The 115,343-nt window shown below is 63.0% G+C and carries 93 protein-coding genes and 6 tRNA genes (1 of these 99 running past the window's edge); 49 read left to right on the forward strand and 50 right to left on the reverse strand.

The genetic code is table 11. The annotated features are described in order from the left end of the window. From A0W34_RS18100 to A0W34_RS18140, 9 genes are all read left to right on the forward strand, one after another. Positions 1-1,016 carry the 3' portion of an NADH:flavin oxidoreductase/NADH oxidase gene (locus tag A0W34_RS18100; RefSeq protein ID WP_042924054.1) on the forward strand. Its footprint begins 88 nt before the window's first position, so the window shows 1,016 of its 1,104 coding nt (coding positions 89-1,104); its start codon lies off the left edge, out of view; the stop codon is at positions 1,014-1,016. Positions 1,017-1,259: 243 nt separating this feature from the next. Beyond that, entirely contained in the window at positions 1,260-2,702 is a 1,443-nt protein-coding gene (locus tag A0W34_RS18105) for an MFS transporter (RefSeq protein WP_003944479.1), read from the forward strand. After that, positions 2,699-3,580: a ribokinase gene (locus A0W34_RS18110; protein WP_081558044.1), complete on the forward strand. Its 882-nt coding sequence runs from the start codon at positions 2,699-2,701 to the stop codon at positions 3,578-3,580. Before A0W34_RS18105 ends, A0W34_RS18110 begins: the two co-directional genes overlap by 4 nt. Positions 3,581-3,633: 53 nt before the next feature. Beyond that, a complete protein-coding gene (locus A0W34_RS18115; RefSeq protein WP_054826237.1) occupies positions 3,634-4,455 on the forward strand; it encodes a MerR family transcriptional regulator in 822 nt (273 codons plus the stop codon). A gap of 39 nt (positions 4,456-4,494) precedes the next feature. Then, on the forward strand, positions 4,495-6,594 hold the full coding sequence (locus A0W34_RS18120; protein ID WP_030536630.1) for a RecQ family ATP-dependent DNA helicase: 2,100 nt from the start codon (positions 4,495-4,497) through the stop codon (positions 6,592-6,594). 160 nt (positions 6,595-6,754) lie between these two features. Then, positions 6,755-7,270 carry a diaminobutyrate acetyltransferase gene (gene ectA, locus A0W34_RS18125; RefSeq protein WP_003944572.1) on the forward strand — a complete coding sequence of 172 codons (516 nt, stop codon included), beginning with the start codon at positions 6,755-6,757 and terminating at the stop codon, positions 7,268-7,270. A gap of 48 nt (positions 7,271-7,318) precedes the next feature. Next, positions 7,319-8,581: a diaminobutyrate--2-oxoglutarate transaminase gene (gene ectB / locus A0W34_RS18130; RefSeq protein WP_007731008.1), complete on the forward strand. Its 1,263-nt coding sequence runs from the start codon at positions 7,319-7,321 to the stop codon at positions 8,579-8,581. Between the two features lie 15 nt (positions 8,582-8,596). Beyond that, on the forward strand, positions 8,597-8,995 hold the full coding sequence (locus tag A0W34_RS18135) for an ectoine synthase (RefSeq protein WP_003944463.1): 399 nt from the start codon (positions 8,597-8,599) through the stop codon (positions 8,993-8,995). A 9-nt stretch (positions 8,996-9,004) separates the two neighbouring features. Continuing rightward, entirely contained in the window at positions 9,005-9,937 is a 933-nt protein-coding gene (locus A0W34_RS18140; RefSeq protein ID WP_007731007.1) for a D-isomer specific 2-hydroxyacid dehydrogenase family protein, read from the forward strand. Positions 9,938-9,981: 44 nt separating this feature from the next. Here the strand turns inward: A0W34_RS18140 and A0W34_RS18145 are convergent, their stop codons facing one another. Further along, positions 9,982-10,503, reverse strand: a complete 522-nt coding sequence (locus A0W34_RS18145; protein WP_007731000.1) for a VOC family protein — start codon at positions 10,501-10,503, stop codon at positions 9,982-9,984. A gap of 50 nt (positions 10,504-10,553) precedes the next feature. Between A0W34_RS18145 and A0W34_RS18150 the strand changes: the two genes are divergently transcribed. After that, positions 10,554-11,411 carry an NAD-dependent protein deacetylase gene (locus A0W34_RS18150; RefSeq protein WP_007730998.1) on the forward strand — a complete coding sequence of 286 codons (858 nt, stop codon included), beginning with the start codon at positions 10,554-10,556 and terminating at the stop codon, positions 11,409-11,411. On the opposite strand, the gene proB is transcribed toward A0W34_RS18150, so the two are convergent. From proB to A0W34_RS18195, 9 genes are all read right to left on the reverse strand, one after another. Then, positions 11,384-12,487 (reverse strand): glutamate 5-kinase, encoded by a 1,104-nt coding sequence (gene proB / locus A0W34_RS18155; protein ID WP_003944552.1) that lies wholly within the window; start codon positions 12,485-12,487, stop codon positions 11,384-11,386. The genes A0W34_RS18150 and proB overlap by 28 nt on opposite strands. Before the next feature lie 44 nt (positions 12,488-12,531). Further along, positions 12,532-13,983, reverse strand: coding sequence for a GTPase ObgE (gene obgE, locus A0W34_RS18160; RefSeq protein WP_081558045.1), 1,452 nt, complete (start codon positions 13,981-13,983; stop codon positions 12,532-12,534). Positions 13,984-14,214: 231 nt separating this feature from the next. Beyond that, positions 14,215-14,484: a 50S ribosomal protein L27 gene (gene rpmA, locus A0W34_RS18165; protein ID WP_003944532.1), complete on the reverse strand. Its 270-nt coding sequence runs from the start codon at positions 14,482-14,484 to the stop codon at positions 14,215-14,217. Positions 14,485-14,526: 42 nt separating this feature from the next. Beyond that, complete coding sequence (gene rplU, locus A0W34_RS18170) at positions 14,527-14,838, reverse strand: 50S ribosomal protein L21 (RefSeq protein WP_003944533.1); 312 nt, start codon at positions 14,836-14,838, stop codon at positions 14,527-14,529. A 319-nt stretch (positions 14,839-15,157) separates the two neighbouring features. Next, positions 15,158-18,391, reverse strand: a complete 3,234-nt coding sequence (locus A0W34_RS18175) for a translation initiation factor IF-2 N-terminal domain-containing protein (protein WP_081558046.1) — start codon at positions 18,389-18,391, stop codon at positions 15,158-15,160. A gap of 448 nt (positions 18,392-18,839) precedes the next feature. Next, positions 18,840-19,259: a nucleoside-diphosphate kinase gene (gene ndk, locus A0W34_RS18180; protein ID WP_003944527.1), complete on the reverse strand. Its 420-nt coding sequence runs from the start codon at positions 19,257-19,259 to the stop codon at positions 18,840-18,842. Positions 19,260-19,277: 18 nt separating this feature from the next. Next, the gene (locus tag A0W34_RS18185) at positions 19,278-19,718 is read right to left on the reverse strand and encodes a DUF4233 domain-containing protein (RefSeq protein ID WP_003944448.1); all 441 of its coding nucleotides are present in this window, start codon (positions 19,716-19,718) and stop codon (positions 19,278-19,280) included. Further along, on the reverse strand, positions 19,715-21,154 hold the full coding sequence (folC, locus tag A0W34_RS18190) for a bifunctional tetrahydrofolate synthase/dihydrofolate synthase (protein WP_007730993.1): 1,440 nt from the start codon (positions 21,152-21,154) through the stop codon (positions 19,715-19,717). Before folC ends, A0W34_RS18185 begins: the two co-directional genes overlap by 4 nt. Beyond that, the gene (locus tag A0W34_RS18195) at positions 21,151-23,832 is read right to left on the reverse strand and encodes a valine--tRNA ligase (RefSeq protein WP_064074827.1); all 2,682 of its coding nucleotides are present in this window, start codon (positions 23,830-23,832) and stop codon (positions 21,151-21,153) included. Before A0W34_RS18195 ends, folC begins: the two co-directional genes overlap by 4 nt. A gap of 172 nt (positions 23,833-24,004) precedes the next feature. Here A0W34_RS18195 and A0W34_RS18200 point away from each other — a divergent pair, with 172 nt between their 5' ends. Further along, positions 24,005-24,706 carry a hypothetical protein gene (locus A0W34_RS18200; protein WP_007730988.1) on the forward strand — a complete coding sequence of 234 codons (702 nt, stop codon included), beginning with the start codon at positions 24,005-24,007 and terminating at the stop codon, positions 24,704-24,706. Between the two features lie 71 nt (positions 24,707-24,777). Here the strand turns inward: A0W34_RS18200 and A0W34_RS18205 are convergent, their stop codons facing one another. The 3 genes from A0W34_RS18205 to A0W34_RS18215 all read right to left on the reverse strand — a co-directional run bounded on the left by A0W34_RS18205 (position 24,778) and on the right by A0W34_RS18215 (position 28,509). Further along, positions 24,778-26,811, reverse strand: a complete 2,034-nt coding sequence (locus tag A0W34_RS18205) for a S9 family peptidase (RefSeq protein ID WP_030536637.1) — start codon at positions 26,809-26,811, stop codon at positions 24,778-24,780. Positions 26,812-26,823: 12 nt separating this feature from the next. Next, on the reverse strand, positions 26,824-27,438 hold the full coding sequence (locus A0W34_RS18210; RefSeq protein ID WP_081558047.1) for a GNAT family N-acetyltransferase: 615 nt from the start codon (positions 27,436-27,438) through the stop codon (positions 26,824-26,826). Between the two features lie 63 nt (positions 27,439-27,501). After that, a complete protein-coding gene (locus tag A0W34_RS18215; protein WP_030536639.1) occupies positions 27,502-28,509 on the reverse strand; it encodes an iron-siderophore ABC transporter substrate-binding protein in 1,008 nt (335 codons plus the stop codon). 121 nt (positions 28,510-28,630) lie between these two features. Here A0W34_RS18215 and A0W34_RS18220 point away from each other — a divergent pair, with 121 nt between their 5' ends. Further along, on the forward strand, positions 28,631-30,940 hold the full coding sequence (locus A0W34_RS18220) for an FdhF/YdeP family oxidoreductase (RefSeq protein WP_030536640.1): 2,310 nt from the start codon (positions 28,631-28,633) through the stop codon (positions 30,938-30,940). 1 nt (position 30,941) lies between these two features. Then, a complete protein-coding gene (gene fdhD / locus A0W34_RS18225) occupies positions 30,942-31,811 on the forward strand; it encodes a formate dehydrogenase accessory sulfurtransferase FdhD (RefSeq protein ID WP_081558048.1) in 870 nt (289 codons plus the stop codon). Here fdhD and A0W34_RS18230 read toward each other — a convergent pair. Genes A0W34_RS18230 through aroQ form a run of 3 tightly spaced genes read right to left on the reverse strand, consistent with a single transcriptional unit; the run spans position 31,762 to position 34,999 of the window. Beyond that, positions 31,762-33,675 (reverse strand): sugar phosphate isomerase/epimerase and 4-hydroxyphenylpyruvate domain-containing protein, encoded by a 1,914-nt coding sequence (locus A0W34_RS18230; RefSeq protein ID WP_081558049.1) that lies wholly within the window; start codon positions 33,673-33,675, stop codon positions 31,762-31,764. The two genes, fdhD and A0W34_RS18230, sit on opposite strands and share 50 nt — an antisense overlap. Continuing rightward, the gene (locus tag A0W34_RS18235) at positions 33,672-34,550 is read right to left on the reverse strand and encodes a shikimate dehydrogenase (protein ID WP_054781535.1); all 879 of its coding nucleotides are present in this window, start codon (positions 34,548-34,550) and stop codon (positions 33,672-33,674) included. The genes A0W34_RS18230 and A0W34_RS18235 overlap by 4 nt, the downstream gene beginning before the upstream one ends. After that, on the reverse strand, positions 34,550-34,999 hold the full coding sequence (gene aroQ / locus A0W34_RS18240; protein ID WP_042923833.1) for a type II 3-dehydroquinate dehydratase: 450 nt from the start codon (positions 34,997-34,999) through the stop codon (positions 34,550-34,552). Before aroQ ends, A0W34_RS18235 begins: the two co-directional genes overlap by 1 nt. A gap of 127 nt (positions 35,000-35,126) precedes the next feature. Between aroQ and A0W34_RS18245 the strand changes: the two genes are divergently transcribed. The 3 genes from A0W34_RS18245 (at position 35,127) to A0W34_RS18255 (ending at position 39,636) form a co-directional block, all read left to right on the forward strand. Continuing rightward, on the forward strand, positions 35,127-35,801 hold the full coding sequence (locus A0W34_RS18245) for a TetR family transcriptional regulator (protein ID WP_019749082.1): 675 nt from the start codon (positions 35,127-35,129) through the stop codon (positions 35,799-35,801). A 71-nt stretch (positions 35,802-35,872) separates the two neighbouring features. Beyond that, the gene (locus A0W34_RS18250; protein WP_081558830.1) at positions 35,873-38,095 is read left to right on the forward strand and encodes a glycoside hydrolase family 3 C-terminal domain-containing protein; all 2,223 of its coding nucleotides are present in this window, start codon (positions 35,873-35,875) and stop codon (positions 38,093-38,095) included. Between the two features lie 203 nt (positions 38,096-38,298). Then, a complete protein-coding gene (locus A0W34_RS18255; RefSeq protein ID WP_042450291.1) occupies positions 38,299-39,636 on the forward strand; it encodes an MFS transporter in 1,338 nt (445 codons plus the stop codon). A 134-nt stretch (positions 39,637-39,770) separates the two neighbouring features. Here A0W34_RS18255 and clpX read toward each other — a convergent pair whose 3' ends face one another. The 5 genes from clpX to A0W34_RS18280 form a co-directional block, all read right to left on the reverse strand. Further along, a complete protein-coding gene (gene clpX / locus A0W34_RS18260) occupies positions 39,771-41,051 on the reverse strand; it encodes an ATP-dependent Clp protease ATP-binding subunit ClpX (protein ID WP_003944582.1) in 1,281 nt (426 codons plus the stop codon). Between the two features lie 332 nt (positions 41,052-41,383). Beyond that, complete coding sequence (locus tag A0W34_RS18265) at positions 41,384-42,046, reverse strand: ATP-dependent Clp protease proteolytic subunit (protein ID WP_003944539.1); 663 nt, start codon at positions 42,044-42,046, stop codon at positions 41,384-41,386. Between the two features lie 48 nt (positions 42,047-42,094). Next, the gene (locus A0W34_RS18270; RefSeq protein WP_007730960.1) at positions 42,095-42,682 is read right to left on the reverse strand and encodes an ATP-dependent Clp protease proteolytic subunit; all 588 of its coding nucleotides are present in this window, start codon (positions 42,680-42,682) and stop codon (positions 42,095-42,097) included. Positions 42,683-42,898: 216 nt separating this feature from the next. Further along, on the reverse strand, positions 42,899-44,272 hold the full coding sequence (gene tig, locus A0W34_RS18275) for a trigger factor (RefSeq protein WP_007730958.1): 1,374 nt from the start codon (positions 44,270-44,272) through the stop codon (positions 42,899-42,901). A gap of 149 nt (positions 44,273-44,421) precedes the next feature. After that, positions 44,422-44,495, reverse strand: a tRNA-Pro gene (locus A0W34_RS18280). Between the two features lie 408 nt (positions 44,496-44,903). Here A0W34_RS18280 and A0W34_RS18285 point away from each other — a divergent pair. After that, a tRNA-Gly gene (locus tag A0W34_RS18285) sits at positions 44,904-44,977 on the forward strand. A gap of 194 nt (positions 44,978-45,171) precedes the next feature. Next, positions 45,172-45,948 carry a hypothetical protein gene (locus A0W34_RS18290; protein ID WP_050654637.1) on the forward strand — a complete coding sequence of 259 codons (777 nt, stop codon included), beginning with the start codon at positions 45,172-45,174 and terminating at the stop codon, positions 45,946-45,948. Here A0W34_RS18290 and A0W34_RS18295 read toward each other — a convergent pair. Together A0W34_RS18295 and A0W34_RS18300 are read right to left on the reverse strand one after the other, a co-directional pair. Then, entirely contained in the window at positions 45,945-46,742 is a 798-nt protein-coding gene (locus tag A0W34_RS18295) for an Fpg/Nei family DNA glycosylase (RefSeq protein ID WP_003944531.1), read from the reverse strand. The two genes, A0W34_RS18290 and A0W34_RS18295, sit on opposite strands and share 4 nt — an antisense overlap. 15 nt (positions 46,743-46,757) lie before the next feature. Further along, entirely contained in the window at positions 46,758-47,231 is a 474-nt protein-coding gene (locus A0W34_RS18300) for a ribose-5-phosphate isomerase (protein WP_003944571.1), read from the reverse strand. Positions 47,232-47,331: 100 nt separating this feature from the next. On the opposite strand from A0W34_RS18300, the gene A0W34_RS18305 reads away from it, so the two are divergent. After that, entirely contained in the window at positions 47,332-48,210 is an 879-nt protein-coding gene (locus A0W34_RS18305; RefSeq protein WP_042923839.1) for a M48 family metallopeptidase, read from the forward strand. On the opposite strand, the gene A0W34_RS18310 is transcribed toward A0W34_RS18305, so the two are convergent. Next, entirely contained in the window at positions 48,198-48,821 is a 624-nt protein-coding gene (locus A0W34_RS18310; protein ID WP_003944541.1) for a DsbA family oxidoreductase, read from the reverse strand. The genes A0W34_RS18305 and A0W34_RS18310 overlap by 13 nt on opposite strands. 166 nt (positions 48,822-48,987) lie before the next feature. On the opposite strand from A0W34_RS18310, the gene A0W34_RS18315 reads away from it, so the two are divergent. Together A0W34_RS18315 and pepN are read left to right on the forward strand one after the other, a co-directional pair. Next, positions 48,988-50,223 carry an NAD(P)/FAD-dependent oxidoreductase gene (locus A0W34_RS18315; protein WP_081558050.1) on the forward strand — a complete coding sequence of 412 codons (1,236 nt, stop codon included), beginning with the start codon at positions 48,988-48,990 and terminating at the stop codon, positions 50,221-50,223. Between the two features lie 65 nt (positions 50,224-50,288). Next, on the forward strand, positions 50,289-52,868 hold the full coding sequence (gene pepN, locus A0W34_RS18320) for an aminopeptidase N (RefSeq protein ID WP_081558051.1): 2,580 nt from the start codon (positions 50,289-50,291) through the stop codon (positions 52,866-52,868). A 71-nt stretch (positions 52,869-52,939) separates the two neighbouring features. Here the strand turns inward: pepN and A0W34_RS18325 are convergent, their stop codons facing one another. The 3 genes from A0W34_RS18325 to A0W34_RS18335 form a co-directional block, all read right to left on the reverse strand. Next, positions 52,940-53,419: a DUF5130 domain-containing protein gene (locus tag A0W34_RS18325; protein ID WP_003944512.1), complete on the reverse strand. Its 480-nt coding sequence runs from the start codon at positions 53,417-53,419 to the stop codon at positions 52,940-52,942. Then, positions 53,406-53,669 carry an aa3-type cytochrome oxidase subunit CtaJ gene (ctaJ, locus tag A0W34_RS18330; RefSeq protein WP_007730943.1) on the reverse strand — a complete coding sequence of 88 codons (264 nt, stop codon included), beginning with the start codon at positions 53,667-53,669 and terminating at the stop codon, positions 53,406-53,408. The genes A0W34_RS18325 and ctaJ overlap by 14 nt, the downstream gene beginning before the upstream one ends. A gap of 118 nt (positions 53,670-53,787) precedes the next feature. Beyond that, a complete protein-coding gene (locus tag A0W34_RS18335; protein ID WP_172403517.1) occupies positions 53,788-54,486 on the reverse strand; it encodes an HNH endonuclease in 699 nt (232 codons plus the stop codon). A gap of 182 nt (positions 54,487-54,668) precedes the next feature. Between A0W34_RS18335 and A0W34_RS18340 the strand changes: the two genes are divergently transcribed. Further along, positions 54,669-55,076, forward strand: coding sequence for a globin (locus tag A0W34_RS18340; protein ID WP_003944464.1), 408 nt, complete (start codon positions 54,669-54,671; stop codon positions 55,074-55,076). A 4-nt stretch (positions 55,077-55,080) separates the two neighbouring features. Here A0W34_RS18340 and A0W34_RS18345 read toward each other — a convergent pair whose 3' ends face one another. Continuing rightward, on the reverse strand, positions 55,081-55,509 hold the full coding sequence (locus A0W34_RS18345; RefSeq protein WP_228232653.1) for a cupin domain-containing protein: 429 nt from the start codon (positions 55,507-55,509) through the stop codon (positions 55,081-55,083). A 170-nt stretch (positions 55,510-55,679) separates the two neighbouring features. On the opposite strand from A0W34_RS18345, the gene A0W34_RS18350 reads away from it, so the two are divergent. After that, a complete protein-coding gene (locus A0W34_RS18350) occupies positions 55,680-57,278 on the forward strand; it encodes a glycoside hydrolase family 13 protein (RefSeq protein WP_081558052.1) in 1,599 nt (532 codons plus the stop codon). Positions 57,279-57,306: 28 nt separating this feature from the next. Here A0W34_RS18350 and A0W34_RS18355 read toward each other — a convergent pair whose 3' ends face one another. The 7 genes from A0W34_RS18355 to A0W34_RS18385 all read right to left on the reverse strand — a co-directional run bounded on the left by A0W34_RS18355 (position 57,307) and on the right by A0W34_RS18385 (position 68,709). Next, positions 57,307-57,993, reverse strand: a complete 687-nt coding sequence (locus A0W34_RS18355) for a hypothetical protein (RefSeq protein WP_007730934.1) — start codon at positions 57,991-57,993, stop codon at positions 57,307-57,309. After that, complete coding sequence (locus A0W34_RS18360) at positions 57,986-58,405, reverse strand: acyl-CoA thioesterase (RefSeq protein WP_003944573.1); 420 nt, start codon at positions 58,403-58,405, stop codon at positions 57,986-57,988. Before A0W34_RS18360 ends, A0W34_RS18355 begins: the two co-directional genes overlap by 8 nt. Next, on the reverse strand, positions 58,402-63,249 hold the full coding sequence (locus A0W34_RS18365; protein WP_081558053.1) for an NAD-glutamate dehydrogenase: 4,848 nt from the start codon (positions 63,247-63,249) through the stop codon (positions 58,402-58,404). Before A0W34_RS18365 ends, A0W34_RS18360 begins: the two co-directional genes overlap by 4 nt. A 99-nt stretch (positions 63,250-63,348) precedes the next feature. Then, positions 63,349-63,768: an acyl-CoA thioesterase gene (locus A0W34_RS18370; RefSeq protein ID WP_003944475.1), complete on the reverse strand. Its 420-nt coding sequence runs from the start codon at positions 63,766-63,768 to the stop codon at positions 63,349-63,351. A 4-nt stretch (positions 63,769-63,772) separates the two neighbouring features. Beyond that, positions 63,773-65,452 carry an energy-dependent translational throttle protein EttA gene (ettA, locus tag A0W34_RS18375; RefSeq protein WP_007730925.1) on the reverse strand — a complete coding sequence of 560 codons (1,680 nt, stop codon included), beginning with the start codon at positions 65,450-65,452 and terminating at the stop codon, positions 63,773-63,775. Between the two features lie 166 nt (positions 65,453-65,618). Beyond that, the gene (locus tag A0W34_RS18380) at positions 65,619-66,797 is read right to left on the reverse strand and encodes an acyl-CoA dehydrogenase family protein (RefSeq protein ID WP_081558054.1); all 1,179 of its coding nucleotides are present in this window, start codon (positions 66,795-66,797) and stop codon (positions 65,619-65,621) included. Between the two features lie 94 nt (positions 66,798-66,891). Beyond that, positions 66,892-68,709 carry an ABC transporter ATP-binding protein gene (locus A0W34_RS18385; RefSeq protein ID WP_054801009.1) on the reverse strand — a complete coding sequence of 606 codons (1,818 nt, stop codon included), beginning with the start codon at positions 68,707-68,709 and terminating at the stop codon, positions 66,892-66,894. Positions 68,710-68,815: 106 nt separating this feature from the next. Here A0W34_RS18385 and A0W34_RS18390 point away from each other — a divergent pair, with 106 nt between their 5' ends. Further along, a complete protein-coding gene (locus tag A0W34_RS18390) occupies positions 68,816-69,274 on the forward strand; it encodes a MarR family winged helix-turn-helix transcriptional regulator (RefSeq protein ID WP_054781492.1) in 459 nt (152 codons plus the stop codon). A 4-nt stretch (positions 69,275-69,278) separates the two neighbouring features. Here the strand turns inward: A0W34_RS18390 and ssb are convergent, their stop codons facing one another. After that, a complete protein-coding gene (gene ssb, locus A0W34_RS18395; protein WP_007733347.1) occupies positions 69,279-69,692 on the reverse strand; it encodes a single-stranded DNA-binding protein in 414 nt (137 codons plus the stop codon). 182 nt (positions 69,693-69,874) lie between these two features. Then, positions 69,875-72,010: a cytochrome c oxidase assembly protein gene (locus A0W34_RS18400; protein WP_007733346.1), complete on the reverse strand. Its 2,136-nt coding sequence runs from the start codon at positions 72,008-72,010 to the stop codon at positions 69,875-69,877. A gap of 97 nt (positions 72,011-72,107) precedes the next feature. Here A0W34_RS18400 and A0W34_RS18405 point away from each other — a divergent pair. The 4 genes from A0W34_RS18405 to A0W34_RS18415 all read left to right on the forward strand — a co-directional run bounded on the left by A0W34_RS18405 (position 72,108) and on the right by A0W34_RS18415 (position 73,571). Beyond that, positions 72,108-72,183 (forward strand) — tRNA-Arg (locus A0W34_RS18405). 118 nt (positions 72,184-72,301) lie between these two features. Beyond that, positions 72,302-72,460, forward strand: a complete 159-nt coding sequence (locus A0W34_RS33200) for a hypothetical protein (protein ID WP_003945304.1) — start codon at positions 72,302-72,304, stop codon at positions 72,458-72,460. A 26-nt stretch (positions 72,461-72,486) separates the two neighbouring features. Further along, positions 72,487-72,810 (forward strand): hypothetical protein, encoded by a 324-nt coding sequence (locus tag A0W34_RS18410; protein WP_081558055.1) that lies wholly within the window; start codon positions 72,487-72,489, stop codon positions 72,808-72,810. A 29-nt stretch (positions 72,811-72,839) separates the two neighbouring features. Then, the gene (locus tag A0W34_RS18415) at positions 72,840-73,571 is read left to right on the forward strand and encodes a DUF6226 family protein (RefSeq protein ID WP_081558056.1); all 732 of its coding nucleotides are present in this window, start codon (positions 72,840-72,842) and stop codon (positions 73,569-73,571) included. Positions 73,572-73,597: 26 nt separating this feature from the next. Here A0W34_RS18415 and A0W34_RS18420 read toward each other — a convergent pair whose 3' ends face one another. Continuing rightward, positions 73,598-73,867 (reverse strand): putative quinol monooxygenase, encoded by a 270-nt coding sequence (locus A0W34_RS18420; protein ID WP_232329879.1) that lies wholly within the window; start codon positions 73,865-73,867, stop codon positions 73,598-73,600. 225 nt (positions 73,868-74,092) lie between these two features. Between A0W34_RS18420 and A0W34_RS18425 the strand changes: the two genes are divergently transcribed. Further along, complete coding sequence (locus A0W34_RS18425) at positions 74,093-76,270, forward strand: glutamine synthetase III family protein (protein ID WP_081558058.1); 2,178 nt, start codon at positions 74,093-74,095, stop codon at positions 76,268-76,270. A gap of 83 nt (positions 76,271-76,353) precedes the next feature. Here the strand turns inward: A0W34_RS18425 and A0W34_RS18430 are convergent, their stop codons facing one another. After that, the gene (locus tag A0W34_RS18430) at positions 76,354-77,688 is read right to left on the reverse strand and encodes a DUF4185 domain-containing protein (RefSeq protein ID WP_007733338.1); all 1,335 of its coding nucleotides are present in this window, start codon (positions 77,686-77,688) and stop codon (positions 76,354-76,356) included. Positions 77,689-77,958: 270 nt separating this feature from the next. On the opposite strand from A0W34_RS18430, the gene gdhA reads away from it, so the two are divergent. The 4 genes from gdhA to A0W34_RS33210 all read left to right on the forward strand — a co-directional run bounded on the left by gdhA (position 77,959) and on the right by A0W34_RS33210 (position 81,966). Next, on the forward strand, positions 77,959-79,302 hold the full coding sequence (gene gdhA / locus A0W34_RS18435; protein WP_003945368.1) for an NADP-specific glutamate dehydrogenase: 1,344 nt from the start codon (positions 77,959-77,961) through the stop codon (positions 79,300-79,302). Between the two features lie 486 nt (positions 79,303-79,788). Further along, entirely contained in the window at positions 79,789-81,048 is a 1,260-nt protein-coding gene (locus A0W34_RS18440) for a PucR family transcriptional regulator (protein ID WP_081558059.1), read from the forward strand. 363 nt (positions 81,049-81,411) lie between these two features. Next, positions 81,412-81,555, forward strand: coding sequence for a hypothetical protein (locus A0W34_RS33205; RefSeq protein WP_003945326.1), 144 nt, complete (start codon positions 81,412-81,414; stop codon positions 81,553-81,555). A 243-nt stretch (positions 81,556-81,798) separates the two neighbouring features. Then, complete coding sequence (locus A0W34_RS33210; protein WP_003945367.1) at positions 81,799-81,966, forward strand: hypothetical protein; 168 nt, start codon at positions 81,799-81,801, stop codon at positions 81,964-81,966. Positions 81,967-82,120: 154 nt separating this feature from the next. Here A0W34_RS33210 and A0W34_RS18445 read toward each other — a convergent pair whose 3' ends face one another. From A0W34_RS18445 to A0W34_RS18455, 3 genes are read right to left on the reverse strand one after another with little or no spacing between them, the layout of a single operon-like run. Then, a complete protein-coding gene (locus tag A0W34_RS18445; RefSeq protein ID WP_003945295.1) occupies positions 82,121-82,366 on the reverse strand; it encodes a hypothetical protein in 246 nt (81 codons plus the stop codon). Between the two features lie 13 nt (positions 82,367-82,379). Beyond that, positions 82,380-83,552 (reverse strand): fatty acid desaturase family protein, encoded by a 1,173-nt coding sequence (locus A0W34_RS18450; protein WP_003945297.1) that lies wholly within the window; start codon positions 83,550-83,552, stop codon positions 82,380-82,382. Between the two features lie 35 nt (positions 83,553-83,587). Beyond that, positions 83,588-84,721, reverse strand: a complete 1,134-nt coding sequence (locus A0W34_RS18455) for a ferredoxin reductase (protein ID WP_050656813.1) — start codon at positions 84,719-84,721, stop codon at positions 83,588-83,590. A 168-nt stretch (positions 84,722-84,889) separates the two neighbouring features. Here A0W34_RS18455 and A0W34_RS18460 point away from each other — a divergent pair, with 168 nt between their 5' ends. From A0W34_RS18460 to A0W34_RS18470, 3 genes are all read left to right on the forward strand, one after another. Next, positions 84,890-85,585, forward strand: a complete 696-nt coding sequence (locus tag A0W34_RS18460) for a TetR family transcriptional regulator (RefSeq protein ID WP_081558060.1) — start codon at positions 84,890-84,892, stop codon at positions 85,583-85,585. A gap of 35 nt (positions 85,586-85,620) precedes the next feature. Next, positions 85,621-86,460 carry an alpha/beta fold hydrolase gene (locus A0W34_RS18465; protein ID WP_003945355.1) on the forward strand — a complete coding sequence of 280 codons (840 nt, stop codon included), beginning with the start codon at positions 85,621-85,623 and terminating at the stop codon, positions 86,458-86,460. A gap of 75 nt (positions 86,461-86,535) precedes the next feature. Further along, positions 86,536-87,357, forward strand: coding sequence for an acyl-CoA thioesterase (locus A0W34_RS18470; protein WP_007733332.1), 822 nt, complete (start codon positions 86,536-86,538; stop codon positions 87,355-87,357). Here A0W34_RS18470 and A0W34_RS18475 read toward each other — a convergent pair. After that, the gene (locus A0W34_RS18475; protein WP_007733331.1) at positions 87,347-88,708 is read right to left on the reverse strand and encodes an MFS transporter; all 1,362 of its coding nucleotides are present in this window, start codon (positions 88,706-88,708) and stop codon (positions 87,347-87,349) included. The genes A0W34_RS18470 and A0W34_RS18475 overlap by 11 nt on opposite strands. A gap of 128 nt (positions 88,709-88,836) precedes the next feature. Between A0W34_RS18475 and A0W34_RS18480 the strand changes: the two genes are divergently transcribed. The 5 genes from A0W34_RS18480 (at position 88,837) to lysA (ending at position 94,407) form a co-directional block, all read left to right on the forward strand. Then, positions 88,837-89,451 (forward strand): PadR family transcriptional regulator, encoded by a 615-nt coding sequence (locus tag A0W34_RS18480; protein WP_081558061.1) that lies wholly within the window; start codon positions 88,837-88,839, stop codon positions 89,449-89,451. After that, complete coding sequence (locus tag A0W34_RS18485; RefSeq protein WP_081558062.1) at positions 89,448-91,478, forward strand: NADPH-dependent 2,4-dienoyl-CoA reductase; 2,031 nt, start codon at positions 89,448-89,450, stop codon at positions 91,476-91,478. The genes A0W34_RS18480 and A0W34_RS18485 overlap by 4 nt, the downstream gene beginning before the upstream one ends. A gap of 19 nt (positions 91,479-91,497) precedes the next feature. Then, positions 91,498-92,301, forward strand: coding sequence for a mycolate reductase (cmrA, locus tag A0W34_RS18490; protein ID WP_007733327.1), 804 nt, complete (start codon positions 91,498-91,500; stop codon positions 92,299-92,301). A gap of 172 nt (positions 92,302-92,473) precedes the next feature. Then, the gene (locus A0W34_RS18495) at positions 92,474-92,911 is read left to right on the forward strand and encodes a hypothetical protein (RefSeq protein WP_063316250.1); all 438 of its coding nucleotides are present in this window, start codon (positions 92,474-92,476) and stop codon (positions 92,909-92,911) included. A 152-nt stretch (positions 92,912-93,063) separates the two neighbouring features. Then, a complete protein-coding gene (gene lysA, locus A0W34_RS18500; RefSeq protein ID WP_081558063.1) occupies positions 93,064-94,407 on the forward strand; it encodes a diaminopimelate decarboxylase in 1,344 nt (447 codons plus the stop codon). A gap of 19 nt (positions 94,408-94,426) precedes the next feature. On the opposite strand, the gene A0W34_RS18505 is transcribed toward lysA, so the two are convergent. Then, on the reverse strand, positions 94,427-96,166 hold the full coding sequence (locus A0W34_RS18505; protein ID WP_075833688.1) for a helicase HerA-like domain-containing protein: 1,740 nt from the start codon (positions 96,164-96,166) through the stop codon (positions 94,427-94,429). Between the two features lie 120 nt (positions 96,167-96,286). On the opposite strand from A0W34_RS18505, the gene orn reads away from it, so the two are divergent. Together orn and A0W34_RS18515 are read left to right on the forward strand one after the other, a co-directional pair. After that, positions 96,287-96,886 (forward strand): oligoribonuclease, encoded by a 600-nt coding sequence (gene orn, locus A0W34_RS18510; RefSeq protein ID WP_024487359.1) that lies wholly within the window; start codon positions 96,287-96,289, stop codon positions 96,884-96,886. A gap of 84 nt (positions 96,887-96,970) precedes the next feature. After that, positions 96,971-97,043 (forward strand) — tRNA-His (locus tag A0W34_RS18515). Between the two features lie 293 nt (positions 97,044-97,336). Here the strand turns inward: A0W34_RS18515 and A0W34_RS18520 are convergent. Then, the gene (locus A0W34_RS18520) at positions 97,337-97,747 is read right to left on the reverse strand and encodes a MerR family transcriptional regulator (RefSeq protein WP_054782262.1); all 411 of its coding nucleotides are present in this window, start codon (positions 97,745-97,747) and stop codon (positions 97,337-97,339) included. A gap of 55 nt (positions 97,748-97,802) precedes the next feature. Between A0W34_RS18520 and A0W34_RS18525 the strand changes: the two genes are divergently transcribed. Further along, complete coding sequence (locus tag A0W34_RS18525) at positions 97,803-98,765, forward strand: oxidoreductase (RefSeq protein WP_081558064.1); 963 nt, start codon at positions 97,803-97,805, stop codon at positions 98,763-98,765. Positions 98,766-98,897: 132 nt separating this feature from the next. On the opposite strand, the gene A0W34_RS18530 is transcribed toward A0W34_RS18525, so the two are convergent. Next, entirely contained in the window at positions 98,898-100,067 is a 1,170-nt protein-coding gene (locus A0W34_RS18530) for a L,D-transpeptidase (protein WP_442971950.1), read from the reverse strand. A 368-nt stretch (positions 100,068-100,435) separates the two neighbouring features. Here A0W34_RS18530 and A0W34_RS18535 point away from each other — a divergent pair. The 3 genes from A0W34_RS18535 (at position 100,436) to A0W34_RS18545 (ending at position 102,216) form a co-directional block, all read left to right on the forward strand. Further along, positions 100,436-100,508, forward strand: a tRNA-Lys gene (locus A0W34_RS18535). Between the two features lie 111 nt (positions 100,509-100,619). Beyond that, positions 100,620-102,050, forward strand: a complete 1,431-nt coding sequence (locus A0W34_RS18540; protein ID WP_081558066.1) for an amidase — start codon at positions 100,620-100,622, stop codon at positions 102,048-102,050. Positions 102,051-102,143: 93 nt separating this feature from the next. Next, positions 102,144-102,216 (forward strand) — tRNA-Lys (locus A0W34_RS18545). A 66-nt stretch (positions 102,217-102,282) separates the two neighbouring features. On the opposite strand, the gene A0W34_RS18550 is transcribed toward A0W34_RS18545, so the two are convergent. After that, positions 102,283-102,504 (reverse strand): DUF3618 domain-containing protein, encoded by a 222-nt coding sequence (locus A0W34_RS18550; protein ID WP_003945299.1) that lies wholly within the window; start codon positions 102,502-102,504, stop codon positions 102,283-102,285. A gap of 145 nt (positions 102,505-102,649) precedes the next feature. On the opposite strand from A0W34_RS18550, the gene bcp reads away from it, so the two are divergent. Then, complete coding sequence (bcp, locus tag A0W34_RS18555) at positions 102,650-103,123, forward strand: thioredoxin-dependent thiol peroxidase (RefSeq protein ID WP_007733290.1); 474 nt, start codon at positions 102,650-102,652, stop codon at positions 103,121-103,123. On the opposite strand, the gene A0W34_RS18560 is transcribed toward bcp, so the two are convergent. After that, entirely contained in the window at positions 103,120-104,469 is a 1,350-nt protein-coding gene (locus tag A0W34_RS18560) for a dipeptidase (RefSeq protein WP_007733289.1), read from the reverse strand. The two genes, bcp and A0W34_RS18560, sit on opposite strands and share 4 nt — an antisense overlap. A 290-nt stretch (positions 104,470-104,759) precedes the next feature. Here A0W34_RS18560 and A0W34_RS18565 point away from each other — a divergent pair, with 290 nt between their 5' ends. Then, on the forward strand, positions 104,760-105,461 hold the full coding sequence (locus tag A0W34_RS18565; RefSeq protein ID WP_003945379.1) for a TetR family transcriptional regulator: 702 nt from the start codon (positions 104,760-104,762) through the stop codon (positions 105,459-105,461). A 58-nt stretch (positions 105,462-105,519) separates the two neighbouring features. Here the strand turns inward: A0W34_RS18565 and acpS are convergent, their stop codons facing one another. Beyond that, entirely contained in the window at positions 105,520-105,918 is a 399-nt protein-coding gene (gene acpS / locus A0W34_RS18570) for a holo-ACP synthase AcpS (protein ID WP_003945362.1), read from the reverse strand. Positions 105,919-105,928: 10 nt separating this feature from the next. Then, positions 105,929-115,240: a type I polyketide synthase gene (locus A0W34_RS18575; RefSeq protein ID WP_081558067.1), complete on the reverse strand. Its 9,312-nt coding sequence runs from the start codon at positions 115,238-115,240 to the stop codon at positions 105,929-105,931. Positions 115,241-115,343: the final 103 nt, after the last annotated feature.

The raw sequence follows: 115,343 nt of genomic DNA on the forward strand, positions 1-115,343 counted from the left end.
ACGTCATCGGCGACCAGGTCGGAGTGCCCAACGAGTGGCATCGCACGCATCTGGTGAGCCGTGCAATCGGCGGCACCGGCCTGATTCTCACCGAGGCGACGGCCGTCAATCCCGAAGGCCGCATATCGGCAGCTGATCTGGGGATCTGGAACGACACGCAGGCGCAAGCCTTCGCCGAGATCAACGCGCAACTCGCGTACTTCGGCGCAGTGCCCGGAATTCAGCTGGCCCACGCCGGACGCAAAGCGTCGACGCAGGTTCCGTGGCGCGGCGGCAAGAGTCTGCCCGCCGACGACCGACTCTCGTGGCAGACGGTTGCCCCGAGCGCGGTTCCGTTCGGTCACCTTGCCGATCCGGTCGAGCTCACCACGGAGGGCATCGAGAAGGTCGTCGCGGACTTCGCAGCGGCGGCTACCCGCGCATTGAAGGCCGAATTCAAGGTCGTGGAAATTCACGCGGCCCACGGATACCTGATCCATCAGTTCCTCTCCCCCGAGAGCAACAAGCGAACGGACCGCTACGGAGGCAGCTTCGAGAACCGCATCCGATTGCTCCTCGAAATCCTGAGCGCAGTCCGCGAGGTGTGGCCGGCCGAGCTACCGCTCTTCGTCCGGGTCTCGGCGACCGATTGGCTGACGGAAGAGCGTGGGCTCGAGGTCGACAGCTGGACCGCGGATCAGACCGTTGCCCTCGCCAACATCCTCTCCGACTACGGCGTCGATCTCGTCGACGTGTCCACCGGCGGTAATTCACCGGCGGCTAAGATTCCGGTGGAGCCGGGATACCAGGTTCCGTTCGCCCGTCGCCTGCAGAACGAGAGCCTGCTACCGGCCGCCGCCGTCGGCCTCATCACCGAACCCGAACAGGCCGAGAAGATCGTCGAAGACGGAAGCGCAGTGGCGGTGCTCCTCGGCCGCGAACTGTTGCGTGATCCCTACTGGGCGCGCCGGGCGGCCCGTGAACTGAACGCCGAGGTAGGACCGCATATCCCGTCGCAGTACGCCCGCGCCTTCTAGCCCGAAAATCGGCTCCCGCGCACAACTTTGATAGCGTAAGCGTCTTACTTGCCGGTAGTCCGGAGCCCTGTGGGCTCCGGACACTGCCGCGGGCCAGAGCCGTGCGACGGGGGTCGCAACGAGCCACAGGGCACGCGGACGCTCGATTTCCCGACCGGCTCATCGGCGAGTGGGCAACGAAAAGATGCGTGCATCAGGTACGTGCCCCGCTCGGTTCGATGATTGCGCTGGGGAGCGCATGTCATGACTACACCAGAGAACTCGATCAGCGCTCTCGAAGTGGCCGAATCACCCGATGTCTGCGTCACCGACAATGCGTCCGTCAAGCGCGCTGTCAAGGCAACGATGCTCGGAAATGCCATGGAGTGGTTCGATTTCGGCGTTTACGCATATCTAGCTACCACTATAGGAAAAGTGTTCTTCCCGGACGCGAGCGGCAGCGCTCAACTCCTCTCGACGTTTGCAATTTTTGCGGCTGCCTTCATCGTCCGCCCTCTCGGCGGATTGTTCTTCGGTCCACTCGGTGACCGCATCGGACGCAAGAAAGTCCTGGCCACCACCATCATTCTGATGGCGGGCAGCACCTTCGCCATCGGCCTCATCCCGAGCTACGAATCCATCGGTATCGCCGCCCCGATCCTGCTGGTACTCCTACGCCTGTTGCAGGGCTTTTCCACGGGCGGCGAATACGGCGGGGCCAGTACGTTCGTCGCCGAATACGCACCGGACAAGCGCCGCGGTTTCTTCGCCAGCTTCCTCGAATTCGGGACTCTGGCAGGATATGTGGCGGCAGCGGGCATCGTGACGATCATCCAGACCGTCGTCAGTGCCGAGGACCTACTCCAGTGGGGCTGGCGCATCCCCTTCCTCATTGCCGGACCTCTGGGTCTCATCGGCCTGTACCTCCGTCTGCGTTTGGAGGAAACCCCCGCATTCCAGATGATGGAGCAGGCCGAAGAGCGCTCCCTCGCAGATGAATCCACAGGCAAGAAACTACGCGAAACTCTCGTCGACAACTGGCGTCCGCTTGTTCTGTGCATCGTCCTGGTGGCCACGTACAACATCGCTCACTACGGCCTGCTCAGCTACATGCCGACGTATCTGACCAACACGTTGGGTTACGACGAATCCCACGGACTCGTTCTGATGATCATCGTCATGATCGTGATGATGATGGGAATCAGCTACGTCGGAAAGTTCTCGGACCGAGTCGGGCGTAAACCCTTGCTGCTCAGCGGTTTCATCGGATTCTTCGTCCTGTCCCTACCTGCCTACCTTCTGATCGGCGTCGGCAACTACGTGACGGTCTTCCTGGGACTCGCAATTCTCGGCGGTTTGCTCCTGCTGTTCGTCGGAGTGTTCCCGTCCGTGCTTCCCGCACTCTTTCCGACCGGAATCAGGTACGGCGGCTTGGCAATCGGATACAACCTCGCGGTCTCCATCTTCGGCGGGACCACTCCCCTGGTGCTCACCGCCCTCGAAAGTGCAACGGGCAGCAACTTGGTCGCACCGATGTACATGATGATCGCCGCAGTGATCGGCGGTATCGCAGTCCTGATGATCCCCGAGACCGCACGCAAGCCACTCGACGGCTCTCCGCCCTCTGTCGCCACCGACGAGGAAGCACGTCGGATCATCCGCAAGGTTCGTCGAAAGAGAATGAAGGCCGATAACCTCGAGGTATGAGCACGCCTCGAATCGTCGTCGTCGGCAGTATCAACATGGATCTGACCACGTCAGTGTCCAGATTCCCCGCTCCGGGAGAAACGCTACTCGGCACTGCCTTTGCCACCGCGGCGGGAGGCAAAGGCAGCAACCAGGCCATCGCCGCCGCGAAAGCCGGTGGGGACGTGTCGTTCGTCGGCGCGGTCGGCGACGACGGTTTCGGCACCCAATTGCGCGAGACCCTGCAAGACGCCGGGGTCGACACCGCGTTGCTTCGTAGTGTCGACGGCCCGAGTGGCGTTGCCGCCATCACCGTGAGCGAGGACGCGGAGAACAACATCATCGTCGTCCCGGGCGCCAATTCCTCGGTCACCTCGTTGTCAGAAGCAGACCTCGACGCGATCGCACACGCCGACGTTCTACTGTGCCAACTCGAAATCCCGGTCGAGACAGTTACAGCAGCAGCCGAGCACGCACATGCCAACGGGACGACGGTCATCCTCAATCCGTCTCCTGTGCAAGAACTTCCGGATCCACTGATCGATGCAGTCGACATCTTGATCGTCAACCAGACCGAGTCGGAGCAGTTGGCCGCGGTCACCGGTCGCGTCCGATACCTCGTCACGACGCTCGGGGCCGGCGGCGCGGATCTCCGGTCGGGCGAGGAGACAATCCACGCCGACTCCCCGGCCGTGACACCCGTGGACACAACTGGCGCAGGCGATGCTTTCACCGGCGCCTTCGCCGTGGAGTGGGTGCAGGGCCAGGACCGCGCCCTGCAGTTTGCTGCCACGGCGGGAAGTCTGGCGACGACGGTCCGCGGCGCGTCGGTGTCGTCACCCACTCGCGCTGCGATCGAAAAAGTCCTGAACCGACAGCTTGACCCTGACACCGTGTGAGGTCGTAAACCTGTAGGTATCGGGTTCGTGAGAGAGAAACGGGGCGAGCAATAATGTTGAGCATCGGAGACTTTGCGAGAGCAGGTCGTGTGTCGGTGCGCATGCTCCGCCACTACGACGCCATCGGCCTGCTCACACCCGCGAGGGTCGACGCATCCACCGGGTATCGCTCGTACACCGCGGGCCAGTTGGCGCTGCTCAACCGCATCGTCGCTCTCAAGGAGTTGGGCCTGACTCTGGCCCAGGTCCAGCAAGTGGTGGAGTCGGCGGTCACCGTCGACGAGATCCGCGGGATGCTCACGCTTCGCCGAGCAGAACTCGAAACCCGAATCCAGGAAGACACCGCGCGACTGGCGCATGTACAGGCGCGCCTCCGCATCATCGAAAGTGAGGGACAGATGTCCGCATACGAGGTTGTGATCAAGTCCGTTCCGGCGCTGCGGGTCGCGGAGTTGACCGGTACCGCCAAGACGATGGATCCGTCGTCGATCGGCCCGGTGGTTCGCGGGTTGTACGAGCGGCTTTGTACCGGTTTGGATCGCGCCGGTATCGCCGCGATCGGACCCGCCGTCGCGTATTACGAGGATGCCGGTGACGACGAGAACGTCGTCGTGCATGCCGCGCTGCCGGTAGACGCGGATCCCGAGGGCGACTACGAGTTCGCTGTGGTGGACCTGCGGGCCGAAGAGCACGTGGCCTCGCTGATGCACAAGGGTTCGATGGACAACTGTCTGCCCGCCTATCAGGCACTGGCTCAATGGATCGACGCAGCGGGATACCGCAATGCCGGCCCCAGCCGTGAGGTGACGCTGGCGTGCCCGGAGGATGTCGACGGCTGGGTCACCGAGCTACAGGAACCTGTTGCCAAGGCCTGAAGCCCGCACGTGTCGGCAGGGTCGTGCACCATGGGGTCCATGACCACCGCCACTGCCCCAGCCATGCGCGACGAAGCCGAGCGGCTGCTCCGCGAACTCGCGGGGCCGGATGCCCGGCTACGCGAGGACCAGTGGACGGCCATCGAGGCGCTGGTGGTGCAGCGCAAACGCGCGCTCGTCGTACAGCGGACCGGCTGGGGCAAATCTGCGGTCTACTTCATCTCGGCGAAGCTGCTCCGGGCAACGGGCCACGGCCCCACCGTCATCGTCTCTCCGTTGTTGGCCCTGATGCGAAACCAGGTCAGTTCTGCCGAACGTGCCGGAGTGCGCGCCGCAACCATCAATTCGGGCAACGTCACCGAATGGGACGACATCCATGCCCGCGTCGCAGCCAATGATCTCGACGTCCTTCTGGTCAGCCCCGAGCGCCTGAACAACCCTGACTTCCGCGATCAGGTGCTCCCGGCCCTGGCAGCTGATGCCGGCCTGGTCGTAGTCGACGAGGCTCACTGCGTTTCCGACTGGGGCCACGACTTCCGTCCCGACTACCGCCGCATCAGGACCTTGATCGCCGAACTCGGCGAGGGCATTCCCGTCCTCGCAACCACGGCGACGGCCAACAACCGCGTCGTCGAGGACGTGTCCGCCCAACTCGGCGTCGGCGGTGAGGAAACCCTCGTCCTTCGCGGCGGGCTCGAACGCGAGTCGCTTCACCTCTCTGTAGTCCACATTCCGGAGGCGACGGCGCGCGCTGCCTGGCTTGCCGACATGCTCGAGACGCTGCCGGGTTCGGGCATCATCTACACGCTGACGGTTTCGGCCGCGCGCGACCTCGCAAGCCTGCTCTCCGAGCGCGGCCATACCGTCGCCGCCTACACGGGCCAGACCGATCCCACTGAACGTGAATCTCTCGAGCAGGACTTGTTGGGTAATCGCGTCAAGGCTCTGGTGGCCACCTCGGCACTCGGGATGGGCTTCGACAAGCCTGATCTCGGGTTCGTCGTCCACCTCGGCGCACCGTCGTCGCCGATCTCGTACTACCAGCAGGTGGGCCGCGCCGGTCGTTCCACCGACAGGGCAGACGTGATCCTCCTGCCTGGCGCCGAGGACAAGCAGATCTGGAGTTACTTCGCCTCGGTCGCCTTCCCCCGCGAGCACCTGGTCCGCAGCGTCATCGAACACCTCGACACCGAAAAGGCCACGTCGACACCGGCACTCGAACCTCTGGTGGAGCTCAATCGCACGCGTCTCGAGATGGTCCTCAAAGTCCTCGACGTCGACGGCGCGGTCAAACGCGTCAAGGGCGGGTGGATCAGCACCGGCGAACCCTGGGTGTACGACGCCGAGCGCTACGGCCGACTCGACGACGCTCGCCAGGCCGAGCAGGCCGCAATGGTCGAGTACCAGAGCATCACGACGTGTCGAATGACCTTCCTGCGTGAACAACTCGACGATCCTGGTCTGACCTCGGAGAACTCACAGTGCGGTCGCTGTGACAACTGCACAGGCAATCGCTACGACACCACTGTCGACACCGCCGCCCTCGACGAGACTCGGGCGCGCTTGCAGCGCCCCGGATTCGACCTGGAGCCGCGCAAGATGTGGCCGACCGGCCTGAGCAAGCTGGGCGTCAAGCTGTCCGGGAAGATCACCGAGGGGCCCGAAACCGGGCGCATTCTCGGACGGATGTCGGACCTGGGCTGGGGTCAACGTCTCCGCGCGCTTTTCGACGGTCCCGACGCCGAGGTACCCGATGCGGTGGTCAGCGCGTGTATCAGCGTTCTGGCCGCCTGGAATTGGGCCGAGCGACCCACCGGTGTCATGGCCCTCGAATCCACAACGCATCCTTTGTTGGTGTCGAGCCTGGCTGCCAAGTTGGCCGAGGTCGGGCGATTGACCGACCTGGGCACTCTTCGCTTGCGCCCCGACCACCCTCCGGTGTCGGCAGCAAACTCCGCCTACCGCGTGTCCGGACTGGTCGATGTTTGGGAAGTCCCGGACATGAGCATCCACCAGGGACCGATACTTCTTGTCGACGCAATCGCCGATACCGGTTGGACTTTCACGATGGCCGCGCGCGCACTTCGACAGGCTGGTGCTCACTCTGTACTTCCGTTGGCGCTCGCAAGCCCGAAATAGCGAGTTTTTGCCCGAAATAGTCGCTCCGACAACGGCAAAAGTTACATAATGTGAGCACCATCACATTCATGTCCTCACCTGGGGCGCAACGGGTTCCACACGGCCCGAAACGGACATCTGCATGACTTCGACAGCAATGATTGTTACGTTCAGATGACCGATGAAGCCTGTTGATACGAGAGCTATCCCGACCACCGCGCCGGACGCGGTGTTGTTCAGAAGCCCACAGATCGATGACGGAGTCCGGCTCTGGGAGATCGCACGTGATTCGAAGGTGCTCGACCTCAATTCGAGTTATGCATACCTGTTGTGGTGCAGGGATTTCAGCGCGACGTCCATCGTCGCGGAGGTAGACGGCCGCGTAGTCGGATTCGTTTCCGGTTATACCCGTCCCAGCGCTCAGGAAACCCTGTTCGTGTGGCAAGTTGCGGTCGACGAAGACCAGCGCGGCAAGGCAATTGCTGCCCGCATGCTGTCCGACTTGATGGATCGCACTGCCCCACTGGGTGTTACACATCTGGAGACCACGATCAGCCCCGACAACGAGGCTTCGATCGCACTCTTCACCGCGCTCGCACGTCGGCGCGAAGTACCGATAACCAGGCAGACCTTGTTCTCGCCCAACGATTTTCCCGATGGACACGAAGCCGAAGATCTTTACACGATCGGCGCCTAGCGCACTTCGCGCTCGGCATACAGCATGCCCCGGAGGAACAAAGAAGATATGAATATCAACGAAGCAAGCATTTTTGAAACCCTCGAGTCCGAGGTTCGCAGCTACTGCCGTGACTGGCCCGCAGTGTTCACCAGCGCATCCGGATCCTGGATTCGTGACGAGAACGGGCGCGACTACCTCGATTTCTTCGCCGGTGCCGGCGCCCTCAACTACGGCCACAACAACCCGGTGCTCAAGTCCGCACTGGTCGACTACATCATGAGCGACGGCATCACGCACGGTCTCGACATGTCGACAGTCGCCAAGCGTGAGTTCCTCGAGACCTTTCAGCGCAACATCCTCGAGCCGCGCGGCCTGGACTACAAGGTCCAGTTCCCCGGCCCGACCGGATCGAACACCGTCGAGGCTGCACTGAAGCTGGCCCGCAAGGTCACCGGACGTTCGGCAGTCATCAACTTCACCAACGCATTTCACGGAATGACACTTGGTGCACTCTCCGTGACCGGCAACTCGATGAAGCGCGCGGGCGCCGGTGTCCCCCTCGTGCACACGACACCGATGCCCTTCGACAACTACTTCGACGGCGTCACCGAGGACTTCCAGTGGTTCTCCCGCGTTCTCGATGATTCCGGCAGTGGAATCAACCGCCCCGCGGCAGTGATCGTCGAAACCGTGCAGGGTGAAGGTGGCGTCAATGTCGCTCGCCCCGAATGGCTTCGGGCGCTGGCAACACTGTGCTCGGATCGCGGAATCCTGTTGATCGTCGACGACGTCCAGATGGGTTGCGGCCGTACCGGCCCGTTCTTCTCCTTCGAAGAGGCCGGAATCGTTCCCGACATCGTCACGTTGTCCAAGTCGATCAGCGGCTACGGAATGCCGATGGCGCTCACGCTGTTCAAGCGTGAACTCGACGTCTGGGGACCGGGCGAGCACAACGGCACCTTCCGCGGCAACAACCCGGCGTTCGTCACCTCCAAGGTGGCACTCGACCACTACTGGTCCGACGACGCACTCACCAAGACGACGTTGAAGAAGGGCGCACGCATCAGCGAATGCTTCGCCAACCTCTCCGATCAGTTCCCCGGCGAGGTCTCGCACCGCGGGCGTGGCTTGGTTCAGGGCCTCGTCTTCGAACAGCCCGAGCGCGCCGGCAAGGTCTGCCAGTTGGCATTCGACGAGGGATTGCTCGCCGAGACCTCCGGACCCTCCGACCAGGTTGTGAAACTGCTTCCCGCACTGACGATTACCGACGACGAGCTCGAGCACGGCCTCTCCATTCTGGCCGAGGCGACACTCAAGGTCTGCAGCTAGAGGAAGGACTCTCCCATGATCGTTCGCACCACCACCGAGATCACCGACACCGACCGCGACATCACGAGTGAGGACGGAAACTGGCGCAGCAAGCGCATCGTCCTCGGCGGCGACCGCGTCGGGTTCTCGTTCCACGAGACCACCATCAAGGCGGGTTCGGTCAACGAGTTCCATTACGCCAACCACGTCGAGGCTGTCTGGCTCGTCGAGGGCACCGGCAAGCTGATCGACCTCGACAACAACAAGGAATACGATCTCGCACCGGGGTCGATGTACCTGCTCAACGGCCACGAGCGTCACCGCGTCGAGCCGGACACGCAGATGCGCATGCTGTGCGTGTTCAATCCGCCGGTCACCGGGCGTGAGGTGCACGACGAGAACGGTGTCTACCCACTGGTGGAGGTCCCCGCGTAGCGTCTAGTCATGGCGACTGACACCTCTCCACGCGTAGCGATCGGCCCCGTCCCCGATGCACTGCTCGACAGCGCGGTGCTTCGGGGCGGTGGTCTGATCAGTCCGATCGACACTGCGGACGCCCTGATCTGGGCGGGCTCACCCGAGACCTTTCCGTCGGAGTTACCGGCGTCGGTCAGGTGGGTGCAGCTTCCGTCGGCGGGAATCGAGGATTGGTTCGACTCCGGTGTGATTCCGAAGGACACAGAAATCACGTGGACCTCGGCGGCCGGTGCGTTTTCGGCGTCGGTGGCCGAGCATGCACTCATGCTTCTCTTGGCCGGAGTTCGTCACTTGCCTGCACACATCGAGGCTCGAACGTGGCGTCAGTTCGAGTTCTTTCCCAAGATCGGCACCCTTCGTGGCTCGACGGTTGCGATCATCGGCGCGGGCGGTATCGGCCGCGCGCTGATTCCGATGCTGGCCGCGCAGGGGGCGGACAGCATCGCAGTCAATCGTTCCGGTAGCCCGGTCCCCGGGGCGATCTCCACGTACCCCGCATCCAGAATGGATGAAATCTATTCTCGCGCAGATCACTTCGTGATTGCTGCGCCCGCCACCCCGGCCACCCGTCACCTCGTGGGCCGTGCGCAGTTGGCGGCGATGCAACCCCATTCCTGGGTGATCAATGTCGCGCGCGGATCACTGGTCGACACCGACGCACTGGTCGAGGCCATCGAGTCGGAACAGATCGGCGGCGCCGGTCTCGACGTCACCGATCCCGAACCCCTCCCGGACGGTCACCCACTGTGGGATCTGACGAATGCGATCATCACACCCCACGATTCCAATCCGCCAGGCGTTCGCCCCGCCGCCTTCGCGGATCACGTCTCCAAGAACGTGACCCGCTTCGCGAAGGGTGAGGCGCTGGCTGCCCTCGTGGACCCAGTAGCCGGATACTGAGCACGCCGCCGAAGCTCGAATGCTCGGACCACGGTTGCCACAAATTACTGTGGCGACTGCGTCTCCGGAAAGAAGAGCGCCCGCGCCCGGCGAGCGACCTCTTCGGCAGGTACATCCTCGACCTTCGTGCATACTGCCCACCTGTGGCCGAACGGATCGAGAAACACTCCATGCCGGTCGCCCGAAAATGTATCGGCCACAGCCGTGACCAGCGTGCCTCCCTCGGTGACTGCCCGAGCGACAAACTCGTCCGTGTCCTCGGTGTAGACGACGATTGACGAATGCACCCAGCCGTCCTGCGGTGATTTGAGACCGAAGTCCGGAATCTCCTGCGAAAGCTGCAGCATCGAATCGCCGATCCGGATCTCCGCATGCATGAGGGAGCCGTCAGGTGCGTTCATCGCATCGACTATCTCAGCTCCAAGTGCTCGTTTGTAGTAGTCGAGTGCGGCATGGCCGTCCGGCACCGCAAGGTAGGGAGTGATCGTGCGGTAACCAGCAGGGATCGGGTTCACTGTGTTCATGTGTACGAGTATTGGCGATCGCACAGGTGTTCTATTGAACATTTCGGACTTCCTCCGCGCCTCCGTCTCGCACACGCGCCTATCCTGGAACGGTGCCTACCGACAACAGCCGCCTCGACGCCCTCCCCGAGCTCCTGGCCGGCCGTCGCCTGGCAGTTCTGACAGGCGCCGGCATCTCCACCGACTCCGGAATCCCGGACTACCGCGGACCTGATTCACCCCCGCGCAATCCGATGACGTTCCAGCAGTTCATCGGCGATCCGGCGTTTCGGCGGCACTACTGGGCGCGCAACCACATCGGCTGGCGATACATGGACAGCTCCCGCCCCAACCAGGGCCACCGGGCCGTCGCGGCACTGGAACGAACAGGGCGAGCCGTCGGCGTGATCACCCAGAACGTCGACCTCCTGCACACCAAGGCCGGCGCGCGAAACGTCATCGACCTCCACGGCACCTACGCGCAGGTTCGATGCCTGAGCTGCCAGCGGCTGATCTCCCGCACCACTCTCGCGGAGAGGCTGGAAGAAGCCAATCCCGGATTCGCCGAAACAGTCGCTGCTGCAACAGGAGTCGAAATCGCACCCGACGCAGATGCCGTGATCGAATCCACCGCACACTTTCGCGTCGTGGATTGCGCCGTGTGCGGTGGCTTACTCAAACCGGACATCGTCTACTTCGGCGAATCCGTCCCCAAGGAACGCGTCGCCCGTGCATACAGCCTTGTCGACCAATCCGACGCTCTGTTGGTAGCCGGGTCGTCGTTGACCGTGATGTCCGGCCTACGTTTCGTCCGGTATGCCGCCAAGACCGGGAAGCCGATCGCCATCGTCAATCGAGGCACGACTCGCGGCGACGAATTCGCCGACCTCAAGCTCGAAGTCGGTTGCGCTGAAGCACTTTCCGCCCTCGTCGAGCACGAAAGCTACAGCGCCACCAAGTCGTCCGCGTGAACCACGGGACGCTGCATGTCGGCCGGTAGATCGGTGGTGGAGCGCCCCAGGATCTCCTCGATCTCCGCAGCGTCGAACGCAACGACACCCCGGGCGACGGGCTTCTCCCCCGGCCCCATCAGGGACACTACGTCGCCGGCGTGGAAGTCACCGGATACACCGACGATGCCAGCGGACAGAAGGCTTCGACGCTTGGACACGACCGCGCGGACGGCGCCTTCGTCGAGGTGGAGGTCACCCGATGTGTCAGCGGCGTGACGAACCCAGAATCGGCGGGCCGACAATCGCGTCGGCCGGGGCGCAAATGCCGTTCCGACATCGGCACCACTGAGTGCCTGCGCAGCGTCCGATGCTGCCGCGAGCAGAACCGGCACGCCGGAATCAGCGGCCAGGCGTGCTGCTGAGAGCTTCGACGCCATGCCTCCGGTACCGAGGGCGCCACCCGAACCGGCAACCACACCGTCGAGATCCTCGGGACTGTTGACCTCGGGAATCAGTGTGGCATCGCCCTTTCGGGGATCCCCGTCGTACAGTCCGTCCACATCCGACAACAGGATCAACGCGTCGGCGCCAACCAGATGAGCAACCAGTGCAGCCAGCCGATCGTTGTCACCGAATCGAAGTTCGGTGGTGGCAACGGTGTCGTTCTCGTTCACGATCGCCACCGCGTGCAATGCCCGTAGACGATCGAGTGTCCGTTGGGCGTTGCGGTGCTGCGTCCGTCGAGCGATGTCGTCAGCCGTGAGTAGAACCTGCCCGACGGTACGCCCGTAACGGGCGAACGACGTACCCCAGGCGTGAGCCAGAGCCAACTGACCGACGCTGGCCGCAGCCTGCTTGGTCGCGAGATCCCGCGGTCGCTTGGTCAGTCCCAGCGGCGCCAGTCCGGCGCCGACGGCACCGGACGAGACGACGACGACATCGGAACCCGCACGCATGCGAGCCTCGATGGCATCGGCCAACAGATCGAGTCGGTGAGTATCGAGTCCCGCCACCAGACTGGTGAGCGCAGACGACCCGATCTTCACGACGATACTGTGAGCCGACGCTATCGACTCCCTGGTGGACCCGAGCACAGTCCCGTTCCCTCTCTTCGGTTTTCGTCCTGAAATCGCGTGGGTCAGGCGTCTTCGTCGAGCAAGCCACGGCGGACACGACGCGCGTGCTTGCGCTCGTCCGCGCCGATGCGCTCCACCTGATCGAGACGCGGGTCGGTTCCACGGCCCGTGCGGGTCAGATCGATACCGGCCGGCGTCATCGGCTCCCACTCGAAGCTGACGTCACCGATGGTGACGGAAGCTCCTGGCTGAGCGCCCTTCTTGACCAATGCGTCCTCGACGCCCAATCGAGCAAGACGGTCGGCGAGGTAACCAACGGCCTCGTCGTTGTCGAAGGCGGTCTGACGAATCCACCGCTCCGGGCGGGTGCCTCGGACGACGAACTCACCGGGAATATCGGGATCCTTCTCGATGGTGAAGCTGGAATCCTTGACCTTGACCGGGCGAATGACCTGGCGCTTCGGCTCGGGCTTCGGATGAGCTTCGCGGTAGTCGCGGACCATCTTCGCCAGCGCGAATGTCAACGGTCGCAATCCTTCTCGGCTCACCGCCGAGATGGTGAAGACCGGCCATCCGCGAGCTTCGATCTCAGGCGTGACCATTTCGGCCAATTCGGCGGCCTCGGGAACGTCGGTCTTGTTGAGGATGACGACGCGCGGGCGCTTGTCGAGGTCACCGAGTCCCGAATCGCCGGAGAGCGCAGGCGTGTACGCAGCCAGCTCTGCTTCCAAGGCGTCGATGTCGGAGATCGGGTCACGTCCCGGATCGAGGGTGGCGCAGTCGATCACGTGCGCCAATACGGCGCAGCGTTCGATGTGGCGCAGGAAGTCCAGGCCCAAACCGCGGCCTTCGCTGGCACCGGGGATCAGCCCGGGCACGTCGGCGACGGTGAAGGTGGTGTCACCGCTCGAGACGACGCCGAGGTTGGGGACCAGAGTGGTGAAGGGGTAGTCGGCGATCTTCGGCTTGGCCGCAGAGAGAACGGACACAAGCGAAGACTTACCGGCGGAGGGGAATCCGAGCAGACCGACGTCGGCTACCGACTTGAGTTCGAGAACCAGGTCACGCTCGACACCGTCCTCACCGAGGAGTGCGAAACCGGGAGCTTTGCGAGCCTTCGAGGCCAGTGCTGCGTTGCCGAGTCCGCCGCGACCGCCCTGAGCGGCGTCGAAGCGTGAACCGACACCCACGAGGTCGGCAAGCACGTTGCCGTCGGTATCGAGAACCACAGTTCCATCCGGAACCTTGAGGATGAGGTCTTCACCGTTTGCACCCTCGCGGTTGCTGCCGGCGCCCTGCTTGCCGTTGGTCGCCTTCGCGTTGGGATGGAAGTGAAAGTCGAGGAGGGTGTGGATGTTCTCGTCGACCACAAGGATGACGTCGCCACCGCGACCTCCGTTGGCACCGTCCGGACCGCCGAGCGGTTTGAACTTCTCGCGGTGTACGGAGGCGCAACCATTGCCGCCTTTTCCAGCGCTGACGTGCAGCACAACACGGTCAATGAATCGGGACATGACTGCCGGATCCTTCCTCAGTCAATTGCGGGTCTCACGCGATGAGCTGAACTTCTGGTGAGCAGGGTTGCTCGGGGCAAAACGGGTACTGCTTAAACAAACGATAGGGGCGGACCGGGTTATTTCAACCCTGGTCCGCCCCTATCGGGAGCTTGGAACGCGTCACTCTCTTACCGAAAGCAGAACCGGCTTACCGAAGTAGAACCGATGACGCACAACTAGCGAGAAAGACTAGACCTCAGCCGCAACGACGGCCGGAACGATGTTCACGGTCTTGCGTCCACGCTTCTGGCCGAACTCGACTGCACCGGCAGCGAGAGCGAACAGGGTGTCGTCGCCGCCACGGCCGACGTTGACGCCGGGGTGGAAGTGCGTGCCGCGCTGGCGAACCAGGATTTCGCCTGCGCTGACCGACTGGCCGCCGAAGCGCTTCACGCCGAGGCGCTGGGCGTTTGAATCGCGACCGTTACGGGAGCTGGATGCACCCTTCTTATGTGCCATGCTATTGACCCTCCTCGGGTGAAATTAGCTAGAAAGAACTGGTTACTTGATGCCCGTGACCTTGAGCACCGTGATCGGCTGCCTGTGGCCCTGACGCTTGTGGTAACCGGTCTTGTTCTTGAACTTGTGGATGCGGATCTTCGGGCCCTTGGTGTGCTCGACGATCTCACTGGTGACTGCGACCTTGGCCAGCTTGGCCGCGTCGGTGGTCAGGTCGGATCCGTCGACCACGAGAACGGGAGCAAGCGAGACAGCAGTGCCGGGCTCACCCTCGATCTTCTCGACCTTGACGAGGTCACCAACAGCGACCTTGTACTGCTTTCCGCCGGTCTTGACGATCGCGTACGTTGCCATCGGAGGGCTACCCCTTGCTTCTTCGAACTTGCTCGCGCTGCTGCCTGAGGCTTCAAATGCATCGCGACTGGTCTGGTTTATGTCACCTCGGCTCGGCACTGACGTACCGGGACATTCACGCACACTCTAGGCACACGGAATCTCTACCGCCGGGTGGCGACCCTCCAAGGTTACGGGAAAGCAACCGTCAGGGTCAAACCGCCCCGCCGAGGGGTGGTGCTCACTACTCTGTACTGCTTCTACCAGCTGAAACTTCGGATAGCGGTTGGATGTCCTCGCTCATCGCGAAGTCATCCAACCGACCGAAAGCCAGTAGTTCTTACTCTCCGTCTACCGGAGGACCTGCGGGACGTGCTGCTGCACGCCTGCGACGGGGTCTCTTGACGACGACAACTTCTTCCTCAGCCTGAACTTCGGTGGCCGGAGCCGGAACGTTTTCCGCGACCGCGTCCACCACGGGTTCCGGAGTCGGAATCACGAAGACCGTGCCCACCTCGGGAGCTGCCTCGGCAACCGGCGCCGACGCTGCCCGCGACGCCCGGCGACTACGCCGACGACCGCGCGGAGCTGCTTCGGTCGAAGCTGCGGCCGACTCGTTGTCCACTGCGGATACTTCTTCCGCAGCAGAGTCCACAACAGGAACGTCATGGTGCTCAGCAGCAGCAGGAGTATCGATCGGCCGATCTTGTTGCCGATCGGCACTTTTGGATGCATCGTCCCCCGAAGACACACCGGCGGAATCAGACTCGGTCGAGTCAGCCGCGACGGTCTCGTCGTCGTCGTGGTGATGCGAGGCCATCGCCAATGCCACCGGATGAGCCCGCTTGACCGTCGCGTCGACGGCCGGAACCTCCGGCGCCGGAGCTTCCTGTCCGTTGGACTCGGTCGAAGCCGACTTGTCTCCGCGGCCACGCTTGTTCTTGCGCGAGGTACCGGAATCACTGCGCTGCGAGCCCGAACGCGATCCTCCGTCGTCCGAGGACTTCACCTCGACGGGCTCGGAATGGACGATGATGCCGCGGCCGTGGCAGTGCTCACAGGTGGTCGAGAAGGCCTCGACCAATCCGGTGCCCAACTTCTTGCGCGTCATCTGCACGAGCCCGAGTGACGTGACCTCCGACACCTGATGGCGCGTGCGATCGCGACCCAGGCATTCGGTGAGCCGACGCAGGACCAGGTCCCGGTTCGATTCGAGAACCATGTCGATGAAGTCGACGACGATCATTCCGCCGATGTCCCGCAGGCGCATCTGGCGAACGATCTCCTCGGCCGCTTCGAGGTTGTTACGGGTGACGGTCTCTTCGAGGTTTCCGCCGGCTCCGGTGAACTTGCCGGTGTTGACGTCGACGACGGTCATGGCCTCGGTGCGGTCGATCACCAGGGTGCCGCCGGACGGCAGCCACACCTTGCGATCGAGTGCCTTGGCCAACTGCTCGTCGATACGGCGAGCCGCGAAGACGTCGATACCGTTGTTCGGCGTGTACTTCTCGAGCCGCGGAAGCAGGTCGGGCGCAACGGAGTTGATGTAGTTCTCGACCGTCGTGTGCGCCTTCTCGCCCTCGATGACCAGCTTGGAGAAGTCCTCGTTGAACAGATCACGAATGACCTTGACCAGCATGTCAGGCTCTTCGTACAGCGCCTGCGGGTTGCCGGACTTACCGGTGTCCGCAGCCGCAGCCTGCTCCTCGATGCCGGCCCACTGAGCCTGCAGACGAGTCACGTCGCGCGCCAACTCTTCTTCGCTGACGCCCTCGGACGCCGTGCGAATGATCACGCCCGCGTCGGCGGGCACGATGTCGCGCAAGATTTCCTTGAGACGCTTGCGCTCGGTGTCCGGAAGCTTGCGGCTGATACCCGTGGACGTACCACCGGGCACGTAGACGAGGAAACGACCGGCAAGCGAAATCTGTGTGGTCAGTCGAGCACCCTTGTGACCGACCGGATCCTTGCTGACCTGAACGAGCACCTGATCGCCCGGCTTGAGGGCCTGCTCGATCTTGCGCGAGTTGCCACCGAGACCGGCGGCCTCCCAGTTCACCTCACCGGCGTAGAGAACACCGTTGCGGCCACGCCCGATGTCGATGAACGCAGCTTCCATGCTGGGGAGCACGTTCTGGACACGTCCGAGGTACACGTTGCCGACCATCGACGCGGACGCCGAGTTGGTGACGAAGTGCTCGACCAGCACTCCGTCTTCGAGGACTGCTACCTGTGTAGTCGCATGCGGCTGACCGCTGTCTGCCCGATCGCGCACGACCATGACGCGATCGACGGCCTCACGACGCGCGAGGAACTCCGACTCGGTCAGGATCGGTGGGCGACGTCGGCCGGCGTCACGACCGTCGCGGCGACGCTGACGCTTCGCTTCCAGACGTGTCGAACCACTGATGCCCTGGACCTCGTCCTTGACGCGGGTCTTGTTGCGCGGCTCGCGCTCGTGAACGACGGTGTTCGGCGGATCGTCCTCGGACGTCGCAGTCGCGTCGGTGGCGCCGTCGGTGCCGGTCTTGCGACGACGACGACGACGGCGACGGCGGCTCGATCCGTCGGCATCGAGATCGGAATCGTCGGCATTCTCGGAATCCGCATCAGCGGTGGACTCGGACTTATCACCGGATTCTTCGCCGGCAGCGTCGTCGGTTTGCTTCTCGACTGCCGCAGGGGCAGATTCCTGCTCCGATTCGGTAGCGGTATCCGACTCTTCGTCCGAACCCTGCTCGCCACCCTGTTCACCGCGACCACGTCCACGTCCACGGCGTCCACGACGACGGCGACGCGGCTGATCGTCGTCCTCGTCCTCGGACTCGGCGCTCTCGCCCTCGGTTTGCGGTGCGGTCACAGCCGGCTCTTCGACGGCAGGAACTGCAACCGGCGCTGCCTCGGGAACGACGGTTTCGGCTTCCGCGGTTGTCTGCTTCTCTTCGACGACCGCCGGTGCAGCAGGCTCGCGGCGTGCGCGACGGCGACGCGGAGCTACCTCGGCGGCTTCGAGATCCGGCTGCAGGAACAGCGGGACCTGCGGCGCGGCGGGAGCCACCTCGGGCTGATGGGTCTGCGGTGCCTCGAAGGAAGTGAACAGATCGGACTGCTCGGCTTCCTTGCTCTGCAGCGCAGCTGCGGCGTCGAGTCCAGCGCTGATCTCGGCGACAGCCGGATCCACTGTTTCTTCTGCTGCAGGTTCTTCGACGACGACCTTTTTGCGAGTGCGACGAGCCCTGACAGGCTTCTCGGCCGGAGCCTCTGCAACAGGAGCAGCCTCCACGGGAGCTTCTGCAACCGGCGCCTCGACAACCGGGTCGATGAGGGTGTCGAGCTCGGCGACGACGGGCTCGATGGCCTCGGCTGCGGAAGTCAACGAGGCATGAATCCGCTGAGCGACGTCACGGTGGAGACTCGACTGCGCGCTGCGCAATTCGGTACCGAGCGCTGCGGCTTCGGCAAGGACCTGCTTGCTGGTGACGCCGAGCAACTTCGCCAGCGCGTGTACGCGCATCTTGTCGGGAAATTCCGGGGTGGTGCTGGAATCTGATTCGGTTGGGGATTGATCGGCCACGTAAGTCTCCTCAGCCCCCGGGCGCGTCCAACCCAGAAGTCGAGTTGTCACGCGGCCACGCGGGAGCGTGCTGTGTGTACTCGCACTCAGAAGTGAGTACGAGATTGTAAGGTCTCGCTCCGCATGGTCCGCAATGCCCGTTATTCACTGCGGGCACATGAAGTGCCTGGCTGGATGGCCGTTGTCCTGTGCGCGAGCGCCTGATCATCCAGCGTGCAGAGGTCCAGGGATTTCCTGTTGACCTGGAGCAGCGATGAAAGGGCATCGAACCTAGGTGTCATCCGGTTGAACGTGCGTAAAACAAATTGCGGTTCAACTGAAAGCAGTATCCCACACCAACGCGCCTGCAACTGCAAAGGGCGCACCGATGTGGGATACGTGCCGAGAATTCGCTGTGGAGATGTGGGCCGAAGGCCCGTTCATGTGGGCCAGAGGCCCGATCGGAGATTCAGATGGACGACAGCGCGGGGAACCACAGAGCGATTTCACGCTCTGCCGACTCCACGGAGTCGCTGCCGTGAACGAGGTTCTGCTGCGCTTCGAGTCCGAAGTCGCCGCGGATCGTACCCGGAAGAGCCTTGTCGACCGGGTCGGTTCCGCCGGCCAACTGACGGAAAGCAGCGATGGCTCGGGGGCCTTCGAGCACTGCGGCCACCAGCGGACCGGAGGTGATGAACTCCAACAAGCTCGGGTAGAACGGACGCTCGGCGTGTTCTGCGTAGTGGCTACCAGCCACCTCTTCGGAAGCTACGCGGAGGTCGAGTGCTGCAATTGTCAGGCCTTTGCGCTCGATACGGCTGAGGATTTCTCCTACGTATCCACGGGCAACGGCGTCGGGCTTGATCAGTACGAGGGTGCGCTCAGTCACAGCGGACAGCCTAAATGGTCAGTCCCGCTGACCGGGAAGCAGGCCCTTGTCCATCCGGCGCTTGATGTCTCTCTGCAGGTAGACGAGGTATCCCCAGACGATCCCGAAGGTGATCGCCACACCGGCGATCGACGGGTGGACGAAGAAACCGAACAGAAGAATCACCTGCAGCGCGACGTTGAACCCCATCGCCCACGGCTTGCCCTGGATGCCCGCACCCAGAATCATCAGTACCGCCAACCCGATGATGAATCCCGCGGAGGCCGCGGTGAGGCCTCCGCCGACGACCGCGACAACCGGCAAAGCCAGCAGCACGACGATCGCCTCGAGGATCAGGGTTCCGGCCATCACTCCGCGGAAGCTTTTCCACGGGTCCTTGGTCGGCGGCCCGAACTCGCCGGCAGTGTCTCCGGGCTCGTGGTCTCCGGACTCGGGATTGGCATCTGACGGGGTACTCACGCGGGGTCCTTTCCGAACAGCGTGCGGGCGGCGCCTGCGGTCACGACGGATCCCGTCACCACCACACCCGCCCCTGATACGGCCTCACCGGGTTCGGCGACCTGCTCGGCGATTTCGATCGCGACTTCCAAGGCGTCGGCAAGCACCGGCGCAACGACGACGCGCTCGTCGCCGAACTTCGCGACGGCAATGTTCGCCAGTTCTTCCACGTCCATCGCCCGGGGTGACCCGTTGTGGGTGACGACGATCTCGTCGAAGACGGATTCGAATGCAGTCAAGATGGCGTCGACGTCCTTGTCCGCCATGACGCTGACCACTCCCACGAGCTTGCGGAAGTCGAACTCGGCGGCCAGTGCGGCCGCGAGAGCGCGAGCACCGTCTGGATTGTGGGCGGCGTCGAGAAAGACCGTCGGCGCACTCCGAACACGTTCGAGGCGACCGGGATTGACGACCGAGGCGAACCCGTTGCGGATTGCATCCTGATCCAGTTGTCGATCCGGACCGGCACCGAAGAACGCTTCTACGGCAGCGAGCGCGAGCGCGGCGTTGCGCGCCTGATGCTCACCGTGAAGGGGGAGGAAGATGTCGGTGTACACACCGCTCAAGCCTTGAAGTTCGAGCTGCTGTCCGCCCACCGCGATCTGGCGAGCAAGCACCTTGAACTCCGAGCCTTCACGAGCGACCGCGGCCTCCACCTCGACAGCACGCCGCAGCAATACCTCCATGACTTCGGGAGTCTGCTCGGCGATGATCGCGACGGTGTCCACCGGAACCAGGTCCTCGCGGCCCTTCTTGATGATCCCGGCCTTCTCCTCCGCGATCCCGGCCAGGTCGGTGCCCAGGTACTCGGCGTGATCGAGGCTGATCGGGGTGATCACCGCAACCTGCCCGTCGATCACGTTGGTGGCGTCCCAGCGTCCGCCGAGGCCGACCTCGACCACGGCGACGTCGACCGGCGCCTCCGCGAAGGCCGCATAGGCCATGGCGGTGAGCACTTCGAACTTGCTCATCGCCGGTCCCCCGGCTTCCTCCGACTGTGCGTCGATCATCTGCACGTACGGCTCGATCTCGCGGAACGTGTCCACGTAGAGCCGCGGCGAGATCGGATGACCGTCGATGCTGATCCGCTCGGTCGCGATCTGCAGATGAGGGCTGGTGGTTCGCCCGGTGCGACGATGCAGAGCCGTCATCAACGAATCGATCATGCGCGTCACCGACGTCTTACCGTTGGTTCCCGTGACGTGCACCGACGGATAGTTGTGCTGAGGCGAGCCCAGGACATCCATGAGCGCCTCGATACGAGTCAGTGACGGCTCGATCTTGGTCTCGGGCCAACGCTTGTCGAGTTCTGCTTCCACCAGCGCCAGTTCGGCGATGTCGACCGGAGTCGGAACCGAACTCTGAGCGTCGAATTGGGACGGTTCGTACGAACTCACTTGTCGGCCAACTCCTTCAGACGTCCCGTGATGCGCTCGATCTCTTCGACGGCGATCTGGCGACGTGTCTTGATCTTGTCGACGACGGCGTCGGGCGCCTTCGCCAGGAAGGCCTCGTTCGCCAGCTTGTTGTCAGCGGTGACGAGCTCCTTCTGCGCTGCCGCGAGGTCCTTTTCGAGCCGCTTCTTCTCCGCGCCGAGGTCGATGGTGCCCGAGGTGTCGATGTCGACAGTGACGGTGCCCTGGCTCAGGCGCACCTCGACGGAGATCGACGCGGTGAATCCCTCTTCGGGTTCGGTCAGCTTGGCCAGCGCCGCCACGTAGGCGAACTGGCCGTCCATGCCGGCCTCCGAGAGCCCGGACGCACGAGCCGGGACCTTCTGGGAAGGCTTGAGTCCCTGATCGTTTCGGAATCGTCGCACCTCGGTGATCAGCTTCTGCGTGTCTTCGATCCTGGTTGCGGCCTGGGCGTCGACTGCCTCACCGGACAACACGGGCCATTCGGCGACGACCACGGACTCGCCGCCGGTGAGCACCTTCCACAGGGTTTCGGTCACGAACGGAATGACCGGGTGCAGGAGGCGGAGCAGTGCATCGAGAACGTTGCCGAGCACGGCGCGGGTGTTCGCGGCGACGGCCTCGTCGGCGGCGAACTGCACCTTGGCGAGTTCGAGGTACCAGTCACAGACCTCGTCCCACGCGAAGTGGAACAGGCCTTCGCACGCCTTGCTGAACTCGTAGCGATCGAATGCGGCGTCCGCCTCGGCCTGGACCGTGTCGAGACGGTCGAGGATCCAACGATCGGCGTCGGTCAGTTCGCTTCGAGCGGGCAGCGGCGCGGGAGCAGCGCCGTTCATCAGAGCGAACTTGGTCGCGTTGAACAACTTGGTCGCGAAGTTGCGCGAGGACTGCGCCGAATCTTCACCGACGGACAGGTCGCTGCCCGGGTTGGCGCCGCGTGCAAGTGTGAATCGCAGGGCGTCGGCGCCGAAACGATCGACCCAGTCGAGTGGGTCGATACCGTTGCCGCGAGACTTCGACATCTTCTTGCCGTACTGATCGCGGACCAGTCCGTGCAGGAACACGTCCTTGAACGGCATCTGCGCGCCGGACTTACCCGGACCGGCGGTGATCGACTCGTCCTCGGACACGTAAGTGCCGAACATCATCATGCGGGCGACCCAGAAGAACAGGATGTCGTAGCCGGTGACGAGAACACTGGTGGGATAGAACTTTTCGAGTTCGGGCGTGTTGTCCGGCCAGCCCATCGTCGAGAAGGGCCACAGTCCGGAGGAGAACCAGGTATCGAGGACGTCGGGATCCTGGACCCAGCCTTCCGGCGCCGTTTCGTCAGGACCGAAGCACGCAACTTCACCCTCGGGGCCGTACCAGACCGGAATGCGGTGACCCCACCAGAGTTGACGGGAAATGCACCAGTCATGCATGTTGTCGACCCAGTCGAACCAGCGTGGCTCCTGGCTCGCCGGGTGAATGACGGTGTCCCCGTTGCGAACCGCGTCACCCGCAGCCTTGGCGAGCGTCTCGACCTTGACCCACCACTGCAACGAGAGACGAGGCTCGATGGCCTCGCCACTGCGCTCGGAGTGCCCGACGCTGTGCAGGTACGGGCGCTTCTCGGCGACGACGCGTCCCTGCTCGGCGAGAGCTTCGCGAACCTTGACGCGAGCCTCGAAGCGGTCCATTCCGTCGAATTCGGTTCCGGTGTCGGCAATCTTGCCGGTCTTGTCCATGATGGTGGGCATCGGCAGGTTGTGCCGCAGGCCCATCTCGAAGTCGTTGGGATCGTGAGCCGGCGTGATCTTCACAGCGCCGGTTCCGAACTCGGGGTCGACGTAGTCGTCGGCGATGATCGGGATCTGACGCCCGGTGAACGGATGATCGAGAGTGGTGCCGATGAGGTGCTTGTAGCGCTCGTCCTCGGGATGGACCGCTACTGCGGTGTCACCGAGCATTGTCTCGACGCGAGTGGTCGCGACGATGACGTGCGGCTCGTTGTCGTCGAGCGAGCCGTAGCGCAGGGAAACCAGCTCACCCTCGACGTCCTCGAACTTCACCTCGATGTCGGAGATCGCGGTCTGCAGCACCGGCGACCAGTTCACGAGACGCTCGGCGCGGTAGATCAGGCCCTCGTCGAACATGCGCTTGAAGACGGTCTGGACGGCGCGGGAGAGGCCCTCGTCCATCGTGAAACGATCACGACTCCAGTCGACGCCGTCACCGATGCGCCGCATCTGGCCACCGATGGTTCCACCGGATTCGCGCTTCCAGTCCCAGACCTTGTCGATGAACAGCTCGCGGCCGAAATCTTCCTTGGTCTTTCCGTCGGCAGCGAGTTGCTTCTCGACGACGGACTGCGTGGCGATACCGGCGTGGTCCATGCCTGGCAGCCACAGCACCTCGTAGCCCTGCATCCGCTTGCGACGGCTGAGCACGTCCATGAGGGTGTGATCCAGGGCATGGCCCATGTGCAGGCTGCCGGTGACGTTCGGGGGCGGCAGCACGATGGAGTAGCCGGGCTTGTCGCTGGTCGCGTCGGCCTGGAAGTACCCGGCGTCTACCCAGCCTTGATACAGATCGGCCTCTACCGCGCTGGGGTCCCAGCTCTTGGGTAGGGCGTCGGCGGGGGTCTGGGGGTTCTCTGGAGCTGCACTGGTCACCACTTGATCCTAATGACTCCCCCGTCGTGAACGAATTCGCCCGTCGGCCGCCGCGGCGCACACGAACGACTGCCCCGCGGTCCGGGGTCAGCCGAACAAACGATATTCACCGATCCGCTCCGCTGACAGGATCGCTCTGAAGGACGACCGACCAACTACCCGTGGAGCAAATATGTTGAACAACTGGAGTTCTCGCCGTCCCGGCGTTCGAACCTTGGCGGCGGCCGCGACGATCGGAGCGGCGGTTGCCCTCGTGCTTCCGGCGACTGCGTCCGCTGCCCCCGGCATCGAAGAAAGTGTGCAAGGAAGCATCGACAGTGGCAGCGCCACGATCAACGGAAGCGTCGGCGATATCGGGAACGACATCGCAAACGGCATCGCCAGCGGCAGCGTGGGTGACATCGTCGGCGGGATCGCCACCGGGAACCTCAACGACGTCCTCGGCGGCCTGAACGCCGGCTCGACCAGCGCGATGGACATCGTCAACGGCCTGGCCAGTGGCAACGTCAGGGACATTCTCAGTGGCCTGGCCAGCGGCAGCGGCGGCGGCGGATCATTTGCGCCCACGCAGCGCTGCGACGCCTCGACCGTCTCGGGCGGCGCAGGAATCACCAGCACCAAGCACGAACTCGGCCGCGGTGGCCCGACCTCGTTCGTGCTCGGCTACGAGACCGAAAACGTCCCGGACCTGATCGAGGTGTACTACGAAGGTCGGTTGATCCACAGCACCGGATACATCGGCGACAACATCAACGAGGGAACTGGTTCAGCTGTCGTCAACGTGCCCGCCGGTGGGGCGTCGTCCGTTCTGGTTCGCGTCACGGGCCCTGACCACACCGAGTGGTCGTACACCGTTCGTTGCCCCGGCGCCTGATTCCGGTCCGGATCCACGCGAAGACGCTCGTGCCTCGTTCGGTGTTTCATCCGAACGAGGCACGCGCGGGTTCAGCCCAGAATCTCCGGTAGCGCGACATCTTCGCCGAGAACGTGCTCGGAGAGGAACGCGGTGACCACCTCGTACCAGATCTTGGTGTGCTGCGGCTTGAGCACCCAATGATTCTCGTCGGGGAAGTAGAGGAAGCGATGGTCCGTTTTCCCGTCGTCGTCGGCGGGCAGACCTGACTCGGCAAGCAGTTCGTACCAGAGTCGCAAGCCCTCACCGATCGGAACCCGGTAGTCCTTGTCGCCATGGATGACCAGCATCGGAGTCGTGATGTCCGCGACGTACAGATGCGGCGAATTCTCGACGGCCATCTCAGGCGACATCTCGCGCTGCCAGTACCAGGCAGCGTCCGTCGTCGGGCCGAATTGATCGAGTGCCCACAGACTCGCGTGGGTGACGATGGCGTCGAAACGGTTGGTATGTCCGGCAATCCAGTTGGCCATGTAACCACCGAACGAACCACCCATCGCGCCTGTTCGCTTGGGGTCGATCTCGGGCTGGGCGACAGCAGCATCGGTGATCGCCATCAGATCGGTGAAGGGCGCCTTGCCCCACTGACCCCACCCCCGCTGGACGAAGTCCTGGCCGTATCCGGTCGAGAGCGCGGGATCTGGTAGCAGTACTGCATAGCCCTTGGCGACGAGCAGCCACGGATTCCACCGCCAGGACCAGGTGTTCCACGAACCGAGTGGGCCGCCGTGGACCCAGAGAAGCAATGGCACCGGTGCATGCGGCGCGGCGCCCGTCGGCAGCGCCAACCAGCTACGCACCGTCGAACCGTCCTCGGCACGCGCGGTGATCTCGGTCAGTGTTCCCGGCAGCTCCGGCAAAGTGTCGGGCCCACGAAGTGCGGTGATCTCACCTGATCGCAGATCGACCCGCACCACGTGCGGGGGCGCTTCGTACGAGGCTCGCAACGCGTAGATCGACTCACCGTCCGGCGCCACTCGAACGTCGGTGTACGCCGCGTCGTCGGCTGTCAGGCGCACTGGTTGGCCCCACAGGTCGATGGTGAAGATCGGACCGCGGCCGCCGTCGTCAGCGGTGACGACCAGCCCGGATCCGTCGGGTAGCCAGGCAAGTGAGGTAGGCCAGCGATCCCAGCCGTCGGCGACGCCGGTCACGGCACCGGATCCGAAGTCGTAGAGCTGCAGAGTCATTCGTGGTGCGGACTCCGGTGTGGTGAGTGTCTCCCGGATGAACGCGAGCTTGGTTCCGTCCGGCGAGAGCACCGGGTTGTAGACGTCCGCGTCGGCCTCGTCGACAAGCGTGACTCGGTCACCGGTCACCGTGTCGATCCGAACCAACGTCGATCGGCGGGCGGCACTCGCATCGCCGACAGTCCACGTGGTCACGACGAAGAGACCGTCGTCGGAAATCGTGGTCGACGTCTCCCGCAGCGCTGCGCCCGCCGTCGGTGTGATGTCCCGCAACTCGACGGATTCCTTCGAATCCGTCTCGGCCACAACCAGATGCGGATGATCGGGGCCCAGGTCGTGGTCCCAGTGGCGCACCGGATAACCGGTGTGCAGCATCGCCGTGACTTTCTTGTCCTTGCGCGCCGATCGCACCTGATCGTCCTGGTCGAGGCTGATCGCCGAAGCCATGACCGACGTCTGGGCCACGAACGTCGGCGCCGCCTTCGCCGCTGATACCGACGAGACACCACCGGGACGCGAGATCAGCAGCTGAGCTTCTCCGCCCGCCGCTGGTAGGCGCCAGAGTGCTGGTTGCGGATCACTCTCGCCCGGCACGGCTCGCGTGGCAGTGAAGAGCACGTCGCCGTCGAACGCGAAGGCAGCACCGGACTCGCTGGTCGAACCCCAGGTCAACCGACGCGCAGGACGCCGGCCTTCCGGGTCGATCTCCCACAAAGAGGACACGTATTCGGCGCTCTTGTCGTCGAGAACGGCGCGCGCGCAGATCAGCAGCGAGCCGTCAGGTGACAACACCAGGCCGGACAACCTGGCCAGAGCGATGTAGTCGTCGAGTTCGTCGAACGGTGTGCCTGCGTGGAGCTCGGGAATCTGGGTCACCACTAGTTCGTATCACGCGCCCCGCGGTTGACGCATCATTGCGTAGATCGTCGGCCCGCCGCCTGGCATGACGATGTCACGGGTCACTTCGAAACCGAAGCGGTTGTAGTACGGGATGTTCGATTCCTTGCTGCTCTCGAGGTAAGCGTCGACATGTTGACGGTCACAACGCTCCAACCGAGAGTTCAGCAGCGCTTTGCCGTATCCCCCACCGCGCGCCGCGCTGCCGGTCCCGACGGTCGCGAGATACCAGTGCGGCGAATTCGGGTGTGCTCCTTCGAGAACGGAGCTGACCTCGGCCGCGTGTCGAAGCCCCCTGCCGAAGACACGCACCATTGCGGGCAGGCTCACGAGCCCGGAAATCCACGACTGCTTCCACCGCCCCGGCGGATCCCACAGAGTTGCCCCGCCGATCAGGCCGTTGTCGTCGGTGGCCACCTCGACGCCGCCCCCGGCGAGGTGGTGGTAACGAGCTTCTGCGGCAAACAGTTTCGTCAGGCGATCAGCCCTGGTGGCCTCGTCCGGCAACATCCACGCCATCAAGGGATCATCTTCGAACGCCTCGGCCAACACTGCCGACAGTGCCGGAATATCGGATCGGACAGCCGACCGTACGTGTACACCCATGAGGCGAGAGTACCGCCGACTGTCCGAATCACTGGACTTTGAACAGCGCTGTCCTTGAACCGATCAGACGAGCAAGCCCGCAATCCGCGGCGGAATCTGTTCGAGCGCGTACGGCAAGCTCAGTACGGTGCTCCACGTCATGGCTTCGGCAGCAGCGTCTTCCAGAATGATCGCGCGGCCGTCCTTCACGACGTCGAGTTCCTGGTAGATCGGGGTCTTGTCCAGCTCCGCGCGAAGCTTGTCGCCGTAGCCGCCACCGGCGTACCAGACGAGTACGTCGACGTCCGCGAGCGAGAGTTGCTCGGTGCTGATCTCGGCGAAGTTACCCGTGATCTGATCGGTGACAGGCGGATTCACGAATCCGAGTTCGGTGAAGAACCGCACCTTCGGGTCTTCCGGTCCGTAGACCCCGAACTGCCCCGGCCCCTTCAACGCGCCGACCAGAACGGTCTTGCCGGCAAACGCCGGATTGGCCGTCTTCACGTCGGCGAACTTCTGGTCGACGCCGGCGATCAGCTCGGTGGCCTTACCCTGCTGCCCCAACGCTTCGCCGATGATGGTCGTCTGGTTCTGCCAGGGGATTCCGTAATCCGCGAACTCCTTGGGCTGCGCCACCGTCGGCGCAATGGCACTGAGTTTGTCGTATTGCGCCTGAGTGAGCCCGGAGTAGGTGCCGACAATGAGGTCGGGTGTCGTGGCAGCGACCTTCTCCATCTGAATGGTGGTGCCCGCAGTTCCGATGATCTCGGGAGTCGCCCCGTTCAGCAGCGGCTGCGCCCAGGGCCACACTCCGTAGGGGTAATCGCCGTACCAGTCGAAGGTTCCGACCAAGGTCCCACCGAGCGCCAGGATCGCATCTTGATCGTTGTATCCGACACTGACGATCCGCTGCGGATCCTTGGGCAACTCCGTAGCCCCGAACTTGTGGGTGATCGATTCCGCAGAGTCACCGCTGGGAGGTGTGTCCTCGTCGTTCGAACTGGAGCAGGCTGCGGCGAATGCCAGCAACGCTCCCGACGTGCCGATCAGAAATCCGCGCCGGGTCAGCCGACCTGCGTCCGTTCGATCCATGTTCCTACCCCTTAAAGTCTGCTGGTTCGGTAGGTAAGGCTAGCCGATGAAAGCTTCATTCCGGCTAGTTCGACCGGCCCATTCGATGGCAGTACCGCGCCGTTCGGGCCACTATGGAGACATGACGCGCCAGGGCCCCTCGAAGGACATCGACGAATCGGATCTCGAAGTCACGCACCCCAAGGACTACGCCGCCGGAGTTCCGGCCGTTCTGGTGTCGCTGCAACGAGGAATCGAGCAGATGGGAGCCTTGCGGACCGCCCGAACGCTCACCAGACTCAACCAGCGACACGGCTTCGACTGCCCGGGGTGTGCGTGGCCGGAGACTCCCGGACATCGCAAGCCCGCCGAATTCTGCGAGAACGGAGCGAAGGCTGTTGCCGAGGAAGCAACGCTTCGCACCGTCACACCCGAATTCTTCGCGGAGCACTCGATCGCCGATCTCGAAGGCAAGACCGACTACTGGCTCGGACAGCAGGGGCGACTGACGCACCCGATGGTCCTGACGCCGGGAGCAACCCATTACCGGCCGATCGACTGGGACGGCGCGTACGCACTGATCGCCGAACATCTGAACGGCCTCGCATCGCCGGACGAAGCGGTGTTCTACACCTCCGGTCGCACGTCCAACGAAGCCGCGTTTCTCTACCAGTTGATGATTCGCAGCTACGGCACCAACAACATGCCCGACTGTTCCAACATGTGTCACGAGTCGTCCGGAAGCGCACTGACCGAATCCATCGGCATCGGCAAAGGCTCGGTGACAGTTCCCGACCTCGAGAACGCCGATCTCATCCTCATCGCCGGACAGAACCCCGGCACCAACCACCCTCGAATGCTCTCGACGCTGGAGAAGGCAAAGAGCAACGGCGCCAAGATCATTGCCATCAATCCTCTGCCCGAGGCGGGATTGCGCAGGTTCAAGGATCCACAGAAGGTGTCCGGCGTGATCGGGCACGGAGTCGACATCGCGGACGAGTTCCTGCAGATCCGGCTGGGCGGCGACATGGCGCTGTTCCAAGGCCTGGGGAAGCTGCTGCTCGAGCAGGAAGATCGCGCTCCCGGGACGGTCGTCGACCGTGCCTTCGTCGACCGGTACTGCGCCGGTTGGGACGAATACGAGAAGCACATCCGCGCGGTCGATCTCGACACGGTACTCGAGGCAACGGGTCTGTCGATGGCACAGCTCGAGGAAACGGCGGCCGCACTTGCCCGATCCGAGCGAACCGTCACCTGCTGGGCCATGGGGATCACTCAGCACACACACGGAGTCGCCACCATCGAAGAAGCAGTCAACCTGCTGCTCATGCGTGGAATGATGGGCAAACCCGGTGCCGGCGTTTGTCCGGTGCGAGGACACTCCAATGTCCAGGGTGACCGCACGATGGGCATCTGGGAAAAGATGCCGGAAGAGTTCCTGGCCGCGCTCGATACCGAGTTCTCGATCTCGAGTCCCCGCAAGCACGGATGGGACACCGTCGACGCGATCCGCGCCATGAACGCAGGCAAGGCAAGCTTCTTCATGGCGATGGGCGGCAACTTCATCCAGGCAAGCCCGGACACCGCAGCGACTGAAACAGCGTTGCGTCAATGCGAACTCACCGTGCAGGTGTCCACCAAGCTGAACCGCAGTCACGTGGTCCACGGGCAGACCGCGATCATCCTCCCCACCCTCGGACGCACCGACCTCGACGTCCAAGCCGGCGGAAAGCAGCTTGTCTCCGTGGAGGATTCGATGTCCATGGTGCACCTGTCGCGCGGACGCCTCACACCGGTCAGCCCCTACCTGCGTAGCGAAGTCGCCATCATCTGCCAACTCGCCCGCGAACTACTCGGCAACGATCACTCCGTCCGCTGGTCGGCCTTCGAGGGCAACTACGATCTGATCCGCGATTCCATCTCACGGGTAGTGCCAGGCTGCGAAAACTACAACTCCCGCGTTCGAGAGCCAGACGGATTCCAACTCCCCCACCCGCCGCGTGACTCGCGTGAGTTCCGCACGCACACCGGCAAAGCCAACTTCGGCGTGAACGACCTGCACTGGATACCCACTCCGAGTGGGCGCCTGATTCTGCAGACGATGCGCAGCCACGACCAGTACAACACCACGATCTACGGCCTCGACGACAGATACCGCGGCATCAAGGGCGGACGCAAAGTCATCCTCGTCAACGCCGAAGACATCACCGCGCTCGGATTCCGTGACGGCGATCTCGTCGACATCGTGTCCGAGTGGACAACACCCGACGGCACACTCGAAGAGCGTCGGGTCACGGAATTCCGCATCGTCTCCTACGACACCCCGCGCGGCAATGCTGCGGCGTACTACCCCGAGACAAATCCGCTCGTTCCCCTCGAACACGTTGCAGCCAAGTCGAACACGCCGGTGTCGAAGGCCGTCACCGTTCGACTCGAAGCATCGGGCGCCTGAGATGGGACGAGTCACCGCACGAACACCGGTCGTTCGAATCTCGGGTGATCGGGTCGTCACGCGCCCCGACACGCTGGCCGTCGAGGAACCACTCGAAATGAGAGTGGGCGGTCAGGTGCTGGCAGTGACGATGCGGACCCCCGGCAACGACGTCGATCTCGTGCACGGATTCCTTCTCAGCGAAGGTGTCATCGCCACCCGCGACGACGTGAGCGTCGTCCGCTACTGCGACGGCGTCGACGAATCCGGTGCGAACACGTACAACGTCCTCGACATCGCTCTCGCTCCCGGAGTGCCGTTGCCCGACCACACCACCGATCGGAACACCGTCGTCAGTTCCGCGTGCGGCGTGTGCGGCAAGACCTCGCTCGACGCCGTCCGAACCACGACGCGACATCCGCTGGTCGGTGACACGACTTCCGTCACCTCGACCATCCTGTCGGCCATGCCGGTCACACTGCGGGAGAGCCAACGGATCTTCGAGCGCACCGGTGGCCTGCACGCGGCCGGATTGTTCACCGACACCGGCGAACTCCTGGCACTGCGCGAGGATGTCGGCCGTCACAACGCCGTCGACAAGGTGATCGGTTGGGCCATCACCGACGGCCGAGTGCCCCTCTACGACACGATCTTGATCGTCAGCGGTCGGGCGTCGTTCGAACTCGTCCAGAAGGCGGTCATGGCCGGCATTCCGATCCTCGGTGCTGTCTCCGCGCCGTCGTCGCTGGCCGTGGAACTAGCGCAGGAGTCCGGGCTGACTCTCGCCGGTTTCATCCGCGGCGATTCGATGAACGTCTACTCGCACCCGCACCGAGTCGAGGTCACGTCGAACTCGCACGCAACTGAGCCGACAGTCGCACAGCGGAGTTGACTTCCCCGTAGCCCTCGTATCCACCCACCCGCTGCACGACCTCGAAGAACAGGTCTCCCCCGACGGTCGGGGTGAACAGGTGGAAGAACTCGCCGTGAGCGTCCGCGTCGTAAAGAATTCCGGTGCTGCGCATCCGGTCGAGCAGTTCCGGATTCAGTCCGAAACGCGCGTCCAGATCGTCGTAGTAGTTCGGGGAAATGGGTAGCGGAGCAAATCCCCAGTCCTGCATGGACGCAGCGGCACCGAAGATGTTCTCACACGCGAAGGCGACGTGGCTGACGCCGCCGCGACGGACCGTCGGCAGCCCACTTCGACTTCCCTCCACCATGTTCAGCGAGATGCGCAGGGTATGTCCGTCACCGTCCTGAACGAGCGTGAGCGCCTGGCTTCGCATGAGGCCGACAGAATCGGTGACGTCCTGCCCCTCGTGTGGTTGCATCTCGAACACGGACCGCAGGAGCAGCATGATGCCGTCCCAACTCTCGGCCGGAACCGCCAGTGCCACGTGGTCGATCCCGGTGAACACTGCGCCCTGTTCACGATTGCGCTCGGCGGGCAGCGGGTAGATCTCGAATGCCGATTCCCACGCTGCAGCGCTGCCGGGGCCACGAAGGTCGATCGATGTCGCATCGGTGACCTTCAGGCGTACGACGTCCGGTACCTCGGAGTTCTCGTCGCTCGACCCCGGCAACTGCACGCGCGTCGCCGGCACTTCGAGAGCCAGAGCGCGCTCTCCCCACACCTCGGGTTCGGTTGCCCGGATGCCGATCTGAGTGAGAACCGGTAGATCCGCAGGCAGCCCGGGCGCCGTCCACACCGTGCCCGCAGTCGCATCCACGGCAACGGTGAGCGGTCCGTGCCGCCACAACTGCAAATCGTGATCGTGGTGCCGTCCGACAAGATGAAAACCGACGCGGGAGAGCATCGAGTGCACCTGGTCCTGTTTCGCCGGACCCGCCGCGATTCGCAGAGACACGATTCCTTCGAGCGGGGTGCGCTCCGGGGCGGTGAACAGCGTGGGTCCACCGGCGGCAGGGTTCGCGGCGGCGACCTGTTCTTCCAGATGCAGGAGCGACCGATGAGCGTCGATTGCCGTCCGCTGGGTGTCGGCGCGGCGGAATACGTCGTTGAAGATCTCGAGCGACCACGGTCCGTCGTAACCGGTGGCGTAGACATGCTGAGCGAACGCATTGAGATCGAAGCTGCCCTGCCCCGGGAAGTTTCGGTGATGCCGGCTCCACTGGAGGATGTCCATCGCCAAGAACGGAGCGTCCGCCAACTGGAGGAAGAAGATCTTCTCGCCGGGAATCTCGCGAATTCCGGCGGGATCGTCACCGCGCGAGAGGATGTGAAAGCTGTCCAGACAGGTACCGAGCGAAGGATGGTCGACGCCCTCGACGATCTGCCACGCATGGCCGTACGTGTTGACGTGGGCACCCCACGCGAGCGCCTCATAGGCAACCTTCTTGCCGTGCTCGGACGCCAGTTCGGCGAGAGCTCCGAATTGCTCTGTCAACTGACCGTCATCGTGACTCGCGGTCGGCAGGGGCGAGGAGCACACCAGGAGCGTCTCGCACCCCAGTTGATCCATGAGCTCGAATTTGCGTTGCACTCGAACAAGATTCCGAGCAAATTGGGCCTCGTCCACCGTGTCGAAGTCACGGAACGGCTGATACAGATCGAGGGTCAAGCCCAGATCCGCAGCCCTCGTTCGTAATTCCTTCGGGGACCACGGCGAAGCAACAAAATCCGGCTCGAACACCTCGAAGCCGTCGAAGCCGGCAGCAGCGATGGCGTCGAGCTTCTCCTCGAGAGTGCCACTGAGCGATACCGTCGCGATCGACGTCCGGACCGGGGCACTCACAGCGCTGCCGCAGTCTGTTCGCCGTGTACAAGTTCCGTCATGTGCGTGAGCATCCGCTTACTGTCGGGCTCGATGCCCGTGAAGATCCGGAACGCGTCGACGGCCTGGAAGACAGTCATTCCGCCTCCGCTGAGCGTCGGGGCTCCGATCAACCTTGCCTGACGCAACAGTTCGGTTTCGAGTGGACGGTAGACGATTTCGGCCACCCACAGATCAGGGCGAAGCAGATCCGGCGAGAATGCCATTCCGGGATGAGCCGCCATTCCCATCGGCGTCGCGTGGATCAATCCGTTTGCCTTGCCGAGCACTTCGGCGAGGTCGCTCGTGTGCCGCGCCTCGACAACCTGCGCCGGAAACTGCTGCGCGAAGGTTTGTGCAAGTTCCTGCGCGCGAGGCAGGCTCGAATCGACCAACGTCAGCGTCCCGACGCCACGGTTGAGCGCGGCATAGGCAACCGCCGCACCAGCTCCGCCGGCACCGAGCTGCACGACACGATCGAGCTGTGCTCCGGGAAGTCCGTCGTCGAAATTTCGGCCGAAGCCCGACCAATCGGTGTTGTGTCCGATCGCCTTGCCGGAGTCGAAGAGGACCGTGTTCACCGCTCCGAGCCGGCTCGCATCCGGCGAGAGCTCGTCGAGGTGCTCGATCACCAACTGCTTGCACGGGTGAGTGATGTTGAGGCCGCGGAACCCGAAACGTCGTGCATAGGTGAGAAGTTCACCGATGTCCGACGGCGCCATCCCCATCGCATCGAGATCGAGGATGCGGTAAACGTACGGCAGGCCCTGTCTGCGCCCTTCCTCCTCGTGCATGATCGGAGTCAAGGAGGCTCCGATGCCGGTGCCGATCAGACCGCAGAGGATCGAATCACTCATCAGTTCTTCCCTTCTCGGACGCAGACGAATTCGACTGCGGCGCTGTAACCGTCGATTCCCAATCCGCAGATGACAGCGTCGGCGATCCCGGACACGTAGGAGTGGTGACGGAATTCTTCGCGGCCATGGATGTTGCTGATGTGCACCTCCACGACAGGGGCATCGAGTGTGACCAGAGCGTCACGCAACGCAATGGAGGTGTGCGAGTACCCACCGGGATTGATGACGATGCCCGCAACGTTTCCCCTGGCCTCGTGGATCCAATCGATCAGTTGGCCCTCGTGGTTCGACTGCTTTGCCTCGACCATCGCCCCGAACTTCTCGGCCGCCGCTACACAGCGGGAAACCACGTCGTCCAGCGTGTCTCTCCCGTAGAACTCCGGTTGGCGCTGGCCCAACAAATTCAAGTTGGGCCCGTTGAGGACCAGAACCGGTAGAGATGAAGTCATCAGGGGCACCTCGGGGTTGACGCTCGAAACTAATGTACGAACTAGTGAGTTAGTTCACTGGACGTTACTCCCCCGACGCGGACTCGACAAGCAAAGTCGACAAACTGCTGACAGATAGAGTGAGCACATGGTTTCCGAGCAGTCAGTGAACTCCGTGGTGTCGAAGCCGGAGAAACGACGCCGAAACAGCGATCTGACCAGGGTGAACATCATCGCCGTCGCCACCGAGGAGTTTGCCGACAAAGGCTTTGCCGGCGCCCGAGTGGACGAGATCGCAACCAAGACTCACACCACCAAGCGCATGATCTACTACTACTTCACCGACAAGGAAGGGCTGTACAAGTCCGTCCTCGAGCATGCGTACAGCGTCATTCGCGCACAGGAACGCGAACTCGACCTCGAGGGGTTGAACCCCACCGCAGCGGTCCGCGCCTTGGCCGAACTCACCTTCGACCACCACGAACAACACCCGAACTTCATTCGGCTGGTAGCCAACGAGAACATGCTCCGCGGTGAGCACATCGAGAAATCCGAGCTACTCAGCGGTCTCGGCGCCCCCGCCGCCGACCTGGTCTCGCAGATCCTCCACGACGGACAGCAGTCGGGAGCATTCCGCTCCGACGTAGATGCTCTCGATATTCACATGTTGATCAGCAGTTACTGCGTCTTTCGTATCGCCAATCGTTACACCTTCAAAGCGCTCTTCGACCGCGATCTGACCGACTCGACGCATCGTGAGCATCTTCGAACAATGCTCGGCGACATGGTTGTTGCGTTCTTGACCTCGAAGGCGCCGTCCTGACCCACCCCGAAGTCCGAAAAATCCCCCTACGGTGGTGAGTGGAACTCACAGCTGCCACCGGGAGGAATGACGTGACCGAGAATTACGTAGACGGGCTTTCACTCGAGGAGAAGGCGTCGTTGACGTCGGGCTCGGATTTCTGGCACAGCCAGTCCGTTCCCGGAATCGAATCGATACTCCTGACCGACGGTCCGCACGGAGTCCGGAAACAACCCGAGGGCGGCGATGCACTCGGACTCGGCCACAGCGTTCCAGCGACATGTTTCCCACCGGCGGTCGGGTTGGGCTCGTCGTGGAACCTCGACCTCATCCGCCAGGTCGGTGAGGCTCTGGGCGACGAAGCCAAAGCCGAACAGGTCTCGGTCCTCCTCGGCCCAGGCATCAACATCAAACGATCACCCTTGTGTGGCAGGAATTTCGAATACGTCTCCGAGGACCCATTCCTCTCCGGCCGCGTCGCGGCAGCGCTGATCACCGGCATCCAGTCTCGCGGCGTCGGAACCTCGCTCAAGCACTTCGCTGCCAACAACCAAGAACACGACCGGATGAGAGTCAGTGCCGACGTCGACGAACGGACGCTGCGCGAGATCTATCTGGCCGGCTTCGAATACGCCGTCAAGACTGCGGCCCCGACGACGGTCATGTGCTCGTACAACAAGATCAACGGTGTGTACGCGAGCCAGAACCATTGGCTGCTCACCGAGGTACTCCGCGAACAGTGGGGCTTCGACGGCCTCGTCGTTTCGGACTGGGGAGCGGTCAACGACCGCGTGGCGGCACTCGCCGCGGGCCTCGACCTGGAAATGCCGCCGACCGGAACCGATACCCAGATCGTCGACGCCGTGCGCGGCGGCGACCTTGACGAATCCGTGCTCACCACTGCCGCCGAACGACTGTCGACGCTGGTGAAACGCACCGCCGCCGCGCGCACCGAGGGCCACACGTACGACGTCGAGCGTCACCACGCACTGGCACGGACCGCTGCAGCGGAGTCCGCTGTCTTGCTGGCCAACGACGGAGAACTACTGCCGCTGACCCCCGGCGGGCAAACTGTCGCGGTGATCGGCGAATTCGCGTGCAGCCCGCGGTACCAGGGGGCCGGCAGTTCACAGGTGGTTCCAACCAAGCTCGACAATGCCTTGGACGCGATCCTCGACCTCGAAGGCGCCGACCGCGTCACCTTCGCACCGGGCTTCACCTTCGACGGCACTCCGGACGACGACATGGTCACCGAGGCTGTCGACGCCGCACGCCGCGCTGACGTCGCCGTGCTGTTCCTCGGACTACCGTCCGCCACCGAATCCGAAGGATTCGACCGGACCGACATCGATCTACCCGCCGATCAGATTGCCCTACTGGAAGCGGTGCACGGAGCGAATCCGAACACTGTTGTCGTGCTCGCCAACGGCGGGGTGGTTTCGATCGAGCCTTGGAAAGATCATGCCGCCGCAATCCTCGAGGGCTGGCTACTCGGCCAGGCCGGCGGCTCTGCGATTGCCGATCTTCTGTTCGGCATCACGAATCCGTCCGGGCGCCTGACGGAGACCATTCCGCTTCGCCTCCACGACAATCCGTCGTATCTGTATTTCCCGGGATCACAGCAGCACGTCCGCTACGGCGAAGGCCTGTACGTGGGATACCGCTACTACGACTCCGCGCTGCGCGAAGTGGCGTACCCGTTCGGGTTCGGGCTGAGCTACACCACCTTCGACATCACCGATACCTCCGTCGAGGCCGGTGAGAACTCCGCCGAAGTGACCGTCACCGTGCGCAACAGCGGCGACCGATCGGGCAGCAGCGTCGTTCAGGTCTACGTCCACGACGCCTCGGCAAGCATCGATCGACCCGCGCAGGAATTGAAAGGCTTTGCCAAGGTCCACCTCGACCCCGACGAATCCGCGACTGTGACCATCACGCTCGACAGCAGGGCATTTGCCTATTGGTCCGTCGCGGCGCAGGACTGGGCGATCGAGGCCGGCGACTACGAGATCCGCGTCGGCTTCTCGTCTCGGGACATCGCAACCACCGACACGATCACCCTGGCCGGGAACGTCGGCGTCGGCACGCTCGACGCCATGTCGACCATCGGCGAATGGCTCGCCCATCCCGTCGGCAGCGCAGTTCTCGGCACCGCCATGGCTGCCGCAGCGGGCGACGGCGCACAGGCGGTCAGCCCAGAGATGATGGCACTCGCAGGCTCGATGCCGCTCGGAAAACTCGCCACCTTCGGCCTTGGCATCACCGAGGAACAGGTGGAGCAGTTGGTGGCGGCCGCAGCACAGCCGGCCCCCTAACTCCCTGAACTGCGGTTTCGACGAGCAGCGTGACCGCCAGTAGATTTTTATGAACTATTTGGTTAATAATCTTGTGTAGTTGCTGTGGCGTCGGTTACATTCCTTGTATCGCTCTCCGCACAGACGTTCTCGATACGAACACTCTCGACGAACACCATCGGCGGATGTAGAGCCTCCACGACGCTTCCACCCAGGAGATGAGCATGTCAGCTAGCACGGTTACACCGTCCGGCCCCGAGGCAGGATCCTTGGCCAGGCCGGATACGACCAAGGTCAAGCGCGCCGCAACATCGTCGTTTCTCGGCAGCATGCTCGAGTACTACGACTTCTACATCTACGCCTCCGCCGCTGCGCTCATCTTCCCCACGGTGTTCTTCCCGGACAGCGGACATGCGGCTCTGCTTTCGCTGGCCACCTTCGGTGTCGCGTACGTCGCGCGTCCCCTCGGCGCTGTAGTCCTCGGCCATTTCGGTGACCGCGTCGGCCGCAAGAAGATCATGCTGCTCACGCTCATTCTGATGGGCGCAGCCACCTTCCTCATCGGATGTATTCCCAGCGCCGATTCGATCGGAGTTCTTGCACCGATCCTTCTTGTCCTGATGAGAATCGCTCAGGGCATCTCCGCCGCGGGTGAACAGAGCGGTGCCAGCTCACTGACGCTCGAACACGCCCCCGAAGGCCGACGCGCGTTCTTCTGCAGTTGGACCCTCAACGGCACCCAGGCCGGCTTCATCCTCGCCAGCCTCGTATTCCTGCCCATCGCCGCGCTCCCCGACGACATCCTCTACACGTGGGGCTGGCGAATCCCGTTCTGGGGCAGCCTGATCGTTCTGGTCGCGGCATACATCATGCGTCTCAAGCTCGAAGAGCCCGAAGAGTTCACCGAGCAGCAGGAATCCAAGACCGTCGCCAAATTGCCTGTTGCCGATCTTCTTCGCACCCACAGCGCAAATCTGATTCGCGTGATCTGCTGCGCTTTCATCGCCGTCGTCTCGACCATCTTCTCCGTCTTCGGTCTCGCTTTCGCCACCACCGAAGAAGTGGGGATTCCGAAGTCGACCATGCTCTGGGTTGCCATCGCAGCCAACGCCGTAGCCCTGCTCAGTCAGCCCGCCTGGGCGATGCTCTCCGACCGGATCGGTCGCAGGCCGCTGTTCATCGGTGGCGCCCTCGGTAGCGCGGTGTTCATCTACGTGTACTTCGGCGCAATCGCCAGCGGCAACGTTCCCCTGATCTTCCTCGCCGCAATCGGATTGATGTCCGTCTTCTACGCTGCCCCGAATGCCATCTGGCCGTCGTTCTACTCCGAGATGTTCAACACCAAGGTCCGCTACTCGGGCATTGCGATCGGCACCCAGGTCGGCTTCGCCCTCGCAGGCTTTGCCCCCGCCATCGGCAACGCCCTCATGGGCGGCGACAAGACACACTGGATGCCCGTTGCCATTCTGACTTCGGTGGCCTGCGTCATCTGCGCGCTCTCGGCGTTCACCGCCAAGGAGACGTTCCGCACTCCCCTCAAGGAACTCGGCAACCCGATCTAGCCGAATACCCGACAGACATCCTGCACGAACCACTGTGTTGCACGAACCACTGTGTTGCACGAACCACTGTGTTGCACGAACCACTGTGGCCCGGCATCTCGCGAGAGATACCGGGCCACAGTCGTTTTGAAGTTCTACGCCGTCTTGTCGCGACGCTCGCCACGTTCCGGCTTACGCGGAACGATGGTCGGAAGTACGTTGTCGTTGACGGTCTCCGCGGTGACGACCACCTTTTCGACGTCGTCACGGCTGGGAATGTCGTACATCACGGGAAGAAGAACCTCTTCCATGATGGCGCGCAGGCCACGAGCGCCGGTTCCACGCAAGATCGCCTGATCGGCGATAGCGTCGAGCGCTTCTTCGGTGAACTCGAGCTCGACGCCGTCCATGTCGAACAGGCGACGGTACTGCTTGACGAGAGCGTTCTTGGGCTCCGACAAGATCTGAACGAGCGATTCCTTGTCGAGGTTGGTCACCGACGCGATCATCGGCAAACGGCCGATGAACTCTGGAATCAGACCGAACTTGATCAAATCCTCCGGCATGACCTCGGCGAAACGATCGACCGTATCCAGTTCCGCCTTCGACCGAACCTCGGCACCGAATCCGATACCGCGCTTGCCGACACGATCGGAGACGATCCGCTCGAGACCTGCGAAAGCGCCCGCGACGATGAACAGCACGTTCGTGGTGTCGATCTGAATGAATTCCTGGTGCGGATGCTTACGGCCACCCTGCGGCGGGACGCTTGCCTGCGTACCTTCGAGGATCTTCAGCAACGCCTGCTGAACGCCTTCGCCGGAGACGTCACGCGTGATCGACGGGTTCTCGCTCTTACGGGCGATCTTGTCGACCTCGTCGATGTAGATGATTCCGGTCTCGGCGCGCTTGACGTCGTAGTCGGCAGCCTGAATCAGTTTGAGCAGAATGTTCTCGACGTCCTCACCGACGTAACCGGCCTCGGTCAACGCCGTCGCGTCAGCGATGGCGAACGGGACGTTGAGCATCTTCGCGAGAGTCTGAGCGAGATACGTCTTGCCACAGCCGGTGGGGCCGAGCATCAAGATGTTGGATTTCGCGAGCTCAACCGTCTCACCCCGCGCGTCACGGCCCTTGTCGCCGGCCTGAATGCGCTTGTAGTGGTTGTAGACGGCCACGGCCAACGTCCGCTTGGCGGAGTCCTGACCGATGACGTAGTTCTCGAGGAATTCTCGGATCTCCGCAGGCTTGGGAAGCTCGTCGAGCTTGACCTCGCTCGATTCGGCCAATTCCTCTTCGATGATCTCGTTGCAGAGGTCGATGCACTCGTCGCAGATGTACACCCCGGGTCCTGCAATGAGCTTTTTGACCTGCTTCTGACTCTTACCGCAGAAAGAGCACTTGAGCAGATCCCCGCCGTCGCCGATGCGTGCCATCTCGTGAGGTCCCTACTTTCCATCATGTACGTGCACTCGCCGCCACTCGATCGGTCGAGACGCTCCGCAGTACTTCGGTAGTTGTCAGATCAGACAAACTGATCGAACAAATCTGGTCGAACAATCGCAGAACGCCGGTCGAGAACCAGCCCGTGAAGTGACGGTACCCGCAGATCCCGAACGGGGTCGACCTGTTCTCGGCGTTTCGTCTGCGGATAAAAAAGAAAAGAGTCGAGATTTCAGCCTGGCAAGCGCTCCACCAGGCACTTCTCGACGTGTCCGCCTCGTGTCGGGAATCGGGTAACAGATCCTCGGCACGAGGCGGAAATCGACTACTTCTGTGCGCTGAGCTTCCGGTAAGCCAGCACGTCGTCGATGATGCCGTACTCCTTGGCCTGCTCGGCCGTGAGGATCTTGTCGCGATCGGTGTCGACGCGGATGGTCTCCGGATCCTTACCCGTGTGCAGCGACAGCGTGCTCTCCATGAGCCGACGCATACGCTCGATCTCCGCAGCCTGGATCTCCAGATCGGAAACCTGACCCTGGATGCCGCCCGTAGCCGGCTGGTGGATCAGAATGCGCGAGTTGGGGAGCGCGAAGCGCTTGCCCGGCGTACCGCCGGCCAGAAGCACGGCAGCTGCCGAAGCAGCCTGACCGAGGCAGACGGTGGAAATGTCGGCACGGACGTACTGCATCGTGTCGTAGATCGCCATCAGCGCGGTGAAAGAACCACCGGGCGAGTTGATGTACATCGTGATGTCGCGGTCCGGATCCTGCGATTCGAGAACCAGCAACTGCGCCATGAGGTCGTTGGCGGACACGTCGTCGACCTGCGAGCCGAGGAAGATGATGCGCTCCTCGAACAGCTTGTTGTACGGGTCGGACGTCTTGACGCCGTAGCTGGTCTGCTCCGTGAACTGGGGCAGGATGTAACGCGATTGGGGGCCCGACGGCGCCTGGCCGCCCAGCGAGTTAGCTCCGAAAAGATTGGTCATCAGTTCTCCAAAGTATGAATTGGGCAGCGAAAGGACGGGCGAACCGGCTCAGTTGCCGGTGCCGCCGGCCTGATTCGCACGGGAGACGACGTGGTCGACGAAGCCGTACTCGAGAGCTTCCTTCGCCGTGAACCAACGGTCACGATCGGAGTCCGCGGTGATCTGCTCGACCGTCTGGCCGGTGTGCTGAGCAATCAGCTCGGCCATTTCGCGCTTGGTGTGCTTGAACTGCTCGGCCATGATCGCGATGTCACTGGCGGAACCACCGATGCCGGCGGACGGCTGGTGCATCATGATGCGGGCGTGAGGCAGTGCGTAGCGCTTGCCCTTGGTGCCTGCCGAGAGCAGGAACTGACCCATCGACGCCGCAAGGCCCATGCCGAAGGTGGCGATGTCGCACTCGGCGAACTGCATCGTGTCGAAGATCGCCATACCTGCGGTCACGGATCCACCGGGCGAGTTGATGTAGAGCGAGATGTCTCGCGTCGGGTCCTCGGCCGAGAGCAGCAGGATCTGTGCGCACAGCTTGTTGGCGATGTCGTCGTCGACCTGGGTACCGAGGAAAATGATGCGCTCTCGCAGCAAGCGCTCGTACACCGAGTCGCTGAGGTTCAACCCAGCGGTCGCTGAAGTCATGGCGGGACTCTGCAAAGTCTCCAGGTGATTGGAAGTCACGGTACCTGCCTTCTATGTGGATCTACTTGTGCGGTGGATCGTCTATGCGAAACACTTCTACTGACACAGACAGTAACGAAGTAGGGCGGCACCGGAGTCCCGGTGCCGCCCTACTTCGCTCAAAGCGGAAAACTCAGTGCAGTCGATCGTGGTGAAAACACCCGTCCGCCTGCGTTTTTACTTGTCTTCGCTCTCGGCGGAATCAGACTCGTCCGCTTCGGTTTCGGCCTCACTGCTGCCGAACAGCTCTGCGGTGTCGACAACTGCGCCGGAGGTGTCCTTGACACCGGCCGACTCGACGACGGACGCGAGAGCCTTGCCACGACGGACGTCTGCGAAGACGGCGCCGAGCTGGTTGGCCTGCTGGATCTGCTGGATGAACTGCTCAGGAGCCATGCCGTAACGCTGCGCCTGGAACAGGATGCGCTCGGTGAGCTCGTCCTGACCGACGGTGACGTTGCCCGCATCGGCAATCGAGTCGAGCAAGAGCTGCGTCTTGACGGAGCGCTCAGCGGCTTCCTGTGCATCCTTGTCGAACTCTTCGCGGCTGCTGCCCTGCTCTTCGAGGAGCTTGTTCAGTGCCTCTTCGTCGTGATCGAGACCGTGAACGGCGTCGTGCAGTGCAGCGTCGACCTCAGCCTTGACGACGGCCTCCGGCAACGGAACCTCGACGGTCTCGAGCAGCTGCTCGAGAACCTTGTCGCGGATCTGACCGGCCTGCTCGACCTTGCGGACGCGTGCGACGCGCTCACGGAGGTCAGCCTTCAGTTCTTCCAGGGTGTCGAACTCGCTGGCGAGCTGAGCGAACTCGTCGTCCTCAGCCGGAAGCTCGCGCTCCTTGACCGTCTGCACGGTCACGGTGACAACAGCTTCCTTGCCTGCGTACTCGCCGGCGACCAGCGTCGACGTGAAGTCCTTGGACTCCCCCGCCTTGAGGCCGATGATGGCTTCGTCGAGGCCCTCGATGAGCTGGCCCGAACCGACCTCGTGCGACAGTCCGCTCGCGGTTGCCTCGGCAACGTTCTCGCCGTCGACGGTGGCCGACAGGTCGATGGAGACGAAGTCGCCGTCCTCGACTGCGCGGTCGACGCCGGTGAGGGTGCCGAAACGCTGACGCAGCGAAAGCAGCTGCTCTTCGATGGCTTCGTCGGTGATCTCGATCGGATCGACCTCGACGTTGATGGAGCTGAAGTCAGGGAGCTCGATCTCCGGGCGCACGTCGACCTCGGCGGTGAACTCGAGGAGTTCGCCGTCTTCGATCTTGGTGACCTCGATCTCGGGCTGGCCGATGGCCTTCACGCCGGCGCTGGTGACAGCCTCGGAGTAACGCGACGGCAGAGCGTCGTTGACGACCTGCTCGAGCACAGCGCCGCGACCGACACGCGCTTCGAGGAGGCGGGCCGGAGCCTTGCCGGGACGGAAGCCGGGGAGACGAATCTGCTGCGCGAGGGCCTTGTAGGCCTTGTCGAAATCAGACTTGAGTTCCGCGAAGGGCACCTCAACGTTGATACGGACTCGCGTCGGGCTGAGCTGCTCGACGGTGCTCTTCACGAAACTTCGCTCCTTCGTCTGGTCTTGCTCACAACTTGTGTTGAATCGGTACTGCTGTGTGTTCGGTAGTGCTGTGTGTTCGGTACTGCTGTCTGGCGCGGCACTTCACTCCCGGACTTACTGGAGGTGAAGTGCCATGTACGTACTTGTCGGGATGACAGGATTTGAACCTGCGACCCTCCGCTCCCAAAGCGGATGCGCTACCAAGCTGCGCTACATCCCGTTTCCGATCACATGAAACACACGATACGGCCATCCGAGGCCACTAAGACAGCGGGCCACAAAGGCAGCCACCATCGGTGACCGCGCACAACCCTATCGCGCTCACTACTCTCTCACGAACCCGACCGCCATTTGTACACGGCCCGGCTGTCGACCCCGTCAGTATGTCATCCGACGGCAGCCACATACGGCAGCCACATACAGCCTTGCCTCAACTGCCATTCAGAGCCGGAATCAGAAGTCGCGCCTGCGGCCGAGACACCCCGACTCGCCGAGCAATTCGCCAATTCCCCAGGTGAACGACGGTCTCGAACTTCTCCGACCCCCCGATTATGAAATCCGGTGGGGCATTGGGTACAGTTTCGTATCGCAGACGACGAACACGGCGATCCCGAGTTGTCGTATGCACGGGGATGTAGCTCAATGGTAGAGCCTCAGTCTTCCAAACTGATCACGCGGGTTCGATTCCCGTCATCCCCTCCATCAGGAGGGAAACTCCACAAAAGATCCGCATCGGCCCAGCCGGTGCGGATTTTCTGTATTCCGACTTTGTCCACTCAGACCACTCCCCTGCGGTCCGTATCCTGGAGTTGTCCGGATCGATTCTGCTCGGGAGGCCACTCGTGACCACGATTCTTCTCATACTCGTCGTTCTGGCCGTAGTCGTATTTCTGGTCATGAAAAGCCAGCAACGCGGTTCCGGCCACAGCGCAACACAACTCGACGATGCGAAAGCCGATGCCCGGCAGGCGATCGAACGCCTCGGCGGTCAGGTCTACAACCTGACCGGCAGTGACGACGCGTCGCGCCAAGCCCTCGCCGACGCGGCCGAACGGTACAACGCCGCAGGCTCGCAGATCGATCAGGCCGCAACGCCGGTCCAAGCACGTCTCGCGAAACAGACTGCACTGGAAGGGCTTTACTACATCCGCGCGGCACGGGTGGCGATGGGCATGGATCCGGGACCGGAAGTTCCTTCCATCGACGGACAGAAGGCTGCCGGTTCGGTCACCGAAGACCGTGAGGTCGAATTCGAGGGCCGCAAGGTCGCCGCATCACCCAATCCGTCGTCGCACACACCCAACTACTACCCCGGTGGCCGAGTCGCCGGACGCCCGGTCCCGGCCGGCTGGTACTCCGAACCCTGGTGGAAGCCTGCACTCGTCGCCGGCGCCTGGGGTCTGGGTTCGATGATGCTGTTCTCGACCATGTTCTCCGGCATGGCCGGGGTTCCTTACGGCGCAGAGGCTTTCGCCCAGGGTGGCGATCCCGGCGCCGACACAGGCTCCGGTGACTCGGGAGATCAGGGTATGGACGCCGGTGATCCCGGCGCCGACCAAGGAAGTATCGACAACACGGACTACACCGCTGACGGCGGAAGCGACTGGTCTGGTGGCGACGGAGGCGGAATGGATTTCGGGGGCGGCGGGGACTTCGGCGGCTTCGACTTCTAAGCCGACTGACAGACCGGGCACCAGAACAGGTTTCGTGCCTTCATGACGGAATGCAGGATCGGTGTGCCGCACACGCGGCACGGCGATCCTGCTCTTCTGTAGACATAGGTACGCGGACGATCCTTCGCGTACGCCGGATCTCCGTTGTCGTGCTCGGCGCGAACGACGTGCATCTTCCCGCGTCTGACGCCGACTTTCATCAATTCGACTAGGTCTGCCCACATGGCGGTCCACTCGCCGTGAGAGACGAGATTCCCCGGTCGTTCAGGGTTGATTCCGTGACGAAAGAGAAGTTCGGCGCGATAGACGTTGCCGACACCCGCCAGGACCGCCTGGTCCATCAGCAGGGCGCCGATTGCCGTCTTGGACTTGGAGATTCGCAACCAGGCCTTCTCTGGATCCGCGTCGCGGCGCAGTGGGTCCGGCCCGAGTCTGGCCTCGATCGCGGCGACCTGAGGAGGTAGCAGGACTTCGCAGGCGGTGGGACCACGAAGGTCGGTGCCGAAATCGGCACCGACCATACGCATCCGGACCTGACCTACCGGTTCTTCCATCGGCAGGGCGGCGTCGGTGAACTTTCCGTACAACCCGAGGTGTACGTGAACTGTCAGACCGTTGTCGTACGTGTGCCAGAGGTGCTTTCCCCAGGCATCCGAGGACGTGAGTACGTGTCCGTCCACCAGGCGCGCGTCCTCGGCGAATCTGCCTTGCGGACTGAGGACGCGGACCGGTGAACCGACGAACTTGCGGGCATGCAACCGTGCCAGCCGGTGCAGGGTATGACCTTCAGGCACGGAACAACTTTCGGATCAGGCTTGCGGCAGAGCCGGTGCGACGCCGGTCTTCTCGTACTCGGACAGGATGTCGATACGACGCTGGTGGCGCTCTTCACCCGACCATGCGGTGGCGAGGAAAGCGTCGACGATGGCAAGCGATTCCTCGAGGGAATGCATACGCCCGCCGATGCCGATCAGCTGAGCGTTGTTGTGCTCACGTGCCAGCTTCGCCGTTTCGACGCTCCAAGCGAGGGCGCACCGTGCGCCGGGAACCTTGTTCGCTGCGATCTGCTCGCCGTTGCCACTGCCACCCAGGACGATTCCCAGGCTGCCTTCGTCGGCGACGACGCGCTTTGCGGCTTCGATGCAGAAAGCCGGGTAGTCGTCCACGGCGTCGTACTCGTGAGCACCACAGTCGATGGCCTCGTGGCCGTTCGCTTTCAGGTGTTCGATGATCTCGTTCTTACGTTCGAATCCGGCATGGTCGGCACCCAGGTATACGCGCATGGCGACAATTCTCTCAGGCCCGACCAGCCGGGCGCACCCGGGTCGACGTCACACTTTCAGGAACACGCATCGCCGCGCGAGCACACCTATCGTGGTGCCCATGTACCCCGTCAACGGCCAGGCCGCTGCACCCGCCGTTCGTGTGTCACCGGGCAGTGACGCCGTTCGCCACCCGTGGGAAATCCCGCTACTCGTGCTCGCGGTGCTGACGACGGTCGTCACTTATGTGGTGGCGATCGTTCTGATCGCTGCGGGTGATCTGTCGACGTGGATCCTCGTGGTGCTCGCGGCTCCGATCCTGCTGTTCCTCGCGCGAGGTCAGCTGTACGGATCGCAACAGGTCAACGGAATCAAGATGACGCCTTCACAGTTTCCGGAGGGGTATCAGCTCGTTGCCGAGGCTGCGGCACGGTTCGGCATGAAAACTCCGCCGGATGCCTACGTCGTGCTGGGGAACGGACGGATCAACGCGTTCGCGTCGGGGCACGGATTTCGCCGTTTCGTCGTCGTCTACAGCGACCTGTTCGAAGTCGGTGGGCAGGCACGCGAGCCCGATGCGCTCGCATTCATCATCGGCCACGAGGTCGGCCACATCGCTGCCGGGCATGCGTCGTACTGGCGCCAGTGGGGACAGTTCGCGTCGAACTACATTCCGGTGATCGGGTCTTCGCTGTCGCGTTCCATGGAGTACACGGCGGACAACTTCGGCTTTCACATGCGTCCGCAGGGTGCACCGGGCGCGATGGGCGTCCTAGGCGCGGGAAAGTATCTGGTGGGTCTGGTCGGGTTCGACGAACTGGCCGATCGGGCGACACTCGAATCCGGGTTCTTCCCGTGGTTCGTCAACATCTTGTCGTCGCATCCGGTGCTGACCTGGCGTGCGGCTGCGCTTCGCAACCGCACGCACTCAGGGCATCTGTTCTTCCGGCCGGGTCAGCTCTACCGAAATCCGGCGCTCACTGCCGCTCAGTCGAACTGAGGATCCTCGTTGCGGGTCCGCTTGAGCTCGAAGAAGTGGGGGTAGCCGGCCAGCGCGACTGCGCCGTCCCACACCTTGCCTGCGTCCTCGCCGCGCGGGATGCGTGAGAGCACGGGGCCGAAGAACGCCACACCGTTGACATGGATCGTCGGGGTTCCGACGTCGGGTCCGACGGCGTCCATGCCCTTGTGGTGGCTCTCGCGCAGAGCCTCGTCGTACTTGTCGGTGTCGGCGGCCTCGGCCAGTTCAGGTGGCAGGCCGACCTCGGCGAGGGACGACTTGATGACGTCGGCGAAGTCCTTGTTGCCCTCGTTGTGAATCTTCGTCCCCATAGCCGTGTACAGCGGCAGCAGGATCTCGTCACCCTTCAGCTGCGCTGCAGCGATGGCGACACGGACCGGGCCCCAGGCCTTGGTCATCATCTCCCGGTACTCGTCGGGAAGGTCACGGCCCTCGTTGAGAACCGCAAGGCTCATCACGTGGAACTTGGCCTCGATGTCGCGTACCTGCTGGGCCTCGAGAATCCAGCGTGAGGTGATCCAGCACCACGGGCAGAGCGGATCGAACCAGAAGTCAGCAGTGTCCGTGGTCTTGCTCGAGGTTGCGCTCACGAAGAAACTCCCTATCAGTTCATGTCGGTCAGGTCATATCAGTTCGGGGACATACTCCCGTTCTGGCAACAATCATGAACCCGCAATCCTTCCCGCGCTTTCCCCCGAACCACCTCCCGATCGCAGTAGTGTCGAAAAGAAACGAGTACGAAGGAGTGGTTCAGTAATGAGCACCAACCGGAGATTCGTGATCGTCGGCGGCGGGCTCGCGGGCGCAAAGATCGCAGAAGCCCTGCGTGACAGAGATTTCGACGGTGAGATCACCGTATTGAGTGAAGAAGACCACCTCCCGTACGAGCGTCCGCCGCTGTCGAAAGAGTTCTTCGCAGGCAAGAAGACACTCCCCGAATTCACCGTCCACGACGGCGAGTGGTTTCGGGACCATCATGTCGATCTTCGCCCGGGAACGACGGCAACGGCCATCGACCCCGCTGCGCACACCGTGTCACTTCCGGACGGTTCCACGATCAGCTACGACAAGCTCGCCTTGGCCACCGGTTCGCGGTCGCGGCGCCTCGACATCCCGGGATCCGACGCCGAGGGCGTTCACTACGTGCGAACAGTCGATCAGGCCGCCGCGCTGCTGCGCACCCTGGCCGCCGACAAGAAGCTCGTCGTGATCGGTGCCGGCTGGATCGGCCTCGAAATTGCCGCGTCAGCTCGCGGTTTCGACGTCGACGTCACCGTGCTCGAGCATGCCGGACTTCCGCTCGAATCGACCCTCGGCCCGGAAATGGGTGAGGTCTTCGCCGCACTGCACCGCCAGAACGGGGTGGACTTACGCACCGGCACGGACGTCACCGCAATCTCTGTCGACGGCGGTCACGCCTCGGGCGTCACTTTGAGCGATGGAACCGTGATTCCGGCCGACGCCGTGTTGATCGCTGTCGGCGCATTGCCGAACACCGAGTTGGCATCGGAGGCGGGTATCGACGTCGACAACGGGGTTCTCGTCGACGCCGGTCTGCAGAGCAGCGACCCCGACGTGGTCGCAGTGGGTGACATCGCGGCCGCACAGCATCCGATTCTGAATGCACGAATTCGGGTGGAGCACTGGGCAAACGCACTCAACCAACCCGAGACGGCCGCAGAGACCATGTTGGGACGGCCCGCCGAGTACGTCCGCATGCCGTATTTCTTCACCGATCAGTACGACCTCGGAATGGAATACGTAGGTCACGCACCGCACGGCGGCTACTCGAGTGTCGTCACTCGCGGCGACGTTGACAAGCGCGAGTTCCTGGCATTCTGGCTCGATTCCGCGAACAAGGTGCTCGCCGGCATGAACGTGAACATCTGGGATGCCGGTGACGCCATCAAGGAATTGGTCGCGTCTTCGCGTCCCGTCGATCCGGAGCGGTTGGCCGATCCGGAGATTCCGCTGGCAGAAGTGTCCGCTTGAGTGAAGTCGTTCTCTTCGTGATGGGATGGACGTAATAGATCCGCACCATCTACGAGGAGATCTTTGTGGTCGCACCGAACCTGACACGCGAAACCGCAGCGCAACGGTCAGCAATCCTGACCGTCGAGAACTACCTGATCGAACTCGATCTCACCGACGGCAAAGACGCACCCGGCGAGGAGACGTTCTCCTCGAAGACCACCGTCACGTTCACCGCCACGGCCGGAGCAAGCAGCTTCATCGACATCGTCGCGGCCAGAGTCCATTCCGCGGTCCTCAACGGCACCGCGCTCGACGTCTCCGGCTACGACGAGTCGACGGGCATCAGCCTGCCTGATCTCGCTGCCGACAACGAGTTGGTCATCGAGGCCGATTGCATCTACTCCCACACCGGCGAGGGACTGCACCGATTCGTCGACCCGACCGATGACTCCGTCTACCTCTATTCACAGTTCGAGACGGCCGACGCCAAGCGCATGTTCGCGTGCTTCGATCAGCCTGATCTCAAGGCCACGTTCGACGTCCGCGTCACCGCTCCCACGTCGTGGAAGGTCATCTCCAACTCCGCGGTCGTCGAGACCCTTGCCGCCGATCCCGGCAAGCACGTCTTCAGGACCACCCCGAAGATGAGCACGTACCTGGTAGCGCTCATCGCAGGTCCCTACGCGCAGTGGACCGACAACTACTCCGACGAGCACGGCGACATCCCGCTCGGAATCTTCTGCCGCGCTTCGCTGGCCGAGTTCATGGACGAGGAGCGACTGTTCACCGAGACCAAGCAGGGATTCGACTTCTATCACCGCAACTTCGGTGTTCCCTATGCTTTCGGCAAGTACGACCAGCTCTTCGTCCCCGAATTCAATGCCGGCGCGATGGAGAATGCCGGCGCCGTGACATTCCTCGAGGACTACGTCTTCCGCTCCAAGGTGACCCGCTACTCGTACGAACGTCGTGCCGAAACGGTCCTGCACGAAATGGCGCACATGTGGTTCGGCGACCTCGTCACGATGGCGTGGTGGGACGACCTGTGGCTCAACGAGTCGTTCGCGACCTTCGCTTCGGTCCTGTGCCAGACCGAGGCCACGGAGTACACGAACGCCTGGACGACGTTCGCCAACGTCGAGAAGTCGTGGGCGTACCGCCAGGACCAGTTGCCGTCGACGCACCCGATTGCCGCGGACATTCCGGACCTGGCCGCCGTCGAGGTGAACTTCGACGGCATCACGTACGCGAAGGGCGCCAGCGTCCTCAAGCAGTTGGTGGCATACGTCGGACTCGAGCCGTTCCTCGCCGGACTGCGTGAGTACTTCCGTGAGCACGCATTCGGAAACGCAACCTTCGACGATCTGCTGGGCTCACTCGAAAAGTCCTCGGGCCGTGACCTTTCCGACTGGGGTCGGCAGTGGCTCAAGACCACCGGTTTGAACATCCTGCGCCCCGACTTCGATGTCGACGCAGACGGAAAGTTCACCCGCTTCGCCGTCCTGCAGGACGGTGCTGCACCAGGCGCCGGCGAGCGGCGAATCCACCGGATCGCCATCGGCATCTACGACGACCTCGACGGCAAGTTGGTACGAAGCCATCGCGTCGAACTCGACCTCGATGCCGCGGAAAGCACGGATGTCCCCGAACTTGTCGGCGTCGCCCGCGGTGCACTCGTGTTGGTCAACGACGACGATCTCACCTACGGCTCCGTGCGACTCGATCCCGAATCGTTGGCGACGGCGATCGAGCGGGTCGGCGACATCACCGACTCACTCCCCCGCACCCTGGTCTGGTCGGCGGCGTGGGAAATGACCCGTCAAGCCGAACTGAAGGCACGCGACTTCGTCGCGCTGGTCGAGCGCGGCATCAGTTCGGAGACCGAAGTCGGTGTGGTGCAACGTCTCTTGCTCCAAGCCCAAACCGCCATCGGCTCCTACGCAGATCCGGCCTGGGCCGAGGCCGAAGGCGCGGCGAGCTTCGCCAATCGGTTGCTCGAACTCGCACGTGAGGCAGAGGCCGGGTCCGACCACCAGCTGGCATTCGTCAACGCACTCACCGGCGCAGCACTCTCCCCGTGGCACACCGAGGTACTGCGCGAATTGCTCGACGCCGATCCCTCCACCGTTGGGCTCGACGGCCTGATCGTCGACACGGACCTGCGCTGGCGCATCGTCGGGGCACTCGCGGCCGCCGGTGAGATCGACGCCGAAGGAACCACAACTCCGTTCATCGACGCCGAAGCTCAGCGTGACCCGACCGCTGCGGGCGCTCGTCAAGCCGCGGCGGCCGCGGCCGGACGTCCGCAGGCCGCTGTCAAGGAAGAGGTCTGGGCGAAGGTCGTCGGCGACGACTCCGTGCCCAACATCACCGCGCGATCGATCATCGGCGGGTTCGCTCGCGAAGGCCAGGACGAATTGCTCGAGCCCTTCGTCTCCCGCTACTTCGCCGATATCGCGGCGGTGTGGGAACGACGCTCGAGCGAAGTGGCACAGACCGTCGTCATCGGGCTCTACCCGTCGTGGTCGATCTCGGACGAATCCGTAGCGGCAGCAGACCGGTTCCTCGAAGGCGACATCCCTCCCGCGTTGCGTCGCCTGGTCGTCGAAGGCCAGGCCGGCGTGGTTCGTTCACTCGCAGCACGAAAGTTCGACGCGAGCTGACATGCGAAAGGCCGGTGCCCGCGTCGATTCTCACGAATCGACGCGGGCACCGGCCTGTGTCTGACAAACAGTTACGGCGCTGAAATCGCGGCTGCCATAACGCGGATAGCGCTGATCAGTCCGTCGATCAGGTTGCCTTCACTGAAGGATGCAACAGCTGCCGTTGCTCCGAGCTGGGTAACACGATCGGTGACCCGATCGGCGATTGCCCGACCGCTGCGAACCTCGACGGTGCGCTGGTTGGGCGAAACGGCGATCAGGACGGAACGCTCGGCTTCGGGCGTGGTCGGGAACAATGCGTCGGCACCCGCTGCCGGATCAGAACCGAGATCACCGACGTACGCGTTGAACCGCACCTTGGTGGCCCGCGTCGCTTCGGTCATCGCGACGTCGAGCGCGACCAGATCCATGGTCTCGAACGGAAGATCGTCGGTGAACGGCTCGCCGATGCGATGCACACCGGATACGCGTCCACTGGACGTGACGACGCTGCCGACGGGCAGGTCCTCGGGCGCTACTGCGAGCGCGGTCGAATGATCACCACTTGCCACTTGCGGACCCTCCGATCAGATCAGCCGAACCGGCTTCGATTGCGTGTGCACTGCCGTGATGGCCACCGCGAACGGTGACCTCGTCGACAGCACTCCACAGCACGGGAGCGTGATCCCACGACTCACCGAGATGGAACGCCGGCGGAACCGGTCCCGGCGTCTTCTTCCCGAGGAAGGACGCAGCCGCGAAGAACGCGGTGATCAAGGCCGGAATCCCAACGTATATCAGTACTACCTCGAGAATGCTCACACCAGATAACGTAGCCCAGAACGCCAGGAAGGAAAGCGTCAGGGCCACAAATTCTCGGGCAATTTCGTTTCGGTGACGCTAGAACTCAATTCAGGCTGCGCCCACGCCGACACATTGCTCAGGCTGCGCCCACGCCGAGATACGGCATCCACGCCGGATGCAATTCCTTGGTCGCCGCGAGCAGACGCCAGTGAGGTCCGGACGGCGGGACCAATTCCGCACGGAGGGTCCATCCGAGTTCGCTGAGCATCTTGTCTGCCTTGCGGTGATTGCAGGGGGCACAGCACGCGACGCAGTTCTCCCACGAATGCCCGCCACCTCTGCTGCGAGGAACGACGTGGTCGATGGTTTCGGCTTTGGCTCCGCAGTACGCACATCGGAAGTGGTCACGATGCATCAGCGCGGCACGAGTCATGGGGATGCGGGCGCGATATGGAACGCGCACGTAGGTGCGCAATCGAATGACCGAGGGAACCTGCACCGACCAGTCCGCGGAATGGACTACCGGGCCCTGTTCGTCCTCGTGGACGGTATCGGCCTTGCCGCAGGCCATCAGTACGACCGCGCGCCTGGCAGGAAGGGCGGTCAGCGGTTCGTACGTGACGTTGAGCAGTAGCACCCGACGTTTCACCCACTCGGGGACGACGCGATCGGGAGGGAACATCTCGAGGTGAGAATGCTCGTCGGAAAAGAGTGGGTCGGTAGTGTGCGCGAACCCGTCAGGAACAACTTCCAGAACAGCCCCTAACGCGTGGTCGTTCCGCGCGCTAGTGGGCTGGAGTTGTCGGTGATTGCGTGCAGCATGTCGGTTCTTCATACGACCTCCGGGAGACTGCCCCCAAGTTGACCACGGATGATCGCGTTACGCACTCCCATTTCGAACAAAATTGCCAGGACGGCCGGTGAATTTCCGGTGAATGGGTACGCACTCCGACTCGATACAACCGTCGTCGACCCGGAAACCGACCACTACGGCCGTCAGGCACAATGGAACTTGCCATGAATGACGTACAGCACGACGTGCAGCAGACCTTCTACGACGCCGTCGGCGGAGCCGAGACGTTTCACAAGCTCACCGCGCGATTTTACGAAGAGGTCGCGAAGGACGAGGTTGTGCGCCCGCTCTACCCCGAGGCCGATCTCGGCCCGGCCGAGCGGCGGATGCGGATGTTCCTCGAGCAGTACTGGGGCGGACCGCACACGTACTCGGAGGAGCGTGGACACCCGCGTCTGCGGATGCGCCACAATCCATTCGTGATCGGCCCGATCGAGCGTGATGCGTGGCTGCGGTGCATGCACGTCGCCATCGCGTCCATCGACGAGAAGACTCTGAGCCCGGTGCACCGCAAGCAGTTGATCGACTACATGGAGATGGCTGCCGCGTCCATGGTGAACTCCGCTATCTGACCGTCTACTTAGCCTTCGGCCTGAACACGCGCGCGACCCGGCGGGCAGCGCGTACCCCGAACGACACCGTGGGATGCAGGGGCGAACTCAAGATTGCATGCTTGCGCACGTACTCTTCGACCTCCCACTCCGACCAACTGCCCGCACGGAAGAGTGCGGCATCGCCGACACTCAGGGTTCGCTCGGCGATTCCGTCGGCCTGAACGGTGACCGACCCTTCGATGATGTGCACGATTTCGTCCGCGTGGAAGTACCAGCGGAAGCGCCCCTTCGTGCAATCCCAGACGTGTGTAGTCGTGGTCCCGTCTTTACTCGCCGACCATTGCGCCGACCGTGCAACCGGTGTGCCGAAGATTATCCAGTCGCGGTTGATCGGATCATCTTCGAGCAGTACATGATCCAAACTGACCGCTTCGATTGCCGACAAAGTCAAGGCCAAGCCCCCTTGGTTGAATTCCCGAATACTTCTCCCCCAGCAGTAACACCAAAGTTGCCACATGGTGTCACCGCGTGAATGCAAAGTACACCAAGGCTAGGTAAAGAGTCACGCTTTTGCCGTGTCCAAGTCGTGAGAGTGCCAGACGTTTGGCACTATGAACTGCTGTGAGCACCCCCGCGGATTCGTCCTCTGTAAGCCGGCCCGAAGCCCCGTGGTGGAACGAGGCGGTCTTCTATCAGATCTATCCGCGTTCTTTTGCCGATTCGGGCAGCGACGGTATCGGCGACCTCGGCGGAGTCGAGGAGAAACTCGGCTACCTCGAACTGCTCGGCATCGATGCAATCTGGTTGAGCCCGGTGATGAAGTCACCGATGGCAGACCACGGCTACGACGTCTCGGATCCTCGCGACATCGATCCCCTGTTCGGCGATCTGGCGACGATGGATTCGCTGATCACGTCAGCCCACGAACGCGGAATCAAGGTCACGATGGACCTGGTCCCGAACCACACGAGTGATCAGCACGAGTGGTTCAAGGCAGCCCTGGCGTCGGCGCCCGATTCGGCGGAGCGATCCCGTTACATCTTCCGAGACGGCAAAGGTGAGAACGGCAACGAACCGCCGAACAACTGGCCGAGCATCTTCGGCGGCCCGGCGTGGACCCGCGTCACCAAAGCCGACGGAACACCCGGCCAGTGGTACCTGCACATCTTCGCCAAGGAACAGCCCGACCTGAACTGGGACAACCCCGAGGTCTTCGACGACCTCGCCAAGACTCTGCGCTTCTGGCTCGAGCGCGGAATCGACGGATTCCGCATCGACGTGGCCCACGGAATGGCCAAGCCCGACGGTTTGCCGGACCACGACTGGGAGCTCAACGAGCTCATGCGCAATTCCGACGACGACCCGCGGTTCAACAACCCGGCAGTTCACGAAATCCACCGCGGCATCCGCAAGGTCATGGACGAGTTCCCGGAGGCGATGACCGTCGGCGAGATCTGGGTGAAGGACAACCAGAAGTTCGGCGAATACATCCGGCCAGACGAACTGCATCTCGGATTCAACTTCCGACTTGCAGAAACCGAATTCTCCGCCGAGTCCGTCCGGGAGGCCGTGGAGAACTCTCTTGCGGCCGTCGCCGAGGTCGGGGGTGTGCCCACGTGGACGCTGTCGAATCACGACGTCGAACGTGAAGTCACGCGCTACGGCGGGGGTGAGATCGGAACCCAACGCGCACGGGCGATGATCCTCGTCGAACTGGCGCTTCCGGGCGCGAGCTTCATCTACAACGGAGCCGAACTCGGCCTGCCGAACGTCGACCTGCCCGACGAGGCACTACAGGACCCGGTCTGGGAACGATCCGGACATGCCGAGCGAGGACGCGACGGCTGCCGAGTGCCCCTTCCGTGGGAAGGAAGCGAACCCCCGTTCGGATTCACCACCAGCGCGAGCACCTGGTTGCCGATGCCACGCGAGTGGTCGACGCTCACGGTGGAGGCGCAGATCGAGGACGTCGACTCGATGCTCTCGCTTTATCGCGCCGCCCTCGAACTTCGTAGCGCCAGGCCGGAGTTCTCCGGCGCCGACATCGATTGGTACGGCAGCCCCCCGGGCTGCCTCGCTTTCCGTCGACGCGGTGGTCTGATCTGTGCTCTCAACACCACAGAGGCGCCGATCGCACTGCCGAACGGGCAGCTGCTGTTGAGCAGCGCGCCACTCGTCGACGGTCAACTACCCGTCAACGCTGCGGCGTGGCTGATCTGAGAGAACACCGCACCCGCCACCCGAACTCCTATCGTGCAACCATCAGCGGTATCGAACCACCGCGGTGACGGTAGATCGAACCGAACCGTGCATCGAGCCGCACCCAGGATTTGCTCGCCCGCACCCGAACCAGTTCCGAGGCGTCGATCTGCTCGAGGTCGATGTCGGCGGTCATCGCCTCGGACCCGGCGTGCGGAACGAATCCCATTGCGGTCAAGGCAAAAATAACCCGCATCGAGATCCCGACCGTGCCGGACGGACCACTGACCTCGAGCACGTCCTGATCGAGCAACGACGCCGGCGGACCGTGACTACTTCCATGCTCCAGTGCCAAGGCGTTGCCCCGCTGCGCCAGTTCGATCAGCACCCGGGCGGGTACGTCGTCCAGGTGCTCGAAGCCGTCCATCGGCGGCAACGCCCCACGCCACGCCGAATCCATGGCGAACCCCGGATCGATCAGCTCACTTGTCGCCTGCTCCACCGCCGAGAGCAACTGATCGCCGGCAGCCGAGGTGTCGTCAGGGTTGATGGTGCCCGCCACGGTTCGCGTAGCGAGAGCGTCGAAACCCGTTGACGCCCAAACGCTCAGGTGAGCATCTCCGCGTCGACGCATCCGGATGACCGTGGACTCGTCCAAACGCAAGGCATGACCGATGAAGCCGGCCAAGTTCTTTCGCTCGGCCTCCTCGGGCACGGTCAGTACACGTTCATGCACGTTGCCAGCTCTCCAAGTACTCCCGCTCGGGCCCGCTGAGGCGACGCAGACGTTGAGTGTCGATATCGAAGGCCGCGATCTGAGTCGATGCCACGATGGACGGCGGAACGCTGAGATCGGCGCCGCGGGGGCGAACCTCGTACGCGATGGTGAAGTCCACCGCGCGAACCTTTTCCACCCACATGAAGACGTCGAGCGGCGAATCGTCGTGCCGCAGTTGGCCGCGGTACCGCACATGGAGATCGGCAATCACGGCCCCGTCACGCAGGGTGACCGTCGGGCGCGAGTCTTCGAACAACCAAGGAATCCGCGCCTCTTCGAGCAACGTCACCATCCGTGCGTGGTTGATGTGCTGGAAGGCATCCATGTCGGACCACCGAACCACAACTTCGGCGTGGAATCCTTCGCTCAACGTCCTACCTCCGATCGGGTGCCCATGCTGCGCACCATGCTACGAACCTGACGCGCCGCCACCGAGAGCGTCGCGAGGTCAAGCGTCCCAGACTCGAAGATCTCGACGAGAGCTGCCCTCGCCCGACTCAGCCGCGAGGCGTTGGTCGATTCCCATTCGTCGATCTTCTCCTGCGGCGACTCCCCCGGCTCGCCGCCGGCCAGAACCTCCATCGTCAACTGCCGAAGCGAACTGTAGAGGTCGTCTCGCAACGCGAGCCTCGCGAGCGAGTGCCAGCGATCGCCGCGCTCGAGTCCCGAGACGGCGCTCAGCAACCAGTCGATTCCCAGATGCGCGTCCAAGGCGTAGTACAGCTCCGCGACTTCGGTGATGTCGTGATCTGCGATGTCGGCGATATCCGCGATGTCGAGCAGGCAGTAGACGTCAAGCAGTCGGAACACGTCCAGCGCCAACGCTTCCGGAGCCCCGCGATCGATCACCGATTGAGCCCGCACCAGCAGATCGTCGAGTTGATGGCCCGCAAGCAGCCCCGGAACCAGAGGTGCCGTCGCCCGATACGCCGCCGAGTAACGCGCTACCTCGGCGCCGACGGCGATCGGCTGGGGCCGATTGGCCAGGAACCACCGCGACGCGCGGTCGAGCAAGCGGCACGACTCCACGATCAGCTCGTTTTCGATCTCTGCACTGACGCCCGCCGAGCGGATTCGCGACCACACCTCGTCGAGCGCAAACACCTCTCGCACAGCGGCGTAGGCACGGATCGAGTCGGTACTGCTCGCTCCGGTCTCCTCGGCCAATCGGTAGGCGTACGTGATTCCGCCGTTGTCGATCACTTCGTTCACGAGCATCGTCGCGACGATCTGCCGCCGCAACGGGTGTGCCTTGATCTCCGTTTCGAACCGATCGCGAACAGCGGTCGGGAAGTACTGCGGGATCTGCTGGGCGAAGAAATCGTTGTCCGGCAACTCGGTTGCGAGCAGATCGTCCTTGAGTGAAAGCTTGACGTGCGCCGTCAGCGTCGCCAATTCCGGCGACGTCAGACCCACACCGGCCTCGAGTCGACGCTCTATCTCCTTGTCGGTCGGCAACGCCTCCAGCTTGCGGTCAAGGCCACGTGCCTTGGTCAGATCCGTCAACTGACGGCGGTGAACACCGAGCATCTGCGGCGCCGTCACGCGGGAGATTCCGAGCAGCGCATTCTGGGCGATGTTGTCCGCCAACACCAGCGCAGCCACGTCGTCGGTCATCGACGCCAGCAACGGATTCCGTTCCGGTGACGGCAGTAACTGCGAGCGCACGAGCGAATCGAGAAGAATCTTGATGTTCACTTCGTGATCGGAGCAGTCGACGCCGGCCGAGTTGTCGATGGCGTCGGTGTTGATGTGACCGCCGTTGGCGCTGAACTCGATTCGTCCCAGAGCTGTCACGCCGAGGTTGCCGCCCTCCCCGATCACCTTGACCCGCAGGTCTTGACCGTCGACACGCACCGCGTCGTTACTCTTGTCGCCAACCTGCGCATTGGTCTCGGTCGACGCTTTGACGTACGTACCGATTCCGCCGTTCCAGAGTAGGTCCACCGGTGCCGACAGAATCGCCTGCATCAATTCCGGCGGCGAGAGCTTCGTGACCCCCTCTGCCAGACCCAGTGCGATCCGGACGCTTTCGGCGATCGGAACCGACTTGACCGTGCGGTCCCAGACGCCGCCACCTTCACTGATCAGGCTCTTGTCGTAGTCGGCCCATGACGACCGTGGCAACTCGAAAAGTCGTTGACGTTCGACGAACGAGCTCGCTGCATCCGGGTTCGGATCGAGGAAGATGTGTCGATGGTCGAACGCGCCCACCAGACGGATGTGCCGACTGAGGAGCATTCCGTTGCCGAACACGTCTCCGCTCATGTCGCCGACGCCTACCGTCGTGAAATCCTGCGTCTGCGTGTCGACCCCGAGTTCGCGGAAGTGCCGCTTGACGCTTTCCCAGGCGCCGCGAGCGGTGATACCCATGCCCTTGTGGTCGTATCCCACGGAGCCACCGGAGGCAAACGCGTCGCCGAGCCAGAAGTCGTACTTGGCGGCAACCGAATTGGCGAGATCCGAGAACGTCGCCGTGCCCTTGTCCGCGGCGACCACCAGGTAGCGATCCTGATCGTCCTTGCGCACCACTCGATCCGGCGTCACAACTTCGCCGGTAGCCGCGTGCACGTTGTCGGTGATGTCGAGCAATCCGGAGATGAACGTGGTGTAGCAGGCCTTGCCGGTTTCCAGCGTCGCCATTCGATCAACGGCCGGATCACCCGTCGGCAGAGGCGGATTCTTCACGACGAAGCCGCCCTTGGCGCCGACCGGCACGATCACCGCGTTCTTGACGGCCTGAGCCTTCACCAAGCCGAGCACCTCGGTGCGGAAATCCTCGCGCCGGTCGGACCAGCGGAGCCCGCCGCGCGCGACTGCGCCGAATCGCAAGTGGACGCCTTCGACCTCGGGTGAGTACACGTAGATCTCGAAAGCCGGCCGCGGCTTGGGCAACTCGCTGATCCGTGAGGGATCGAGCTTGACCGACAGGTAGTCGCGAGAGCGGCCATCGGCGTCGACGACGTAGAAATTGGTACGCAAGGTCGCCTTCACCAAGGAGAACATTCCGCGCAGAATGCGATCGGCATCCAAGCTGAGTACCTCGTCGATGGACGCACGCAACTGCTCGTCCAATTCGGCGACGCGAATGTCGTCCTGCTTCTCGGGGTCGAACATCGCCTCGAACAACTGCACCAATGCAAACGCGGTCTGCGGGTGTGTAAGCGCGATTCCTTCGATGTGGAACTGACTGTATGGAAATGTGGCCTGGCGCAGATACTTTGCGTAAGCACGCAGCACCACGGCTTGCCGCCAGGACATTCCGGCCCGCAGCACCAACTCGTTGAATCGGTCAGCTTCTGCCCGGCCGAACCAGACTGCACCGAATGCAGCCGTGAATCGCTTCTGGACCTCGGTCAGCGGGGCGGTACTGGTCTCGAGCGGCACCTGCGCATCGAGGTCGATCTCGACCGACGCCCGAAGATCCGCCGGTACCGACAATCCGAAATCGTAGATCCAGCACTGAACGCCGTCGAGTCGCTGCACGACGTGCGGCCGCTCGTCGAGAACTTCGACGCCGAGTGACTGCAGCACCGGTAGCACCTGGCTCAACGAGATACCGTCGCCGCCGACGAAGAGCGTGAAGCGCCAGGCACCGGGCGCGGAGTCCACAGCACGATAGAGCAGTACGTCGATCGCGCCTGGCGCCAACGCCTCGAGTCGGGCGATGTCGGCCAACGCGCGTGACGGTTCGAAGTCCTCCTTGTATCCATCGGGAAGCACCCGCGAATACCGCTGCACCAGTTCCGGATCCACACCCGGACTTTCACGAACAAGGTCGTTGATGCGGTCGTCCCAGCTACGACTGACTTCGGTCAACAGAGCCTGAACTCGCTCGCGGTTGGCCTCGGAGACATCCAGATGAACCGGCTCACTGTCCGGATCGCGCCGGATCGTCACGTGCAACAGCGCAAGATCATTCTCGGTAACCCGGGCGGTGTAATCGACTGTGCCTGGTCCGAATTCGCGCCACAGCAGGTTTTGCATCGCCAGTCGCACCCGCGTCGTGTACCGGTCGCGGGGTAGGTACACCAAGCAGGACACGAAGCGTCCGAACGTGTCCTCGCGGACAAAGAGTCGCACCTGTCGACGCAGCCCGATGCTGTGCACGGCGTGGACGGTCTCGAACAAGGTCTCGGCGTCGCTCGAGAACAACTCGGTGCGTGGGAACGACTGGATGACCTCGAGCATCGCCTGACCGGAGTACGAATGCAGGTCGACACCGGCACGCGCGATGACCTCGCGGACGCGGCGCTCGATCAGAGGAATCGCGAGGACGTTCTCGTGGAGTGCGACCACGGTGAACACACCCAGGAATCTGTGCTCCCCCACGATGTTTCCCTCGTCGTCGAGGATCGAGACACCCACGAAGTACGGGTAGACAGCGCGGTGCACCGTGGCGGGGAACGATCCCTGCGTCAGGACCAGAAGCGGTCGATCCGGGAGATCTGCGACGGGAGGCAAACTCATCGGGCCTTCGGTGACCGCGTCGGAGCGCAGCACGCCGAGTCCACTGTCGGCTACCGTGCGTGAACCGTCCTTCGTGCCCTCGAACCGCCGGTATCCGAGCACGGCATAGTTTCCGTCCGCCATCCACCGCAGCAGCCGGGCGGTGTCGGAGAATTCTTCGGGGGTGATCCTCCCGGAGGCAGTTTCTGCGGCACTCTCCAACTCGTCGGCAACGCGCAGTTGCAATGCCTTCATGTCCGGGGTGTCACCAACCACCTGGCGGACGTCCGCGAGCACCTTGCCGAGGTGTGCTTCGATCGCGTCGAGAGCGGAATCCTCGACTTCGGAGTCCAACTGGACGTGCATCCAGGATTCTTGGATACCGCTGTCGCCCAAGGACATCAGATTGCCCGAGTCATCGCGTTCAACCGTCAGGATCGGATGGGCGAATTGACTGATTCCCACACCTTGTCGGTTGAGCATCGCGGTAACGGACTCGACGAGCAACGACATGTCGTCGGTGACGATCTGGACGGCAGCGCCGAGACCCTCGGATCCTGACGGGCGGTACACACGCCATACGGCCGTGCCCGGGGTCCGCTGCCTCCCGAGCGCAAGATGCGCGAGCAGGACTCGATCCGATCGACCGTTGATGACGTCGTCGCTGTCACCCTCGTCGATATGCGTGAAAAAGGCCTCGCGAAGACGCGTCAACAACGTCGCTTCGTCGAGGCCTGTGCCCTGCTGCCGTACACGGTCTGTCATTCCTGGCTCACATCCTTGTGGGTTCTGATCGCCGCGACCAATCTCTGACTCGAGACTAGCCGCGGCAACCAGTACCTAGGGTGAACTGAGAAACGAAATCTACGATGTCGTCATCTGAACAAGCGATGCTTCGAGCACCGCGCGTTCGCTGTCCGCCAGCGGTCTGGACTTTTCGGACACCGTGTCGAATCCGACCATCAACGCGTCGCCGAAAGCGCATTCGACACCCGCGTTGTCACGGATGACGTGCCGAACCGTGAACGAGGAAGTCCCGACGTGAGTCGTGAAGATCTCCACATTCAAGGGACCGGACCGATCGGTGACCGGCTTGAGGAACTCGACGGTCATCTTTCGAACCACGAGGTATCCCGGCCGGCCGCCGAGCGGCGCCAGTTTCGCTTCCAGGAACTGGATGCGCGCTTCCTGCATGTACTCGACGTAACGCGTGTTGTTGACGTGACCCAACCGGTCGGAATCGCCCCACCGGACCTGGATCTGCGCCGTGTATACGTCGGACACCGGATCAGTCCCTGGTGAGCTTGCGGTGAGTGACGCGGTGCGGGCGTGCGGCGTCGGGGCCGAGTCGCTCGACCTTGTTCGCCTCGTAGCCCTCGAAGTTGCCCTCGTACCAGTACCAGGCTGCCTCGTTGTCGCCGAAGCCACCTTCCCACGCAAGGATGTGGGTACAGGTCCGGTCCAGGAACCAGCGATCGTGCGAGATCACGACGGCGCAGCCGGGGAACTCTTCGAGAGCGTTCTCCAGCGAGCCGAGGGTTTCGACGTCGAGGTCGTTGGTGGGCTCATCGAGCAGGATCAGGTTGCCGCCCTGCTTGAGCGTCATCGCCAGGTTCAGGCGGTTGCGCTCACCACCGGAGAGGACGCCGGCCGGCTTCTGCTGATCGTGACCCTTGAAACCGAACGAGCTGATGTACGCACGCGAGGGAAACTCGGTCTGGCCGACGACGATGAAATCGAGCCCGTCCGACACGGTCTCCCAGACCGTCTTCTTGGGGTCGATTCCGGAACGGTTCTGGTCGACGTAGCTCAGCTTGACCGTCTGACCGATCTTGACCTCACCGGCGTCAGGCTCCTCGAGACCGACGATGGTCTTGAACAGCGTCGTCTTACCGACGCCGTTGGGGCCGATGACGCCGACAATTCCGTTGCGCGGCAACGTGAACGAGAGATCCTTGATCAGAACGCGACCGTCGAAGCCCTTGTCGAGGTTCGAGACCTCCACGACCACGTCACCCAGGCGCGGCGGTGCCGGGATCTGGATCTCGTCGAAGTCGAGCTTGCGCGTCTTCTCGGCTTCGTTCGCCATTTCCTCGTAGCGATCGAGACGAGCCTTGTTCTTGGCCTGGCGGGCCTTGGCGCCGGAACGAACCCATGCGAGCTCGTCCTTGAGGCGCTTCTGCAGCTTCTGATCCTTCTTGCCGGCAACTTCGAGGCGTGCAGCCTTCTGCTCCAGGTAGGTGGAGTAGTTGCCCTCGTACGGGTACAGGCGTCCGCGGTCGACTTCACAGATCCACTGCGCGACGTGATCGAGGAAGTAGCGATCGTGAGTCACGGCGAGGATTGCGCCGGGGTAAGCAGCGAGATGCTGCTCGAGCCACAGGACAGATTCGGCGTCGAGGTGGTTGGTGGGCTCATCGAGGAGCAGGAGGTCGGGCTTGCTCAGCAGCAGCTTGCAGAGCGCAACGCGTCGCTTCTCACCACCGGAGAGGTGGGTGACCATCTCTTCCGGCGGGGGGCAGCGCAGGGCGTCCATAGCCTGCTCGAGCTGCGAGTCGATCTCCCACGCATCTGCGTGATCGAGCTTCTCCTGCAGCTCGCCCATCTCTTCCATGAGCTCGTCGGAGTAATCCGTAGCCATCAGCTCGGCGATCTCGTTGTACCGCTTGAGCTGGACCATCGTCTCTCCGAGACCGTCCTCGACGTTCTCGCGAACAGTCTTGGTCTCGTCGAGCTCCGGCTCCTGCATGAGGATGCCGACGGTCGCGCCCGGGGCCAGGAATGCCTCGCCGTTGCCCGGCTGGTCCAGTCCGGCCATGATCTTGAGGATGCTGGATTTACCAGCGCCGTTCGGTCCGACGACACCGATCTTCGCGCCGGGGTAAAAGCTCATCGTGACGTCATCGAGGATGACCTTGTCACCGTGCGCCTTGCGCACCTTCTTCATCGTGTAAATGAACTCAGCCATGACCGCCAGCCTATCGGTGTTTGCCCTATAACCCACATTGCGCGTTGGCCGTCACTCCGATGCGGGTTCTGCGGACAGTCCGAGGTCATCGACCAGATTCACCGACATGCTCATCGACCCCCACGAAAACCGCGATGGGGACACCTCCGGGTGCCCCCAGGACGGCTCAGATCATTGCCCTGTGGATGCCCTTCGGCTCGCCACCGAGCTGCGAGAGCGTCGACGCATGGAAAATGGAACCGGGTACATGGATCGCGTGCGCGAGACCGGCATGCGCATCACGCCAGAACCGCTGCATCGGCGTGCTCAACTGCAAAGCCCCACCACCGGAACGAGCAAAGATCTCGTCCACCGCACGCACCGCCCGCCACGCCGCAGCAGTCTGCGTACGGCGACCGATCGCACGAAGCTCGAACGAAACTTCCTGCCCCTTCTCCGTCATGTCCCAGAAACGATCCACCGTCTCCAAGATCGCAGCCCGAGAAGCAGCGATCTCGGCCGCCGCCTCACCGATCGCGAACAGCACGTACGGATCTTCCTTGATCGGAACACCACTGACCGTCACACGCTCACGCTGCGCCGCCATGTTGCACGCCAACGCACCCTCGGCGATACCGATCAACGACGAAGTGATCCCCAACGGGAAAATGCACGAGAACGGGAACTTGTACAACGTCTCCGTACGACCCGCTTCCTTCCACGCCGTCCCGTCGAAAACCTTTCCCGCATCAAGAGTCCGATACGTCGGCAAGAACGCATCCTTGACGATCAGATCCTTCGACCCCGTACCGCGCAGACCCACGACATTCCAGCTGTCCTGGTCGATGTCGTAATCCGAACGCGGCAACAACACGTGCAGAATCTTCGGCGGCATCAACGGCTTACCGGACTCGTCACCGACCATCGCACCGATCATGATCCAGTCACAATGATCGGTACCGGACGAGAACGACCAACGACCGTTGAGGATGTACCCACCCTCGACCGGCCTCGCCACACCCATCGGCGCATACGGCGACGCCATCCACGTATCAGGATCGGTTCCCCACACCTCTTCCTGAGCCTTGCGGTCGAAGAACGCAAGCTCCCACGGATGAACACCGACGATGCCGCTGACCCAGCCCGTGGCACCATCCATCGCACCGATAGCCATTGCCGTCTCGGCGAATTCACGCGGATGCGCCTCGAGGCCACCGAACTCCTTCGGCTGCAACATCCGGATGACGCCGGCGTCGCGCAAACGCTTCGCGCTGCCGTCCGTCAAGCGCATCAGCTTGTCGCCCTCGACCCCGTCGGCGCGGATCTCGTCGGCGAACTGTGAGATGTTGTCCAGAACCTGACCCATGATCTTCCGCCTCCATTGATAGTCGACCAACGACCATTAAAGTAGAACACGTTCTAGAAACTTGCGGAAGTGAAATGGCCGACATTTCTTACACTCACACGGTCTGCAGTTCCGACGGGAGTTCGACGGCGTCGCTACCCGAGGCCGCAAGCAACTGTGCGTATCGCCCACCTTGTTGCACAAGTTCGTCGTGGGTGCCCTTTTCCACAACCACGCCCTGGTCGAGGACCGCGATGAGATCCGCATCTCGAACCGTGGAGAGTCGGTGCGCCACAACAAGAGTGGTGCGTCCGACCATCAGCTCGTCGAGCGCGTCCTGCAACGCACGTTCAGTGCGATTGTCCAAGGCGCTCGTCGCCTCGTCGAGGACAAGGATCGGCGGATTCCGCAGGACTGTGCGCGCGATCGCTATGCGCTGTTTCTCACCGCCGGAGAATCGGTAGCCGCGCTCGCCGACCATGGTGTCGTACCCGTCGTCGAGACCGGAAATGAACTCGTGGATCTGCGCGATGCGCGCTGCCTGCTCGATCTCGGCGTCCGTGGCGTCGGGTTTCGCGAACCGAAGGTTCTCACGAATCGTCGTGTGGAAGAGATACGTCTCCTGCGACACCACACCTACCAGGTCGGAGACCGTCGCCAGATCGAGGTCCCGCAGATCGACGTCGTCGATTCTCACCGATCCCGCAGTCGGGTCGTACAGACGTGCGGCCAAGTATCCGAGAGTGGTCTTGCCCGAACCCGTGGAGCCGACAAGCGCCAAGGTTCCGCCGGCCGGGACCGTGAGGTCGATGTTGTCGAGGGTCTTGCTGTCGGTTCCTGGATACGAGAAGTCGACGTGGTCGAACCGAAGTTCGCCGGACATCTTGGTGCGGTCGAAGCTCTTCGACTCTTCCGGATCCGCGATGTCGATCGGCAGATCCAGGTACTCGAACACGCGACTGAACAGTGCCATCGAGCTCTGCACCTCGACGCCCGTGTTGAGCAGCATCATGGTGGGGCGGAACAATTGTGTTTGCAGCGTGGTGAATGCGACGAGGGTGCCGACGGTGATGGTGTTGCCGTGATCGAGAGTGAAACCGGCAAACCAGTAGACCAGTGCAGGCATGGCTGCGAAGGTGATCGACATGGTCGCCATGCGCCACTTGCCGGCCATCATGGCTCGGAGTTCGACGTCTGCGACTTCCGCTGAACGCTCGGTGAATCGATCCGTCAGAGCCGACTTCGCGCCGGTCGTCTTGCCGAGGAGAATGCCACTGACGGAGAGAGATTCCTCCACCTGGACCGACAGATCACTGAGTAGCTTCTGCCGCTTACCAGAGATCTTGCGGCGCTCGTCACCGATCTTGCGTGCGATACGGATGAACACCGGCAAGATCGCCAGCGAGAAGATGGCAAGCCGCCAATCCAGAAGGAACAGAGCAACAATGGTGGCTGCCACGGTCGTTGCATTCTGCGCGATGGACGTTGCCGTGTTGGTGACCACCGACTGCATACCGCCGATGTCGTTGGCAATACGCGACTGAACTTCTCCGGTTCGGGTTCGAGCGAAGAATCCGAGCGACTGATTCTGCAGATGCGAGTAGACCCGCACGCGCAGTTGGTGCATCAGTTTCTGGCCGATGCTGTTGGACATCCAGGTCTGGGCCACGCCGAGACAGCTCGTGATCACGGCAATGGCGATCATGCCGATGGCCAGAACGCTGACGAGTCCGAGGTTCTTGTCCGGGATCGCCTTGTCGAGCATTTCGCGTAGGAGCAGCGGGCTGCCCAGCGCCACGATCGCGCTGAGTGTGATGACCGCGGTGACGATGGCGATCTGAGTTCGATACGGCGCGAACAGTCCGAGTACGCGCTTTGCCGGTACGGATTCCGCCGGAGTGATCTCGACAGCGGATCGTTCGATGTTTCGCATGTGATCTGGTTTCACGTTCTACCTCCTGGAGGCTTTCTCACCCTAGTTTCATATTGATGAGGTTACCTCACTATGAGGCTGACACCAACAACGCTAGACTGGCGCCATGCATTCCCGAGAGCGCGAACTCACCGACGTCGTGATGTCGGTGGCACGGCTCATCCGCCGACGCCAAGTGGCAGCGCTGGAACCATTCGGCCTCTCGCCGTCGCAAAGCCGAGCGCTGCGAGTGCTGACCCGAGTGGGCGAACCGGTTCGACTCGGGTTTCTTGCCGAGCGCTTGCGCATAGTTCCGCGGTCGGCGACCGACGTCGTGGATTCCCTCGAAGACGCCGGATGGGTGCGCCGCACTCCCGACCCGAACGATCGGCGAGCAGTGCTGCTCGAGTTGACCGACGCCGGCGCTACCCTCGCTGCCGACGTCGCGAAAGCTCAACGACGCGAATCCTCGGATGTGTTCGACGACCTCGACGAATCGGAGCGAGCAACTCTCACCGAACTTCTCGAGCGAGTGGACGCGGGGCACGACTCGCGGCCCCGCGACTGCCCGAAACCTTCGGTCTGAGTCCTCACGCAGCGACGGTGTCGACTGCGTCCTCGACATTCTCCGCCGACGTCGGCTTGCTCTGACGCTCGATCTTCGAGATGCAACGAGCAAGGTCCGCGCCTACCGCAGTCGCCCGTAGCTCGAGATCGGAACGAGGCACACCCTCTTTGGTCGTGTACTCGTTGGTGCGCAACTCCCCCGCCACCATGACCGGATCACCCTTCATGATGGATGCGCCGACGCCGGTGACCAACCGCCGCCAGCAGCTGACCGTGAGATAGAGGGTCGCTCCGTCCGTCCACTCTCCGGTCACCGCGTCTTTGCGACGCGTGTTGCTCGCCATCCGAAAGCTCAGCACCTCTTCGCCATTGGTGGTCTGCCGCTTCACCGGATTGGTGATGACGGTTCCGACAACCGTTGCATGCGTTTCGTACATGTCCGATCCCCCTTCGAACTCCAGAACCCGCCAACTGCCGCGGGGCCGATCATTGCGTCGGCAGGTTCGATTGTGGAACGACAAACGCGTGGCTCGGGATCTTCGATTTCCACCTGTGCATCGGTGGAACAGCTGTGGAGAAACAGCACTGCCCGAGCCAAACGGCCCGGGCAGTGTCGGAGCTAAGTGCTAGTGGAGGATTCGTCGGATTTCTTCTCGCTGGGTGTCTCGTCCGCAGAGTCCTCGCTTGCAGTCTCCGCGTCAGCAGCCTCACGCGGTTTCCACCCTTCGCGGTCCCGCCTGGCCAATTCGGCGAACATGGCGTTGTGAGCAGCGAGGTCGGCGTCGTGGTCACGCTCGGCCGCACGGTCGGTTCGGCGCGCTGTCCTGCCATCGCTGCGCGACCACTGAACCAGTAGCGCGAGCATGACCACCATGAGCGGGATCTCGCCGGTCGCCCACGCGATGCTGCCGCCCAGCTGCTGATCGCCGATCAGGTCGTTGTTCCAGCCGAGGCCGAGCGAACGGAAGTACGCGCCGCCCATGACGGCGGTAGTGCTCATCAGTGCCACGCCGAAGAAGGCGTGGAACGGAAGTGAGCCGAAGACCATTGCCAGCTTGGTCACTGGCTGCAATTGACGTGGTGACGGGTCGATTCCGATCGCCACCCAGTAGAAGAGATAGCCGCTGAGGATGAAGTGCAGGTTCATCAGCAGGTGAGCGCTGTGCGAGTCGACCGTCGCACCGTAGATTCCGCCGAGATACAGCGCGTAGAAACCGCCGACAAAGAGAACTGCCGCCACGATCGGGTGGGTGATGAATCGCGAGAACGGGCTGTGCAGAGCGGTCAGAATCCACTCGCGAATGCCGGGCACGCCGTCCTTGCCTGCCGGATCCAGGGCCCGCAGAGCCAAAGTGATCGGCGCACCCAGAACCAGCAGGACTGGTCCCAACATCGACAGCGCCATGTGCGCACCCATGTGAACGCTGAAGACTGCCGGTGCGTATTTGCCGACGCCCGACGACGTGGCGATCAGGAGCACCGCACAACCGCTCATCCAGGCGATGGTTCGGCCGACAGGCCAGGAATCCCCACGCTTGGCCAGCTTGCGAAGGCCGATGCCGTACAGAATCGCCGCAGCAACGGCGGCGGTGCCGAACATAAGGTCGAATCGCCAGTCCGTCACGAAGGCCATGAACGACGGCGGGTCCGGAAGGTTGTAACCGAGTTCGACCTCGGGGATCGAGGGAATCGACAGCGGCGGGGGCGGCGGGGTACGACCGAGGCCGATCGCGAGACCGATGGTTGCCGCCATCACGATGCCTTCAGCGCCGGCAAATCGAATCAGGGCAGAGCGACTCTTGGGGTTCTCCGCCAGCGCCGGTAGCGCCCGACTCCGCTGAGCCCAACCGAAGAACCCGAGGATGATCAGTGCAACTGTTTTCGCGACGATCAATCGTCCATACGTCGTGGTGAATACGTCGTCGAGAGGCAGACGGACAATCGCATTGATGACGCCGCTGAATCCCATGACGACGAAGCAGATGGATGCGACCGTCGAAAAGCGTCGAGCCGCTACGTCGGTGTAATCGCCGCCGCGCCGCGCGTGTGCCAGTAGCGCGAACAAGCCGCCGGCCCAGAGCGAAGCCGCCACGAGGTGCAGGATCAGGCTGTTGGTAGCGATGTCATGCGACCCGCCCGAAGACGAGTGACCGGTGAGAGCGAGCGGCATCAGTCCGAGAAGACCGACCAGCAGCAGTAGCGGAGTCCACCACCAGCGCAGTGTCAGTCGGGCCAGGATCGCCAGAACAACCGCAATAATTGCCGTCCAGCGCCAGGCGCCGGCGATCTCGACCTGATCGAGTCCCGACCAGAGGTTCGCCGGTTTGATCGCTTCGGCGAACGGCTGACCCGATGTGTCGGAGAGCGTCAGGGGCACCATCATGAACGAACAGATCGCCCACACGATCGCGGCGTGCGATGCAGTTCGGACTGCCCGATAGCCGTCGACGTCGAGGACGCCCGACTTCTGCGGCGGCACGAAGAACGCGGCCAGCAGCAGTGACCCGATCGCAATGACCGCGGCGATCTCCCCCAGTGCCCGCATCGCGGGCAGGCCGTACGTGGTGATCGGGCCTGGATCCGGGATACCCAGAAGAGTCAGTGCCTGCGACGCGGAGAATCCCACCACGATGGCTGCGGTGAGCCCTGCGATGAGTCCACTGACCACGAATATCGCGGTCGAAGAAGCGGGTGCACCGCTGTGCTGTGTGGACTCCGGTGGGGAATCTGTCGGCGCGAGGTCGGGTGTAGCCATACCTCAAGGGTAGGACCTTCGCGAACCGACTACGACAACGCGTCGGAGTTGGGCGGCGCGCGTCACATCCCGAACCCTCGAGTATGATGTTCCACGCGCCTCCGTAGCTCAGGGGATAGAGCAAGAGCCTTCTAATCTCTTGGTCGCAGGTTCGAATCCTGCCGGGGGCACCACAAGATTTGATTCACGGATAGTCACACTGCGTGGACGAGCGGCCACTGGGCAGAGCAGTCCGATACGGACCGAAACCTAGCCCACAAATTACGTGCCGTCCGCAGTAATCTGCCTCGCATGAAGAAGGCACTTCCGAAGACCCTGAAGTCACTCGCCCGGACCGTTGGAATCCTGGCACTCGCGATCGTCGTTGTATCCGTCGTCGAGCGGTTCACCGGCGCACACCAACCGACTACCGGTCCCGCCTCGTTGACCGGACCCGACCAATCGTTGTAGCCCTTCCCTTGTGACAGGGTCGACACATGACGTTCGAGGAACAGGACGAGTCGACATGTGAAAGCCGTCCGATCGCAGATGATGGGCCATTCACGCTGGAAGTCGATGGAGAAATCTTCACGGTGACGGTCCGCCCCGGGGAGCCGGGCGCGTCCGACTACGACTGGAAATCGGGGCCGAACGCGGGGTACGGGTTTTCCAGTTTTCACCGTGTTTCCTACTACAGTGTCCTCGACCGAGCGAACAGCCCATCGAACGAAATTCAGCCCGAAACTATCGATGAACACCGTGCGTCGATCCGCGACTTCCTCAGCAAGGTCAACCCGGAGACCGGATATATCGGAGACTGATCGTCAGAGTTGCCAGTAGCGTTGCCGTCATGATTACGGACCCGACGAGGCCGTGGTGGGAGACTTACAACAACAACGTCCTCTCCGCCCGCGAAAATGGCTGGAGCGAAGACGATTCCAGGCTCTCTCGCGAACTATGCGACCTACTCGATGACGTCGCTGCCGCGTTCGCCATCACGGGCGCGCAGACACCAGGGTGGCTGAGCCCATACAGCGGCGACGTCCAACCCCGCAAGGACTCGTACGAGCGTTGTACCGATCCGGAGAAGTTCCTGATCGTGGTGGCAAGAGCTCGAGCGTGGACAAAGGTCCTCGTCGATCGCGGCTGGGCACGAGAAGTACCGCCTGTGCGATGGGCGCTCCGTCCCTTGGAGTCCGGCGGGGCCGACACCGTTTTGGAGCCTTCGAGTGACGGTGCGGTTCCGCTCGTGCTGACCACGCACACTCCGGTCGACAGCGCCCACCCGTTCAATGTCACGATCGCCGCGGGCAACCCGGCTGTGGCGATGGCGTCCATTCCTGACTGTGCCTGCGACGGATGCGACAGGGGGTCCGCTGTACTGCTCGAAGAATTCGACACCTGGGTGTTGTCAGTGGTCGACGGTTCCCTCGAAGTCGACGTCACAGCCGCCTGTTATTCGATTCAAACTTCTTTTCACGGCGGAAGGCACGGGGTCCAGTACCTCGACGAACCCACAGCTTTCACTGCGGCACCGTGGCCCCCGAATTGGACGGCACGCTCGTTCGCGTCTACAAGATGAGCAGGCGCTGAGCCCTGATCCCGCCGCTACAGAACCTTCGTGAAGATCTGCGCCGGCGCTGCCGTCTCGAGCTTGTCCAGCGCCTCAACCAACCTGACGAAGTGCTCGGTATGAGTGTGGGCGTCGAGGTGCTCCTGCGATTCCCATTCCTCCGCCAACACGAGCTCGCAGGGATTGTCGGTGCGCTGCAGTAACTCGTAATTGATGCAGCCGACCTCTTTTCGGGTCTCGGTGACAAGTTCTTCGTACAACCGAAGCACTTCCGCGAGATCGCCCTGCTCCACCGTTGTTGGCACCAAAACCCTGATCACAAAGACTCTCCGATTCGTCTGACCCGCGTTGACCCCTCCGCTCGAATTCTGCCGTAGACCTCCGACAGATCGACATTTCCGTTGTGACTCGAAGTTTGCGGACAGGCGCAATATCTACGAAACACCCCCGATACCGGAGGTTCGTAGGGTTTGCCGAAGTCGGGCTCGCAATCAGCAGCGCAGCCCTGGGCCCGGGCGAGGGGTAAGCACATGAGTGGAAATGCAGTTCGCTTGCAAGCGATCAAGGACGTCGAGGCCTACACACCTCCGGTGGTCAGTTTCACGACCGACGAGACACCCGGAGAGGTGTTCGGAGCCAACGTCTTCAACAAGGTGGTCATGCAGAAGCGACTGCCCAAGCTCGTCTACAAATCGGTGATGGCGACGATCGAGCAAGGCAAACCGCTCGATCCCATGGTCGCCGACGCGGTCGCATCCGCGATGAAGGACTGGGCGTTGGAGAAAGGCGCAACCCACTACGCCCACGTCTTCTATCCGCTTACCGGGTTGACCGCCGAGAAGCACGACAGCTTCCTCGAGCCGGTCGGCGACGGCAGTGCACTGGCGGAGTTCGCCGGCAAGACCTTGATCCAAGGTGAACCCGACGCTTCGAGTTTCCCGAACGGCGGGCTGCGCAACACATTCGAGGCTCGCGGATACACCGGCTGGGATGTCACGAGCCCGGCCTACGTTCTCGAAAACCCCAACGGCAACACACTGTGTATCCCGACCGTGTTCGTTTCGATGACCGGCGAAGCGCTCGACCACAAGACTCCCCTGCTGCGTTCACAACAGGCAATGGGTTTCCACGCCGAAAGAATCCTGAAGTTGTTCGGCCACGACGACCCCGAGCACATCGTGTCGTTCTGCGGACCCGAGCAGGAGTACTTCCTGATCGATCGACACTTCTTCCTCGCCCGCCCCGACCTCCTCAACGCCGGCCGAACACTCTTCGGCGCAAAGCCGCCCAAGGGCCAGGAGTTCGACGACCACTACTTCGGGGCGATCCCGGAACGTGTGCTCGGATTCATGATGGACACGGAGCGGGAACTTTTCAAACTCGGTATCCCCGCCAAGACGCGGCACAACGAGGTTGCGCCCGGCCAGTTCGAAATCGCCCCGATGTTCGAGCGAGGCAACATCGCCGCGGACCACCAGCAGTTGCTGATGACCACTTTCAAGACAATCGCCAAGAAGCACGGCATGGAATGTCTGTTCCACGAGAAGCCGTTCGACGGTGTCAACGGCTCCGGCAAGCACGTCAACTTCTCGCTGGGCAACTCCGAACTCGGCAGTTTGCTTGTCCCCGGCGACAATCCGCATGACAACGCCCAGTTCCTCGTATTCTGCGCCGCCGTCATCCGGGCCGTCCACAAATACGCCGGCCTCCTGCGCGCGTCGGTCGCATCGGCAACCAACGATCACCGCCTCGGCGCCAACGAGGCTCCCCCGGCCATCATTTCGATCTTCCTCGGCGATCAACTGGCCGACGTCTTCGAGCAGATCGCCAAGGGCGCGGCGACATCGTCGAAGGACAAGGGCACCATGATGATCGGAGCCGACACCCTTCCCGTCCTGCCGACCGATCCGGGCGACCGCAACCGCACGAGCCCATTTGCCTTCACCGGCAACCGTTTCGAGTTCCGCGCGCCAGGATCGCTGCAAACAGTCAACGGCCCGATGGTCACCATCAACACGATCATGGCCGAGGCCTTGGACTACATGGCCACCGAACTGGAGGCCGCGGTCGCCGACGGCGCGGATTTCGACACCGCCGTCCAGAATCTGCTCACCGAGATCATCACCAACCACGGTGCGGTTGTCTTCAACGGCGACGGTTACTCGGAGAACTGGCAGATCGAGGCCGAGTCTCGCGGTCTGCCGAACCTTCGCACGACGCTGGACGCCCTTCCTGAACTGATCACCGAGTCCTCGATGGAACTCTTCGAGAAGTACAAGGTCTTCAACCACCGAGAGATGCACAGTCGCTACGAGGTCGGCCTCGAACAGTACGCACTGAGCATCGGCGTCGAGGCACGCCTGGCCGCTGAAATCGGTACGACGCTGATCCTTCCGGCCGCAGTGCGCCACCAGACGGAAGTTGCGCAGAACTTCGTCGCGCTGAAGTCCGCCGGCCTCGAACCGGATTCTGCTCCGCTCGAAGAAGTGTCGGCGCCCGTTGCGGTTCTGCGCACAGCGCTCGCGTCCCTGCGCGCAGCGATCGACACCAATGCCGGCGAGTCGCCATTCGATCAGGCCAAGCACGCACAGGACGCACTCCTGCCCGCCATGGCAGAGGTACGTGCAGCGGCCGACTTCCTCGAAACCATCGTCGCCGACGATCACTGGCCACTCCCGACGTATCAGGAAATGCTCTTCATTCTCTGAGCATCACCCGAATATCACTACCCACAGAACTATGGCCTGCAACTCGATCGAGTTGCAGGCCATAGTTGTCGAATCTTGCTCGGCTAGCGGTCTTCCGGCATCGTGACTTCGAGGACGCGAGCCTCACCGGTGGTCGCGGGGTCAGGACGATCGCGCGAATCCGACGACGCCATCTGGAGTCCGTTCAAATCGGTCCGCATGTAGATGACGTTGTAACGGTCCCACGTGGTGGCGACGAATTCGAGGAACTGTCCGCTCGCCCACGGGTGCATAAATCCGCCGTACAACGCGGGCAACGTGATTCCACTCAACAGGGTCTGCGTACCACTCCACGGGCCTTGCGGTTGGTCGGCCTGACGGATCACCAGGTTGCCCTCGGCACTGGTGTACATGGCAACGTACTTGTTCAGGTAGTCGTTCCACTGCACTGCGAGTTCACTGACCGGTGCCTTGATGACCTGAACGGCATCGGTATCTCGCGGACTCCAACCGGAGCCGTCCCAGTATTCGTAGGCGCCGAGATTTCTGATGTCGGCGCCGGCCACTCGCGCCAGGATCGCCTTACCGAAACGACCTGAGGGAGTTCCGTATTCGTAGATGTAGCCGTCCCGACCGTCGAGGAAGGCGCTCTGCTGGAAGTTGGAATTGATCGGCGATACTGCCGGAATCCCCGGAATGCCAAGTCCTTCGGTATTGGCGCGAACTGTCGCCGGATCGAGTTCCCAGTTCTCACCGTTGTCCGTGGAGAAAGCCAGAGCCGAGTAGTTGGTGGTCCAGGCTCCAGGTTCGTCCCACGACCGAACGGACATGAATCTGATGTACTGCACACCACCGTAAGAGATTCCAGCGGTCGGGATGGTGGTGAACTCACCCGGAATGCCGAATCCCGGAATGATCTCCTTGGAATGATTGGGGCCGTCCAAAGGAGAACTGTCGATCTTCATCCCGTCGGCAATGGCGGTGTCGTTGCTGCGGAACAATACGTTGCTGCGCCAGTCGTCACCCGGGGTGTCGCAGTCGCCCACCGTGTCGCCGAATGCCATCAGCACGTCGTGATCCGGCCCCGAAAGACCGTTGTCCCACATGATTCCGAGGTCGGTACCCGACACGTTGAACCGCTCGATGGTGTTGTTGGGACTGCCTGGGCCAGTGACCATTTCGATCGCCTTGGTCCGGCCGGTCAGCACCGGCAGAGCACCGTTGGGGGCGCCGGTGATCCAAGGCAGCGCGTTGGCGAGGGAGCCGGTACCGGCGGAACCACTGCCAAGTGATCCGGTCAGCGAGCCGAGCGAACCCGTCATCGATCCGGCGGAACCACTTCCTCCCGACCCACACGGTCCGCCGATCGCCGACGCAGACGGTGCTGCGGCAATCGTCGCGGCAATCGTGACGACGCCTATCGACAACATCGCCGACATGGAGTGTTTTTTACGCACGTGCAGCCCCTCTGATCATTTCGACTCCCGTTCGGACCACAGGCACAGTGATCCCCGACCGCAGAAGCAAACCATTTGGACTGTGTTAAGAGAGTGAAAGCTGAGCAAATTGTTATAAATCGCCCGTTCAACTGACACAAGTGACAGCTGTGTCCGATTTCACCTTCACAGGACAGTTGTCCGATACAGCAATAAAGGCGCCTAGTATGTAACGGAAATGTAAAAGAGTTCTCACAACGAGGTAGGTGAGCGGTGTCCGTACGTGACCGCGTAGCGCAGATTTACGATCAGGTTTTGGTTCGCAATGCAGGAGAGCCCGAGTTCCATCAGGCCGCCGCAGAGGTCTTCGAGTCTCTTCACGTAGTGCTCGAACGCCACCCCCGCTACGCCGACGCCGGACTCATCGAGCGGCTCTGCGAGCCGGAACGCCAGATCATCTTCCGCGTGCCGTGGACCGACGACCAGGGCAACGTTCACGTCAACCGTGGCTTCCGCGTGCAGTACAACAGTGCACTCGGCCCCTACAAGGGCGGCCTGCGCTTCCACCCCAGCGTCAACCTGGGCATCGTGAAGTTCCTCGGCTTCGAGCAGATCTTCAAGAACTCACTCACCGGCCTGCCCATCGGCGGCGGCAAGGGTGGCTCGGACTTCGATCCCAAGGGCCGCTCCGACGCAGAGGTCATGCGCTTCTGTCAGTCCTTCATGACCGAACTGCAGCGTCACATCGGTGAATACACCGACGTTCCGGCCGGCGACATCGGCGTCGGCGGTCGCGAGATCGGCTACCTGTTCGGTCAGTACAAGCGGCTGACCAACACGTACGAGTCGGGCGTCCTCACCGGCAAGGGCATCACCTGGGGCGGATCGCAGGTTCGCACCGAGGCCACCGGCTACGGCGTCGCGTACTTCGTCGCCGAAATGCTCAAGGCAAAGGGTGAAGGCCTCGAAGGCAAGAACGTCGTGATCTCCGGATCCGGCAATGTCGCCATCTACGCAATCCAGAAGATCCACCAGCTCGGCGGCGTCGCGATCGCCTGCTCGGATTCCTCGGGATACATCGTGGACAAGAAGGGCATCGATCTCGACCTCCTCAAGGAGATCAAGGAAGTTCGCCGCGGCCGCATCAGCGAGTACGCCGACGCAGTTCCGCATGCCGAGTTCATCGCCGACGGTTCCATCTGGGACGTGCCGTGCGACGTCGCACTCCCCTGCGCGACTCAGAACGAGCTCGACGAAGATGCCGCAAAGACCTTGATCGCCAACGGAGTTCAGGCCGTTGCCGAAGGCGCGAACATGCCCACCACCCCCGGTGGCATCCAGCTCTTCCGTGACGCGAACGTAGCCTTCGCGCCCGGCAAGGCGGCCAACGCCGGTGGCGTTGCAACCTCCGCCCTCGAAATGCAGCAGAATGCTTCGCGTGATTCCTGGAGCTTCGAGTACACCGACGAGCGTCTCGCCGGAATCATGCGCGGCATTCACAAGCGCACCATCAACACCGCTGCCGAGTACGGAAAGCCGGGCGACTACGTGCACGGCGCGAACATTGCCGGCTTCGTGAAGGTGGCCGACGCCATGATTTCGCTGGGCGTCATCTAGAGATTTCCGCAATACAGACAGCAGTACAAAAAGGGGTGATTTCACCCTGAACCGGTTCCCGTACATCGGACTGGTCGAATCAATACCTAGGCCTCGAGGGCCCTGGGTCCGCGAGGACCCAGGGCCCTCGAGCTTGATCTGAGCAAATCGCCCGCGACGAGCACCGTAGGCGCCGGCAATGATCCCAGACGGAACTCGTGGTGTCCTCCGAATCCGTTTTCCGCTCTGACGTCGAAAAACACCGTAAGTGGACGATTGTTTAGGTCCGCAGCGCGTGGGGCATATGGACTTATCTTCACATTTGTCCATTTCACAGTTGGACGATCGTTCATGTGGTAGAAATCACAACGCCTGGCGCAATTCGATCCGCAAATTTCAGCGGCGAGTATGCCCCCGAACAAGGCCTCAGCGTGTACCCCGCTTCGTAACGCGCCGAGCCTCCGGGTGCCTGTGCCAGGCGACGCACCTGTCTAGAGGAGGCCACCCATGTCCCCAGCGCTGCTGAACAACCCGGGACCGCTCATGTTGGGAGGCAAGCCCGCCTCCACAGCGGTCAACGACGTCATCCCACTGGCAAGCGATCTCGTAGATCACCTGTCCCGTGCCAACCCGACGTTGACTTCCCTCCAAACGGAGGCAGTTCGTCGGGAACTGATTGCGGTGATCGTGCAGGGGCTCCAAGTGGGGATCCAGCTGCTGGATCACCGCAAACTTCCCACCGACCAAGAGTTGGACGGCATTCACACGATGACCGTCCAACAAGCATTGAAAGGCGTGCCACTCAGCGCGATCCTCAACTTGACCAACGAGGGCATCAGCACTTTTCGCACCCTCATCCTCAGCCGGGCCGACGCCGAGGACTCCGCCAATCTCGGGGATCTCAACGAGTTCTTGTTCGCACTTGCGCAGCGGCTTCACTCGTTCATCTCGATCAGCTATCTCTCGGCTCTTCCAGCCGGTTCCCAACTCGGGGAATACTCCGCCGGCGCCCTCGTGAAGGCCATGCTGGACGGCGACGATCCCACCCAGCTTGCGTTGCAGATGGGCGTTGAACTCGCACCCCGCTATCTCTTCCTGCGGCTCCTGGTGAACCTGCCGCCCATCCGCCCGGGAGCACGCAACGGCAACCACCAGCGCATACAGGCCTACCGTGACCTCTCCGTCGCTCAATCGAAAATCGCGGCACACTTCGGGTCGGCACTGCTCGAAGCTCCTGCACCGCAACGTGGTCTGGTGCTGATCGAGGGCACGCCCGACTGGGGAACAGTGTGCGAGGTCATCCAACGTGCACGCGCGACGGTCGGGGTGGAGATCACAGCAATCGCCGAGAACGCAGCGGTACGAGATATCGCCGCCGCCCAAGCAACCACTCACGAATTGGCGCAACTCGTGCGGCGCCTGAGACTGCCGGCGCGGTCCTACCGAATGGAAGACCTCGCGCTCGAGTATCAACTCACTCGGGGTGGCGCAGGCCGCGACAGCTTGATCAATCTTCTCAAGCCACTCGACGGCAATCCGGAACTGCTGCAGACATTGTCCATACATCTCGCCAACGGCCAGCATCGTCAGCGCACCGCGTCGGCGCTCGGCCTGCACACCAACACCATCGACAATCGAATCAAGCGCATCGCAACCCTGACCGGATTGGATCCGGCCCTGCCCTCTGAACTGCTCAAACTGCGCGCTGCCATGATCTCGCTGACTTTCGCAAGCACTGATGTGGACAATCGTCCAGCGAAAATGTGAACACTCACATCCTCGCTATTAGCTGTCCACGTGTGGCGCCTGGACCCCACTTTTCCGCTCCGAACCGGGCTATAAAAGTGTGGTGCGAATCACCGCGCAAACCAGTAACAATTAAGGGGAAACACATGATCAACGGCCAGGATAACGCTCTCCTCGGTGCCTTCTTCGACACCATCCTGCAGCTCTTCAACGCGGGCAGCACCGGCACGGGCTCGACGGATGGCGGCGGCGTCTCCTAGGACGAATCTCGGGCCCTGTGCGAGAGAATCTCTCGCACAGGGCCCGCTCCAAGCCGCCTGACACTGTGATGGCGGTGACCACGGTGACCACCACGTCGCCACCGCTGAAACCAGGAGCAAGCACATGATCGCCGCACCAACCACAGGCGCTTTGGCCGTCGTTTTGAACACCGTCCTACAGATGTTCAACGCCGGCAGCAGTTTCCTCTACACCGACAACTCTCCGATTGGCGGCGGCGGCGAAACTCCCACGACGCCTGCTCCCTGATCGACTTACCCGCTCGCATCACACAGTCGCGGCACAGACAGGAACCACCGTGATAAACCAGCACACCCTGGGCAGCCTGGTCATCGACTTCGGCTCACTCTCCCGAGCACTCGGCTTCGGCAACGGCTCCATCGTGTCGCTCGGCAGCACCGGAAGTGGCTGAAACAGCCCGCCTGACCACGTCGACGATCCCGTCGCCGCTCACCTTCTCACCACATCTCGAAACAGAAAGCAGGTCCCCCTGTGCCTACAATTCCGCTCACCGGCGACCCCATCGTCATCAACATCATCGTCCAGCTACTGAGCGCGGGCAGCAGCAATGCACTCGCACTGGGCGGAGTCGGTAGCAGCGGTCTCGGTAGCACCGGGCTCGGCAGCTTCGACTCGGCGAGCCTCGGCAGCGCTGCTTAGGACCTCACTTGTGATCGGCGTTCGATCCGCGTCTTCGGCCGCCGAGGCAGTCCACGAAACCCGCGTTGCCCTCCGTCATCTGTGACGGAGGGCAACGCGGTCGTTCAGGCGAGACGGCTCGCGGTTACGCGATCAGGCCGTCCGCCGCGGTGAATCAACGCCAGTCTTCAGGTGGATCGCTGTCGTCGTGCTCGATGGTCACGGACTCCGAACGATCGTCAGCTGCAGCCTTTTTCGCTGCTTCACGCATCTCGATTCCGTCGGACACCCAGTCGCCGATCTCGCGCGTCACGTCTCGAACGGCCCCGGCGATGATCATCGCGATCGAGCCCACGTGGTTGGCTGCACTTTCGGTCAGTTCCTGGACCGTGTCCTTGCGGCGTTCGAATTTCCCGACCATCAGTGTGTGCCTCTCAGGCTGCAGTTCGCTGGCGCTCGACGATAACACCGGGAGGGGTCGTCGACTTGACCAAACCGGGCGGAAGAGCGAGCTTGAAGATCTTGCCCCATACCGAACCGATCTGCTTGAAGAACCCACCGGTGTTGTACGGCAAACCGTACTTCCCGCACAATTCTTTCACCTGGGGAGCGAGTTCCGGATAACGATGCGCAGGCAGGTCCGGGAACAGGTGGTGCTCGATCTGGTGCGAGAGGTTGCCGGACATGATGTGGAAGAGCGGGCTTCCCTCGATGTTGGCGCTGCCGAGCATCTGACGCACGTACCACTGCCCGCGAGTCTCGTCGGCCGTCTCGTCCTCGGTGAAACTCTGGACACCGGTGGGGAAATGGCCACAGAAGATGATCGAGTACGTCCACACGTTCCGGACCAGGTTGGCGGTGACATTCCCCGCGAGAGTGGTCACGAACAGCGGCCCCGTGAGAACCGGGAAGATGACGTAGTCCTTGAGGACTTGCTTGCCCGCCTTGTTCCACCAGCCCTTCAGGAGCGGCTTGACGTCGTGCCACTTGCGTTTGCCCTGGATGACGTTCTCGATCTCGAGATCGTGCATCATCACGCCCCACTCGAAGAGCACCATCAAGGCGAAGGCCCAGACCGGATTACCGAGGTAATAGGGGTTCCACTTCTGCGCGTCGTCGATACGCAGGATGCCGTATCCGATGTCACGGTCTTTGCCGAGAATATTGGTGTACGTGTGATGCATGTAGTTGTGCGAGTGACGCCACTGGTCGGCCGGGCACACCGTATCCCATTCGAAGACTTCGGAATTGAGCCCTGGTTCACGCATCCAGTCGTACTGACCGTGCATGACGTTGTGGCCGATCTCCATGTTGTCGAGGATCTTGGACACGCTCAATGCACCGACTGCCGCGAGCCACACCGGAGGCAGGAAGCCGAGGTACATCAAGCCGCGACCTGCGACCTCGAACCCGCGCTGAGCCTTGATGATCTTGTAGATGTACTCCCGATCCTCCGCCCCGAGCGAGGCGACGGTGCGATCGCGCAATGCGTCCAACTCGCGGCCGATCTCCTCGACCTGCTCGTACGTCAGGACGACGGGAGCGTCGTCCTTCGCATCGGAACCGTTGCCGAGGAACGGGAGGGTGGGAAGTGAAAGTCCAAACATGTCGGTCTCCAGACAGTCGTGTGGAAAATGGGACTTCAGATGTCGACGGTGACGTCGCCGACGGGAGCACTGACGCACAGCTGGATCTTCTTGTCCGGCTCGTCGTCTGTCTCACCGGTGCGCACGTTTCGGGTACGGCCCGCCTTCTTGACGGAGGTGCAGGAGAAGCAGATTCCCATCCGGCATCCGTACTCGGGATTGAGGCCCGCAGCTTCTGCTTGTTCGAGAAGTGTTTCGCCGGAGTTCTCGGCCGCCACCCCACTTTTGGTGAATGACACCTCGCCGCCGGCCTCCCCCGGCTCGGCCACCGCCGGCGCGAACTCCTCGGTGTTGAGCAAGTGCTCGACGTCGACCTCACGGAACACCTCACGCACTCCCCGCATCAGTCCGGGAGGTCCGCAGAGATAAGCCTGAGCGTCGATCGTGTCCGGATCGGCGATCCAAGGAGCCACCGCGTCGAGGTGCCCGCGATCGAAGAAACCTTCGAGGTCACCTCCACCGCTTTCGGTGTACACGAGTACCAGTTTCACGTTCGGGTTCTGCTCGGCGATGGTCTTCAGCGCGCGCGTGTACGCCACGTCGGCATCGGTGTTCGCGTAATGCACGAACACGATCTCGCCCGAGTGCTGCTCCTCCACCAGCGTCCGAAGCATCGACATGACCGGGGTGATTCCACTGCCGCCACTGATCAACAACACCCGACGCGGGCGGTCGACGGGAAGGGAGAACACCCCGTCTGCCTGCGAGAGGCTGACAACGAGCCCGGGCGCTGCGTTGGCGTACAGATACTGCGACACCAAGCCACCCGGATGGGCTTTGACGGTGAGCTCGATCAGCCCGCTGCGCGTAGACGCGCCCCCGGCCGGCGAGTAGCAGCGAGTGTGACGAACACCGTCGATCACCACGCCCAACTGCACGAACTGGCCCGCCTGAAAACCGCGCCACTGGCGCGTCGGGCGCAGCGTGAGAGTGACGGAGTCAGCCGTCGGATGGTCGACAGCGACAACCTGCGCGCGAATGTCACGAACGGTCGCCATCGGGTTGACCAACTCGAGGTATCGGTCGATCTGATGTGGAGCAGCCATGGCTTCGATCAGTCCCACCAAGGACAGTCCGCGCCGAGGTGTGGACTTCGGTGTCGTGTTCTCAGGAGCAGATGCGATTGTCATGACCCTCCTCGTACTTCGATTGCCGGGTATCTCGATTGCTGCGCTAGCTTCCCCCGACTGCGTGAATTCAGTGTACAAATGTTCACCGAAGATAGTGTGACAGGTGCACACAAGTACATGTCAACAAGAATGTGATCCGAGTTACACGAGTTGCCGAAAGGAGCCGGAATGCCTGTACCTACACTCGACGTCGTGACGAAGGCCGGACCGGTGAACCCAGAGCGCAGGGAACCCGACAACAGGGAGCCGGAAAGTCGTGCCGCAAAGAAGGAACGCACACGCCAAGCGCTCCTGGACACTGCCATGGACCTCTCGGCCGATCGGGGCTTCGCCGGAATCAGCTTGCGAGAGGTAGCCAGGGAAGCCGGGATCGTTCCGACTGCGTTCTACCGCCACTTCGCTTCACTGGAGGACGTCGGTGTCGTCCTCGTCGAAGAGAGCATGCGCATGTTGCGCCAGATGCTGCGCGACGCAAGGCGTAATCCCAGCACCAAGGACGCCGCTCCGTCACTGGGCATCCTTGTGCGACAAGTGCATACACACGAGCGACAGTTTCGGTTCCTCTGCCGCGAACGCTACAGCGGCGTCAGTGAGGTACGACGTGCGATAGCCACTGAAATGCGGTTGTTCGTCAGCGAACTGACCATCGACCTCTCCAGAATTGCCGGACTGGAAAGCTGGTCGTCGGACGATCTGGAAATGGCTGCCGACCTGATCGTCTCGACGATGTTCAGCGCTGTCGTCGAACTGCTGGACGCCGGGACGGCCGGGTATCGCGACGAAGCCGCCGTCATCACACGAGCCGAGAAGCAACTGCGAGTCATCATGCTCGGAATGGCCACCTGGAATCCACCTCGAAACTGACCTCGGGTTCACCTTTTCGACGTACGGTGAGAGTCATGTCTTCCACGAGTACATACGAAATCCCCGTTGGCGACCTCACCTTCGACGTACTGATCTCGGGCCCGGACGACGGCATTCCGCTGGTAGCGCTGCACGGCTTCCCGGAGAGCGCCGCATCCTGGGGCAAGGTCACACCACTGCTCACCGCAGCGGGCTACCGCGTTATCGCACCGAATCAGCGCGGTTACTCCGCCGGCGCGCGCCCCGAAGGGGTGGATGCCTACAAGATCGAGCATCTGGTAGCCGACGTCGTCGGATTGCTCGACGCACTCGGCCTGTCCGACGCGCATCTGGTCGGCCACGACTGGGGTTCGGCGGTCGCCTGGCAGGTCGCCGGTCGCCATCCGAACCGGATCCGCAGTCTGACCGCGATCTCGGTCCCCCACCCCACCGCCTTCGGCTGGGCACTCCGCGAGGACGAGGACCAAAAACAACGCTCGTCGTACATCGGACTTCTCCGACAGGAGGGCAAAGCCGAGGAAGTGTTGTCGGAGGACAACTTTCGCCGGCTGCGCGCTATGTTCGACGGCCAGATCGATCCTGAATTCGCCGACGAGCACATTCGTGTCCTGAGCGGGGAGGGCGCGCTGACCGGCGCCTTGAACTGGTACCGCGCGATGACCCGCGACTTCGGCGACATCGATCGCACCACCGTGCCGACCACGTATGTCTGGAGCACCGGCGACACAGCGCTCGGCCGCGCAGGCGCAGAACGCTGTGGTGAATTCGTGGACGCCCCCTACGAGTTCGTCGTGCTCGACGGCGGAAGTCACTGGATTCCGGAAGAGCGAGCCGAAGAGTTGGCCGAGGCGATCCTCGCACGTGCAGGATCCTGATCGCCGCGACGAATTCGGCTCTATGTATGTTGTCATACATAGAGCCGAATTGATTCCATCACCAGGAGTTCTGCGATGACCGAGACCGTTGCACCACCCCATCCTTTCGACGCTGCTGTCGGATTGACGCCACTCACCGCCGGCTTGTCGACCGGCGAGACCAATCCGGCGTACAACAACATGGTCGGGCCGTTCGGCGGCGTCACCGCTGCCACGTTGCTCGAATCTGTACTGAAGCACCCCGAACGCCTCGGCGATCCGCTGTCGTTGACCGTCAACTTTGCCGGTCCGATCACCGAGGGCGCCTTCGAGATCTCCGCGCGGCCGGTGCGCACCAACCGCTCGACGCAACACTGGTCCATCGAACTTTCTCAGGACGGAACCGTCGCCACTACCGCGACGGCAGTGTTCGGTACCAGGCGTGAAACCTGGTCGTCTACCGAGATCACGATGCCGGAAGTTCCGTCGGCCGAAGACGTTACGCTGCTGCCGTTCCCCGAGTTCATCGCCTGGGCACAGAACTACGAAATGCGCTTTGTCGAGGGTGCGATCCCCGACCTGGAGTCGGGCGAGCATCCCGACTCGACAACGACGCTCTGGGTGCGCGATCAACCGGCACGCGCTCTCGACTTCACGTCGCTGACCGCACTGTGCGATGTCTTCTTCCCACGAGTTTTCTTGCGCCGAGGCAAGATGGCACCGGCTGGGACGGTCTCGATGACCATCTACTTCCACGCCGACGCTCAGACGCTGACCGAACAGGCAGACAATTCCGTGCTGGGAACCGCGCGGACCCAACGGTTCGGCAACGGGTACTTCGATCAGTCGGCCGAAATTTGGGGCAGTGACGGCGCATTGCTCGCTACGACACACCAGTTGGTCTACTTCAAGGATTGACGGGCAGCGCACTGTCCCCTTCCGGCGCCTTCACCATCGACAATGCGGCAAGGCCGACGCCGAGAACCACCAGCAGTCCGATGATGCCGGCACGGTCTGCACCGAAGAGCCATGCGAACAGGCCGAACAGTGTCGGTGCCAAAAACGACACTGCTCGGCCTGTGGTCGCATACAGGCCGAACATCTGACCTTCACGCCCAGGCGGGGTGATGCGCGCCAGGAAGGTTCGTGCCGAAGACTGAGCGGGCCCGACGAAGAGGCAGAGCGCGAGACCGAAGATCCAGAACATCACCGGCCCGGACACCGCGATCAGGATCGCGCCGACCACGATCATCGACGCCAGCGAGACGGTGATGACCTGTTTCGGTCCGATCCGATCGTCGAAACGTCCGGCCACCAATGCACCGATTGCGGAAATCACGTTGGCCGCAACACCGAACAACAGCACGTCGGCCGCACTGATTCCGTAGACGTTGACAGCCAGCACGGCTCCGAAGGTGAACACGCCCGCGAGACCGTCACGAAAGAGCGCGCTCGCGATCAGGTACCAGATCGTGCGCCTGTCGACGTTCCAGAGTTCGCGCAGATCGCGCCACAACACCCGATAGGAGTCGAGGAACCCGGCCTTGGACGCTCCCGGATCGACCGCGGGGCTGGGCAACTCGGGAACCTTGAAGAACACCGGAATCGCGAAGACCGCGAACCACACTGCAGCCAGCAGTGCCACCATCCGGATGTTCATGCCGCCGTCGGTGGTCAATCCGAGGAATCCCCGAGTGTCGCCGTCGCCGACGATGAACCCGAAGTAGCACAGCAACAGCAGCACGATTCCGCCGAAATATCCCATGGCCCAGCCGAAGCCGGAGACTCTACCCAGATTCTCCGGTGTCGACACCTGCCGCATCATGGCGTTGTAGGGAACGCCGGCAAGCTCGAAGATCACCGAACCGATTGCGAGCAGAACCAATCCGAGCCACAGATAGCGGTAGTTGTCCTCGACGAAGTAGAGGCCCGCCATCGAGAGCACGGTGATGCCGGTCAGTATCGCGAGCGAGAGTTTACGTTTACCCGACGCATCGAAACGTTGTCCGGTGATCGGAGCGAGAATCGCAATGAAGAAGCCGGCGATTCCGAGTGCCCAGCTGAGCCACGTAGTTGCCGAAATCGTGCCGGGAAGGTCGTCACCGACCGCGTCGGTGAGATAGACCGAGAAGACGAACGTGAGGATCACTGCGTTGAATGCGGCCGATCCCCAATCCCACAGCCCCCATGCGAACACTTGACTCTTCGTGGCCGCACCGCCGATGCCTGCGGGTGGCTCTGCCTGCGTGCTCGTGGACTCGGCGCTCATACGGCGAAGCCTAACTGCGCGCGGGCGACTCGGCGCCTCTCTCCGAAGTCGACATACAAGACGCTCTATGCACCCGAGTTAGTACGCACTTAGTTGCATACGCACCTGAGTGCATAGATACTTTTTCCATGGCACTCGAACATGCGTTGCTCGTCTCCCTGTCCAAACAGGATGCGTCGGGATACGACCTCACACGCCGGTTCGACAAGTCGATCGGCTTCTTCCACAGCGCGACGCACCAGCAGATCTACCGAGTCCTCAAGCGAATGGACGAGGCAGGCTGGGTGGAGGTGGAGGCCATCGCGCAGGACGGCCGACCGGACAAGAAAATGTACCGCGTCAGCGATGCCGGCCGCGCCGAACTGACCCGATGGATCGCAGAGCCGTCCGAACCGAACCACCTGCGCAACGAGTTGGCCATCAAGATCAGGGCCGCTGCGCACGCCGATCTCCCCGCTCTACGACGCGAAGTCGCTCGCCACCGCGACGGCCACGCCGCCCGCCTCGACGTCTACCGACTCATCGAAAAGCGTGACTTCCCCAATCCAGCAGCGCTTTCCGGCTCTTCACTGCACCAGTACCTCGTACTTCGCGGCGGCATCCGCGTCGAAGAAGGATTCACCGACTGGTGCCAGGAAGTTCTGGACGCATTGCCCACTGGCGAGTACGCCACCGAAGACACTGGCGAGCCCGCCACCGAAGACACTGGCGAGTACGCCACGGAAGGACATCTTCAGTCATGACGGATACACAGTTCCCCCGCCTGCTCGAACCGCTCGACCTCGGATTCACGACGCTGAAGAACCGCGTCGTCATGGGATCGATCCACACCGGCCTCGAAGATCGCGCGAAGGACACCGACCGCCTGGCCGAGTACTTCGCCGAACGTGCCCGTGGCGGAGTCGGCTTGATCATCACCGGCGGCTACGCGCCCAACCGCACCGGTTGGCTCTTACCCTTCGGCGCCAAGCTGACCAACCGCATCGAAGCGCGCCGTCACCGCCGGATCACCAAGGCGGTTCACGACGCGGGTGGAAAGATCGCCATGCAGATCCTGCACGCCGGCCGCTACAGCTACCAGCCGTTCAGTGTCTCCGCGTCGTCGATCAAGGCCCCCATCAATCCGTTCCGTCCGCGCAAGCTGACCGGCCGTGGGGTGCGTTGGCAGATCCGCAACTACGTTCGCTGCGCGCGTCTGGCCAAGTCCGCGGGTTACGACGGCGTCGAAATCATGGGCGGTGAGGGCTACTTCATCAACCAGTTCCTCTGCGAGCGCACGAACAAGCGCACCGACCAGTGGGGCGGCAGTTCCGAGAACCGTCGACGCATGGCAGTCGAAATCGTGCGACGCACACGCAAGGCCGTCGGCCCGAACTTCATCATCGTGTTCCGGTTGTCGATGGCAGACCTGGTCGAGGGCGGTCAGACCTGGGATGAAATCGTCTCGTTGGCAAAGGAAGTCGAAGCTGCCGGCGCCACGATCATCAACACCGACATCGGATGGCACGAGTCACGGGTGCCCACCATCGTCACCTCGGTTCCCCGAGCAGCCTTCGTGGACATCACGGGCAAGCTCGAGAAGCACGTCGGCATTCCGGTAGCCGCCTCGAATCGGATCAACATGCCCGAGACTGCCGAAGAGATCCTCAACCGCGGTGACGCGCAGTTGATTTCGATGGCCAGGCCGATGCTCGCCGATCCCGACTGGGTGAACAAGGCAGAACGCGGAGCGTCCGACGAGATCAACACGTGCATTGCCTGCAACCAAGCCTGCCTCGACCACGCCTTCGTTCACAAGCAGGTCTCCTGCCTGCTCAATCCGCGCGCGGGCCGTGAGACCACGCTGATCCTCTCCCCCACTCGGCGGACCAAGAATCTCGCCGTCGTCGGCGCCGGTCCTGCCGGACTTTCCGCAGCACTCAATCTTGCTCAGCGTGGTCATTCGGTCACGTTGTTCGAGGCCTCGGACAAGATCGGCGGGCAATTCGGGATCGCACAGCTCATTCCGGGTAAGGAAGAGTTCGCCGAGACCATTCGCTACTACACCCGCATGCTGGACGTGGCCGGAGTGACGGTCAAGCTCGAAACCCGCGTCGCACCGGCAGATCTCATCGGCTCCTTCGACGAAGTCGTGGTTGCCACCGGCGTGACGCCGCGGGTTCCCAAGATCCCCGGCATCGAGAACCCGAAGGTGCTGACCTACGCCGAGGTCGTCCGAGAGGGCAAGCCCGTCGGCAAGTCCGTCGCCGTCATCGGTGCCGGCGGCATCGGCGTCGACGTGAGCGAATTCCTCACGCACCCCACTTCCCCCACTCTTCATCTCAAGGAGTGGAAGCAGGAATGGGGCGTCACCGAACCCGAAATGGCCCCGGGCGCTCTCACCACTCCGGTACCGGAGCTCTCCGAGCGGGAGGTCTATCTCCTCCAACGCAAGCCAGGACGCATCGGCGCCGGCCTCGCGAAGACCACCGGCTGGGTCCACCGGGCGGCCCTCAAGAACAAGGGCGTCCACGAGCTCTCGGGCGTCAACTACGAGCGCATCGACGACGCCGGCCTGCATATCACCTTCGGTGAGAAGCACGAGAAGCCCCGACTTCTCGAGGTCGACACCATCGTCATCTGCGCCGGGCAGGAGTCGGTTCGCGATCTCGTGGACGAACTGACCGTCGCGGGTGTGGTGACCCACATCATCGGCGGCGCGGATGTCGCTGGCGAACTCGACGCCAAGCGTGCCATCGAACAGGGCACACGACTGGCCGCGAAGATCTGACCGGCTACGCTGACTGATCGTGAGCCTGCCGACACCCACAACCACAGCCCGCGCCGTCGTGACCGGCGCCTCCTCCGGCATCGGAGAGGCACTGGCCGCTGATCTGGCATCACGCGGACACTCCCTGATCCTCGTTGCCCGTCGTGGCGAGGTCATGGAGGCCCTCGCCGAGAAGCTTCGCGCCGCGCACGGCGTCGAGGTGGAGGTCCGTGCATCGGACCTCTCCGACAGCGCGGCGCGTGCCGTTCTGGTCGAGGAACTCGGTGGCCGCGACATCAGCATCCTGTGCAACAACGCCGGTATCGCCACCTTCGGGCCGATCGCCGAGCTGGACCCGGCCTACGAGCGCGACCAGGTCGAGCTCAACGCCGTTGCAGTGCACGATCTCACGCTGGCCGTGCTGCCCGGCATGCTCGCGCGCAAGTCCGGAGCCATCCTGATGGTCGGGTCCGCGGCCGGAAACATGCCGATCCCCAACAACGCGACGTACGCCGCCACCAAGGCGTTCGTGAACACCTTCGCGGAATCGTTGCGAGGTGAACTCAAGGGCACCGGAGTGAACGTCACCCTGCTCGCCCCAGGCCCCGTACGCACCGAAACCCCGGACCCGGCCGAAGCGTCGATCGTCGACAAGCTCGTCCCGGACTTCTTCTGGATCTCGAGCGAGTACACCGCCAAGGTCTCGCTCGACGGCCTGGCCGAGAACAAGATGCGCGTCGTACCGGGCATCTTGAGCAAGGCGATGTCCGTCGCGGGCGGTTACAGCCCGCGTGCCGTCGTTGCGCCGATCGTGGGCACGTTCTACAAGAAGCTCGGCGGCTGATTCACTCAAACTTCTCAGAGCAGGCCATAGCAGACCATATAGTCGGTTAATGGTGATGCGAAGAACACTGGCAGTCGGGGCAATCCTTCTTTTGAACGGAGGGTTGCCCTTACTGCTGCCCACGGCAGCGAATGCATGTTCGTGCGCATCATCGGCTACCCCGGAAGAAGCCGTGAGCGTCTCCAGCACCGTTTTCCTCGGGACTCCGACGGAGAAAACTTCGGACGGGTTCGAGGACACCTACCTGTTCGACGTCAGCCGGGTCTACAAAGGCGATCTGGCATCGGTGACGTCGGTGGGGACACTCGCGAACGGGAACGGTTGTGGCACAAGCTACGTGCTCGGCACCGAGCAGCTGATGTTCGTTTCTGCGCCGTACGACGTCGACGCCGAGCACGAGGGGCACAGCTGCGGGCCGGCTACCGAAACCGGGTTCGACATCCAAGCGGCGGTCGAGTCCGTGTACGGCGCCGGTTACGCCCCGAGTGCCGGCGGAACTCCGTCCGTTGGTGTGTCCGCCGACCGATCGACGGTCATCGGCGGAGGCGCCGCGGTGGCATTGCTCGCGGTGCTCGGTTGGTTCGGATGGAGGCGGCGGCGAGCACAGTGAGTCGACAGGCACAGTAAGCCGAGGCCGTCAGAGCCGCGTCAACCTCGTTCGGCGGCGCGTCAAGTAAGCGTCAAGATCCGCTCCACCGGTGATCTTCGGGAGTAGATCTGAAAGTAGCCCGCAACACGGCGGGTCACCTTCAGGAGATCGACGTGACGCTACTCGAAATCTTCCCCTCCCTACGCGGCGCAATGACACCGCGTATGGATCCTGCGTTGCGGCCCATCAGTACTCGCCACGACCACAGCGGGCGTGTCTGCATCGGCGACGTCTCCCTCGAAGAGATCGCGGACCAGTACGGCACACCGACGTACGTCGTCGACGAGGCGGACGTGCGGCACCGCTGCCGCACGTATCGAGAGATCTTCCCCGACTCGGAGATCGTGTACGCCGGCAAGGCATTGATGATTCGAGCGATGGCTACCTGGGTCTCCGACGAGGGACTCGGGGTGGATGTCTGTTCCGCCGGTGAACTCGCCGTCGCGCTTGCCGCGGGCGTGGACCCCCACCGAATCATCCTGCACGGCAATGCCAAATCGGTTTCCGAACTGAGGGCGGCGGTCAACGCGGGTGTCGGCCGGATCGTCCTCGACTCCCCCAGCGAAGCGGTACGGCTCGCGTCGGTGTGCACCCACCGACAGAAGGTGTTGGTCAGAGTCACACCCGGCATCGACATACACGGACACAAGGCAGTGTCCACGGGCATCGTGGACCAAAAGTTCGGCCTACCAGCGTTTTCCGAAGAACTGGAACATACGGTATCCGTCGTCGCCAACGCGACGCACCTGCAGCTCATCGGCCTGCATTGCCATCTCGGCTCCCAGATCACCGATCCCGAACTCTTCCGCCCCGCGATCGAGACGATGATCGCACAGATGGACGACATACGACGCTCGCATCGAATCATCCTCACCGAACTCGATCTCGGCGGTGGCCATGGGATCGCCTACGTGCCGGGAGATGCCCAATTGGATTTGACCCGCCTCGCTCACGTCATCGACGAAACTCTCGACGACGCGTGCACCCGAAACCGCTTCCCTCGCCCCGAAATCGTGCTCGAGCCTGGCCGAGCGATCGCTGCGCGGGCCGGAGTCACGCTCTATCGCGTACAGAACATCAAGTCGATCAGCGGGGGACGAACCTTCGTCTCCGTCGACGGCGGGATGAGCGACAACCCTCGGGTGTCGTTGTACGACAGCCACTACGACGTCGAACTGGTGAACCGACATTCGCGCGCACCGCTCCAGGAAGTCACCGTCGCCGGGCGACACTGCGAATCGGGCGACGAAATTGCCGTCGGAGCAAGGCTTCCCGCCGACCTACATGAAGGTGACCTGTTGGCAGTGCCGTGTACGGGCGCATACCACCACAGCATGGCCTCCACCTACAACAGCGTCGGCCGGCCGCCGGTCGTCGCCGTGCTGGGCGGGATTGCGCGGCCGTTGATCAGGCGCGAATCGATCAACGACCTGCTGGCCCGCGAGGTCGGCATCTGACCTCGCGGGCGCCTGAGCCTCAGCGCCTGCGGCGACTACCGGTGCCGAAGATGTTTCGCGAAATCTCGCGTCCCGCAGCCGAAGCCGCCGAGCGCAGGAAACTCTTGACAGCCGAGTTGCCCAAGATCTGCTCGGCGATGTTGGGGCCCTCCGGCTCGGCCGGCGACGGTGGCGGCAGATCGGGCAGCGACGGAAGATCCAGGGACTGATCCGCTGTCGGAGCACCGGCCACCTTGGCCGTCAGCTTCTCGTACGCCGACTCGCGGTCGATGGTCTGGCCGTACTTCTGATTCAGGGGACTCGACAACGCGGCCGCCTTGATCGCGTCGTTGCCGATGGTGTCCATCAGCGACCTCGGAGGACGAATCTTGGTCCAGGCCACCGGCGTCGGCGCACCCTTTTCCGAGAGTACGGTCACGATGGCTTCACCGATGCCGAGTGAAGTCAGTGCCTTTTCCAGGTCGTAGTGCTCGGTCTTCGGGTACGTGCGGACGGTCTTGTTGAGGGCTTTCTGATCGTCGGGCGTGAATGCACGCAGGGCGTGCTGAACCCGCGCACCCAACTGTGACAGCACCGAATTCGGAATGTCGGTCGGAAGTTGTGTGCAGAAGAACACGCCGACGCCCTTGGAACGAATGAGCTTGACCGTCTGTTCGACCTGCTGCAGGAAGGCCTTCGACGCGTCCGCGAACAGAAGGTGCGCCTCGTCGAAGATGAACACGAGCTTCGGCTTGTCCAGATCTCCCTCTTCGGGCAGCGTCTGGAACAGGTCCGCGAGCACCCACATCAGGAAGGTGGAGAACATTGCCGGGCGCGCCGCCTGGGCACCGAGTTCGAACAGCGTGATCACACCGGCACCGCCGACGACACGCAGCAGATCCTCGGTTTCGAGTTCTGGTTCACCGAAGAAGGTGTCACCACCATCTGCTTCGAGGTTGACCAACGCGCGCAGAATCACTCCCGCCGTCGCCGAGGAAACTCCGCCGATACCCTTCAGATCGGCCTTGCCCTCAGCGCTCGTCAGGTGGGCGATGACCGAACGCAGATCCTTGAGGTCCAGCAGGGCGAGGCCCTGAGTGTCGGCCCAGTGGAAGATCAGCCCGAGTGTCGATTCCTGGGTCTCGTTGAGGCCCAACACTTTACTGAGCAGGATCGGCCCGAAACTGGTGATGGTCGCGCGCACCGGGATACCGATTCCGTCCGTTCCCAACGACAAGAACTCGACTGGCATCCCAGCGGGAGTCCACGAATCGTCGCCCGTCTCGACTGCGCGAGACTTCATCTTCTCGCTCGGATCCCCCGCCTTCGACAGACCCGAGAGATCGCCCTTGACGTCGGCCATCACAACCGGCACACCCGCGGCGGACAGCTGCTCGGCGATGCCCTGCAACGTCTTGGTCTTGCCGGTACCCGTCGCACCGGCGATCAGACCGTGACGGTTGATCGTCGCCAACGGAATCCGCACCCGCGCGGTGGGATCTGCCACACCGTCGATCACCACCGAGCCGAGCTCGAGTGCCCGCCCCTCAGATGAATAGCCCGCCGCGATTTCAGCGGCAGCACCCGAGGGCGCCTGAGCAGCGGGGGTGGCTCCGGCCGATGCTTCGGCCTCAGCGGCAGCCGCTTCCTTCTCTGCTTCCTCAGCTGCTGCCGCGGCTTCAGCTGCAATCCGAGCGGCTTCGGCAGCGGCAGCCTTGGCAGCTTTCGCCTTCTCCGCCGGCGTCAGCGGCGCTGCTCCGTCCTTCGGATCCACGGTCATCGAAAAGCCCTCCTCGTTGCAATGCGGCGAAGTTCTTGTCATCACCCGAACGCCGTCTCACACACGTCGAGTTTCCACCGCAGACCTTATCCCGCGCCCGCGCGCACTACTGTGTTCCTGGTGCAGGACAAATTGGTATGGATCGATTGTGAAATGACCGGGCTGCGACTCGAGTCGGACAAACTCATCGAGATTGCGGCTCTGGTGACCGACAGCGACTTGAACATCTTGGGCGAAGGTGTGGACATCGTCATCCACGCCGACGACGACGCGTTGGCTGCAATGCCCGACGTCGTGAAGAAGATGCACGCAAAGTCGGGACTGACCGAAGAGGTTCGTAAGTCGACGGTCACCCTCGCCGAGGCGGAGAAAGAGGTGCTCGCGTACATCCGCAAGCACGTTCCCGTCGCCGGTACGGCACCCTTGGCAGGTAATTCCATCGCCACCGACCGCGGATTCATCTCACGCGACATGACGGCACTGGACACATACCTGCACTACCGGATGATCGACGTCAGCTCCATCAAGGAACTCTCCCGCCGCTGGTACCCGCGAATCTACTTCGGCCAGCCCGAAAAAGGTCTCGCCCACCGGGCACTCGCCGACATCAAGGAATCCATCCGCGAACTCAAGTACTACCGCGGCACTGCATTCGTCGCGGCGCCCGGACCGTCGAGCGCGGAGATTGCAGCCGTCGTAGAGGGCTTGGGTCCCGCCTGACCTGCCGATTGGCTTCCTGACCGACTTTCGCGCTAGTATCTCTTTCGTCAAAGCAGCCGGGTCAAACCGGTGGCCGAGGCAATGGTGGGCGTAGTTCAGTTGGTAGAGCACCAGGTTGTGATCCTGGCTGTCGCGGGTTCGAGTCCCGTCGCTCACCCAAGCGGAACCCCCGAAGGTGTCGAAAGACATTTTCGGGGGTTCTTTTGGTTTGTGCGCCAGCCCCAATCTCCCCTTCCACAGCCGGGTGAACGTATCGCTCCCATTCTCTGGCAGGGGCAGCGATACGTTCACCCGAAGTGGGTGGGGTGGCGACCGCGACAAATCGCGCGCTCCCGAGCAACCCGTGCCCGAGCCGAGCGAACGTACCTCTGGTCGCTTCAGATAGACCGAAAGCCACTTTCGCTCACATCGGGGTAGCTGGAATTCGCCGCAAATAGCCCCAGCCGTCGATCACTCGGGCGACGGTTGCGGCTCCCAGACACCTGCGACGGTCCCCTCGCGAACGTGTCGCTCATATGCCGAAACCTTGTCGTGGATGACGGTCAGGTTGTCCTGCATCGCAGCGATCCTGGATCGAATCAACTCCTCATGCGACTGCAAAAGTGAAAGCCGCTCCTTCTCGTTTCCTGGCCCTGACCTGACGAGCGCGGCGAATTCGCGGATAGTGGCGATCGGCATACCCGAATCTCGGAAGCGATTGCACAGCTTCAACCAAGAGACATCGCTTTCGGAGTACACCCGACGCCCACCTGCCGAGCGCGCAACCTCGTGAACGAGCAATTCCTCACGTTCGAAGTATCGAAGGGAATCGATACTGATTCCGGTCTGGACAGCGACGTCACCGATTGACAGTTCGCGCATTGCCTGGCGACCTTTCCTTGACCTGGAGTGCACTCCAGATTTTACGGTCGCAGCCATGAATTCCATCCAGCGCAAAATCAACACCGGATACTCCCGAGTCTCCACTGCCAACGACGTACTTGCCGGACAAGATTTAACAGGCACTACGGTTTTGGTCACCGGCGGGTACTCCGGACTCGGATATGAGATTTCGCAGTCACTTTCTTCGGTCGGCGCGCGAGTTGTAGTTCTTGCCCGCCGACCAGAACAGGCACGGAGGGCGGTGGCCGACCTTCCGGGTATCGAAGTGCGAGCGTGCGACCTGTCGGACCCGAGCAGTGTCAGATCGTGTGCGCGAGAAATTCTCGAATCCCGGATCACTCCGGACATCATCATCTGCAATGCGGGGGTCATGGCCTGCCCGGAACTCCGTGTCGGCTCCGGATGGGAATCACAATTCGCGATCAATCACCTCGGGCACTTTGTACTGGTGAACCTGCTTGTGCCAGCCATGCCCGCAAACGGTTCTCGCGTAGTCGCTGTCTCGTCGGCGGGACATTTTCTGTCGGGAGTGCGTTGGAATGACATACATTTCCGCAACGGTTACGACCGCTGGCTTGCGTACGGTCAAGCCAAGACTGCAAATGCTCTATTCGCTGTACAGCTGGCGAGCTCCGGTGCTTCACGCGGTATCAGTGCGTTCTCCGTCCATCCCGGGAGCATCCTCACTCCCCTTCAACGTCACTTCTCTGCATCGGAGAAACACGATCTCGGATGGACGACGTCGAATGGCGACGCCGTGCCGGGGTTCAAGACTCCCTCCCAGGGCGCCGCTACAACGGTGTGGGCAGCGACGGCACCGATACTCGCCGATCACTCCGGCGCGTACCTCCAGGACTGCAACGTCGCGGACGTCGCGCAGACTGATGACATGGGCGTCGGCGGAGTGAAACCTTGGGCTACCGATCCTGCCGACGCACGCAGATTGTGGGCACTGTCCGCTGAGATGACCGGAGTGGACGCGTTCGGTCGACGCTGACACCGAGCGAACGTACCTCCCGTCGCCTCAGATAGACCGAGAGGCACTTTCGCTCACAACAGGTGACAGATGCAGAATGCCCCCAACCGGACGGTCGGGGGCATTCTGGCGTTCAGCGCTTCAGGGACGCACTCAGACGTCCGCGTTGCCGGTCTTCCAGACGCTCCAGGGAATGTTCCAGTCACCGAGGCCGTCGGTGCCGGAGAGAGTGCCGCCGACGGTGTTCTTGACGACGACGATGTCCCCACGCTTGGTGTTGTCGTAGACCCACTTGGCGTTGGACGGGCTCAGGTTGAGGCAGCCGTGACTGGTGTTGGAGTAGCCCTGCTGCCCGACCGACCACGGCGCCGAGTGGAAGAAGATACCGCTGTAGGACATTCGGGTCGCCCAGTCGACGGGGGTCTTGTAACCCTGCGCCGAGGTGACCGGGACGCCGTACGTGGACGAGTCCATGATCATGTTCGCGAAGCGGTCACCGATGATGTAGACGCCGTTGTCGGTGGGAGTGCTGTCCTTGCCCATGGAGGTGGGCATGGTCATGACGGTCTCACCGTTGACCTGGAAAGTGACCTGCTTGGTGTTGTCGTCCGCCGTGGCGATGACGGCATCACCGATGGTGAAGGAACTCTTCGCGTCTTCCTGCCCGAAGACTCCCTTGCCGAGATTGCGCCCGTACACGTTGACGCTCACGTCGACCTTGGTGCCCGGTGCCCAGTAGTTCTCCGGACGCCAACGGACCTCACGATTGTTGACCCAGTAGAACGCACCTTCGACGGCCGGAGTCGTGGTGACGGTGATCGCGGCTTCGGCAGCCTTGCGATCTGGGATGATCTCGTCGAACTGCACCGCGATGGGCTGACCGATGCCGACCACGTCACCCTCGTTGGGCAAGACGTACGGCTTGGTGACGTTGCCGGGTGCGCTGGTGGTGAAGGACGTGACCGTCGTACTGGCGCCACCCAATCCGAATGCGCGGGCCTCGATTTTGTACTTGCGGTTGTAGCCGAGTGGCTCGGTGGTGGTCCACGACGCACCGTCGGCAGCAATCGCGCCGGCAACTGCCTTGCCGTCCTGATTGACCATCGTCACGTCGGACAGAGCGCCGTCATCGACGTTGATCTTGACCGGGTCGCCCGGCGAGAAGCCGACAGCGCCGTCGGCAGCGGTCGAGGTGAGTTTCGGCTTGATGAGTTCGGTGAGCGGATTGGAATCGATCGGCGCCGACCCTTCGGTACTGACGTCCTTGCCGCCCGACGTGCACGCGGTCATCAGAACGAGAGCACCGAGAGACGCCGCGATCATCGCCGCGCCCTTCGACGCTCGACCGTTCCCCCCGCGCACGGACAGACCCCACCTTTGACGACTCATCGTTCGACTCCGCTTCACAATTTCTCCGACTAACTTCCGCGTCACATGCGAATCCCACTTACCGGAAGGCAAGTGGGACTTGCGGTATGACTGCGCTGCCCCAATGATGCCAGGCGCGCTCGTTACCAACGGTCATGAAAGGCCACGCCGTCAGTAACGTTCAAGTATCAATCGCTCCGAACCGTCCGTTTTGTTACCGCTTTCAGCGGATTTCCTCCGATCGGACTACAGCGGTGACGCCTCCACCTGGCGATTTGCTCCCGAACCGGCGATTCGGCTAATGTTCTGTCTCGCAAGAGCGAGCGCCTATAGCTCAGTTGGTAGAGCAAGTGACTCTTAATCACTGGGTCCGGGGTTCGAGTCCCTGTGGGCGCACTTGCAAAGGTCCCCACCTTCTTCGGAAGGTGGGGATTTTTCTTTGTGTCGTGGTGAACAGGTTGTGGTGAATAGACTTCACAGTTATCGGAACCACGGCCTGGAGGATTGATGACCGAGCGCGAAACCACACCGGGCAGTGAGCTGGCATTTGCCGGGGTTGCGGGTCAGGCCGCTCTGATCCGGTCCGGAGAAATATCGGCCCGCGAGCTCACCGAGAACACACTTCGCCGTATCGAACGCCTCGATTCGACGCTCAATGCTTTTGTGCGAGTTCTCGCAGACGAAGCGCTCGACGAAGCGACACGTCTCGATCAGCGCCAGGCCGACGGCCACAGCCTGGGCCCACTGCACGGAGTTCCGATCGCGATCAAAGACGAGAACGACGTCGCCGGAACGCCGACGACGTACGGCGGTGCGGCGGCAACCCGCATCGCCTCCGCTGACTCGGAGGTCGTCCGGCGGTTGCGCGACGCCGGCGCGGTGATCGTCGGCAAGACGACGATGCCCGAGTTCGGCATCTGGCCCTTCACGGAGACTGCTGCAAACGGCTACACCAGAAACCCTTGGGACACCGGCGTATCCACGGGCGGATCGAGCGGAGGATCTGCGTCGGCCGTCGCGTCAGGCATGGTCGCAGCGGCAATCGGCGGCGACGGCGGCGGTTCCATCCGACTGCCTTCGGCGTTCTGCGGGTTGTTCGGACTCAAACCGCAGCGCGGTCGGGTGAGCACCGCGCCGAACCGCAACCTCTGGCGCGGACTCGGCACGGTAGGCCCTCTCACTCGTTCCGTCGAGGACAGCGCGCTCGTGTACGACGTGATAACCGGTACCACCGGGATCGACGACTACACAGCCGAAACGCTCCGCACCAGCTTTGCCGAGTCAGCCGCGTCGGCGCCCGGGCCGCTTCGCATTGCAGTGTCCACCCGGAGTCCGGTCCGGGGCGTCCGCCCGTCCCCGGAGGTCGTTGCCGCGGTGCATTCGATCGCAGAGATGTTGAGCGCGTTGGGACATCACGTCGAAGAGCACGATCCCGAGTACCCGGACGCAACTGCAGCATTTCTCCCCCAGGTGCTCGGCGGCGTCCGCGACGAAGCACTGCGCGTCGATCATCCAGCGTTACTCGAGAAGCGCACACGAGCACTCGCGTCGATCGGCCGGATAGCCGCTCCCGCGCGCGTCGGGAAATTCGCTTACCGCAAAGGTGAGCGAATCGCAGCGACGGTCAACCAGGTCTTCGACACCTTCGACCTGGTCCTGATGCCGACCACGCCCGCGCTGCCACGCCCGATCGGACAACTCGAAGGAACCGGCCTTCTGTCAGCAGTCCGCAAGGCGTTGCCGATCGCCGCCTACTGTTCGATCTGGAATGTCTGCGGCAACCCGGCGGCCGCTGTGCCCGCCGGGTTCTCCGAACGCGGACTCCCCCTGAGCGTCCAACTGGTCGGGCGCAGCGGTGGTGAACCGACCATTCTCGCCGTCGCACAGCAGTTGGAAAGCACCGTCCGCTGGCCGGATTCGCACCCTCCACACTCGTGAATTCCGGAAGCGATGTAACCATCGTCACCACGATGAACACGCGTTTTGCAAACTCCTGAGCCTGTCGGCTAATGTTCTGTCTCGCAAGAGCGAGCGCCTATAGCTCAGTTGGTAGAGCAAGTGACTCTTAATCACTGGGTCCGGGGTTCGAGTCCCTGTGGGCGCACTTGCAAGAAGGCCCCCACCTCACCAGGTGGGGGCCTTCTTCATGTTCTGCCTTCGACAACTCGGGTCAGCGAATGATCTTCCGGACCACGAGTAGCCCCACCACTGAACCGACTGCGATCAGCGCGTACTTCACTGCCGGCTCGTTGAGCTTGGCGAGCACCGTCTTCTTGGTGTTCTCGACCAGCCGCTTCGGGTTGGTGCGGACCGTCAGTTCGTCGAGTGTGCTCGCGAGCTGGTTACGCGCCTTCTCGATCTCGCGTTCGATGCTCTCGGTGTCCCTGGGCACGTGTCCTCCAACTTGTCTGTGTTCTGCTGCTCTGTGTGCGGGTCTGCTGTGCGGACGCAGCGCGCCGACACTTCGCTCTACCGTAGAGGAGCAGAATGCCCTCGCGCCCACCTGCCGCGCAATTTCTCGACTAACCTCGATTCCCGTGACCGAGAACAGTAGATTGTCCGCCGGCGACGTCGCGCCGGATTTCACGCTCCCAGACGCCGATGGCAACGAGGTTTCCCTTCACGATTACCGTGGCCGCAAGGTCATCGTGTACTTCTACCCGGCGGCCAGCACCCCGGGGTGCACCAAGCAGGCCTGCGACTTCCGTGACAGCCTCGCCGAGCTGAACGGCGCCGGCCTCGAAGTCATCGGAATCTCGCCGGACAAGCCCGCAAAACTCGCGAAGTTCCGCGATACCGAAGAGTTGACCTTCCCGCTGCTCTCCGATCCCGAGAAGGCGACGCTCGAAGCCTGGGGCGCGTTCGGTGAGAAGAAGATGTACGGCAAGACCGTCCAGGGCGTCATCCGCTCGACGTTCCTCGTCGACGAGGAAGGCAAGATCGAGGTGGCCCAGTACAACGTCCGGGCCACCGGCCACGTCGCCAAGCTACGACGCGATCTGTCGGTCTAACTCCCGTACCGGCTCAAGAACAGAGCCTCCGCGAAAGCGAGATTCTCGATCTCCGACGGGTCGACGCTTTCGTCGGGCGCATGAATGCGGCATTGCGGTTCCTCGACGCCGATCAACGCGATCTCCGCGTCGGGGAACTGCTCGGCCAGTGCACTGCACAGCGGTATCGATCCCCCTTGGCCGGCAAATCCGACTTCGCGGCCGTAGGCATCGGTGAGCGCGGACTTCAGCTGCGCGAAACCTGCACCCTCCGTCGAGGACGAGAACGGCGATCCCGTCGATTCCGGAACGACCTCGATGTGGACGCCCCACGGCGCCGCCGCGCGGAGGTGGTCCGTCAACAACTTCTGTGCCTGCGCCGGATCCGTGCCAGGCGGGACACGAAGATTCAGGCGCGCCGACGCGCGGGGCGTGATCGCCGCCGCCGAACCCACGACCGGCGGGCAGTCGATACCCAGGATGGTCAGCGCCGGACGAGCCCACACCTGCTCGGCGACCGAACCGGAACCAGTCAGCTGCACCCCTTCGAGCACCCCGGCGTCGGAGCGGAACTGATCGCCGTCATAACTGACACCCGCCCATTCCTGGTCGTTGGTCAAGCCTTCGACAGTGGTGTTTCCGGCGCTGTCGTGCAGCGTCGAGAGTATGTGCACCAGCGCGGTGATCGCATCGGGCGCCGGTCCACCGAAGACACCGGAGTGAATCTCACCCTCGAGCGTCGACACGTGGACCACAACGTTCGCGATCCCGCGCAATGACGTCGTGATCGTCGGCTCCCCGACTTCGGTGTTGCCGGTATCGGCGATCAGGATCATGTCGGCTGCAAAAAGTTCGGGCCGCTCTCGCACCAGATCCTCGAGACCGCCAGTGCCCATCTCCTCGGATCCTTCGGCGACGAGCGTCAGGTGGACGCTCGGGTCCACACCGGCTGCGGCGAGCGCTCGCAGAGCTGTCAGATGCATGACGACGTTGCCCTTGCAGTCGGAAGCGCCCCGTCCGTACCACCGTCCGTCGCGCTCGGTGAGCGTGAAAGGCGGGGAGCCCCAGAGCTCTTCGTTTCCGGGCGGCTGAACGTCGTAGTGGCAGTACAGCAGAACGGTCGGAGCACCGCCCGGGCCTGGTCGACGCCCGACAACCGCGGCCGAACCGTCGGAGGTCTCGATCGCCTCGATATCGGCGAAACCCTGAGCCCGGAATGCCTCCAGGACCCAATGCGCAGCGGCCGCGCATTCTTCCGGCGGGTACTGCCGTGCATCGGCGACGGACTTCATCGCCACAAGTGCACTCAGATCCTCACGGGCACGCGGCATGAGTTCACCTACCGCGGTTCGCAGTTCTTCCGTCATCGTCTCCCTCTCCTCGGCATCGAATCTCGGTGTGCCCGAAGAATCTCAGTCTGCCCGAATCGGACGTAGGCAGGCGCCAGGATCGCCGTTGCGCCACACCGCGCAGCAACCTCTTCGGCTACTGGACAGTTGGTCACCTAGTATCGAGGTGTGGCAACAGCATCGGGACTCGTGTGCGCGCACCTGCGCGGTGCGTTTCGACCGATCACGACCGCCGAAGTAGGTGGCCGATGACACCGGATAATGCACAAGTCCCAAATTCGACAGAAAACACCGATAGCCTGGAAGACGTGCAGCCCACGACTCGTCACCGCGCGCGGCGACGAGTCGACCCAGCACTGGAGAATCCCCAGAGCCTCGAAGAACCGCAGGAACTGCTGCCGCGCAAGCGTCCGACGCAAGAGCGCAGCCAGCGTAAATTCGACGCACTCCTGGCTGCGTCACGGGAACTCCTCACCGATGTCGGTTTCGAATCGTTCACCTGTGAAGAAGTCGCGGCACGTGCTGACGTCCCGATTGGGACGCTTTACCAGTTCTTCGCGAACAAGTACGTCATCGTGTGCGAATTGAACCGCCAGGACCTCGTCGGGGTCCAGCACGAGCTTGCTCAGTTCGGCGGCGAAGTACCCTCGCTCGACTGGTTGCGGTTCCTGAACAGTTTCGTCGATCACATGGCCGGGCTGTGGACGTCTGATCCGTCGCGCCGCGAGGTCTGGCTGGCGATGCAGTCGACGCCGTCCACGCGGGCAACCGGAGTCATTCACGAAAAGCAGTTCGCCGAGACCGTAGCGAAAATGCTCGGCCCGTTGACGCCTCGTACGCGGCGAGATCGTCGCCTGATGATGGCGGAAGTTCTTGTCCACGTGGTGTATTCGATGCTCAATTTCTCGGTTCAGGACGGTCAGTCGCATGCCGACGCCGTCGCCGAACTGAAAAGGTTGATGATCGCGTATCTCCTCGTCGCCGAGAAGGAATCCCGCACGAAGGACTAGTCGAACGACAAAGAGCCGGTCTCCCCTTGGGAGACCGGCTCTTTCGTGTGCGGCAGTGCTACTCCGGGTCGGATTCGATGACCGCGAAAGCGCCCGCCATGTCCCCGTCGTGCGTGAGCGAAATATGAATCTTCACTCCGGTCAGGTGTTTGGCCACGTCACCGCGAAGCCGGATGCCGGGGCGCCCCCAGGCGTCCGAGACGACCTCGATCTGATTGTGGATCATTTCCCCCAGCACCGGTGGGCCGGCGAAGAGAGCAGTTGACCATGCCTTGATCACTGCTTCCTTCGCAGCCCACCGGGCGGCGAAATGTCGTGCCGGTTCGGAGCTCCGGGTAGCGGCGTCTCGACGCTCGCCCGGTGTGAAGTTGTCGAGCATTGCCGTTCCCGGCCTGTTCAATTGCTCGGCGAACTCCGACACCGTCACGAGGTCGAAACCGATACCCAGAACTCCCATACCGTGACTACTACTTGCAGCCGGGCAGATTCGAGCGGTACACCTGGTCTGCGCCGAGTCGTGCGTCCTCGCTCAGCAGCATGTCCGCTTCGAGCTGACGCGACGCCTTGGCCGGCGTTCCGTCGGCACCGAGGCGACGATCCGCCGGGCGCTCGTAGAGGCTGTCGCCACCGCACATCGCCTTCGCGAGGCGACGCTGACCGTCGATCGTCCGCTGCTGGGCCGCAGCAACATAGGCGTCACGCTTGTCGGCCGGAACCGACTCGACGAATGCCTGCGGGTGCACGACTGCGATCAGTCCGGAGACGTGACCGAAGCCGAGGCTGGTCAGCAGGCCCGCGCGCAGCGGAAGATGCTCACCGAACTTGAGCGGCTGACGTGCCCACACGAGGTGCTCGAATTCGGCCATCTTGTCGTCGACGCAGTCGAGACTGCGGTTCGGCGGGACGATGCCCTGGCTCAGTACCTGGCAGAGCCCGATCAGCTGGAAGGCTGCGGCACCACCCTTGGCGTGACCGGTCAGGCTCTTCTGCGAGACCACGAACATCGGCGCGCCTTCACTGCGTCCCAATGCCCCGGCGAGCCGCTCGTGCAGCTCTGCCTCGTTGGGATCATTGGCGGCAGTGGAGGTGTCGTGCTTGGAGATCACGGCGATGTCGTCGGCGCTCACGCCGAGTGCGTTGAGCGAGAGTGCGAGCTGCGAATCCGCTCCCCCACGTCCGGCGCCCAGTGCTCCGAGTCCCGGTGCCGGGATCGAGGTGTGGACACCGTCGGCGAACGATCCGGCCCAGGCGACCACACCGAGGACGGGAAGACCCATCTCGAGTGCCAGGTCACCGCGAGCGAGGAGAATCGTTCCGCCACCGGCCGACTCGACGAATCCGCCGCGGCGACGATCGTTGGCCCGCGAGAAGCGGCGATCCTCGATGCCCTTGGCATGCATGTCCTCGGTCTTGGCAGTGGCCGACATGTCGCCGAAGCCGATGATGCCTTCCGTGCTCAGATCGTCGAACCCGCCGGCAACAACCAACTGCGCCTTGCCGAGTCGGATCTTGTCGACGCCTTCTTCGACGGATACCGCTGCCGTGGCGCAGGCGGCGACGGGGTGAACCATCGCACCGTAACCGCCGACGTACGACTGAACGACGTGCGCTGCAATGACGTTCGGCAGCGCTTCCTGCAGGATGTCGTTCGGACGGTTCTCGCCGAGCAGCGTGTCGATGTACAGGCTCCTCATGGAGGTCATGCCGCCCATGCCGGTGCCCTGCGTGTTGGCGACCAGGCTCGGGTGTACCCAGCGGAGCAGTTCGCTCGGAGTGAAGCCGCCGGTGAGGAAGGCGTCCACCGTTGCGACGATGTTCCAGAGGCCGACGCGGTCGACCGAATCTGCCATGTCGGCGGGGATGCCCCACTTGGTGACGTCGAAGTTGGTCGGAATCTGGCCGCCGACACTGCGAGTCAGCTTCATCTTGCGCGGGACGCGGATCTCGGTGCCTGCGCGGCGGGTGACCGTCCAGTCTCCGGACTCGGCGGAAACCGTCGCCGTCGTGTTCTCCGGATCGGATTCGACGAAGGCCTGAGCCTCTGCCTCACTGCCGACCACGAAGCTCAGATCCTTGTCCAGGAACACGGAGGTGAGCAGCGGAGCGGTGTTGTCGATCATCGCGCCCTCGTCGACGTAGCGACGGATGCCGCAACGCTCGACGACTGCGTCGTGGTACTTGTCGGCGATTTCCGCCTCGGGTACCAGGTCACCGGATTCGACGTCGTACCAGCCCGGCTTGGGGTCGTTCTCCCAGACGATGAGTCCGGTGTTCCACGCCAATTCGAGAACGCCTGCGGCAGAGAGCTGCTCGTCGACCTCCATCTCGAAGCGGGTACGCGAGGAACCGTAGGGTCCGAGCTCTCCGGCACCCACGATGACCACGAGGTCCGCGGGGGTGACGTCCAGTTCGGGCCAGCTCGGAGCCTTGACCGAGTCGTCGATGCGAGCCGGCGCGGGCAGCGCCAGGATGCTGGACTCGTCCACTGCTTCGTCGACAGCTTCGGCGATCTCGGCAACCTCGGCAGCTTCCTTGGCCAAAGCACCCAGATCCAGGTTGGCCTCGGACAGTCCGCCGGTCAGGTCGACCTCGAGCGGGGCCTCTGCTGCAGCGCGCCGCGACTCGCGGGTTGCCGTCTTCAGCAGTTCGGTCGCCATCTCCTGGGTGGACCAGGTGCGGACGCCCGCAGCTTCGACCGCGTCGACGATCGGATCGTTGTGACCCATGAGTCCGGTTCCGCGAACCCAACCGATGACCGCGTGTGCCAACGTGACCCGCTCGGCCCAGTTGCGCTCGGCCTTCCAGCGGTTGACCACGGCGATCAGCGAAGCCTTGGCCTCGCCGTAAGCACCGTCGCCGCCGAACGTTCCGCGGTTCGGCGAACCGGGCAGCACCACGTGCAGGTGCGTGTCGACGTCGCTGTCGTAACCGATCTTCGACAGACCGCCGATGAGGCGCTCCACCGACCAGAGCAGCACGCGCATTTCCATTTCGGCGCGAGCGCCGGCGTCGGAGAGTTCGCCGCCGACACGGGGAGCTGCGAACGGGAAGAGCATCGTCGGCGTCATGGCCGGCTTGATGAGCTTCTTTGCGCCGCCTGCGTTCTCGGTGGCTTCGTTGCCGATCCAGTCGATCAGTGCGTCGACGTCGGTGTACGACGCCATGTTCGCGGGAACCACCCAGAGGGCGGCACCGGCGCGAGCATTCTCGCGGTACAGGTCGCGGTAGAAGCCGAGACGCTGACCGTCGAGTCGCGAGGTGGTCACGAATACCGTTGCGCCACCGGCAAGGAGCTTGCCTGTGACCGCTGCCGCGATGGAGCCCTTGCTGGCGCCCGTCACTACTGCGACCGCGCCTGCCCACTCGGGTGCGTCGGATTCTGCCGCAGCAGCCGCATCAGCGATGCGGGTGTAGACCTCGGCGAGTGCGGTGCGGCCTTCGTCGGTCGCACGGGTGGCCCACCACTTCGCCTGTGCGGCGACGGTGGAGCCGGCACCGATGAAGTTCTCGACCGACAACGCGGTGTCACCGAGCCAAATGCGAGCGAGATCCTCACGCGCACTTGCCCAGCGGTCGTCGAGCAGAACGGCCTTCTGCGCGTCGAATGCCGGAGCAACCAGACGCGGCCAGTCGGAGCCGAGTTCAGCCGAGACCAGGTCGACCAGTTCGGTGTCCTCGACCGTCGCGACTGCCGTTTCTTCGTTCAGTCCGAGCTGCTCGAGTACCAGGCGTGCGGCCGAGGCCAGAACGCCGTTGCGACCGGTGATGTTCTCGGTGAACTCACCCAGCGCGGCTGCGTCGACGGTTCCGCCGCTTCCGCCGCCGGTAGCGGGCAACGAGACGCTGACTCCGCGAGCAGACCCGACCGAGGCAACTGCGCTGTCGATGACTGCGTCCACTGCTGCAGCGTCGGCCAGTGCGCCGGAGCTCAGGCCACCGAGGTCGCCGCCGCGGATGCTGGCGCCGTCACGGGTACCGAGAGCCACTGCTGCGGTGACGTGATGTGCCCAGCCGTCGCCCAGCTCCCAGACCTTCTTGACGCGGTCGGCGATGTAGCCGGGACGCTTGCCCGAGGGGCCGAAGACCTTGCGTAGGTGATCGTTGATCGAATCGGAGAGCACCGGTCCGAACGGCTTGTACGTACGGGCGAGCTTGTCGACGGTTGCCCCCAGGGAGCCCATGTCGGCGTCTGCGGCCCCGTCGATGGCACCGAGGGAGAGCTCGGAGCCGAGGTCGACCAGAAGCTGGTTGCGACGCGAGGAAACGCCGTCGCACAGTGCCTCGATCGTGTCCGCGGGGCCGACCTGATCGGGACGGAGCTTGGTCCACAGGCTGATCAGGACCTTCGTGGCGTCGGGCGCCTTGAAGGTGAGGTCGTCCGGACGCGGTCCACCCGAAGGTGCAGCCGGCGCGGCAGCGGCAACCGGAGCAGCGGCCGCGGCGGCCGGAGCAGCCTGCGCGGCAGGCGCTTCGATCTCGTCGTCGTCATCGACAGCGGGGTCGACGTCGGTGCCGTAGACGATCGCGGCTTCGCGCTCGACGTTGAGAACCTCGACCGGGTAGCCGAAGCGGCCCGGCAGCTTGAGGGTCTGCGACGCGAGGTTTGCAACGGTCGGGGCAGCGCCGAGACCGATCTCGACGAAGCGTTCGACCCCGAGTCCACCTTCGGACTCGTCACCGAAGAGCAGGTCCTGCGTCTCGATCCAACGGACCGGGCTGGCGAACTGCCAAGCCAGCAGCTCGATCAGGATGATGCGGGACAACTCGTGAGTGCGCGTTGCGTAGCTGTCGAAGTCTGCGAGGACTTCCTGCAGCGGCTCGGACGGCACCAGGTCGGCGATTTCCTGAACGAAGTCACGACGCAGCGAGAACGGCTTCGGAACCAGGTTCGGGATGTAGCGGCCGATCAGGATGTCCGGATCGATGTCGTGCGGGAGCAAGTCCTGCAGGCACACGCGGAAGTCCGCCACGCCACCGCGAAGGACGGTGGAGTGGAACGGCACGTCGATGCCGGGAACCTGGATGTATGCCCGCTTGCCACCGAATTCTGCTCGGCGACGATCGATTTCGACCTCGAGTGCGTCGAGACCGGCTACCGAACCGGCAATGGCGTACTGGCTGCCGCGCAGGTTCAGGTTGACGATTTCGAGGAACTCACCGGAGGTCTCGGCGACACCGGCGACGAAGCCCTGCACGTCGTCGTCGGAAACACCGATCTGCGACGGGCGAATAGCGGCCATGCGGTAGTCGGAGCGTCCGGCTTCGTCACGGGAAACGAGCTGGTGCATGGCGGAGCCACGCTGGAAGACGACCTCGAGAAGTGCTTCGAGCGGGAAAACCTCGGCGACAGCAGCGAGTGCGTTGTACTCACCGACCGAGTGACCGGCCAGAAGGGAATCCTCGATGAAGGTTCCGGATTCGCGCAGCTCGGCAACCTGGGCAACACCGAGAACGGCCATGGCCACCTGGGTGAACTGGGTCAGGTGCAGGACACCGTCGGGATGCCTGTGCTCGACACCACGGGCCTTGACGGTCACCGGGTTGTCTCGCACGACAGCGAGAATCGAGAATCCGAGCGCCTTACGAGTGTGCTTGTCCGCGCGCTCCCAGACGTCGCGGGCGGCCTTGGAGCGTGCGCGAGCGTCGAGGCCCATGCCCGGGCGCTGAATGCCCTGGCCGGGGAAGGCGTAGACGGTCTTCGGTGCGGCAGTGCGGCCGGTGGCGACCATGACCAGTTCGCCGTCGATGCGGCAGCCGACCTCGACGATTTCCGCGCCCTGGTCGATACCGACACGATCGACACGGACGTCGATCTCGGCGCCGGGTCGAACCATCCCGAGGAAGCGAGCTGTCCAGGCGGTCAGGCGGCGCGGCGGGACGCGGGTCTCGGCCGGGTCGACTGCGGTGACTACCTGCTGCGCTGCGGCGGAGAGCCACATGCCGTGCACGATCGGGGTTCCGAGGCCGGCCAGCAGAGCGGCGTTGTCGGAGGTGTGAATCGGGTTGTGGTCACCGGAAACCTGAGCGAAGGCGCCCATGCTGACCGGCGCGAGGATCTTCGCGTCACGGCGACGACGCCGCGAGGTGTCGACAGCCGCATCGCTGATCGATCCACCGGCGCGAGCCGGGTCGGCGAGTTCGCCTGCACCGGTGCGTCCGCGGATCGCGAAACGCTCGGTCATGGTGACGACTGCGGGGGCGTCGAGGCCCTCGCCGAGCATGGCACCGACCTCGACCTTGACCTCGACGACACGACCGAGGTCGGTGTCGAGAACCGAGGCGACCTCGGCATTGACCACGAGAATGCTTGTCTCGGAGGGAAGTTCACCGACGAAGTCGACGGTGTGGTCGAGGTGGACCAGGTCGAGCATGCCTTCGATAACGGAAATACTATCGAGCTTGGCTGCGCCGAGGACTGCGAACACTGCAGGCCAGCATGCTCCGACGACGACGTCCGGAACAGCCTTGCCGCTGACACTGAGCGTGGCGGGCAGACCCGAACCGGTGACACCGGCGTGATCGGCGATGCGATCGGGAACCCACGCGACGTTGAGGCGAGCCTTGCCGTTCTTGACTGTCGGAAGTTCCTGTCCGGCAGCAACTGCCAGGAGCGCGGACATCGCACCTTCGGCATCGGCTTCGGTGACAACCGGAGCGCCGCCGTCGACGACGGACTCGGGGATCGTGATCGCGATGTCGACGGACTTGCCTGCCACCAACGGAACCGAAAGCAGCACGTGCGAGGAATCGACGACGGTCAGACTGGAACCGGTGGTGCCGTGAACTGCCTTGTCGGCAGACTCTGCACTCCACTCGTCGAGGTCGCCGAGACGACGGACGGGGTTCTGGGTCAGGCGGCCGGCCCACTGGAGGTCAGGAGCCGAGAGAACGGCGTCGAGAAGTCCGGGTGCGGAATCCTGGTGGCGACGGCTCGCGAGTGCCACCGGAGTGGTTCCGGCAGCAACCAATTCGTCGTAGGTCGCCTTCTCGAAGCGATCGAGCAGGTCACCGACCGGCTCGTCGACACGGGTGATGCCGGCGACGGCAACGGTGCCGGGGATGACGCAAACCTGATCGGCGGTGTAGCGGGGGTCGTGTGCCTGCCACAGGGAGTCGCTGCGCCACCAACGACGCACGTCACCGTCGACGACGGGAACGAAGTTGACCGGCTTGCCCGGCGTCTTGCACAACGAGATGAAGAACGAGACGTCTGCGGGATGCAGAACGGTGGTCGAGTAGTCCGGGTACGACGCCTGCAGTGCGCAGATTGCAGCCTCGGGGCGCTCGAGGGTCTCGGCGTCAGCGAACAGCGTGGGGATCGGGCCGCGGTCGACCGGGTGCAGACGCGCCTCGGTGCGCTGGAGCATCTCGCCGAAGCGAGCACGCCAGGTGATGTCGAGCCACGGGCTCGACGTCGCCTCGACGATGGCGTCCTGAAGATCGGCGCCGCAGTCGAATTCCTTCGCCGCGTCGATGCCGACGGTCAGCTCGAGGTAGCGGCGCAGCCACTGTGCGTACGTCATGGTCTCGACGTCGCCGAAGTACGGCTTGGCGGTGACGTCGAGGGCGGCGATGATCTCGTCGCGGCGCTCGGCCACTGCCTCGGAATCGCCGGCAACCTCGTCGAGGAGGCGCCCGGTACGCGAAGCCGCGTTGTCGATCTCGTGGATGTCGGCACCGAGCTGGCTACGGCCGGAGGCCATTCCGCCTTCAGCGGTACCTGCACCGACCCAGTCCGGCGTACCGGGTGTGTCGACGAGGAGCTGCTTGACCTCGGGAGAGGTGGTGGCCTCGAGAGTCGCCATGGCTGCGGTGCCGACCAGGATGCCGTCGACGGGCATGGCCGGGAAACCGGCTGCGGCAGACCAGCGACCGGTCAGGTAATCGGCTGCGCGCTCGGGTGTTCCGATGCCGCCACCGACGCAGATGACCAGGTTCGGGCGTGTACGCAGCTCGGCGTACGTGTCGAGGAGCAGGTCGTCGAGGTCTTCCCACGAGTGGTGTCCGCCGGCGCGGCCGCCTTCGATGTGGACGATGACCGGGAAATTCGGAACCTCGTTGGCGATGCGGATCACGGAGCGGATCTGCGCCACGGTGCCGGGCTTGAATGCAATGTTGGTGATGCCGATCTCGGACAACTCGTCGATGAGGGCAACGGCCTCTTCGAGTTCCGGGATACCGGCGGTGACGATGACGCCGTCGATGGGAGCACCGGCGGTACGGGCACGCTGCACGAGGCGCTTGCCACCGAGTTGCAGCTTCCACAGATACGGGTCGAGGAACAGGGAGTTGAACTGGACCGCGCGGCCCGGCTCGAGCAGCATCTTCAGCTCTGCGACACGGTCTTCGAAGATTTCTTCGGTGACCTGCCCGCCACCGGCAAGCTCGGCCCAGTGACCGGCATTGGCTGCCGCGGCAACGATCTTGGCGTCGACCGTCGTCGGCGTCATACCTGCGAGCAGGATGGGTGAACGACCGGTCAGCTTCGTGAACGCGGTCTCGACGCCGATACGGCCGCCGGGAAGCGCAACGGGCTTCGGAGCGAACTCGGACCACGAACGTGAGACCTCAGGTGCTGCACCGGGGGTGAGCAGATTGCGGTGTCCGCCGCGGGTGGCTGCGGCGATGATGCCGATGCCCTGTCCACGCAGCGAAGAGGACGTCATACGGGTCAGCTGATCGCTGGGTCCGAGATCGAGAATCCACTTGGCGCCGGCGGAGATTGCGCCGTCGACAGCCTCGACCCAGTCAACCGGATCGACGAGGACACCCTGCGCAAGTTCGCGCGCACGGTCCGCGTCGAGACCGCAACGGGTCGCCCAGCTGCCGACGAGTTCGACGGCCTCGGTCAATGCGGGGTGATGGAAGCCGATTTCGGTGTCGAGCGGATCGAAGGACGGCGCGAAGACGGAACCGCCACGCTTCTTACCCTCGCGCTCGCGGGCTTCCTCGGCTTCGATCTGCTCGCAACGCTCTTGCACGCGTGCCAGCTGAGCGGGCGGCCCGGCGAGAACGACGCGGCGACGGCCGTTGCGGATGGCGAGGACAGCCGCGCGCTCAGGCGCCACACCCTCGGCAAGCTCGGCGACGATGGACGCGAGACGCTCGGGATCGACGCCCGAGACCGCAACCATCGGCTTCGCGGAGGCGCCGGCGATGACGCCGCGGCGACGGCCGACCAAGCTGGCAGCAGCACCGACGAGCTGTGCGACGGCGAGGAGTTCACCGTCGTCGTTGCCCTGCGCGGCTACGGCAGCCGTGGCCAGAAGGCCCTGCGAGTGGCCGATGACGGCAGCCGGCGGGTTACCGGCTACATCCAGACCCTGAGCGGAGAGTGCACGCAACGCCGCAAGCTGCGTGAGGAAGACGCCGGGGAGTGACACCGGAGCTGCGGTGAGCGCGGCAGCGGAAGGCCCGGCCGACTTCTCACCTTCTTCTTCGTCGACGATCTCGGCTTCGAGCATCCACGCGATCGGATCGAATCCGACCGGGCGAACCACGAGGAGATCCTGCGCGACGGGCGCGAGGCGTGCTGCTGCGTCGTTGACCAGATCGGTCAGAACGGGCTCCAGGCCGTTGTCACGGCTGAGCTCCTCGAGCGAGGTGAGCCAGGGAGCGCCCTGTCCACCGAAAGCGATTGCGTAGGAAACGCCGTTGTTCAGCGAATCGACGAGGGCACCTTTGCTGGTCGTGCGGGACTGTCCCCCATCGACGCCGAAACGGCGTCCACCCTTCGAGTCGCGTCCGTTTCCTGTAGGTGTCGTGTCATCGATCGTCACGCGTACGTCCTCTCCTGGTCACCTCTGCGGCGAGGTGGGATTTGCGGTGTGCTGCCCGGCTGAAGTGCTCGCGAATTCGTCGAGAGAATCGACGGAGTCAGGG

The organism is Rhodococcus sp. BH4, from assembly GCF_002079265.1.
In the GTDB taxonomy this organism is placed as follows: domain Bacteria; phylum Actinomycetota; class Actinomycetes; order Mycobacteriales; family Mycobacteriaceae; genus Rhodococcus_F; species Rhodococcus_F qingshengii.

Coding starts and splice junctions, on each gene's coding strand:
- A0W34_RS18105 (WP_003944479.1), top strand. CDS start 1,260: ATGACTACACCAGAGAACTCGATCAGCGCTCTCGAAGTGGCCGAATCA.
- A0W34_RS18110 (WP_081558044.1), top strand. CDS start 2,699: ATGAGCACGCCTCGAATCGTCGTCGTCGGCAGTATCAACATGGATCTG.
- A0W34_RS18115 (WP_054826237.1), top strand. CDS start 3,634: ATGTTGAGCATCGGAGACTTTGCGAGAGCAGGTCGTGTGTCGGTGCGC.
- A0W34_RS18120 (WP_030536630.1), top strand. CDS start 4,495: ATGACCACCGCCACTGCCCCAGCCATGCGCGACGAAGCCGAGCGGCTG.
- ectA (WP_003944572.1), top strand. CDS start 6,755: ATGAAGCCTGTTGATACGAGAGCTATCCCGACCACCGCGCCGGACGCG.
- ectB (WP_007731008.1), top strand. CDS start 7,319: ATGAATATCAACGAAGCAAGCATTTTTGAAACCCTCGAGTCCGAGGTT.
- A0W34_RS18135 (WP_003944463.1), top strand. CDS start 8,597: ATGATCGTTCGCACCACCACCGAGATCACCGACACCGACCGCGACATC.
- A0W34_RS18140 (WP_007731007.1), top strand. CDS start 9,005: ATGGCGACTGACACCTCTCCACGCGTAGCGATCGGCCCCGTCCCCGAT.
- A0W34_RS18145 (WP_007731000.1), bottom strand. CDS start 10,503: ATGTTCAATAGAACACCTGTGCGATCGCCAATACTCGTACACATGAAC.
- obgE (WP_081558045.1), bottom strand. CDS start 13,983: ATGTCCCGATTCATTGACCGTGTTGTGCTGCACGTCAGCGCTGGAAAA.
- rpmA (WP_003944532.1), bottom strand. CDS start 14,484: ATGGCACATAAGAAGGGTGCATCCAGCTCCCGTAACGGTCGCGATTCA.
- rplU (WP_003944533.1), bottom strand. CDS start 14,838: ATGGCAACGTACGCGATCGTCAAGACCGGCGGAAAGCAGTACAAGGTC.
- A0W34_RS18200 (WP_007730988.1), top strand. CDS start 24,005: ATGTTGAACAACTGGAGTTCTCGCCGTCCCGGCGTTCGAACCTTGGCG.
- A0W34_RS18210 (WP_081558047.1), bottom strand. CDS start 27,438: ATGGGTGTACACGTACGGTCGGCTGTCCGATCCGATATTCCGGCACTG.
- A0W34_RS18215 (WP_030536639.1), bottom strand. CDS start 28,509: ATGGATCGAACGGACGCAGGTCGGCTGACCCGGCGCGGATTTCTGATC.
- A0W34_RS18220 (WP_030536640.1), top strand. CDS start 28,631: ATGACGCGCCAGGGCCCCTCGAAGGACATCGACGAATCGGATCTCGAA.
- fdhD (WP_081558048.1), top strand. CDS start 30,942: ATGGGACGAGTCACCGCACGAACACCGGTCGTTCGAATCTCGGGTGAT.
- A0W34_RS18235 (WP_054781535.1), bottom strand. CDS start 34,550: ATGAGTGATTCGATCCTCTGCGGTCTGATCGGCACCGGCATCGGAGCC.
- aroQ (WP_042923833.1), bottom strand. CDS start 34,999: ATGACTTCATCTCTACCGGTTCTGGTCCTCAACGGGCCCAACTTGAAT.
- A0W34_RS18245 (WP_019749082.1), top strand. CDS start 35,127: ATGGTTTCCGAGCAGTCAGTGAACTCCGTGGTGTCGAAGCCGGAGAAA.
- A0W34_RS18255 (WP_042450291.1), top strand. CDS start 38,299: ATGTCAGCTAGCACGGTTACACCGTCCGGCCCCGAGGCAGGATCCTTG.
- clpX (WP_003944582.1), bottom strand. CDS start 41,051: ATGGCACGCATCGGCGACGGCGGGGATCTGCTCAAGTGCTCTTTCTGC.
- A0W34_RS18265 (WP_003944539.1), bottom strand. CDS start 42,046: ATGACCAATCTTTTCGGAGCTAACTCGCTGGGCGGCCAGGCGCCGTCG.
- A0W34_RS18270 (WP_007730960.1), bottom strand. CDS start 42,682: ATGACTTCAGCGACCGCTGGGTTGAACCTCAGCGACTCGGTGTACGAG.
- A0W34_RS18290 (WP_050654637.1), top strand. CDS start 45,172: ATGAAAAGCCAGCAACGCGGTTCCGGCCACAGCGCAACACAACTCGAC.
- A0W34_RS18300 (WP_003944571.1), bottom strand. CDS start 47,231: ATGCGCGTATACCTGGGTGCCGACCATGCCGGATTCGAACGTAAGAAC.
- A0W34_RS18305 (WP_042923839.1), top strand. CDS start 47,332: ATGTACCCCGTCAACGGCCAGGCCGCTGCACCCGCCGTTCGTGTGTCA.
- A0W34_RS18315 (WP_081558050.1), top strand. CDS start 48,988: ATGAGCACCAACCGGAGATTCGTGATCGTCGGCGGCGGGCTCGCGGGC.
- A0W34_RS18335 (WP_172403517.1), bottom strand. CDS start 54,486: ATGAAGAACCGACATGCTGCACGCAATCACCGACAACTCCAGCCCACT.
- A0W34_RS18340 (WP_003944464.1), top strand. CDS start 54,669: ATGAATGACGTACAGCACGACGTGCAGCAGACCTTCTACGACGCCGTC.
- A0W34_RS18365 (WP_081558053.1), bottom strand. CDS start 63,249: ATGACAGACCGTGTACGGCAGCAGGGCACAGGCCTCGACGAAGCGACG.
- ettA (WP_007730925.1), bottom strand. CDS start 65,452: ATGGCTGAGTTCATTTACACGATGAAGAAGGTGCGCAAGGCGCACGGT.
- A0W34_RS18380 (WP_081558054.1), bottom strand. CDS start 66,797: ATGGGTCAGGTTCTGGACAACATCTCACAGTTCGCCGACGAGATCCGC.
- A0W34_RS18385 (WP_054801009.1), bottom strand. CDS start 68,709: ATGCGAAACATCGAACGATCCGCTGTCGAGATCACTCCGGCGGAATCC.
- A0W34_RS18390 (WP_054781492.1), top strand. CDS start 68,816: ATGCATTCCCGAGAGCGCGAACTCACCGACGTCGTGATGTCGGTGGCA.
- ssb (WP_007733347.1), bottom strand. CDS start 69,692: ATGTACGAAACGCATGCAACGGTTGTCGGAACCGTCATCACCAATCCG.
- A0W34_RS18400 (WP_007733346.1), bottom strand. CDS start 72,010: ATGGCTACACCCGACCTCGCGCCGACAGATTCCCCACCGGAGTCCACA.
- A0W34_RS33200 (WP_003945304.1), top strand. CDS start 72,302: ATGAAGAAGGCACTTCCGAAGACCCTGAAGTCACTCGCCCGGACCGTT.
- A0W34_RS18410 (WP_081558055.1), top strand. CDS start 72,487: ATGACGTTCGAGGAACAGGACGAGTCGACATGTGAAAGCCGTCCGATC.
- A0W34_RS18415 (WP_081558056.1), top strand. CDS start 72,840: ATGATTACGGACCCGACGAGGCCGTGGTGGGAGACTTACAACAACAAC.
- A0W34_RS18425 (WP_081558058.1), top strand. CDS start 74,093: ATGAGTGGAAATGCAGTTCGCTTGCAAGCGATCAAGGACGTCGAGGCC.
- A0W34_RS18430 (WP_007733338.1), bottom strand. CDS start 77,688: ATGTCGGCGATGTTGTCGATAGGCGTCGTCACGATTGCCGCGACGATT.
- A0W34_RS18440 (WP_081558059.1), top strand. CDS start 79,789: ATGTCCCCAGCGCTGCTGAACAACCCGGGACCGCTCATGTTGGGAGGC.
- A0W34_RS33205 (WP_003945326.1), top strand. CDS start 81,412: ATGATCGCCGCACCAACCACAGGCGCTTTGGCCGTCGTTTTGAACACC.
- A0W34_RS18445 (WP_003945295.1), bottom strand. CDS start 82,366: ATGGTCGGGAAATTCGAACGCCGCAAGGACACGGTCCAGGAACTGACC.
- A0W34_RS18450 (WP_003945297.1), bottom strand. CDS start 83,552: ATGTTTGGACTTTCACTTCCCACCCTCCCGTTCCTCGGCAACGGTTCC.
- A0W34_RS18455 (WP_050656813.1), bottom strand. CDS start 84,721: ATGACAATCGCATCTGCTCCTGAGAACACGACACCGAAGTCCACACCT.
- A0W34_RS18460 (WP_081558060.1), top strand. CDS start 84,890: ATGCCTGTACCTACACTCGACGTCGTGACGAAGGCCGGACCGGTGAAC.
- A0W34_RS18465 (WP_003945355.1), top strand. CDS start 85,621: ATGTCTTCCACGAGTACATACGAAATCCCCGTTGGCGACCTCACCTTC.
- A0W34_RS18470 (WP_007733332.1), top strand. CDS start 86,536: ATGACCGAGACCGTTGCACCACCCCATCCTTTCGACGCTGCTGTCGGA.
- A0W34_RS18475 (WP_007733331.1), bottom strand. CDS start 88,708: ATGAGCGCCGAGTCCACGAGCACGCAGGCAGAGCCACCCGCAGGCATC.
- A0W34_RS18480 (WP_081558061.1), top strand. CDS start 88,837: ATGGCACTCGAACATGCGTTGCTCGTCTCCCTGTCCAAACAGGATGCG.
- A0W34_RS18485 (WP_081558062.1), top strand. CDS start 89,448: ATGACGGATACACAGTTCCCCCGCCTGCTCGAACCGCTCGACCTCGGA.
- A0W34_RS18505 (WP_075833688.1), bottom strand. CDS start 96,166: ATGACCGTGGATCCGAAGGACGGAGCAGCGCCGCTGACGCCGGCGGAG.
- A0W34_RS18520 (WP_054782262.1), bottom strand. CDS start 97,747: ATGCGCGAACTGTCAATCGGTGACGTCGCTGTCCAGACCGGAATCAGT.
- A0W34_RS18525 (WP_081558064.1), top strand. CDS start 97,803: ATGAATTCCATCCAGCGCAAAATCAACACCGGATACTCCCGAGTCTCC.
- A0W34_RS18530 (WP_442971950.1), bottom strand. CDS start 100,067: ATGATCGCGGCGTCTCTCGGTGCTCTCGTTCTGATGACCGCGTGCACG.
- A0W34_RS18540 (WP_081558066.1), top strand. CDS start 100,620: ATGACCGAGCGCGAAACCACACCGGGCAGTGAGCTGGCATTTGCCGGG.
- A0W34_RS18560 (WP_007733289.1), bottom strand. CDS start 104,469: ATGACGGAAGAACTGCGAACCGCGGTAGGTGAACTCATGCCGCGTGCC.
- acpS (WP_003945362.1), bottom strand. CDS start 105,918: ATGGGAGTTCTGGGTATCGGTTTCGACCTCGTGACGGTGTCGGAGTTC.